At 71.1% G+C, this 110,141-nt stretch carries 120 protein-coding genes (2 of these 120 cut by a window edge); 52 read left to right on the forward strand and 68 right to left on the reverse strand.

Going from position 1 to position 110,141, the window contains the following annotated elements:
* Window positions 1-1,610: the 3' portion of a tyrosine-type recombinase/integrase gene (locus CUC05_RS05300; protein ID WP_157965229.1), read on the forward strand. 4,396 nt of this gene lie to the left of the window's left edge; 1,610 of the gene's 6,006 nt are visible here — the last part of the coding sequence; the start codon falls outside the window, past its left edge; it ends in the stop codon at window positions 1,608-1,610.
* 543 nt (window positions 1,611-2,153) lie between these two features.
* Here the strand turns inward: CUC05_RS05300 and CUC05_RS05305 are convergent.
* The 3 genes from CUC05_RS05305 to CUC05_RS05315 all read right to left on the reverse strand — a co-directional run bounded on the left by CUC05_RS05305 (window position 2,154) and on the right by CUC05_RS05315 (window position 7,146).
* The gene (locus tag CUC05_RS05305) at window positions 2,154-2,540 is read right to left on the reverse strand and encodes a VOC family protein (RefSeq protein WP_108665048.1); all 387 of its coding nucleotides are present in this window, start codon (window positions 2,538-2,540) and stop codon (window positions 2,154-2,156) included.
* Between the two features lie 175 nt (window positions 2,541-2,715).
* A complete protein-coding gene (locus CUC05_RS05310) occupies window positions 2,716-5,115 on the reverse strand; it encodes an ATP-binding cassette domain-containing protein (RefSeq protein WP_108665049.1) in 2,400 nt (799 codons plus the stop codon).
* Between the two features lie 129 nt (window positions 5,116-5,244).
* On the reverse strand, window positions 5,245-7,146 hold the full coding sequence (locus tag CUC05_RS05315) for a trypsin-like serine protease (protein WP_170127923.1): 1,902 nt from the start codon (window positions 7,144-7,146) through the stop codon (window positions 5,245-5,247).
* A 189-nt stretch (window positions 7,147-7,335) separates the two neighbouring features.
* On the opposite strand from CUC05_RS05315, the gene CUC05_RS05320 reads away from it, so the two are divergent.
* Window positions 7,336-8,754, forward strand: coding sequence for an RNB domain-containing ribonuclease (locus CUC05_RS05320; protein ID WP_108665051.1), 1,419 nt, complete (start codon window positions 7,336-7,338; stop codon window positions 8,752-8,754).
* A 27-nt stretch (window positions 8,755-8,781) separates the two neighbouring features.
* On the opposite strand, the gene CUC05_RS05325 is transcribed toward CUC05_RS05320, so the two are convergent.
* From CUC05_RS05325 to CUC05_RS05345, 6 genes are all read right to left on the reverse strand, one after another.
* The gene (locus CUC05_RS05325) at window positions 8,782-9,255 is read right to left on the reverse strand and encodes a YbhB/YbcL family Raf kinase inhibitor-like protein (protein WP_157965230.1); all 474 of its coding nucleotides are present in this window, start codon (window positions 9,253-9,255) and stop codon (window positions 8,782-8,784) included.
* Window positions 9,256-9,262: 7 nt separating this feature from the next.
* Complete coding sequence (locus CUC05_RS05330; protein WP_108665053.1) at window positions 9,263-10,672, reverse strand: amidase; 1,410 nt, start codon at window positions 10,670-10,672, stop codon at window positions 9,263-9,265.
* Window positions 10,669-10,833: a hypothetical protein gene (locus tag CUC05_RS24485; protein WP_157965231.1), complete on the reverse strand. Its 165-nt coding sequence runs from the start codon at window positions 10,831-10,833 to the stop codon at window positions 10,669-10,671. Before CUC05_RS24485 ends, CUC05_RS05330 begins: the two co-directional genes overlap by 4 nt.
* Window positions 10,834-10,962: 129 nt before the next feature.
* Window positions 10,963-11,706 (reverse strand): hypothetical protein, encoded by a 744-nt coding sequence (locus CUC05_RS05335; RefSeq protein ID WP_108665054.1) that lies wholly within the window; start codon window positions 11,704-11,706, stop codon window positions 10,963-10,965.
* A gap of 51 nt (window positions 11,707-11,757) precedes the next feature.
* Window positions 11,758-12,993, reverse strand: a complete 1,236-nt coding sequence (serB, locus tag CUC05_RS05340) for a phosphoserine phosphatase SerB (RefSeq protein ID WP_108665055.1) — start codon at window positions 12,991-12,993, stop codon at window positions 11,758-11,760.
* A 78-nt stretch (window positions 12,994-13,071) separates the two neighbouring features.
* A complete protein-coding gene (locus tag CUC05_RS05345) occupies window positions 13,072-13,449 on the reverse strand; it encodes a DUF4333 domain-containing protein (protein WP_157965232.1) in 378 nt (125 codons plus the stop codon).
* Between the two features lie 68 nt (window positions 13,450-13,517).
* On the opposite strand from CUC05_RS05345, the gene CUC05_RS05350 reads away from it, so the two are divergent.
* On the forward strand, window positions 13,518-14,696 hold the full coding sequence (locus CUC05_RS05350; protein ID WP_157965233.1) for a MarP family serine protease: 1,179 nt from the start codon (window positions 13,518-13,520) through the stop codon (window positions 14,694-14,696).
* Window positions 14,697-14,702: 6 nt separating this feature from the next.
* Here CUC05_RS05350 and CUC05_RS05355 read toward each other — a convergent pair whose 3' ends face one another.
* Window positions 14,703-15,293 carry a TetR/AcrR family transcriptional regulator gene (locus CUC05_RS05355; RefSeq protein WP_108665057.1) on the reverse strand — a complete coding sequence of 197 codons (591 nt, stop codon included), beginning with the start codon at window positions 15,291-15,293 and terminating at the stop codon, window positions 14,703-14,705.
* A 71-nt stretch (window positions 15,294-15,364) separates the two neighbouring features.
* Here CUC05_RS05355 and CUC05_RS05360 point away from each other — a divergent pair, with 71 nt between their 5' ends.
* Window positions 15,365-15,868 carry a DUF4188 domain-containing protein gene (locus CUC05_RS05360; protein ID WP_108665058.1) on the forward strand — a complete coding sequence of 168 codons (504 nt, stop codon included), beginning with the start codon at window positions 15,365-15,367 and terminating at the stop codon, window positions 15,866-15,868.
* Window position 15,869: 1 nt separating this feature from the next.
* On the opposite strand, the gene CUC05_RS05365 is transcribed toward CUC05_RS05360, so the two are convergent.
* The gene (locus CUC05_RS05365; protein ID WP_108665394.1) at window positions 15,870-17,240 is read right to left on the reverse strand and encodes a class II 3-deoxy-7-phosphoheptulonate synthase; all 1,371 of its coding nucleotides are present in this window, start codon (window positions 17,238-17,240) and stop codon (window positions 15,870-15,872) included.
* Window positions 17,241-17,360: 120 nt separating this feature from the next.
* Between CUC05_RS05365 and CUC05_RS05370 the strand changes: the two genes are divergently transcribed.
* On the forward strand, window positions 17,361-18,122 hold the full coding sequence (locus CUC05_RS05370; protein WP_108665059.1) for a 3-hydroxyacyl-CoA dehydrogenase: 762 nt from the start codon (window positions 17,361-17,363) through the stop codon (window positions 18,120-18,122).
* A gap of 414 nt (window positions 18,123-18,536) precedes the next feature.
* Here the strand turns inward: CUC05_RS05370 and pruA are convergent, their stop codons facing one another.
* Together pruA and CUC05_RS05385 are read right to left on the reverse strand one after the other, a co-directional pair.
* Window positions 18,537-20,177 carry an L-glutamate gamma-semialdehyde dehydrogenase gene (gene pruA / locus CUC05_RS05380; protein WP_108665395.1) on the reverse strand — a complete coding sequence of 547 codons (1,641 nt, stop codon included), beginning with the start codon at window positions 20,175-20,177 and terminating at the stop codon, window positions 18,537-18,539.
* A 59-nt stretch (window positions 20,178-20,236) separates the two neighbouring features.
* Window positions 20,237-20,599, reverse strand: a complete 363-nt coding sequence (locus CUC05_RS05385) for a hypothetical protein (RefSeq protein ID WP_157965234.1) — start codon at window positions 20,597-20,599, stop codon at window positions 20,237-20,239.
* Window positions 20,600-20,682: 83 nt separating this feature from the next.
* Here CUC05_RS05385 and mutM point away from each other — a divergent pair, with 83 nt between their 5' ends.
* Both mutM and CUC05_RS05395 read left to right on the forward strand, forming a co-directional pair.
* Window positions 20,683-21,492: a bifunctional DNA-formamidopyrimidine glycosylase/DNA-(apurinic or apyrimidinic site) lyase gene (gene mutM / locus CUC05_RS05390; RefSeq protein WP_108665062.1), complete on the forward strand. Its 810-nt coding sequence runs from the start codon at window positions 20,683-20,685 to the stop codon at window positions 21,490-21,492.
* Window positions 21,480-22,169: a DUF3159 domain-containing protein gene (locus CUC05_RS05395; protein WP_157965235.1), complete on the forward strand. Its 690-nt coding sequence runs from the start codon at window positions 21,480-21,482 to the stop codon at window positions 22,167-22,169. The genes mutM and CUC05_RS05395 overlap by 13 nt, the downstream gene beginning before the upstream one ends.
* Here the strand turns inward: CUC05_RS05395 and CUC05_RS05400 are convergent.
* Window positions 22,166-22,810 carry a ClpP family protease gene (locus tag CUC05_RS05400; RefSeq protein WP_108665064.1) on the reverse strand — a complete coding sequence of 215 codons (645 nt, stop codon included), beginning with the start codon at window positions 22,808-22,810 and terminating at the stop codon, window positions 22,166-22,168. The genes CUC05_RS05395 and CUC05_RS05400 overlap by 4 nt on opposite strands.
* A gap of 60 nt (window positions 22,811-22,870) precedes the next feature.
* On the opposite strand from CUC05_RS05400, the gene CUC05_RS05405 reads away from it, so the two are divergent.
* The gene (locus CUC05_RS05405) at window positions 22,871-23,689 is read left to right on the forward strand and encodes an IclR family transcriptional regulator (RefSeq protein ID WP_108665065.1); all 819 of its coding nucleotides are present in this window, start codon (window positions 22,871-22,873) and stop codon (window positions 23,687-23,689) included.
* A gap of 21 nt (window positions 23,690-23,710) precedes the next feature.
* Here the strand turns inward: CUC05_RS05405 and CUC05_RS05410 are convergent, their stop codons facing one another.
* Both CUC05_RS05410 and CUC05_RS05415 read right to left on the reverse strand, forming a co-directional pair.
* The gene (locus CUC05_RS05410; RefSeq protein WP_108665066.1) at window positions 23,711-25,270 is read right to left on the reverse strand and encodes an RNA polymerase sigma factor; all 1,560 of its coding nucleotides are present in this window, start codon (window positions 25,268-25,270) and stop codon (window positions 23,711-23,713) included.
* Window positions 25,271-25,501: 231 nt separating this feature from the next.
* Window positions 25,502-27,145 carry an L-aspartate oxidase gene (locus CUC05_RS05415; protein ID WP_108665067.1) on the reverse strand — a complete coding sequence of 548 codons (1,644 nt, stop codon included), beginning with the start codon at window positions 27,143-27,145 and terminating at the stop codon, window positions 25,502-25,504.
* A gap of 47 nt (window positions 27,146-27,192) precedes the next feature.
* Here CUC05_RS05415 and ftsH point away from each other — a divergent pair, with 47 nt between their 5' ends.
* Together ftsH and npdG are read left to right on the forward strand one after the other, a co-directional pair.
* Window positions 27,193-29,238 carry an ATP-dependent zinc metalloprotease FtsH gene (gene ftsH / locus CUC05_RS05420; RefSeq protein WP_157965236.1) on the forward strand — a complete coding sequence of 682 codons (2,046 nt, stop codon included), beginning with the start codon at window positions 27,193-27,195 and terminating at the stop codon, window positions 29,236-29,238.
* A gap of 43 nt (window positions 29,239-29,281) precedes the next feature.
* Window positions 29,282-29,926 (forward strand): NADPH-dependent F420 reductase, encoded by a 645-nt coding sequence (gene npdG, locus CUC05_RS05425; RefSeq protein ID WP_157965237.1) that lies wholly within the window; start codon window positions 29,282-29,284, stop codon window positions 29,924-29,926.
* A gap of 2 nt (window positions 29,927-29,928) precedes the next feature.
* Here npdG and CUC05_RS05430 read toward each other — a convergent pair whose 3' ends face one another.
* Window positions 29,929-31,242, reverse strand: a complete 1,314-nt coding sequence (locus CUC05_RS05430) for an anthranilate synthase component I family protein (RefSeq protein WP_157965238.1) — start codon at window positions 31,240-31,242, stop codon at window positions 29,929-29,931.
* Between the two features lie 132 nt (window positions 31,243-31,374).
* Here CUC05_RS05430 and CUC05_RS05435 point away from each other — a divergent pair, with 132 nt between their 5' ends.
* Genes CUC05_RS05435 through CUC05_RS05445 form a run of 3 tightly spaced genes read left to right on the forward strand, consistent with a single transcriptional unit; the run spans window position 31,375 to window position 35,325 of the window.
* Window positions 31,375-33,972, forward strand: coding sequence for an amidohydrolase family protein (locus tag CUC05_RS05435; RefSeq protein ID WP_157965239.1), 2,598 nt, complete (start codon window positions 31,375-31,377; stop codon window positions 33,970-33,972).
* Window positions 33,973-34,024: 52 nt separating this feature from the next.
* Window positions 34,025-34,573 carry a cob(I)yrinic acid a,c-diamide adenosyltransferase gene (locus tag CUC05_RS05440; protein WP_108665072.1) on the forward strand — a complete coding sequence of 183 codons (549 nt, stop codon included), beginning with the start codon at window positions 34,025-34,027 and terminating at the stop codon, window positions 34,571-34,573.
* On the forward strand, window positions 34,570-35,325 hold the full coding sequence (locus CUC05_RS05445) for a helical backbone metal receptor (protein ID WP_108665073.1): 756 nt from the start codon (window positions 34,570-34,572) through the stop codon (window positions 35,323-35,325). Before CUC05_RS05440 ends, CUC05_RS05445 begins: the two co-directional genes overlap by 4 nt.
* Window positions 35,326-35,367: 42 nt before the next feature.
* Here the strand turns inward: CUC05_RS05445 and panB are convergent, their stop codons facing one another.
* Together panB and CUC05_RS05460 are read right to left on the reverse strand one after the other, a co-directional pair.
* Window positions 35,368-36,177, reverse strand: a complete 810-nt coding sequence (panB, locus tag CUC05_RS05455; RefSeq protein WP_108665396.1) for a 3-methyl-2-oxobutanoate hydroxymethyltransferase — start codon at window positions 36,175-36,177, stop codon at window positions 35,368-35,370.
* 214 nt (window positions 36,178-36,391) lie between these two features.
* Window positions 36,392-39,088, reverse strand: a complete 2,697-nt coding sequence (locus CUC05_RS05460) for a cell wall-binding repeat-containing protein (RefSeq protein WP_170127925.1) — start codon at window positions 39,086-39,088, stop codon at window positions 36,392-36,394.
* A gap of 188 nt (window positions 39,089-39,276) precedes the next feature.
* Between CUC05_RS05460 and dtd the strand changes: the two genes are divergently transcribed.
* The 10 genes from dtd to CUC05_RS05510 all read left to right on the forward strand — a co-directional run bounded on the left by dtd (window position 39,277) and on the right by CUC05_RS05510 (window position 52,075).
* On the forward strand, window positions 39,277-39,714 hold the full coding sequence (gene dtd, locus CUC05_RS05465) for a D-aminoacyl-tRNA deacylase (protein WP_108665076.1): 438 nt from the start codon (window positions 39,277-39,279) through the stop codon (window positions 39,712-39,714).
* A 59-nt stretch (window positions 39,715-39,773) separates the two neighbouring features.
* Complete coding sequence (locus CUC05_RS05470) at window positions 39,774-41,426, forward strand: sensor histidine kinase (RefSeq protein WP_108665077.1); 1,653 nt, start codon at window positions 39,774-39,776, stop codon at window positions 41,424-41,426.
* Between the two features lie 111 nt (window positions 41,427-41,537).
* Window positions 41,538-42,968, forward strand: a complete 1,431-nt coding sequence (locus tag CUC05_RS05475) for an ammonium transporter (protein WP_108665078.1) — start codon at window positions 41,538-41,540, stop codon at window positions 42,966-42,968.
* Window positions 42,969-43,135: 167 nt separating this feature from the next.
* On the forward strand, window positions 43,136-44,461 hold the full coding sequence (locus CUC05_RS05480; RefSeq protein WP_108665079.1) for a glutamine synthetase family protein: 1,326 nt from the start codon (window positions 43,136-43,138) through the stop codon (window positions 44,459-44,461).
* Between the two features lie 4 nt (window positions 44,462-44,465).
* The gene (locus tag CUC05_RS05485; protein ID WP_108665080.1) at window positions 44,466-47,363 is read left to right on the forward strand and encodes a bifunctional [glutamine synthetase] adenylyltransferase/[glutamine synthetase]-adenylyl-L-tyrosine phosphorylase; all 2,898 of its coding nucleotides are present in this window, start codon (window positions 44,466-44,468) and stop codon (window positions 47,361-47,363) included.
* Window positions 47,364-47,428: 65 nt separating this feature from the next.
* A complete protein-coding gene (locus tag CUC05_RS05490) occupies window positions 47,429-47,761 on the forward strand; it encodes a VOC family protein (protein ID WP_108665081.1) in 333 nt (110 codons plus the stop codon).
* Window positions 47,758-48,219 (forward strand): ATP-dependent zinc protease family protein, encoded by a 462-nt coding sequence (locus CUC05_RS05495; protein ID WP_205712143.1) that lies wholly within the window; start codon window positions 47,758-47,760, stop codon window positions 48,217-48,219. Before CUC05_RS05490 ends, CUC05_RS05495 begins: the two co-directional genes overlap by 4 nt.
* Window positions 48,220-48,271: 52 nt before the next feature.
* Window positions 48,272-50,809 carry a trypsin-like serine protease gene (locus CUC05_RS05500; RefSeq protein WP_108665082.1) on the forward strand — a complete coding sequence of 846 codons (2,538 nt, stop codon included), beginning with the start codon at window positions 48,272-48,274 and terminating at the stop codon, window positions 50,807-50,809.
* Window positions 50,810-50,931: 122 nt separating this feature from the next.
* Window positions 50,932-51,840 (forward strand): SPFH domain-containing protein, encoded by a 909-nt coding sequence (locus CUC05_RS05505; protein WP_157965240.1) that lies wholly within the window; start codon window positions 50,932-50,934, stop codon window positions 51,838-51,840.
* Window positions 51,841-51,865: 25 nt separating this feature from the next.
* Window positions 51,866-52,075 carry a type II toxin-antitoxin system antitoxin gene (locus CUC05_RS05510; RefSeq protein WP_108665084.1) on the forward strand — a complete coding sequence of 70 codons (210 nt, stop codon included), beginning with the start codon at window positions 51,866-51,868 and terminating at the stop codon, window positions 52,073-52,075.
* A gap of 49 nt (window positions 52,076-52,124) precedes the next feature.
* Here CUC05_RS05510 and CUC05_RS05515 read toward each other — a convergent pair whose 3' ends face one another.
* The 4 genes from CUC05_RS05515 to CUC05_RS05530 all read right to left on the reverse strand — a co-directional run bounded on the left by CUC05_RS05515 (window position 52,125) and on the right by CUC05_RS05530 (window position 57,197).
* The gene (locus tag CUC05_RS05515) at window positions 52,125-52,718 is read right to left on the reverse strand and encodes a cell wall-binding repeat-containing protein (protein ID WP_170127926.1); all 594 of its coding nucleotides are present in this window, start codon (window positions 52,716-52,718) and stop codon (window positions 52,125-52,127) included.
* A gap of 114 nt (window positions 52,719-52,832) precedes the next feature.
* Window positions 52,833-53,480 carry an MOSC domain-containing protein gene (locus tag CUC05_RS05520; RefSeq protein ID WP_157965241.1) on the reverse strand — a complete coding sequence of 216 codons (648 nt, stop codon included), beginning with the start codon at window positions 53,478-53,480 and terminating at the stop codon, window positions 52,833-52,835.
* A gap of 96 nt (window positions 53,481-53,576) precedes the next feature.
* Entirely contained in the window at window positions 53,577-54,593 is a 1,017-nt protein-coding gene (gene glnII / locus CUC05_RS05525; protein ID WP_108665087.1) for a glutamine synthetase GlnII, read from the reverse strand.
* A 90-nt stretch (window positions 54,594-54,683) separates the two neighbouring features.
* A complete protein-coding gene (locus CUC05_RS05530; RefSeq protein ID WP_108665088.1) occupies window positions 54,684-57,197 on the reverse strand; it encodes a helix-turn-helix transcriptional regulator in 2,514 nt (837 codons plus the stop codon).
* A 131-nt stretch (window positions 57,198-57,328) separates the two neighbouring features.
* Between CUC05_RS05530 and CUC05_RS05535 the strand changes: the two genes are divergently transcribed.
* From CUC05_RS05535 to CUC05_RS24490, 4 genes are all read left to right on the forward strand, one after another.
* On the forward strand, window positions 57,329-57,529 hold the full coding sequence (locus CUC05_RS05535) for a hypothetical protein (protein WP_108665089.1): 201 nt from the start codon (window positions 57,329-57,331) through the stop codon (window positions 57,527-57,529).
* A gap of 188 nt (window positions 57,530-57,717) precedes the next feature.
* Entirely contained in the window at window positions 57,718-60,135 is a 2,418-nt protein-coding gene (locus tag CUC05_RS05540; RefSeq protein ID WP_157965242.1) for a putative bifunctional diguanylate cyclase/phosphodiesterase, read from the forward strand.
* Complete coding sequence (locus CUC05_RS05545; RefSeq protein ID WP_108665091.1) at window positions 60,135-61,079, forward strand: NAD-dependent epimerase/dehydratase family protein; 945 nt, start codon at window positions 60,135-60,137, stop codon at window positions 61,077-61,079. The genes CUC05_RS05540 and CUC05_RS05545 overlap by 1 nt, the downstream gene beginning before the upstream one ends.
* Before the next feature lie 48 nt (window positions 61,080-61,127).
* Window positions 61,128-61,268, forward strand: coding sequence for a hypothetical protein (locus tag CUC05_RS24490; protein ID WP_157965243.1), 141 nt, complete (start codon window positions 61,128-61,130; stop codon window positions 61,266-61,268).
* A gap of 45 nt (window positions 61,269-61,313) precedes the next feature.
* Here the strand turns inward: CUC05_RS24490 and CUC05_RS05550 are convergent, their stop codons facing one another.
* A complete protein-coding gene (locus CUC05_RS05550) occupies window positions 61,314-61,961 on the reverse strand; it encodes an SDR family NAD(P)-dependent oxidoreductase (RefSeq protein ID WP_108665092.1) in 648 nt (215 codons plus the stop codon).
* A gap of 117 nt (window positions 61,962-62,078) precedes the next feature.
* On the opposite strand from CUC05_RS05550, the gene CUC05_RS05555 reads away from it, so the two are divergent.
* The 6 genes from CUC05_RS05555 to CUC05_RS05580 all read left to right on the forward strand — a co-directional run bounded on the left by CUC05_RS05555 (window position 62,079) and on the right by CUC05_RS05580 (window position 67,724).
* The gene (locus tag CUC05_RS05555) at window positions 62,079-63,242 is read left to right on the forward strand and encodes a glycosyltransferase family 4 protein (protein WP_170127927.1); all 1,164 of its coding nucleotides are present in this window, start codon (window positions 62,079-62,081) and stop codon (window positions 63,240-63,242) included.
* 35 nt (window positions 63,243-63,277) lie between these two features.
* Window positions 63,278-64,024: a hypothetical protein gene (locus CUC05_RS05560; protein WP_157965245.1), complete on the forward strand. Its 747-nt coding sequence runs from the start codon at window positions 63,278-63,280 to the stop codon at window positions 64,022-64,024.
* Window positions 64,021-64,356 (forward strand): hypothetical protein, encoded by a 336-nt coding sequence (locus CUC05_RS05565; RefSeq protein ID WP_108665095.1) that lies wholly within the window; start codon window positions 64,021-64,023, stop codon window positions 64,354-64,356. The genes CUC05_RS05560 and CUC05_RS05565 overlap by 4 nt, the downstream gene beginning before the upstream one ends.
* Before the next feature lie 7 nt (window positions 64,357-64,363).
* A complete protein-coding gene (locus CUC05_RS05570) occupies window positions 64,364-65,485 on the forward strand; it encodes a glycosyltransferase family 4 protein (RefSeq protein WP_108665096.1) in 1,122 nt (373 codons plus the stop codon).
* Window positions 65,482-66,312 carry a hypothetical protein gene (locus tag CUC05_RS05575; RefSeq protein WP_108665097.1) on the forward strand — a complete coding sequence of 277 codons (831 nt, stop codon included), beginning with the start codon at window positions 65,482-65,484 and terminating at the stop codon, window positions 66,310-66,312. Before CUC05_RS05570 ends, CUC05_RS05575 begins: the two co-directional genes overlap by 4 nt.
* Before the next feature lie 92 nt (window positions 66,313-66,404).
* Window positions 66,405-67,724: a sialidase family protein gene (locus CUC05_RS05580; protein ID WP_157965246.1), complete on the forward strand. Its 1,320-nt coding sequence runs from the start codon at window positions 66,405-66,407 to the stop codon at window positions 67,722-67,724.
* Here CUC05_RS05580 and CUC05_RS05585 read toward each other — a convergent pair whose 3' ends face one another.
* From CUC05_RS05585 to CUC05_RS05605, 5 genes are all read right to left on the reverse strand, one after another.
* A complete protein-coding gene (locus CUC05_RS05585) occupies window positions 67,725-68,210 on the reverse strand; it encodes a hypothetical protein (protein WP_108665099.1) in 486 nt (161 codons plus the stop codon). It lies immediately after the preceding gene.
* Window positions 68,207-69,463: a protein kinase family protein gene (locus CUC05_RS05590; RefSeq protein WP_108665100.1), complete on the reverse strand. Its 1,257-nt coding sequence runs from the start codon at window positions 69,461-69,463 to the stop codon at window positions 68,207-68,209. Before CUC05_RS05590 ends, CUC05_RS05585 begins: the two co-directional genes overlap by 4 nt.
* Before the next feature lie 96 nt (window positions 69,464-69,559).
* A complete protein-coding gene (gene mscL / locus CUC05_RS05595) occupies window positions 69,560-70,009 on the reverse strand; it encodes a large conductance mechanosensitive channel protein MscL (RefSeq protein WP_205712144.1) in 450 nt (149 codons plus the stop codon).
* Window positions 70,010-70,067: 58 nt separating this feature from the next.
* Window positions 70,068-71,093, reverse strand: a complete 1,026-nt coding sequence (locus CUC05_RS05600) for a potassium channel family protein (RefSeq protein WP_108665101.1) — start codon at window positions 71,091-71,093, stop codon at window positions 70,068-70,070.
* 95 nt (window positions 71,094-71,188) lie between these two features.
* Window positions 71,189-73,057 (reverse strand): cell wall-binding repeat-containing protein, encoded by a 1,869-nt coding sequence (locus tag CUC05_RS05605; RefSeq protein WP_108665102.1) that lies wholly within the window; start codon window positions 73,055-73,057, stop codon window positions 71,189-71,191.
* A 193-nt stretch (window positions 73,058-73,250) separates the two neighbouring features.
* On the opposite strand from CUC05_RS05605, the gene CUC05_RS05610 reads away from it, so the two are divergent.
* Window positions 73,251-73,490, forward strand: coding sequence for a hypothetical protein (locus tag CUC05_RS05610; RefSeq protein WP_108665103.1), 240 nt, complete (start codon window positions 73,251-73,253; stop codon window positions 73,488-73,490).
* A gap of 95 nt (window positions 73,491-73,585) precedes the next feature.
* On the opposite strand, the gene CUC05_RS05615 is transcribed toward CUC05_RS05610, so the two are convergent.
* Window positions 73,586-74,125 (reverse strand): winged helix-turn-helix transcriptional regulator, encoded by a 540-nt coding sequence (locus tag CUC05_RS05615; protein ID WP_108665104.1) that lies wholly within the window; start codon window positions 74,123-74,125, stop codon window positions 73,586-73,588.
* A gap of 62 nt (window positions 74,126-74,187) precedes the next feature.
* Here CUC05_RS05615 and CUC05_RS05620 point away from each other — a divergent pair, with 62 nt between their 5' ends.
* Genes CUC05_RS05620 through CUC05_RS05635 form a run of 4 tightly spaced genes read left to right on the forward strand, consistent with a single transcriptional unit; the run spans window position 74,188 to window position 75,945 of the window.
* On the forward strand, window positions 74,188-74,847 hold the full coding sequence (locus CUC05_RS05620) for a DUF899 family protein (RefSeq protein WP_108665105.1): 660 nt from the start codon (window positions 74,188-74,190) through the stop codon (window positions 74,845-74,847).
* A gap of 41 nt (window positions 74,848-74,888) precedes the next feature.
* Window positions 74,889-75,176: a putative quinol monooxygenase gene (locus CUC05_RS05625; protein WP_108665106.1), complete on the forward strand. Its 288-nt coding sequence runs from the start codon at window positions 74,889-74,891 to the stop codon at window positions 75,174-75,176.
* A gap of 47 nt (window positions 75,177-75,223) precedes the next feature.
* Complete coding sequence (locus CUC05_RS05630) at window positions 75,224-75,709, forward strand: alpha/beta fold hydrolase (protein WP_108665107.1); 486 nt, start codon at window positions 75,224-75,226, stop codon at window positions 75,707-75,709.
* Window positions 75,706-75,945 carry a hypothetical protein gene (locus tag CUC05_RS05635; protein ID WP_108665108.1) on the forward strand — a complete coding sequence of 80 codons (240 nt, stop codon included), beginning with the start codon at window positions 75,706-75,708 and terminating at the stop codon, window positions 75,943-75,945. The genes CUC05_RS05630 and CUC05_RS05635 overlap by 4 nt, the downstream gene beginning before the upstream one ends.
* Before the next feature lie 63 nt (window positions 75,946-76,008).
* Here CUC05_RS05635 and CUC05_RS05640 read toward each other — a convergent pair whose 3' ends face one another.
* The 5 genes from CUC05_RS05640 to CUC05_RS05660 form a co-directional block, all read right to left on the reverse strand.
* Window positions 76,009-77,445 carry a S8 family serine peptidase gene (locus CUC05_RS05640; RefSeq protein ID WP_240606208.1) on the reverse strand — a complete coding sequence of 479 codons (1,437 nt, stop codon included), beginning with the start codon at window positions 77,443-77,445 and terminating at the stop codon, window positions 76,009-76,011.
* A 355-nt stretch (window positions 77,446-77,800) separates the two neighbouring features.
* A complete protein-coding gene (locus tag CUC05_RS05645) occupies window positions 77,801-79,096 on the reverse strand; it encodes an ATP-binding protein (RefSeq protein ID WP_108665110.1) in 1,296 nt (431 codons plus the stop codon).
* 35 nt (window positions 79,097-79,131) lie between these two features.
* Window positions 79,132-79,593: a hypothetical protein gene (locus CUC05_RS05650; RefSeq protein WP_157965248.1), complete on the reverse strand. Its 462-nt coding sequence runs from the start codon at window positions 79,591-79,593 to the stop codon at window positions 79,132-79,134.
* 50 nt (window positions 79,594-79,643) lie between these two features.
* A complete protein-coding gene (locus CUC05_RS05655; RefSeq protein WP_108665112.1) occupies window positions 79,644-80,885 on the reverse strand; it encodes a tyrosine-type recombinase/integrase in 1,242 nt (413 codons plus the stop codon).
* A complete protein-coding gene (locus tag CUC05_RS05660) occupies window positions 80,882-81,529 on the reverse strand; it encodes a hypothetical protein (RefSeq protein WP_108665113.1) in 648 nt (215 codons plus the stop codon). Before CUC05_RS05660 ends, CUC05_RS05655 begins: the two co-directional genes overlap by 4 nt.
* Before the next feature lie 197 nt (window positions 81,530-81,726).
* Here CUC05_RS05660 and CUC05_RS24495 point away from each other — a divergent pair, with 197 nt between their 5' ends.
* On the forward strand, window positions 81,727-81,879 hold the full coding sequence (locus tag CUC05_RS24495) for a hypothetical protein (protein WP_157965249.1): 153 nt from the start codon (window positions 81,727-81,729) through the stop codon (window positions 81,877-81,879).
* A gap of 32 nt (window positions 81,880-81,911) precedes the next feature.
* Here the strand turns inward: CUC05_RS24495 and CUC05_RS05665 are convergent, their stop codons facing one another.
* Genes CUC05_RS05665 through CUC05_RS05675 form a run of 3 tightly spaced genes read right to left on the reverse strand, consistent with a single transcriptional unit; the run spans window position 81,912 to window position 83,610 of the window.
* The gene (locus tag CUC05_RS05665; RefSeq protein ID WP_157965250.1) at window positions 81,912-82,706 is read right to left on the reverse strand and encodes a hypothetical protein; all 795 of its coding nucleotides are present in this window, start codon (window positions 82,704-82,706) and stop codon (window positions 81,912-81,914) included.
* Window positions 82,703-83,233, reverse strand: a complete 531-nt coding sequence (locus CUC05_RS05670; RefSeq protein WP_157965251.1) for a hypothetical protein — start codon at window positions 83,231-83,233, stop codon at window positions 82,703-82,705. The genes CUC05_RS05665 and CUC05_RS05670 overlap by 4 nt, the downstream gene beginning before the upstream one ends.
* Before the next feature lie 2 nt (window positions 83,234-83,235).
* Window positions 83,236-83,610, reverse strand: a complete 375-nt coding sequence (locus CUC05_RS05675) for a helix-turn-helix domain-containing protein (RefSeq protein ID WP_108665116.1) — start codon at window positions 83,608-83,610, stop codon at window positions 83,236-83,238.
* A 221-nt stretch (window positions 83,611-83,831) separates the two neighbouring features.
* Here CUC05_RS05675 and CUC05_RS24500 point away from each other — a divergent pair, with 221 nt between their 5' ends.
* From CUC05_RS24500 to CUC05_RS05745, 13 genes are all read left to right on the forward strand, one after another.
* The gene (locus CUC05_RS24500) at window positions 83,832-84,080 is read left to right on the forward strand and encodes a hypothetical protein (protein ID WP_108665117.1); all 249 of its coding nucleotides are present in this window, start codon (window positions 83,832-83,834) and stop codon (window positions 84,078-84,080) included.
* A complete protein-coding gene (locus CUC05_RS24235) occupies window positions 84,077-84,370 on the forward strand; it encodes a helix-turn-helix domain-containing protein (RefSeq protein ID WP_157965253.1) in 294 nt (97 codons plus the stop codon). The genes CUC05_RS24500 and CUC05_RS24235 overlap by 4 nt, the downstream gene beginning before the upstream one ends.
* A gap of 190 nt (window positions 84,371-84,560) precedes the next feature.
* Window positions 84,561-84,968 carry a hypothetical protein gene (locus CUC05_RS05690; protein ID WP_157965254.1) on the forward strand — a complete coding sequence of 136 codons (408 nt, stop codon included), beginning with the start codon at window positions 84,561-84,563 and terminating at the stop codon, window positions 84,966-84,968.
* The gene (locus CUC05_RS05695) at window positions 84,965-85,177 is read left to right on the forward strand and encodes a hypothetical protein (protein ID WP_108665119.1); all 213 of its coding nucleotides are present in this window, start codon (window positions 84,965-84,967) and stop codon (window positions 85,175-85,177) included. The genes CUC05_RS05690 and CUC05_RS05695 overlap by 4 nt, the downstream gene beginning before the upstream one ends.
* Window positions 85,177-85,440, forward strand: a complete 264-nt coding sequence (locus tag CUC05_RS05700; RefSeq protein ID WP_157965255.1) for a hypothetical protein — start codon at window positions 85,177-85,179, stop codon at window positions 85,438-85,440. Before CUC05_RS05695 ends, CUC05_RS05700 begins: the two co-directional genes overlap by 1 nt.
* 574 nt (window positions 85,441-86,014) lie before the next feature.
* Window positions 86,015-86,269 carry a hypothetical protein gene (locus CUC05_RS05710; protein WP_108665122.1) on the forward strand — a complete coding sequence of 85 codons (255 nt, stop codon included), beginning with the start codon at window positions 86,015-86,017 and terminating at the stop codon, window positions 86,267-86,269.
* A 71-nt stretch (window positions 86,270-86,340) separates the two neighbouring features.
* Window positions 86,341-86,523: a hypothetical protein gene (locus CUC05_RS05715; RefSeq protein WP_108665123.1), complete on the forward strand. Its 183-nt coding sequence runs from the start codon at window positions 86,341-86,343 to the stop codon at window positions 86,521-86,523.
* 88 nt (window positions 86,524-86,611) lie between these two features.
* Complete coding sequence (locus tag CUC05_RS05720) at window positions 86,612-86,863, forward strand: hypothetical protein (protein WP_108665124.1); 252 nt, start codon at window positions 86,612-86,614, stop codon at window positions 86,861-86,863.
* A gap of 100 nt (window positions 86,864-86,963) precedes the next feature.
* Window positions 86,964-87,419, forward strand: a complete 456-nt coding sequence (locus CUC05_RS05725) for an ASCH domain-containing protein (protein ID WP_157965256.1) — start codon at window positions 86,964-86,966, stop codon at window positions 87,417-87,419.
* On the forward strand, window positions 87,412-88,542 hold the full coding sequence (locus CUC05_RS05730) for a helix-turn-helix domain-containing protein (RefSeq protein WP_157965257.1): 1,131 nt from the start codon (window positions 87,412-87,414) through the stop codon (window positions 88,540-88,542). Before CUC05_RS05725 ends, CUC05_RS05730 begins: the two co-directional genes overlap by 8 nt.
* Window positions 88,535-89,539 carry a hypothetical protein gene (locus tag CUC05_RS05735; RefSeq protein ID WP_108665127.1) on the forward strand — a complete coding sequence of 335 codons (1,005 nt, stop codon included), beginning with the start codon at window positions 88,535-88,537 and terminating at the stop codon, window positions 89,537-89,539. The genes CUC05_RS05730 and CUC05_RS05735 overlap by 8 nt, the downstream gene beginning before the upstream one ends.
* The gene (locus CUC05_RS05740) at window positions 89,536-90,093 is read left to right on the forward strand and encodes a DUF1643 domain-containing protein (RefSeq protein WP_205712145.1); all 558 of its coding nucleotides are present in this window, start codon (window positions 89,536-89,538) and stop codon (window positions 90,091-90,093) included. Before CUC05_RS05735 ends, CUC05_RS05740 begins: the two co-directional genes overlap by 4 nt.
* 32 nt (window positions 90,094-90,125) lie before the next feature.
* A complete protein-coding gene (locus CUC05_RS05745) occupies window positions 90,126-90,530 on the forward strand; it encodes a hypothetical protein (RefSeq protein WP_108665129.1) in 405 nt (134 codons plus the stop codon).
* 150 nt (window positions 90,531-90,680) lie between these two features.
* On the opposite strand, the gene CUC05_RS05750 is transcribed toward CUC05_RS05745, so the two are convergent.
* The 30 genes from CUC05_RS05750 to CUC05_RS05880 form a co-directional block, all read right to left on the reverse strand.
* Window positions 90,681-91,172 (reverse strand): hypothetical protein, encoded by a 492-nt coding sequence (locus tag CUC05_RS05750; RefSeq protein WP_157965258.1) that lies wholly within the window; start codon window positions 91,170-91,172, stop codon window positions 90,681-90,683.
* Between the two features lie 73 nt (window positions 91,173-91,245).
* Window positions 91,246-91,461: a hypothetical protein gene (locus tag CUC05_RS24505; RefSeq protein WP_157965259.1), complete on the reverse strand. Its 216-nt coding sequence runs from the start codon at window positions 91,459-91,461 to the stop codon at window positions 91,246-91,248.
* Complete coding sequence (locus CUC05_RS05755; protein WP_157965260.1) at window positions 91,458-91,841, reverse strand: hypothetical protein; 384 nt, start codon at window positions 91,839-91,841, stop codon at window positions 91,458-91,460. Before CUC05_RS05755 ends, CUC05_RS24505 begins: the two co-directional genes overlap by 4 nt.
* Complete coding sequence (locus tag CUC05_RS05760; RefSeq protein ID WP_157965261.1) at window positions 91,838-92,059, reverse strand: hypothetical protein; 222 nt, start codon at window positions 92,057-92,059, stop codon at window positions 91,838-91,840. Before CUC05_RS05760 ends, CUC05_RS05755 begins: the two co-directional genes overlap by 4 nt.
* Before the next feature lie 11 nt (window positions 92,060-92,070).
* The gene (locus CUC05_RS05765) at window positions 92,071-93,090 is read right to left on the reverse strand and encodes a peptidoglycan-binding domain-containing protein (RefSeq protein ID WP_108665133.1); all 1,020 of its coding nucleotides are present in this window, start codon (window positions 93,088-93,090) and stop codon (window positions 92,071-92,073) included.
* Between the two features lie 78 nt (window positions 93,091-93,168).
* Complete coding sequence (locus CUC05_RS05770) at window positions 93,169-93,621, reverse strand: tyrosine-type recombinase/integrase (protein WP_157965262.1); 453 nt, start codon at window positions 93,619-93,621, stop codon at window positions 93,169-93,171.
* 307 nt (window positions 93,622-93,928) lie between these two features.
* Complete coding sequence (locus CUC05_RS05775; protein ID WP_108665135.1) at window positions 93,929-94,315, reverse strand: hypothetical protein; 387 nt, start codon at window positions 94,313-94,315, stop codon at window positions 93,929-93,931.
* Window positions 94,312-94,533, reverse strand: a complete 222-nt coding sequence (locus CUC05_RS05780) for a hypothetical protein (RefSeq protein WP_108665136.1) — start codon at window positions 94,531-94,533, stop codon at window positions 94,312-94,314. The genes CUC05_RS05775 and CUC05_RS05780 overlap by 4 nt, the downstream gene beginning before the upstream one ends.
* Window positions 94,530-95,012, reverse strand: a complete 483-nt coding sequence (locus tag CUC05_RS05785; protein ID WP_108665137.1) for a hypothetical protein — start codon at window positions 95,010-95,012, stop codon at window positions 94,530-94,532. The genes CUC05_RS05780 and CUC05_RS05785 overlap by 4 nt, the downstream gene beginning before the upstream one ends.
* A gap of 98 nt (window positions 95,013-95,110) precedes the next feature.
* Complete coding sequence (locus CUC05_RS24510; RefSeq protein ID WP_157965263.1) at window positions 95,111-95,281, reverse strand: hypothetical protein; 171 nt, start codon at window positions 95,279-95,281, stop codon at window positions 95,111-95,113.
* Window positions 95,278-95,793, reverse strand: a complete 516-nt coding sequence (locus tag CUC05_RS05790) for a hypothetical protein (RefSeq protein WP_108665138.1) — start codon at window positions 95,791-95,793, stop codon at window positions 95,278-95,280. The genes CUC05_RS24510 and CUC05_RS05790 overlap by 4 nt, the downstream gene beginning before the upstream one ends.
* Window positions 95,790-96,941, reverse strand: coding sequence for a M14 family metallopeptidase (locus CUC05_RS05795; RefSeq protein WP_108665139.1), 1,152 nt, complete (start codon window positions 96,939-96,941; stop codon window positions 95,790-95,792). Before CUC05_RS05795 ends, CUC05_RS05790 begins: the two co-directional genes overlap by 4 nt.
* Window positions 96,942-97,676 (reverse strand): hypothetical protein, encoded by a 735-nt coding sequence (locus CUC05_RS05800; RefSeq protein WP_108665140.1) that lies wholly within the window; start codon window positions 97,674-97,676, stop codon window positions 96,942-96,944.
* Window positions 97,673-98,551, reverse strand: coding sequence for a hypothetical protein (locus tag CUC05_RS05805; RefSeq protein WP_108665141.1), 879 nt, complete (start codon window positions 98,549-98,551; stop codon window positions 97,673-97,675). The genes CUC05_RS05800 and CUC05_RS05805 overlap by 4 nt, the downstream gene beginning before the upstream one ends.
* Before the next feature lie 15 nt (window positions 98,552-98,566).
* A complete protein-coding gene (locus tag CUC05_RS05810) occupies window positions 98,567-99,724 on the reverse strand; it encodes a baseplate J/gp47 family protein (protein WP_108665142.1) in 1,158 nt (385 codons plus the stop codon).
* A complete protein-coding gene (locus CUC05_RS05815) occupies window positions 99,725-100,027 on the reverse strand; it encodes a hypothetical protein (RefSeq protein ID WP_108665143.1) in 303 nt (100 codons plus the stop codon).
* A gap of 2 nt (window positions 100,028-100,029) precedes the next feature.
* Complete coding sequence (locus CUC05_RS05820; RefSeq protein WP_108665144.1) at window positions 100,030-100,311, reverse strand: hypothetical protein; 282 nt, start codon at window positions 100,309-100,311, stop codon at window positions 100,030-100,032.
* A complete protein-coding gene (locus CUC05_RS05825; protein ID WP_205712146.1) occupies window positions 100,308-101,582 on the reverse strand; it encodes a C40 family peptidase in 1,275 nt (424 codons plus the stop codon). Before CUC05_RS05825 ends, CUC05_RS05820 begins: the two co-directional genes overlap by 4 nt.
* Window positions 101,579-102,250: a LysM peptidoglycan-binding domain-containing protein gene (locus CUC05_RS25270; RefSeq protein WP_205712147.1), complete on the reverse strand. Its 672-nt coding sequence runs from the start codon at window positions 102,248-102,250 to the stop codon at window positions 101,579-101,581. Before CUC05_RS25270 ends, CUC05_RS05825 begins: the two co-directional genes overlap by 4 nt.
* Window positions 102,250-104,700: a phage tail tape measure protein gene (locus CUC05_RS05835; protein ID WP_108665145.1), complete on the reverse strand. Its 2,451-nt coding sequence runs from the start codon at window positions 104,698-104,700 to the stop codon at window positions 102,250-102,252. The genes CUC05_RS25270 and CUC05_RS05835 overlap by 1 nt, the downstream gene beginning before the upstream one ends.
* Window positions 104,693-104,866: a hypothetical protein gene (locus CUC05_RS24515; RefSeq protein WP_157965264.1), complete on the reverse strand. Its 174-nt coding sequence runs from the start codon at window positions 104,864-104,866 to the stop codon at window positions 104,693-104,695. Before CUC05_RS24515 ends, CUC05_RS05835 begins: the two co-directional genes overlap by 8 nt.
* A gap of 32 nt (window positions 104,867-104,898) precedes the next feature.
* Window positions 104,899-105,369 (reverse strand): hypothetical protein, encoded by a 471-nt coding sequence (locus CUC05_RS05840; protein WP_108665146.1) that lies wholly within the window; start codon window positions 105,367-105,369, stop codon window positions 104,899-104,901.
* Entirely contained in the window at window positions 105,366-105,806 is a 441-nt protein-coding gene (locus CUC05_RS05845) for a hypothetical protein (RefSeq protein WP_108665147.1), read from the reverse strand. Before CUC05_RS05845 ends, CUC05_RS05840 begins: the two co-directional genes overlap by 4 nt.
* Before the next feature lie 38 nt (window positions 105,807-105,844).
* Window positions 105,845-107,290 carry a hypothetical protein gene (locus CUC05_RS05850; protein ID WP_108665148.1) on the reverse strand — a complete coding sequence of 482 codons (1,446 nt, stop codon included), beginning with the start codon at window positions 107,288-107,290 and terminating at the stop codon, window positions 105,845-105,847.
* Between the two features lie 2 nt (window positions 107,291-107,292).
* Window positions 107,293-107,571 carry a hypothetical protein gene (locus CUC05_RS05855; protein WP_108665149.1) on the reverse strand — a complete coding sequence of 93 codons (279 nt, stop codon included), beginning with the start codon at window positions 107,569-107,571 and terminating at the stop codon, window positions 107,293-107,295.
* Entirely contained in the window at window positions 107,571-108,170 is a 600-nt protein-coding gene (locus CUC05_RS05860; protein WP_108665150.1) for a hypothetical protein, read from the reverse strand. The genes CUC05_RS05855 and CUC05_RS05860 overlap by 1 nt, the downstream gene beginning before the upstream one ends.
* Window position 108,171: 1 nt before the next feature.
* On the reverse strand, window positions 108,172-108,588 hold the full coding sequence (locus tag CUC05_RS05865) for a phage virion morphogenesis family protein (protein WP_108665151.1): 417 nt from the start codon (window positions 108,586-108,588) through the stop codon (window positions 108,172-108,174).
* Window positions 108,572-109,012, reverse strand: a complete 441-nt coding sequence (locus CUC05_RS05870) for a hypothetical protein (RefSeq protein ID WP_108665152.1) — start codon at window positions 109,010-109,012, stop codon at window positions 108,572-108,574. Before CUC05_RS05870 ends, CUC05_RS05865 begins: the two co-directional genes overlap by 17 nt.
* A gap of 3 nt (window positions 109,013-109,015) precedes the next feature.
* Window positions 109,016-109,405: a hypothetical protein gene (locus tag CUC05_RS05875; protein WP_157965265.1), complete on the reverse strand. Its 390-nt coding sequence runs from the start codon at window positions 109,403-109,405 to the stop codon at window positions 109,016-109,018.
* Window positions 109,405-110,141 carry the 3' portion of a major capsid protein gene (locus CUC05_RS05880; protein WP_108665154.1) on the reverse strand. The gene runs 307 nt beyond the window's last position, so 737 of the gene's 1,044 nt are visible here — the last part of the coding sequence; its start codon lies beyond the right edge, outside the window — the gene reads right to left on this strand; the stop codon is at window positions 109,405-109,407. Before CUC05_RS05880 ends, CUC05_RS05875 begins: the two co-directional genes overlap by 1 nt.

Raw genomic sequence — 110,141 nt, forward strand, 5'->3', positions numbered from 1 at the left:
GCCCGCTCAACCGATCGATGATCGACATGATCCGCAACCTCGGAGCGGGATTGGCCCACGACACCAAGTCGTCCTACGCCAGCCACCTGCGGTCGATCTACCGGTGGATGAACACTGCACTCCCCAACGGGGCCGATGTCACCGAGCCCTTCGACCCAGAGGACTTGCACGAGTACTTCGGCTGGTTGACCGGCCGCGGCCGCCTCGACAACGGCGAACCGCTCCAGCACGGCACGGTCCAAGCGATCCGCTCTGCGGTCAGCGCGCTGTGCCGTGCTCGCAGATGGCCGGATCCCTTCGAGGTCGACGAGATGCTCGCCATGCAGATCAGTGGTTACGGGCGTCTGTACGGTCGGGTCCAGCTCCGCGCCCACGCGGTTCGGGTCAATGAACTGGCACGCCTCATGCGAGCTGCGATCGACCGGCCCGCAGACCCCTACATCGTCGCGCGCGACAAGGCGATCATCGCTACATGCATCGGTCCCAACGCAATGGGCCACAAGTTCGCCGCGCAAATCGTCTGGGAGCACCACGTCGACCTGCCTGGACCCGAGGAGGATAGACCCGCCTGCATTATCATCCCCAAGGATCCGTCGAAGCCCCGGTCCAAGGACCGGATCCACAAGGTCCTCAACCTCTCCGTCGCGGTGCGGCCAAGTGACTTCACCCGCGACCACGAGTCCGTCGTCCTGTGCGGTGTCCAGGCGTTGCGCAACCTCGCGGCGGCCGCCATCAGGAGCGGACGTTGCGAGGAGCGTCGGGGAGAGAACAACAAGATCGAGGTCGTGCCGGTCGGACCCGTGTTCGACAAGGCGACGGTCGGCTCCGGCATGAGCAACACCGCCATTCGCAAGGTCGCCCAGGACGCATGGAACACGGCGTCAGCGGGCGGGAGCATCTTCGATGACTACGACGCGCAGGCGGACTGGGACACCCGCTATGCGATGGCCAGAGCCGTCGGGGAGCCTGACTACTACGAGTTGCGGGACGCCACTCTGATCCTGCTCGCCTGGTGGGCGTCGCTTCGATCGAAGGAAGCCGCTGCGCTGAAGTGGGGCGACATCACCACTGAACGTAAGGGCAGAGGCCTGCTGATCCAGGTGCGCAAGTCCAAGACCGACCCCACGGGAACGGGGATGTTCGTCGCCGTCCCGTTCCACCGGGTCACTGATGAGAACGGTGAGCTGCGCAGTTCGGTGATCGACATCGGCCGGATGCTGCGCCGCTATCAGCACGCCTGGGTCCGCAAGTTCGGGAGAGTCCCAAACGCGGAGGATCCGGTCTTCTTCGGGCAGCGCGGCCAACAACTCCAAGCCGACGGAGCCCGCGATGCCTTCGAAAGGCTCGCGAAGGCGGCTGGCTTGGAGGCCGAGCTCGGCGAGCGCCTCACCTTTCATGGACTGCGGGCTGGATTCGCCACAACCGCTCTCATCGGTGGGATGCCCGCTGAGGAGGTCGCCCGCCTACAGCGACGAGCGACCACTGAGTCCCTCGCCGGCTACTTCCGCCTCGCCGATCCGTTCAGCGGAACGCTCGCAGCGGTGTTTGACTTCGACGAGATCGATGTCGAATTGGAAGAACTCCTTGAGGTAGCCGATCTCGGGAACTAGCGCTTGAACCGCAATCAGGATGACTTGTCGCGGCGTGACGGTGCGCTAGCTGCAAGGCTGGTTCCAGTAGGGGTCGCGTTCATGGCCGACACGTCGCGACTGACCGTGGATCTCTCTCTCGAGTACTCGACTTGGTTACGAGTCGCAGCGGCCAATGGCCGTGTGAGTCAAGCCGCTATCGTTCGCGCTGCCTTGGGAGAGGCCATGGAAAGCCCACAGGTCTTAGCGCGATGGATCGACACAGCACGACAGTCCGGATCCGTAGAAGGTCGACGGGGGTGAGTCTCGAGCGACGCGGGCAGACGCTGGGAGTTTCTCCGGAGCCCCGAGGGGCTGTATCGATCTGGGTCGCAGTTGGGTCGGAAGTGGGTCAGAAAGCCCGACCGAACGCGGCCGGCATGGCCCTCGTTGTACCTAGGTAGACCAGCCCTGCTCCGGGTGTTTCTGCAGGTCATGTGGCTTTCTCGCAGGTCGGGAGGCTCGTCGCAGGCAATCGGCCCCATTATCCGGCTTACAGGCCGGCTCCCTCCCGGCCACCCCGTGCTAGGCGTCCTCCTCCATCCACTGGACCAGCTGGATCGTGACGCCGTTGGGGTCGAACACCGAGAAGAACCGTTCGCCCCATGGTTCGGTCTGGATCTCCACGGCGACCTCTGCGCCCTCTGCCACGATGCGCTCGTACTCCGCGTCGATGTCATCGACCACGAACACGATCAGCAGTCCATCCGCATGGCCAGCAGCGCGCGCGGGCTCGAAGGTGGACAGGCCCTGGCGCAGGAAGACGACGTTGAACCCGGCGTCGTCACGGGCAAGCGACACGAACCCGTCCTGTGCCATGACCTCCCGGAAGCCGAAGTGCCTGGCCAGGAAGTCCGCGGATGCTCGTTCGTCGGTGACGTTGAGCGAAACGGCCGATTCGGTGATGCGCATGTTCCCCCCGTACCTTCCGAGAGTGGGTGTTCCATGGAACTGTAGGGTCACCGCAGGCGGGTTGCCGAGCCGAGGTCCCGGCGGTGAGTCCGTGCCGACGCCCTCGCCGCACCCTCGACCCCGGCGCGGGGATGGCCGCCCACGTCCTCGACGCGATCGCCGAAACCGCAGGCCGCTAACCGACGGAGCGGGTCTCGGCGCCGATCCACTCGGCGAGGTGTTCGCCGGTCAACGTGCTGGCGTCGGCCACCAGCTCGGCAGGGGTGCCCTCGAAGACGATGCGCCCGCCGTCGTGGCCGGCACCGGGGCCGAGGTCGATGATCCAGTCGGCGTGGGCCATGACCGCCTGGTTGTGCTCGATGACGATCACCGACTTGCCGTCGTCCACCAGCCGGTCGAGCAGGCCGAGCAGCTGCTGGACGTCGGCCAGGTGCAATCCCGTGGTGGGTTCGTCGAGGACGTAGATGCCGCCCTCCTCACCCATCTGGTTGGCGAGCTTCAGGCGCTGCCGTTCGCCACCGGACAGGGTCGGCAGCGGCTGGCCCAGCGCCACGTACCCGAGCCCCACCTCGTCAAGCCGGGTCAGGATCCTGCTCGCTGCGGGGATGCGTGCCTCGCCGTCGGTGAACAACGGCAGGGCCTCGGCGACGGACATCGCCAGGACCTCGGCGATGGTCCGACCGGCCAGCCGGTGTTCGAGGACCGACGCGTCGAAACGGTTGCCCTCGCACTCCTCGCAGGTGCTGGTCACCGTGGCCATGAAACCCAGCTCGGTCTCTATCACACCGGTCCCGTTGCAGGCCGGGCATGCGCCGTCGGAGTTGAAGCTGAACAGGGCCGGCTTGACGCCGTTGGCCTTCGCGAAGGCCTTGCGGATCGGGTCGAGCAGCCCGGTGTAAGTCGCCGGGTTGCTGCGTCGTGACCCGCGGATCTCGTCCTGGTCGATGGTGACCACGTCGTCCCGGCGGCCCACGGCACCGTGGATCAGCGAGCTCTTCCCGGACCCCGCGACGCCGGTGACGACCACCAGGACCCCCAGCGGGATGTCGACGTCGACGTCCTGCAGGTTGTGCAGGTCCGCCCCCCGCACCTCCAGCACGCCGGTCCGCGGGCGGACCTCGGGCTTCAGCTCGGTGCGGTCGTCCAGGTGGCGGCCGGTGACGGTGTCGCTGGCCCGCAACCCCTCGACCGTGCCCTCGAAGCAGACCGTGCCCCCGTGCACACCCGCGCCGGGGCCGAGGTCGACCACGTGGTCGGCGATGCCGATGACCTCCGGTTCGTGCTCGACCACCAGCACGGTGTTGCCCTTGTCGCGCAGCCGCAGGAGCAGCTCGTTCATGCGGGCCACGTCGTGGGGATGCAGGCCGATGGTCGGCTCGTCGAAGACGTAGGTGACGTCGGTCAACGACGACCCGAGGTGGCGGATCATCTTCGTCCGCTGCGCCTCGCCACCCGACAACGTGCCCGACGGGCGGTTGAGGGACAGGTAGCCCAGGCCGATCTGCACGAAGGAGTCGAAGGTGTGCTGCAGCGCGGCCAGCAGCGGTGCCACCGACGGCTCGTCCAGGCCGGCGATCCACGCCGCCAGGTCGCTGATCTGCATCGCGCTCGCGTCGGCGATGCTCGTGCCGTCGATGATGGAGGACCGGGCGGCCTCGCTGAGCCTCGTGCCGTCGCAGGCCGGGCAGTCCGCGAACGTGGCCGCACGGTCCACGAACCGCCGGATGTGCGGCTGCAACGAGTCGCGGTCCTTGGCGAACATCGACTTCTGCAGGCGGACCAGCAACCCCTCGTAGGATCGGTTGACGCCGTCGACCTTGACCTTGGTCCCCTCGTGGTGGAGGAAGGTGTGCAGCTCCTCCTCGGAGTAGTCGCCGATGGGCTTGTCGGGGTCCAGCAGCCCCGAGTCGGTGAACAGCTTCACCATCCAGCCGTCCGGGGTGTAGTTGGGGACGGTGATCGCACCCTCGTTGAGCGACAGCGACGCGTCGAACACCTCGGTGAGGTCGACGTCGGGGACCGTGCCGAGGCCCTCGCAGGCGGGGCACATGCCACCGGTCCGCGTGAACGTGACCCGCTCGGCCTTCCGGTCGCCGCGGTCCACGGTGATGGCGCCGCTGGCCGATACCGAGGCCACGTTGAACGAGAACGCACCCGGCGACCCGATGTGGGGCTGGCCGATGCGGCTCCACAGGATGCGCAGCATCGCGTCGGCGTCGGTGGCGGTTCCGACGGTGGACCGCGAGTCGGCCCCCATCCGCTTCTGGTCGACGAGGATCGCGGTGGTCAGGCCGTCGAGCACGTCGACCTCGGGTCGGGCCATCGTCGGCATGAAGTTCTGCACGAACGAGCTGTAGGTCTCGTTGATCAGCCGCTGGGACTCCGCGGCGATGGTGCCGAAGACCAGCGAGCTCTTGCCCGATCCGGACACACCCGTGAAGACCGTGAGCCGCCGCTTGGGCAGCTCGATGCTGACGTCCTTGAGGTTGTGCACCCGTGCCCCGTGCACGCGGATCATGTCGTGGCTGTCGGCCACGTGCTGTCGGTCCGTTCCGGTGTCGGCGGTCGATGTCATTCGTGCGGCTCCTCCCCGGCGGCGGGCACGGTCGACCGCCGTTCCGGGTGGTCGGCGGCAGCACCCGCCGGAGAGCCTACGCCGATGGCCCCAGCGGTCGCTGGGGCCATCGGGTGTTGCTCGTCGGTCCTAGCCGCCGAACCCGAACGGGTCGTCGGGGTCACAGCTCGTCCCGGCCGACGCGGCCTGGATCTGCTGTGTCGCCTCGTCGGTCACGAGGGACGTGGAGCCGATCGCGAACACCTGCTTGTCGATGCCACAGATCGCCGGGACGATGGGGTCCCGGAACCCCCCGGCACCGTCGACGGCGACGAACAGCCCACCGAAGTTGCCGACCAGCGACGAGGCGGCCAGCACGTGGGTGAACGCGTCGGGCTGCTCGAGGTTGACCGCAACCAGTACGTCGGGTTCGGTGATGGCCTCGCCCTCGAACTCGAAGATCTCGTCGTTGGACGTGAACAGCTCGCGGGTGTAGAAGGCGATATCGGCCGCGGTCTCGAACCGGGAGGCACCGAACAGCGGCTGGACGAACCCGTCCTCGCCGATGATTCCCTGGATCTGGTCACGGACGTTCTGGGAGATGACGGCATCGCCACCCAGGACCATGACCTGCGTCGGCAGGTTCTCCTGCAGGTACTGGGCTGCTGGGCCACCGAGCTCGGCGGTCGGCGTCAGCAGGACGGGGATGCCGAACCAGCCGGAGATGGAGCCGACTGTCACGGCGTCGGGCCAGTTGCCCTCGTAGGCGACGATCACGGAGTCGAACGGCGGGGCCTGTTGCCCGTTGACGACCTCGTTGACCTTGTTGGCGACGACAAGCGCGGTCTGCTGTCGGCCTGCGCCGGCAAGGCGCTCGACGACGAAGCCGGCACCCTCCAACGCAGTCACGACCTCGGGGCCGATGACGGCGGTCCCACCCAGCACGTAGATGGTCGAGCCCTGATCGAGCGCCCGCTGGAACTCCCGCAACGTCGCATCCGACAGCGTGCCGTCGGGGTTGACGTACAGGAGCGGCCCGAAGTACGAGGCCAGCGCAGACCCGCCGAGCGCGTCCGGGAAGTTCGCCGAGGCCGCGAGGACACCGAAGACACCGGGGGTCTGGAAGACGTACTGGGATATGGCGATGGCGTTGTCGACCGCACCGTTGGGGTCGGTCTGGCCCTGGATGCGAACGACCATGTCGGCCGCGCCGGTGGGCTGCTCGCCCACGGGGCCCGGGTCGGGGTCGCCCGGCTGGATGCCGCCGCCGACGATGCCCTGGATCCACTCCGCGTAGGTGGAGACCTCCGCGTAGACGCCGGGCAGCGGGGCGCCGCAGCCGATGCCGAAGGAGACCACGCCGATCTGGACCGGTTGGTCACCTGGGACGAAGAGCGGGCCGCCTGAGTCGCCCTGGCAGGAGTCCCGGCCGGGGTTGGCCTCGTCCTGGGTGGGCGCTCCGGCGCACAGCATGTTGGGGGCGTTGAGGTTGCCGTAGCCGTTCGCGCAGTCGGCGTCCGACACGATGGGCACGTCGACCTGCAGCAAGGTGTTGGAGGCATCACCACCCGAGGACGTGGTGCCGTAACCAATCACCCTGACCTCGGTACCGGGTGCCGGGTTCTGCTCGGGTGCCGTCGCGATCCGTACTGGCGTGACGTCGGTCGTCTCATTGGTGCGGACCAGCGCGACGTCGTTGTCGGTGGTCGCCGCGTCGTAGTTGGGGTGGATGATGATCTCCGCCGCGGTGAGCGTCTGCCCGCTGCCGTCGGTCCAGTCGTTGGCGTTGACCACGAAGGTGGCGCTGCCGGGCGCCACGGACGGCTGGCCACGATCGTCGGCCACGCAGTGGGAGGCCGTCAGGATCCAGTTGGGCGCGATGACGGAGCCACCACAGCCCTGGCCGCCGTCGAAGAGGAACGCGGCCATCCACGGATAGGCGCCCTGGGGGGCCGCGGTCCCGTTGACGATGTGGTAGTCCTCGGCCGTGGCCGAGGGGGCGAGTGGCAGCACCAGCGCCATCGCGAGGAAGGCAAGCAGCAGACGTCTCATGGTCATGTCCTGTCGACGAGGGGGCAGCCACCGACCGGTGATCGCCCGAAGGCACGAAGGCAACCACGATTGCGGGTTGGGCGTGCGGCAGCCGGGAAAAAGCCGGGAGTTCCGCAACGTTGACGTTGCGGAGGGTGACTGCCGGACCTCGCCCCACCGGTTCGCTACCGTCTGCGCGGTGATGCCACGATGACCAGCAGCCGCCGCCGAGTCCCGCCGGGTCCGCTCACCGATGCCCTCGTCGCCCTCCGGGCCGAGCTGGATGTCCCCACGGCCTTTCCGGCCGAGGTGGAACGTGCCGCCGAGTCCGCGGCTGCACGGGGTCCGCGCCACGCCCGGATCGATGCCACGGACCTGGCGCTGGTCACCGTCGACCCGCCGGGATCGCGCGACCTCGACCAGGCGGTGCACATCGCCGCAGACGGTCGTGGGTTCGTGGTCAGCTACGCCATCGCCGACGTGGCCGCGTTCGTCGATCCGGGCGACCCGGTCGACGAGGAGGCCTGGGCTCGGGGGGTGTCGCGGTACAGCCCCGACCTGGTCACCCCGCTGCACCCCCGCGCGCTGTCGGAGGGGGCGGCGAGCCTGCTGCCGGGCGTCGATCGACCTGCGGTGCTGTGGACGATCCGCCTGCACGCCGACGGGGACGTCGCCGACGTCGCCGTCCGCCGGGCGACCGTCCGCAGCCGCGCCCAGCTGACCTACGGCGAGGCGCAGCACGCCATCGACGCCGGCACCGACCCCATGCTGGTCCGCCTGTCACGGGTCGGCCGGCTGCGGGCCGAACGCGAGTGGGTCCGTGGCGGTGTGTCGCTGGCCCTGCCCGACCAGGAGGTCCATCTCGCCGACGACGGCACCTTCGACCTGCGGTACCGGGCACCACGGCCGGTGGAGGAGTGGAACGCCCAGATCTCCCTCCTCACCGGGATCGTTGCCGGCACGATGATGGCCGAGTCGGGCGTCGGCGTGCTGCGCACGCTGCCCGCCCCCGACCCCGACGCCGTCCAGGGGCTGAGGCAGCGCGCATGGGCGCTGGGGCTGCCATGGCCACGCGAGATCCCCTACGCCGCGTTCGTGCGCACCCTCGACCCGCACGAGCCGGTCGAGGCGGCCATGGTGTCCCTGGCCGCCGTCGGCCTCCGCGGCGCCGGCTACGTGGCCTTCGACGGTCAGGTCCCCGTCGCGCACCGCCACGAGGCGCTGGCCAGCGCCTACGCCCACGTGACCGCTCCGCTGCGCCGGCTGGTCGACCGCTACGGCAGCGAGATCGCCCTCGCCGTGCATGCCGGAGCACGTCCCCCGAGCTGGGTGCTCGACCGGCTGGAGGAGCTGCCCAAGGAGATGTCCCGCGCCCGCGGGCGGGCAGGCGCGCTGGACCGTGCGGTGCTGGACCTCGTCGAGGCCCACGTGCTGGCGCCACAGGTCGGCCGGCCGTTCGCGGCCACCGTGGTGCGGACCTCCGACCGCGGGACCGACGTGCAGCTGCGCCAGCCTGCGGTCACCGCCCGGCTGGCCGGTGTCGAGCTTCCGCTGGGCGCGGAGGTGCAGGTCCGGCTTGACGCCGTGGACCCCACGGCGCGGACGGTCACCTTCGTCCCGGCCGCCTGACCGGAACACCCTCTCGGGCTGTCGGGGTCAGGCCAGGCCGACCATCTCCGCGGTGCCGATGATGTGGCCCTCGGCGGCCTTCCGGAGCTCCATCCGGGTGATGCCCGGTGGGACGTCCAGGACCACGTCGAGGGCGAACAGCCGGAAGAACATCCGGTGGGGACCGCGTTCGTCCATCGGCAACGGGCCGGTGTACCCGGAGTTGTCGAACTCGTTGAGTCCCTGGCACAGCTCGAAGGTCTCGGACTGCACGAGCGCCTGGTCACCCAGGTCCTCGGGCAGCTCGCTGGTCTCCTCGGGGAGGATGCCGTAGACCACCCAGTGGGTGACGACACCTTCGTCGGCGTCGCGGTTCTCGGCAATCAGGACCAGCTCGGCGGTGCCGTCGGGCACGCCTGACCAGCGGATGGGTGGGGAGACGTCGGTGCCGTCCTGGGTGAACCGTTCGGGCAGTTCGTCGTCGTGGTCGAATGCGGGGCTGGTCAGCTCGAACGCCGACATCGGTTGCCTACTCCTCGTGTGTGGTGGGTGTCGTGACGTGTGTGGTGGGTGTCGTGACGTGCCTGGGGGGTGACGGGACGGAGAACGGGTCGTGCTGACGCGCCGACACCGGGGCGGCGGCCAGGCCGGCACGCTCCAGCGCCGCGCTGGCCGACAGGACGGTCGCGTCGGCACCACGACGTCCGATGAGCTGCAGGCCGATGGGACGACCATCCAGGGTCTGGCCGACCGGGACGCTGGCGGCGGGCAGGCCGCAGAGGTTCGCCGGGAAGGTGTAGGCGATCATCGCCTCGAGCATGTCGAGGTCGACCACGCCGGCGTCCAGCTCGGCGTCGCTCGGTCGCGCCGGGGCGGCCGTTGCCGTGGTCGGCACCACGATGACGTCGACGGTGTCGAACGCCGCCTCGCAGGACTCGGCCAGGACCCGGCGGACCTGCTGGGCCCGCACGTAGTCGGCGCCGGTGACGTGGGCGGACATGCCGAGCGCGGCCCGCACGTCGGTGCTGAACCGCTCGGGGGTGTCCTGCCAGACGTCCCACACCCCGGCGACGACCTCGGCGAGCGCGGTGGCGTACCCGGCGGACATGGCCACGTCGACGTACGGGATGTCGATCTCCGCCGCGGACAGCTCGGCGACGACCGCGCGGCAGGCGGCGTCGACCTCGGCGTCGGGCTGGCCCCACCAGCGCCAGTCGACGCCGAACCGCAGCGGTGCGTCGCTGGTGGACAACGGCACGTCGGCCATGACCGACAACATCGTGACCAGGTCCTCGGTGCAGCGTGCCAGCGGGCCGATGTGCTCCACCGACCACCAGCCCACCGACATCTCGCCGTCGGTCGGGACGAGGTTCCACGACGGCTTGATGCCGAAGACCCCGCACAGGGCGGCGGGGATGCGGATGCTGCCACCGCCGTCGCTGCCGACCCCGAGGGGGGTCAGGGCCGCACCGACCGCGGCACCCGTCCCGCTGGAGGACCCGCCGGTCAGGTGGGCGGGGGAATGGGGGTTCACCGGTGTGGGCTGGGCGCCGCTGATGCCGGTGGGGGACAACCCGAGCTCGGTGCAGTGGAGCTTGCCGACGATGATGGCCCCTGCCTCACGGAGCCGACGGACGAGCAGGGCGTCCACGTCACCGTGGGCGGTCAGGTCCCGCGTGCCGGCGTGGCTGCGGTAGCCGTCGACGGCGACGAAGTCCTTCACCCCGACGGGGATGCCCTCCAGCGGCCCGGCAGGAGTGCCTGCGGCGAGCCGTTGCGTCGACGCGTGCGCCTGGGCGCGAACGTCGGTGGCATCGACGCTGCGGAAGGCCTGCCACGGGCGTTCGGTCGGCCGTGCGGCGAGGAACGCCTCGGCCACCGCGGTCGGCGTGGTGCGGCCCTCGGCGTAGGCATCCCTGAGCTCGGCAACCGTGGTCACGAGATGTCCTCGTCGGGTCGCCTCGTCACGTCGTCGGGCACGAGCAGCGGACGTACCGGTCCGAGGCGGGCCTCACGGAGCGCGTCGAGCGGGACCATGCTGCGACCGGCCAGGCGGACGCCGGCGCCGAGGAACGGGATGCGTTCGGCGCGGGCGCTCATCCTCAGGGTGGCCCCCGTCAGACGACGCGGGGTCAGTCCTGCCATGGTGTCCTCGAGGCCCCAACACTCCGGGCGTCGGCCGTTGACCTTCTGCCGTTGCGCACGTGGAGCAGCCTACCCCGGTCGGCGTCAGTAGAGATCGTTGGCCTTCAGGTGGGACAGGAACGCCTTCGGTGACCCGGGCAGGTCCAGGTAGCTCATCTCGCTCTCCCAGACCCGGACCAGCTGCTGCCAGCTGATGTCGCGCAGCTGGACGTCCTTGGCCTTCGGCTGGTGCGGCAGCTCCTGGGCCAGCGATCCGCGCAGCTCGTTGAGGCGCCCCGACAGCTCGGTGGCGGCCTGGCTGCCGGCGCGGTAGACCACGGCCACGGCCAGCTGCTTGCCGAGGCGGCGGGCGTGCTCGATGCCGCCGTCGATCAGCTCCAGCAGGCGGTCGCGCCCCGCGGTGCCCCGGTCGGTCCGGTCCAGGACGGTGTGCACGAGGCACAGCACGTCGGGGGACTCGATCCGCACCGGCACCTCGATCGGCTCGCGCAGGCGGGCGATGTCCTCGTCGGTGGCGCCGGCCTCGCGGGCACGGGCGTCGGCAGCCTGCAGGTAGCCGCGGGACGGCTCCATGCGGGGGTCCGTGGCACGTCCCGTCCACAGCTGCATCCGCACCGGCGGGGCCAGGTCGGTGCCCCCGAACATCTGCAGCCGATAGGCCAGCCAGTCCTGGTCCTGATGGGTCTCCAGGGACTGGAAGATGTTCCAGTTCAGCAGGTCGACGCTGAGCGGGTCACGGAGCGCAGCCTCGTAGCGGGCATCGCCCAGCTCGGCGCGGGCCTTGTCGGGCCAGAACACGGGCATCGGCTTGGTCTTGGTGTTAGCCATGGCGGGACGAAGGGTACGCCGGATCGTCCGCCGCACACAGACGCGGCACCGCTACGGCGTCAGGGGGACCGGGGGAGGGGAGGGCAGATCCACGTCGGGGTCGTCGGCGTCGGCCCGTTCGACTTCCTCGCGGGTGATGCCGAGGAGGAACAGCACCGCATCCAGGAACGGCACGTTCAGCGCCACCTCGGCCTGCTCGCGCACGACCGGCTTGGCGTTGAACGCGATCCCGAGGCCCGCGACGCCGAGCATGTCCAGGTCGTTGGCGCCGTCACCGACCGCCACGGTCTGCGACAGCGGGATGCCCGCATCGACGGCGATGCGCTGCAGGTGCTCGGCCTTGGCGGCCCGGTCCACGATCGGCCCGACGAGCCGTCCGGTGAGCTTGCCGTCGACGACCTCCAGGGTGTTGGCGTGGCTGTGGTCCACGCCGAGCTCCACGGCGAGGTCGTCGGTCACCTGGGTGAACCCGCCGGAGACCATCGCGGTGACGTAGCCCAGGCGGGACAGGGTCCGCAGGACGGTGCGGGCACCGGGCATCAGCCGGAGGTGCTCGCGAACGTGGGCCAGCGCCGACTCGTCGATGCCCTCCAGCAGGGCGACGCGCTGCCGCAGCGACTGCTCGAAGTCCAGCTCGCCCGCCATCGCACGGGCGGTGATCTCCGCCACCTTGTCTGCGCAGCCGGCGTGGACCGCCAGCAGCTCGATGACCTCGCCGTCCACCAGCGTGGAGTCGACGTCGAAGACGATCAGTCGCTTCGCGCGACGGTGCAGCCCCGCCCGCTGCACGGCCACGTCCACCTGTTCCTCCGCCGCGGCACGGCCGACGGCCGCCTTCAGCGACGCCCCGTCGGTGACGCCGGAGACCAGCAGCTCGAAGCTGAGGATGGGATACCGCGACAGCCGCTCGATGCGGTCGATGTTGCCGCCGAGGTCGGCGATCGCGCTGGTGACGCTCGCGATGGCGGAGGGCCGCAGCGGCATGCCGAGCATCGTGACGTGGTGGCGGTCCACCGGGTCGCGGCGGTCCATGCGCTTGGCCTCGACCACGTCGATCTCGCACTGCATCCCGGCCCGACCGGTCACGGCGAACACCGCGTCCTGCAGGCCGCCGGTGTCACCCGTGACGTGCACGACGATGCCCAGGACCAGCCGTCCGCGAAGGACCACCTGCTCCATGTCGGCGATCCGGGCACCGTGCTCGGCGAGGACCGTCGACAGCCGCGACGTGACGCCGGGGCGGTCGCGTCCGGTGACGATGATCAGCAGTGCGGTGTCGCGGTCCATGCCACCAGCCTGCACCGCGGAGTCGGTCCGACGCACACCGGGCACGGCCCGTCGGACACCTCTTGGGCCGTCCCCGGGTCAGCTGCCCTCGCCGGCGCCGGCCTCCTCGGGGGCCAGCACCTCCGTCAGCTCCCACTCGACGCACACCTCGCCGGACTCCGACGCGCCGGTGATGTCGGCGCAGGCCTCGCTGTCGCCGGCCAGCTGCGTGACCTCCACCACACCGACCGATCCGTCGGCGGCATGCACGCGGCAGACGAACACGTCGCCGGCCCGGGGTTCGATGCCTTCGGGACAGGTGACGTCCTCGAAGTCCACGGGGAACCGCGCGTCGACGTCGGCCAGGATCTGCGCCTCCAGCGAGCCGGTGTCGAGCCCCCCGAACTGCAGGTCCAGGTCGCCACAGCCGGCGCCGAGGAGGGCGAGGAGGAGGAGGGGGAGGACGGCGCGGCGCACGGGCGGATCGTAGCCGCCCGTGCAGGAGGACCATGGGGTCCGCAGCCGACGACGGCACACTGTCTGGTGTGAACCTCGTGGATGTCGTGCTCGGCACGATGCTGCTCGTGGCTGCGGTCAGGGGCTGGCGTCGTGGTGCCCTGAGCCAGGTGTTCGCGTTCGGGGGCGCGGCGATCGGCCTGGTCCTCGGGGCGGTCTTCGCGCCGGACATCGCCACGGAGTTCATCGACACACCGGGTGTCCGCCTGTCCCTGATCACCTTCGGCATCCTGGTCGTGGCGCTCCTCGTGGGCCAGCTGCTGGGCTACCTCGTCGGCGCGCGCCTTCGGGTCGCCGCCGAGCGGAGCGGCGCCGGTGCGGCCGACTCGGTCTTCGGGGTGCTCGTCGGCCTGGTCTCGCTGGTGCTGTCGTTGTGGCTGGCCGGGTCGATCCTGGCCCAGGGCCCCACCGCCAGCCTTGCCCGGCAGGTACGGGGCAGCACGGTGCTGGGGCTGATCGACGAGACCCTCGGCCCGCCGCCCGACGTCTTCGGCCGTGTCTCCGGCTACCTGGACCAGCAGGGCTTCCCACAGGTCTTCGCCGGCCTCCAGGGCGCCACCGCACCCCCGGTCGCCCCACCGTCGGGGGAGTTCGTCGAGCTGGCGGCCGCTGCCGGCACCCCGTCGACGGTGCAGGTGGAGTCCCTGGGCTGCGACGGCGTGTCGGCAGGCTCCGGCTTCGTCACGCAGCCCGGCTTCGTCGTCACCAACGCCCATGTGATCGCGGGCGGGGAGGTCATCCGCGTCCGGGATCCCGGCGGGACCCACGATGCGGTGCCGGTCCACGTGGACCCCGAGCTGGACCTGGCCGTGCTGTCGGTGCCGAACACGACCGCCACACCGCTGCCCTGGGCATCCACCCCGGTGGACCGCGGCGTTGCGGGCGCGACGCTGGGCTTCCCCGGTGGCCAGCGCGAGCTGAACATCCGGCCGGCTGCGGTCCGTGGCCGTCAGGAGGCACTGGGGCGCGACATCTACGGCCGCAGCGTCACCAGCCGCGAGATCCTCACCCTCGAGGCAGCGGTCGCGCCCGGTGACTCCGGTGGGCCGTTCGTCACCGCCGCCGGCGAGGTCGGCGGGGTCGTGTTCGCCGCGTCGACGGCCGGCGAGGGCGTCGGCTACGCCCTGACCGCCGAACGGGTCCAGCCCGACATCGCCCAGGCCATCACCCGCAACACCCCGATGCCGACGGGGGCCTGCCGCTTCTGACCGTCGCTACCGGCCGGTCGCGAGCCCGGCCAGCATCGCGTCGAGCGCCTGCGCCCATACCGCGTCGGCGTCAAGCCCGTCGGGCACCCCGGACAGCTCCAGGGACACCAGTCCGTGCACCAGCCCCCAGAGGGTGAACGTGATCTCCATGTCGTTGCCGACCACGGCCCCCGCGTCGACGGCACGGGCGACGGCGGACCGCAGGCGCTCCAGGCGTGCGAGGGCGAAGGCGTCGTCGGTGTCGGAAGGGGTGAACTCCGGGACCGGGCAGTCGAACATGACGGCGTAGAGGTGGGGGCGGTCCAGGGCGGACCGCCGGTAGGCCATGCCGAGGGCCCGCAGCTCCTCCACGGGGTCCTCGGGACGGCCGACGTCCTCGAAGGCCCGGCCGAGGCCCTCGAAACCCGCCACGAACATCTCCCGGACGACTCCCTCCTTGGAGCCGAACAGCGAGTAGATCGCACGGGTGCTGGTCCCGACCTCGTCGGCGAGCCGGCGGATCGACAGCGCGGCCGGTCCGTCGGTCGCGAGCAGCCGGCCGGCCGCGACCAGCAGCCGGTCGCGGGTGTCGTCGTCGTGCTCGCGTGGTCGTCCCATGACGGTTGACACCGTATCAGGACAGCGTTACGTTACGCCGTACCGAAACACTGTTGCGAAAGGTGTGTCCCATGTCTGCTGTCGTGTCCGGCCGTTTCTCCGCCGAGGTGTCGGACGACATCGTCGTCCTGCTGATCGGGGCACGCATCAACCGACCCTGGCGGCTGCGCAGCCTGTGGCTGGTCGCCAGCGCCATGCCGCGCATGCTGCGCCGGCTCGCCGCGGAACCGGAGCTCGGCCTGCTGCACGTCGAGTCGTTCCGCCGGGGGCGCACGACGATGGCGGTGCAGTACTGGGCCAGCCACGAGCAGCTGACCCGGTTCGCGACCGACCCCGACCTGCCGCACGCGCCGGCCTGGAAGGCCTACATGGCCCGGCTGGCCTCGACACCCGATGTCGGCGTGTTCCACGAGACCTACGTGGTGCCCGCCGGCAACGCCGAGTCGATCTACGCGCACATGCCGGTGTTCGGGCTGGCCGCCGCCACGCGGCACGCGCCCGCCGACGCCGTCGGCCACAACGCCCGCGCACGCCTCGACGGCGCCCGCGAGCGGGCATCCGAGCGGGCCGCCTGACCTAGGGGCGGGCGCAGGGACGATCGCGGAGCAGCTCGGCGACCTGGAAGGCCATCTCCAGCGACTGGGCGTTGTTCAGCCGGGGGTCGCAAGCCGTCAGGTAGCGCTGGGACAGGTCGAGGTCGGCGATCTGCTGGTCGCCGCCGAGGCACTCGGTGACGTCCTCGCCGGTCAGCTCCATGTGCACGCCACCGGGGATCGTCCCCTCCGACTGGTGGGCGCCGAAGAACCCGGCGATCTCGGCCAGCACGTCGTCGAAGTGTCGCGTCTTGTAGCCGGACTCCGCGGTGAAGGTGTTGCCGTGGCAGGGGTCGCAGACCCACACGACGTTCCTGCCGGCGTCGCGGGTCGCCGCCAGCAGGGGCGGCAGCGCGTCGGCCACCCTGTCCTTGCCCATGCGGCTGATGAGCGTCAGGCGGCCGGGGATGTTGTCGGGGTTGAGGACGTCGACGAGCTCCAGCAGCTCCTCGGGGGTCATCGTGGGCCCCACCTTGCAGCCGATCGGGTTGGACACACCCGAGAGGAAGTGCACGTGGGCGTGGTCGAGCTGTCGCGTCCGCTCGCCGATCCACAGCATGTGGGCCGAGCAGTCGAACCAGTCGCCGCTGAGGGAGTCCTGCCGGGTGAGCGCCTGCTCGTAGCCCAGCAGCAGCGCCTCGTGGGAGGTGTAGAAGTCGACGCTGTTGAAGGTCGCCTCGCGCTCGATGTCGATGCCGACGGCGGACAGGAAGTCCAGCGCCCGGCTGATGTCGGAGGCCATGCGCTCGTACCGCTTGCCCTGCGGGGACCCTGCGACGAACTCCTGGTTCCAGGCGTGGACGCGGGACAGGTCGGCGAAGCCACCGCTGGTGAAGGCACGCAGCAGGTTCAGCGTCGATGCGGACGTGTGGTACATCCGCTCGAGGCGCGACGGGTCGGGCTGGCGGTTCTCCACCGTCGGGGCAAGGCCGTTGACGGCGTCACCCTTGTAGGAGGCCATCTCCACCCCACCGACGGTCTCGGTGGGCTTGGAGCGGGGCTTGGCGTACTGCCCGGCGATGCGGCCGACCTTGACCACCGGCATCGACGCGCCGTAGGTCAGGACGATCGCCATCTGCAGGAGGACCTTGAGCTTGTCGCGGGTGGCGTCGGCGCCGGCGGCATCGAAGGTCTCGGCGCAGTCGCCACCCTGCAGCAGGAAGGCCTCGCCACGGCAGACACGGGCGAGGTCGGCGGTCAGGTCCCGAGCCTCACCGGCGAACACCAGCGGAGGCTGGGTCGACAGCGTCTCGAGGACCTGCTTGAGGTGGTCGGGGTCCGGGTACTCCGGCATCTGCTCGGCAGGCAGATCCATCCACGAGGACGGGGTCCAGGTCCGCTGGGGGGTGCTCATGTCGGCCACTCTCCCATCCGGTCGCACATCTGGCAAAGCCCCTGCGTTGGATACGGGCGAAACGTCAGGGGCCTGTAGCCTCTCGACACCCCCACAACCGCTATCAGGAGCCTGTCGAAGATGGACCTCAGCAACGCCGTCGCCCTCGTCACCGGAGGGGCCTCCGGCCTCGGCCGTGCCACCGCCGAGGGGCTGGTGGCCGCGGGTGCCAAGGTCGTGCTGGTCGACCTGCCGTCCTCGCCCGGCGCCGAGACCGCCTCGGAGATCGGCGACGCTGCCCGGTTCGTCCCCGCGGACGTGACCGACCCGGCGGCGGTGCAGGAGGCGGTCGACACCGCGTCGGAGCTCGGCGCCCTGCGTGTCGCCGTCAACTGCGCCGGCGTGGGCACACCCGGCCGGGTGCTGTCCAAGCGCGGCCCCATGGACCTCGAGCAGTTCCAGAAGGTCGTCACGATCAACCTGGTCGGCACGTTCAACGTGCTTCGCCTGTCGGCGGCCGCGATGGCGGCATCGGAGCCCGTGGACGGTGAGCGGGGCGTCATCGTCAACACCGCCTCGATCGCGGCGTTCGACGGCCAGATCGGCCAGGCGGCCTACTCGGCGTCCAAGGGCGGCGTGGTCGGCATGACCCTGCCGATCGCCCGTGACCTGGCCCAGCACCTGATCCGGGTGATGACGATCGCCCCGGGCACCTTCTCCACCCCCATGCTCCACGGCCTGCCGCCCGAGGCGGTCAAGTCCCTCGGCGACGCCGTCCCCATGCCCTCCCGCCTGGGCGAGCCCTCGGAGTACGCCGCCCTCGTCCGCCACATCTGCGAGAACCAGATGCTCAACGGCGAGGTCATCCGCCTGGACGGCGCCCTGCGCATGGCGCCGCGCTAGGCGACGAAGGACACCACGGCTCACAGGAGCCGTGGTGCGCGGCGCCCGAAGGACACGGCACCGCGCTAGGCGACGAAGGACACCACGGCTCACAGGAGCCGTGAGCGCGGCGCCAGGAGAGCAGGGCGTCGCGCTAGGCGACGGAAGACGCCGAAGCTGGCATCCGGCGACGATTGTAGGGACGGGGGCACGGGTGCACCGCTGGCTACAACTGTCGCCGGTCGCCAGTGACGCGAGACAGGCGTCAGGCGACGATTGTGGTGATGGGTGCGTGGGTGCACCGCTCGCTACAACTGTGGCCGAACGCCAATCGTGCCGACCCTGCCCACGCGCTCGACCCGGCCCACGCGCTCGACCCGGCCCACGCGCTCGACCCGGCCTGCCCCGACCCGGCGCACGGCCGGCCCCGAGCCGCTAGCCCTGGTGGGGGTAGCGCCAGTCGGTCGGGGGGACGAAGGTCTCCTTGATCGACCGGGGGCTGACCCAGCGCAGAAGGTTGAGGGCCGAGCCGGCCTTGTCGTTGGTGCCCGAGGCCCTCGCGCCACCGAAGGGCTGCTGGCCGACGACCGCGCCGGTCGGCTTGTCGTTGATGTAGAAGTTGCCGGCCGCGTGGCGCAGGCGGGTCAGGGCGTCGTCGACCGCCGAGCGGTCGGTGGCGAACACCGCACCGGTCAGGGCGTAGGGGGAGGAGGAGTCCACCAGGTCGAGGGTGTCCTCCCACCGGGCGTCGTCGTAGACGTGGACGGTGAGGACCGGCCCGAACAGCTCGCGGACCATGGTGTCGCTCGTCGGGTCCTCGGTGACCAGCACCGTCGGGTCGACGAACCACCCGTCGCTGGCGTCCGCACCCCCGCCGACCAGGACCTTGGCCCCCGCGTCGGTCGCACCGGCGATGGCCTGGGTCAGCCGGTCGTGGGCGACCTTGTCGATGACGGCGCCGAAGAACGTCGACAGGTCCGCGCCGACGTCGCCGACGGAGATCTCCTCGGCCATCGTGGCCAGCGGCTCGCGCACGGCCGGCCACATCGACGCCGGGATGTAGGCGCGGCTGGCCGCCGAGCACTTCTGCCCCTGGTACTCGAACGCGCCACGCCCGAGTCCCACGGCGACCGCGAGCGGGTCGGCGGACGGGTGGGCGATCACGAAGTCCTTGCCGCCTGTCTCGGCGACGATCCGCGGGTAGGAGCGGTAGGTGTCGATGTTGGCGCCGGTGCGCTGCCACAGCTGCTTGAACACCGTCGTCGACCCGGTGAAGTGCAGTCCGCCGAAGTCGCGGTGGGACATGCACACCTCCGACACCATGGCGCCGTCGCCGTGGACGAGGTTGATGACCCCGTCGGGCAGGCCGGCGGCCCGGAACAGGTCCATCGTCAGCTGGGCGGCGTAGGCCTGCTTCTCCGACGGCTTCCACACGACCGTGCAGCCCATGATGGCGGGGGCCGCGGGCAGGTTGCCGGCGATGGCGGTGAAGTTGAACGGTGTGAGCGCCAGGACGAAGCCCTCGAGCGGCCGGTGGTCGGTCCGGTTCCAGATGCCCGCCGAGGAGATGGGCTGCTCGGCGTGGATCTGCTCGGCGAACGCACAGTTGAAGCGCAGGAAGTCGATCAACTCGGCGGCCGCGTCGATCTCGGCCTGGTACACCGACTTGGACTGTCCGAGGATCGTGGCGGCGTTCAGCCGGTCGCGCCACGGCCCGCTGAGCAGGTCCGCCGCCCGCAGGAACACGGCCAGCCGGTCGGCCAGGGGCGTGGCGGCCCAGTCGTGGGCAGCCTCCCCGGCCGCGTCGATGGCCGCCGTGACGTCGTCGCGACCGGCCGCATGCACGGTGGCCAGCGACAGGCCGTGGTCGTGCGGTGCGGTGACGGTGAAGGTCGTCCCCGTCGACACGTCACGGCTGCCGATGCGCATGGGGGCGTCGATCGGCCCGGCGCTGCGCATCGCGGCGATCGTCGACTCCAGTGACGCCCGTTCGGGGCTGCCGGGCGCGTAGCCGCGAAGGGGTTCGTTGACGGGCGTGGGAACGGAGAATCGTCCGCTGGCGTTCACCTGGCTCATGGCCTGCACGGTAGCCGAGCAGGGCCGATCCCGTCAGGGGGAGTCGACGTTGGCCGGCGCTACTGGATGGCCTGCACGGCCTTGTCGGTCAGGTCCTGCAGGCGGTCGATGAGCAGGGCCCGGACCAGGTGCTCGACGTCGGGCGAGATGTCGCCGACCCCGCCACGCGCCATCCGTTCGAGGATGCGTGCCTGGAGGACGTACAGGTCCTCCAGGGTGGACTGGACCTCGGGGCTCCAGGGCTGGTCGGGGACCAGCAGCGTGGTCCAGCGGGTCAGCACCTCACCCTCGGTTTCCTCCAGGCTGATCACGCGGCCGGCCGCGTTGTCGGACAGCGCACGTTGGAGGTCGCTGCACCTGTCGCGCAGGAAGGCGACGTCGGCGGCGTTGGAGGCGGGGTTTCGGCGGAGGAGCACAGTCATGTCACACCTTGTAGTGCGGATTCACTCTTAGTGATTCGTATCGGCACGTGCAGGCCAAACCCTTACGGTCGAATATGGCTCGAATGCCAGAACTTCCCGAAGTCGAGAGCGTCCGGCGCCAGCTCGCGCCCAGACTGGTGGGCAGGAGGGTCTCACGGGTGACCGTTGACCCGGCCATGCCGCGGTACGACCGGCCACGGGATGCCGAGGGCGGACGGATCGATGACCTCCGACGCCGGGGCAAGTACCTGATCGCCGACCTCGACACCGACCGGGACCTGATCCTCCACTTGGGGATGACCGGGATCCTCCGCTGGCGGGGCGAGGACGGCTGGGACGGCAGCGATGCCTACGTCCGGGCGACGGTCGAGCTCGACGACGGGTCGGTGCTGGACTTCCGTGACGTCCGGCGGTTCGGCACCTTCGTCGTCACGCCGGCAGGGGACCACTCGGGCCTGCCCACGCTCGCGTCGCTGGGCCCCGAACCCCTGTCCGGGGCGTTCACCCGTGACGGCTTCCATCGCGCGTTGTCGTCGACGCGACAGCAGGTCAAGCCGTTCCTGCTGTCCCAGCGCCCCGTCGCCGGCGTCGGCAACATCTACGCCGACGAGGCCCTGTGGCGAGCCCGGATCCGCCCGACGGCCCGGCGAGTCGGCCGGGAACGGTCCGACCGCCTGTGGCATGCCATCCGCACGGTCCTCGCCGAGTCCATCGAGCGGGAGGGCACCACGTTCCGCGACTACCAGATGGTCAACGGCGAGTCGGGCCGCAACGCCGACTTCCTCGTCGCCTACGGCCAGGGCGGGCGCCCCTGTCCACGCTGCGGTGAACCGATGCGCAAGGGTGTGGTCGGCGGTCGCGGCACCACCTGGTGCGCGCGATGCCAGCGATGACCGACGACGTCACCCTCTCCAGCGTCCTGCGCGACCCGAAGCTGGTGGTCGACACGGTCGCGCCGACCCTCCTGTTCGCGGTCCTGGCCGTCCTCGCCCCGCTGCCCGTCGCTGCGGGTGCCGCCCTCGCGTGGTGTGGGGTGGTCGTCGCCGTCCGTCGACGCCGCGACCAGTCCCTCGTGCACGCCGTGTCCGGTCTGGGTGGCGTCGTGGCCGGTGTGGCCGTGGCGCTGTTCAGCGGCGAGGCCGTCGGCTTCTTCGTGCCCGGCATCGTGGGCAACCTCGTCTTCGGGGTCCTGTGCCTGCTGAGCATCCCGTTCGGTCGTCCCGCCGTCGCCTACACGAGCGCCGCCCTCGTTCGATGGCCGCTGGAGTGGTACTGGCACCCACGGGTCCGGCCCGCCTACAGCGAGGTGACGGTCGTGTGGGCCCTCTACTACCTGGGGAAGGGCGGCTGGCAGGCCATGCTGCTCCGGGGCGGTGACCTTGCCGGGCTGACGACCGTCAGGCTGGTGACGGGATGGCCGGGGCTCGCCGCGCTGATTGCCGCAACGTGGGCCTACGTGACGTGGCGCCTGCGGACGCTCGACGCCCCCGACGTCGAGGCGTTCCGGTCCGGACACGACGAAGCCGGCGCCACGAAGGCGCCGGCTCCGACGGAGGACGAAGGGGACTAGAGCCCGCCGGAGGTCCTGACGCTGTCGATCAGGCCGTACTCCACGGACTCCTCGGCGCTGAGCCAGAAGTCGCGGAGGGTGTCCTTCTCGACCTGCTCCAGGGACTTGCCGGAGCGCTCGGCGAGGATCTCGTTGATCCGGTTGCGCATGAAGGTCATCTGCTGCGCCTGGATCTGGATGTCCGACGCCTGGCCGCGGGCACCACCGAGGGGCTGGTGGATCATGATCCGCGAGTTGGGGGTGGCCGACCGGGTACCGGTGCCGGTGGCCAGCAGGAAGGCGCCGGCCGAGGCCGCCATGCCCACGCAGACCGTGTTGACCTTGGCGTTGATGAGGTGCATGACGTCGTACATCGCGAACATGCCGCTGATCACTCCACCGGGGGAGTTGATGTACATCGTGATGTCCTCGTCGGAGTCCGAGCCGAGGGCAAGGAGTTGGGCGACGATCTCGTCGGCCTTCGTGTCCTCGATGGGTCCACGCAGGTACAGCACGCGGTTGTCGTAGAGCTTCTTGAAGGGGTTCTGCGACAGTGCCGCCGCGAGAAGGGTGTCCTTCTCCTCCTTCGTCTCCTCGTCACCGTCGTCGGACCGGGGCGTCAGACCCCAGTACGTGTCGGAGGAACCTGCGTTGACGCTCATTCGTCGCATCCTTGGTCGCGAGCCGTTACCAACCGGGCACACCGGCGGGCGCACAGCGTAATGGCCTGCGGCCCGGATCGCTTGCCTTCCGTTCTGCCCGACGCCGGCCCGAGCGCGTGGGTTACGCTGCCGACCGCGGGCACGACAGGGAGGTCCTGGTTGGAGAGGGGCGGTTCTCGCACACTGGCGCGTGGTCTGTCGGTACTGCGTGCGCTGGGCCAACGCGACGAGGGCGCGACCGTGGCCGAGCTGTCCGTGGCCACGTCCCTGGACCGTGCCGTGCTGTACCGGCTGCTGGAGACCCTGTGCGAGCAGGGGTTCGCGGTGCGCGACGAGGGCAGCCGTCGGTACCACCTCGGCGTGGCGCTGGTCGAGCTCGGTGCCCGGGCGGGCCGGGGACTGGAGGTCAGCCGGTTGGCGACCCCGGGCATGCGCACCCTGATGGAGGCGTGCAACGAAGCGGTGTGCCTGGGCGTGCGCGACGGCGACGACCTGGTGGTCGTGGACCGTGTCGAGCCGCAGGGCCTGTTCGTCCGCGTGTCCTACGGGGTGGGGTTCCGGCATCCGCTGCTGACCGGCGCGCACGGGCGGGCGCTGGCAGCCCACCTGGCGGAGGAGGACCGCTCCGCGCTCAGCGACGACGACGACGTCCTCGCTGCACTCGAGTCGGTCAGGATCCGCGGCTACGCGGTGTCCAACGGCGAGCTGGAGACCGGCACCACGGGAGTGGCCGCACCGATCCGTGACCGCTCGGGCACCGCGGTCGCGTCGCTGGGCGTGGTGGCCCCGACACCGAGGGTGCCCGAGCCGGATCGGCTGGCCCCGCTGGTGGTGGAGGTCACCACCGAGATCAGCCGGCGGCTCGGCTGGGACGGCTGATCGGTCGGGCGGTCAGGACGGTCAACCGCCGGGCGGGCCGAAGACCTGCACGGCCAGCAGCACACCCACGGCGAGCCCGCCGAGGATCGGCAGGACCCACGCGAGGATCGCAGCCATGGCGCTGCGCTCGCGTACGACCGGCTCCTCCTCGTAGTGCTCCTCGCCCTCCACGTAGACGTCGGCGTCGTCGGTGAACACGGGAGCGGCGTCGCCGGTCCGTTCGACCGGGGCGGCCGTGCCGAACGGCGCGGCCGGGTCCGGGGCAGGCCCGTCAGCCTCGCCGTCGAGGGCCTGCAGCGCGGCGTAGGGGCCGGTCGCCGCAGGTGCATCGCCTGCGGGCGAGGGGGGTTCGTCGAGCTCGTCGAGGCCCGCGAAGGGATCGTCGTCCTCGTGGTCGCCGGCCAGGATGTCGGACAGCCGCAGCTCGGCGGTGTCACCGGGTGTGGGCGTCCAGTCGGCGTCGGCGCTGGCATCGGCAGGATCCGCGGTCGTGGCCGCGGGCAGGTCGGCGGTGTCGGCGACCGCATCGGATCCGGCCACCACGACCGGGCCGCCGACGACGGGGGACGCCTCGTCGAGGTCGGTGAAGGGGTCGTCGTCCTCGCCGTCCTCCTCGACCGGAGCCGGGGCGGTCGAGGCATCGAGGTCAACGGCAGGTGCGTCGAACGGGGCCGGGTCCGGCATGTCGGCCGGATTGTCGGCGGCCGGCGCCTCGTCCAGCGGCATGCCGGCCAGCGACTCGACGTCGGGGGAGTCCGTCGCGTCCGCGACAGGGGTCGGCATCGCGGCGGGTTCCGCCGCGGGCGGCGGGGTGCTGGCGGCGGTGACGGCCCCCGTGGCGGTCAGGACCTGCACGAGCACCCGCTGGCCCATGTCGGGGGTGGCGGGAAGGCCCTCGATGCGCCGACGTCCCCGGCGAACGGCGCGCGACCGGGCGGCACAGCCCGCGCGCTCCTCGATGGCGGTCTCCACGGCCGCGGCGGATCCCGTGTCGGCCACGCCGAGGCACCAGTCGCCGAGGGCGGACAGGTCCGCGCATGGGTCCTCGGTCGCCGCGGTGCGATCACCGGAGGAGGTCTCGGGGCCGGCCAGGGCGAGCAGTGCACGGGCCAGCGCGTCGCTGGCACCCGGGTCCTGTGCGGTGGTGGCCACGCCCTTGTCGTGGGTCAGCAGCAGCGCGCGACGTTCGTCGTCGGGCAGCTCGGCGATGGCCCGCTCGGCTGCGTCGAGGAACCGCAGGTCGGGAGCCGGCAGGTCGGGGAGCAACCCGGATGCCGAGGGCGAGGCAGGGGCTCGGCCGTCGGCACGCAGCCGTTCGGCGGAGATCGCCCATGTCGTCCGGCGTGCCCATCCCTCCAGCGGCCCGGCGTCGGGCGGGGAGATCCACAGCTGCGTGAAGACGGCCTGCAGCACCTCCTCGACCTCGGCGGCACCGGGCACGAGCCGGCGGGCCACGGCGTGGGCAGCCGGAACGAGCCGGTGGTACGCCTCGGCCAGCGCCAGCGGCTGTCCAGCCCTGATGCCGTCGAGGAGTTCGGGCTCGGCCGCCCGCCGGAAGTCCTGCTCGTGTGGGTTCGCCATCCCCACGACTGTAGAACCAAGACCTGCGGCCGTGTGGCATGTCCCCCGGCCGGCGGGGCAGTCCGGTGACCGAAATGTGCAGCTCGGGCCGGACCGCGGCAAAGGTGCACGAGCGGTTCGCCTGCTCGTGCAGCTCGAACGGCCCCACGGCCGAGCTGCACATTTCGTGGTGGGGGCACGGCCCGTTCCCGCGGGGCCAGCGGGTCAGGTGCAGCCGGCGTGCCCGCGGGTCTAGCGGGTCAGGTGCACCCGCTGGCGTCGGCCGGCCCAGACGGGGTCGGGATCGGGGAAGTCGGTGCGGAAGTGGGTGCCCCGCGACTCGGTGCGACGCAGGGCGCTGTCGACGATCGCGCGGGCCGACACCAGCATGCTGCCCAGCTCCAGGGCGTCGCGGACCATGGGTGGGTTCGGCCCACCCCAGGCCCGGTACGCGGCCGCCCGCAGGTCGTCGATGACCTGCCCCAGCTTCTGCAGGCCCTCGGCGTCGCGGATGGCGCCACCACCGAGGCTCATCGCGGTCCGCAAGTCCGTGCGTTCGCTGCCGTCGGCCGTCACGGGGGAGTCGGCGCCGGCGGCCGGCGGCTCGGGGTCGTGCGCCACTCGTGTGCCGTCCAGCCGGGCGGCCATGTCGAGCGCCGCCCGGTGGGCGAACACACACGACTGGGCGAGGGAGTTGCCGGCCATGCGGTTGGCGCCGTGGACCCCGGACGAGGCGGCCTCGCCGGCGGCGTACAGGCCCGGCACGGAGGTCCGGCCGTGCAGGTCGGTGGCGACGCCGCCGATCATGTAGTGCTCGCAGGGTTCGACCGGCACCGGCTCGGTCGCCAGGTCGAAGCCGTACGTCCGGGCCCCGGTCAGCACCGTCGGGAACTCCTCGGCCAGCTGGTGGTCGGGGATCATCCGGGCGTCCAGCCACGCGCCGCCCGGCTGGTCGAGGATCGCCTTGGCCACGACGTGGCGGGGGGCCAGCTCGGCGTCGGGGTGGCGGTCCAGCATGAAGCGGTTGCCGTCGGCGTCCAGCAGGTGGGCCCCCGCACCGCGCAGCGCCTCGGTCAGCAGGAACCGCTGGAACCGGCCGTCGGCCGACTTCAGCCCGGTGGGGTGGAACTGCACGAACTCGAGGTCCTGCAGGGCCGCACCGGTCCGGCCGGCCAGCGCCAGGGCGTCTCCGGTGGCCTCGTCCCGGTTGGTGGTGCCCGCGTACAGGCCACCGCACCCGCCGGTCGCGAGCATGACCGCCTGTGCGCGCAGGAGGATCAGGCCGGCGTCCTGCGACGGCGTGGCCATGCCCCCGGCGATCCGGTCGCACAGCAACCAGGCGCCGATGACCGGCTGCTCGGGGGTGGGCGCCAGCGGCAGCTCGACGACCATGCCCTGCAGACGGATCAGGCTGCCGCTGCGGGCCTTCTCGATCGCGGCGTCGCGGAGTGCGCGGAACATCTCCGCCCCGGTGGCGTCGGCGGCCCGGACGGACCGTCCGACCTGCTGCCCGCCCTCTCTGGCCAGGGCAAGGCTGCCGTCGGGTTCGGTGTCGAACACGGCGCCACGTCGACGGAGGTCTGCCACGCGTGCAGGCGTCTCGGTGGCCATCACCGCCACGGCACGGGGATCGGTGTGCCCGTCCCCGGCACGTGCGGTGTCAGCCGCATGCATGGCTGGCGAGTCGTCCGGGCCGACCGCCGCGGCAAGGCCTCCCTGCGCCAGCGGGGTCGAGCCCGACTCGCCGGACACCCCCTTGTCGACGAGGGCAACGGTCAGCTCTGGACGTCGATCGAGCAGGTCGAGCGCGGTCACGAGCCCGGCAACGCCGGACCCGACAACCGCCACATCGACCGCGATCTCGGCTCCGGCTGCGATATGGGAAGGCAAGGCCATCCGGGCCAAGAGTGGCGAACCCGGTGCCTCCCCGCAAGAGTGGGGTCGTGAACAGCAACCCTCGAATGCGCCTGATCGCGGTGATCGGTGCCGTGCTGCTGGTGTCGATCCTCTTCGGTGGGCTCGGCACCGTGCAGTCCGGTGACGAGCTGACCTACTCGGAGTTCCGTGAGCAGGTGGAGTCGGGGAGCGTGGAGTCGGTGGTGTTCACCGGCCAGTCGATCGAGGGCACCTACGTCGAGGGCGCCCGCGAGGACGACGCCACCGCCTTCCGGTCGTTCCTGCCGATCTCGACGGTCGTCGGACTCGGTGAGGTCGAGACGTTCCTGCGCGACAACGGTGTGTCCATCGAGGCGGAGTCCGACACCGGCGGCATCCTCGGCCTGCTGCTCCCGCTGCTGTTCCCCCTCCTGCTGTTCGTGGGCTTCTTCTGGTTCATCAACCGCCAGGCCCGCGGGCAGATGGGTGGCCTGGGCCAGATCGGCAAGTCGACCGGCAAGATCCACAAGACCGACCAGCCGCAGACCACCTTCGGCGACATCGCCGGCTACAAGGAGGTCAAGGAGGAGATCCAGGAGGTCGTGCAGTTCCTGCGTGACCCCTCACGGTTCCGCCAGGCCGGCGCCGAGGTGCCCAAGGGCATGCTCATGGTCGGCCCGCCCGGTACCGGCAAGACCCTGCTGGCGAAGGCCGTCGCCGGCGAGGCCGGTGTCCCGTTCATCTCCGTGACCGGCTCGGACTTCATGGAGATGTTCGTCGGCGTCGGCGCGTCCCGTGTGCGTGACCTGTTCAAGACCGCCCGCGAGAACGCCCCCTCGATCATCTTCATCGACGAGCTCGACTCCATCGGCCGCAAGCGCGGGGCGGGCCTCGGCGGCGGGCACGACGAACGCGAGCAGACCCTCAACCAGCTGCTGGGCGAGATCGACGGTTTCGAGGGCTCCACCGGCGTGGTCATCATGGGCGCGACCAACCGCCCCGACGTCCTCGACCCGGCGCTGACCCGTCCCGGCCGGTTCGACCGGCAGATCGTCGTGCCGCTCCCCACGCTGGAGGAACGCGACCAGATCCTCCGCATCCACATGCGCGGCAAGCCGATCGGTCCCGACGTCGACCCCACCACCATCGCCCGGGGCACGCCCGGCATGGCCGGTGCGGACCTGAAGAACCTGGTCAACGAGGCCGCGCTGATCGCGGTGCGCGAGAACAGCCCCGAGATCCGCATGCAGGACTTCGAGCGGGCCCGCGAACGACAGACCATCGGACGCGAGCGCTCCACGCTGCAGCTGGGGGAGAAGGAGAAGGAGTCCGTCGCCTACCACGAGGGCGGGCACGCCCTGGCGGCCTTCATCGAGGAGGAGGCCGACCCCGTCTACAAGGTCACCGTGCTGCCGGTCGGCATGGCGCTGGGCGTCACCACCCAGCTGCCCGTGGACGAACGGCACATCCACACGCTGTCCTACCTGATCGCCAAGCTCCGCGTGATGCTCGGTGGTCGTGCGGCCGAGCTGGTGGCGCTGGGACAGCCGACGACGGGTGCGTCCAACGACCTGCTGCAGGCCACCAAGCTGGCCCGCGCGATCGTGCGCGACTTCGGCATGACCGAGGCCGTCGGTCCGGTCGGCTACGGCGAGGACCGTCCGGTCTTCCTCGGTGAGGAGCTCGGCCGCGGCCACGCCTACTCCGACAACTTCGCCGAGGCCGTCGACGTCGAGGCCCACCGCATCCTCTCCACCAACCTGGAGTACCTCGTCGAGCAGTTCGAGGCGCTCCGGCCGGGGCTGGACCGCATGGCCGAGCTGCTGGTGGAGAAGGAGGCCATCTCCGGCGAGGAGGCCCTGGCTGCGGTGCGGGCCGGCCTGCCTGCGGACAAGCAGGCCCTGCTGGTCGGCACGGCGTCCAAGGTCAAGGTCGCCAACTCCAGCAACGGGCACGTGCCGGTCGGGTCGGGTGTGCCGGTCAACGAGCCGGTCCGCGAGCCCCTGCCCGGCGGCCACAACGGCCGTCCGCCGGTGGGCAACGGCGGCCCTGCCCGGGTGCCGAACGGACCGGGCTCGACCCCGCCGCCCCCACCCATGCCGCCGCCCCGCTGAGGCGTTCTGCCGTGACGCAGCGGGCCCGATACGCTCCGCGATCGTGATCGGCATCATCGGCGGCACCGGGCCGCAAGGAAGAGGGCTGGCCTACCGCCTCGCGCGGGCCGGCGTCGACGTGCTCATCGGGTCGCGGGACCCCGAGCGGGGCATGGCCGCGGCCGAGGAGGTCCGCCGCCTCGTCGGCGACGACGTGTCCGTGCAGGGCGCCGGCAACGCCGACCTGCCGGGCCGGGCCGACATGCTGCTGGTCACCGTGCCCTACGAGGGCCTGGCGTCCACCCTGCGTCCGCTGGCCGAGCAGGTCGGCGACATGATCGTGATGTCGGCGGTCAACAAGCTCAGCTTCGCCGGTGGTCCCCAGGCGCTGCCGGTCGAGGCCGGGTCCTCGGCGGAGGAGGTGGCACGCCTGCTGCCCGCGGCGCGTGTCACGACGGCGTTCAACAACGTCTCCGCCACGCACCTGCGCAACGCCGAGCACGTCTTCGACGAGGACGTGCTGGTCTGCGGCGACGACGACGATGCGGTGAAGCGAACCGTCGAGGTGGCCTCCCGGGTCGACGGCCTCCGCGGTGTCTCGTGCGGCCCCCTCCGGCTGGCGTTCACGATCGAGGCCATGACCGCGGTCGTCATCTCCGTCAACGCCACCCACGGCGTCACCGCCGGCCTGCGGATCACCGGCCTGTAGCGTCAGCCGCTCGGCGGCGCCGTCCCCGTGGCCGTGAAGAAGGCCGCGGCCTTGGTCATCGCTTCCTCCCACTCGGCGTCGCGGTCGGAGTCCACCACGATGCCCCCGCCCGTGCCGTACCACGCCCACCCGTCGTGCAGGACGGCGGTGCGGATCGCGACCGACAGGTCCACCAGGCCGGGGGCCACGACCCCGATCGCGCCGCAGTAGACCCCGCGACGCCACGGTTCGACCAGCCGGGTGCGGGCGACGGCCATGCGCTTGGGTGCCCCGGTCACCGAGCCGCAGGGGAACAGGGCCGTCAGCACGTCACGCAGCCCGAGGTCGGCGCGGACGGTGCCCAGCACGGTGCTGGTCAGGTGCCAGACGGTCGGGTGGGCCTCCAGCTCCATCAGCTGGGGGACCCGGACCGAGCCGACCTCGCAGATCCGCCCGAGGTCGTTGCGCTCGAGGTCGACGATCATCACGTGCTCGGCCCCGTCCTTGGTGGCCGTCCGCAGGTCCTCCGCGAGCGCCCGGTCCACCACCGGGTCCTCGGCCCGCCGCCGGGTCCCCTTGATGGGGCGGATCGTCGCCCGGCGGCCGTCCATGCGGAGGAACGTCTCGGGCGACACCGATGCGATCGTGGCGCCGGGGGCGTGCACGAAGGCCGCGTGGTCCGCGCTCGGGCTGGCGCCGAACAGGCGTCGGGCCAGCGCCCGGGGCGAGCCGTCCCACCGCGCGCCGACGTGGAGGGTCAGGTTGACCTGGTAGACGTCGCCGTCGGCGATCCAGTCCTGAATCCGGGCGACCGCCGCACCGTGCTGGGCGCGGGACAGCGTCGTGCGGGCCGGCACCGGGCCGTCGGTCCGCTCGGCCCGTGACCGTGCGGGGACGCGTCCGCGGGCGGCAGCCGTCGACAGCAGCATGTGGGCCCGGTCGGCGTCCGCCGCGGACTCGCCCGTCACCCACCAGCGACCGTCGGGTGACTGGCAGGCGGCATGGGTGTAGCGGCCGAACCACAACGGGGGGAGCGGGGCCGGTGCCGGCCGCTCGTCGACGGTGTCGAGGTCCAGGAGGGCTGCGGAGGCGTCGTCGGTCACGAACCCCAGCAGGCCGTGGGTGAACGGCGGCCCCTCCGCCGCCGGTCCCGCCCACCCGAGCATGTCGGCGGCCCGGTCCAGCGCCCGGCCATCGGTCACCGCGTCGACCGGATCGGCCACGGCCACCTCCCAGCCACGGACACGCACGAGTGCGCCGTGCCTGGACGGGTCGCTCGGGACCACGGTCACCGGGTGACCGGGATCGGGGCCGGTGTAGGGACGGAGGACGGTCATCGGTCGGGACACCTTAGTGGCCGCGGAGCACGACACCTCGGCGGCCCGGCAGGAGACCGGGCGGACGGCGTCGAACAGTGAAGAAGTGGAGCGACCCATCACATCGGTCGCCCAGAGCCCCGAGGTACCGCGATGACGTCCACGTACACCCCCTCACCCCGTGCTGTGCGGCGCGGCGTCGCAATGGTCGTGCTGGCCGGGTTGCTGCTGGCCGTACCGGGCACGACCGCACCGCCGGCCGAGGCCGAGACGCCGGCGCTCGCGGTGCCCTACCAGCTGGTCGTCGACCGCGACGTCCACGATCGGCTGCCCAGCCCCGAGGACCGCTACGCCCTCGCCGGTGGGTGCTACACGATGCGGGCCGACGACGGGACCTGGGTTGCCCGTGACGACGCGATGATCGTCGACGGGGCGGAGGGCGACGCCGTGCCCTTCCACTTCCAGCCGACCCGCCTCGGTGAGTACCTGATCGCGGCCAACGAGGGTCCGGACACCTCCGTGGAGGGGGCGTGGTGGGACGTGCGGTCCTACCTGTCCCAGCTCGGCGTCGGGACCTCCGCACAGCCGGGGCTCCCGGGCGTCACGGTCAGCGTGCAGCCGATCCTGGCCGACGCACCCTCGGCCGCGGCGGAGTGGACCATCACCGCGGTCGGGGACGACCCCGACGCCCGCGACGAACACGGCCAGGCCTACGAGGTCGCCTCCCCCGACGGCATCGCCCTCGGTACCTACACCTTCCACCACGTCGCCGACGACGACCCCACCGACGACGACCCCAACGGGACGGCCTGCGCGGACTGGCCCGAGGTCGACACCAACACCGAGGGTCGTCCCGACGCCAACCCGGCCGGACCCGCGGCCGAGGTCCGGGGCTTCTTCGAGTCCCACGTCCACGGGATGGCCTTCGAGTTCCTCGGCGGCGAGGCACGGTGCGGGCGTCCTTGGCACCCCTACGGCGTCGAGTACGCCCTGGTCGACTGCGAGGACCACGCCGCCGGTGGACGCGGTGCGGTCCTGGAGGTCGCGGTCTCCGGTGGCGATCCGGTCAACGGGCACGACACCGTCGGCTGGCCCACGTTCGGCTACTGGCCGGCCCACGACTCCCTGACCCACGAGCAGTACTACTGGCGTTGGCTGGAACGGGCGTACCTGGGCGGCCTGCGCCTGAGCGTCAACCTGTTCGTCGACAACACCGCCCTGTGCGAGATCTACCCGGTCAAGCGGAACTCCTGCAACGAGATGGACGGGGTGCGCCTGCAGGCCCAGCGGCTGTTCGAGCTGCAGGACTACATCGACGCCCAGTCCGGCGGCCCGGGGGAGGGGTGGCTGCGCATCGTGACCGACCCGACCCAGGCGCGGGAGGTCATCAACGCCGGTCGGCTGGCGGTCGTCATGGGCATCGAGGTGTCGGAGCTCTTCGACTGCAGCGAGTTCCTCGACCAGCCCAACTGCACCGCCGACCAGATCGACCAGCGGCTGGAGGAGGTCCACGACATGGGCATCCGTCAGATGGAGCTGGTGAACAAGTTCGACAACGCCCTGTCCGGCGTCACCGGTGACGGCGGGGCCACCGGCGTCCTCGTGAACTGGCTGGGCCAGCGCTGGACGAGCGGGCACTACTGGGACATGCAGACCTGCGCCCCGACCGAGGCAGGCCACAGCCACGAACACGACAAGACGCAGGTCAACGTCGCCGACGACCTGCCCGACGGCGGCCACGACGAGGTCGACGTCCTGGCCGGCGCCATCCTCGAGCAGTTCGCCCCGACACGGGGCTACGCCGCACCCGCCTACCCGGCCGGTCCGCACTGCAACACCCGCGGCCTCACCCCGCTTGGCGAACACCTCATCACCGAGATGGTCGCCCGCGGCATGGTCGTCGACCCCGACCACATGAGCGCCGCCGCCCAGCGAGCCGCCCTCGACCTGATCCAGGACGTCATCATCCCCGCAGAGCACGAGCGGGCCCACGCCGAGGGCCGGGCGCCGATCCAGCCGTCGCTGATCTCCAGCCACAGCTGGGGCAACGACGAGATCTACCAGCGCATCTACGTCCTCGACGGCGTCATCGGCTCCCGCACCGCCTCGGCCGACCGGTTCGTCGACTACTGGGCGCAGCGCCGCGGATGGGCGGCGACGCTCGCCCCCGCCGACAGCCTGTTCGGGCTGGGCTACGGCGCCGACACCAACGGCCTGGGCGGCCAGCCCGGACCACGCTCCAACCCCGCGGTCCCGCTGGACTACGAGGGTGGCATCGATGCGCCGATCGGTGGGGTCACCATCCACCAGCAGACCTCGGGCGTCCGGACCTACGACGTGTCGGTCGACGGGGTCGCCCACTACGGCCTGTTCGCCGACTGGTTCGCCGAGCTCGCCCTCGCCGCCGACGAGGCGCGGCCCGACCTCGGTGGTGGGCAGGCCATCATCGACGACATGCTCAACGGTGCCGAGGCGTACCTCCGGATGTGGGAGCGGGCGACATACGGCAGCAACGACTGCGTCACCGACGGGTCGCACCTGCAGGCCGAGGACCTGCATGCCCTCGTCGGCGGTAACGTCGAGGCGTTCCTGTCCGCCGTCGGCCAGCCGATGGACCGCGACGGTGCGGCCTACACCTACTGCGCCACCGACGACGTCGGCCACCCCGTGCAGGCACGGGTCACCTTCGGCGCCGACGGCCGTGTGGCCGCGGTCGACGCCACCCCCGTCTGGGACCTTCCGCCCGAGTAGCGCTCGCCGTCGATGACCGCGCGGGGGGCCGGCCCGGCTACGGTGTGCGGCGATGAAGGTCTACACCAAGCGCGGCGACGACGGCACGACCGGCCTGCTCTACGGCGGCCGGGTCGACAAGGACGATCTGCGGACCGGTGCCTACGGCACCACCGACGAGGCGGTCAGCGCCCTGGGCATGGCCCGGGCCGCGCTGGCGCCCGACACCGAGTGGCACGCGGCGGTCCTGGAGGTCCAGCGCGAGCTGTTCGTCGTCGGGGCGCAGCTGGCCACCCACGTCGACCACTGGCCCAAGCTGGCCGAGGGCGTCAGCAGGGCCACCCCGGCGATGACCGAGGAGCTGGAACGGCGCATCGACGCGCTGACCGACCGCTACCCGCTGCCCCAGGAGTTCGTCGTGCCCGGTGGCTCGCCGGCCGGCGCCGCCATCGACCTGGCCCGCACCGTTGTCCGCCGGGCCGAGCGGCTGGTCGTGGCCATGCAGCGCGAGGACCTGCTGCCCGACGACAGCCCCCTGCGCTACCTCAACCGACTCAGCGACTACCTCTTCGTGCTGGCCCGCGCCATCGAGGGCGGCGACTACACCCGGACACGCGCATGAGCAGCGACCGCATCGTCTCGCTCGTCCCGTCGGTCACCGACACCCTCGCCCGCGTCGGCGTGGCCGACCGGGTCATCGGTGTCACCACCTACTGCACCCACGGCGCACCGGATGCCGCCGAACGGGTCGGCGGCACCAAGAACCCCGACGTCCAGCGGATCATCGCCCTGCGTCCCGACCTGGTGATCACCAACACCGAGGAGAACCGGCCCGAGGACATCCAGCGGCTGCGCGACGCCGGGCTGACGGTGGAGGAGACCTACCCCCGCACCGTCGCCGACGCCGCGAAGATGACCCGGCGGCTGGGGGAGCTGGTCGACGCCACCGACGTGGCCACCACGCTGGCCGACGCCGTGGACGCAGCGATCGAGGAGGCCCGCGCCGCCGCGCCGACCACCCGGGTCATGTCGCTGACGCTGGTGTGGCGCAAGCCGTGGATGGGGCTGGGCCCCGGGACCTACGCCAGCGACCTGCTGTGGACCTGTGGCTTCGGCAACGTCCTGTCGGGCTACGAGGCGGACTACCCGAAGCTGGAGACGGGCCTGGCGTTCGGCGCCGACGTCGTCCTGCTGCCCAGCGAACCGTACGTGTTCGAGGACAAGGACCTCGAGCCCGTGCGCGAGCTCGCCGGTGACGTGGCCACCCGGTTCGTGGACGGGGAGCTGCTGACCTGGCACGGCCCCCGGACCGCCGACGGGCTGCGCACCTTCAGCGCCCTCGCGGTCGAGCTGGCCGCCGGCATCGCCGGCTGACCAGCCCGTCCACGGTCGTGCCCCGTCGAGCACGACCCGTTGTCAGTACTGGTGCTCCGGGCCCGGGTAGTCGCTGGAGGCGACCTCGGCCTGGAAGGCCTTGGCCGCGTCGACGATCTCGCCGCGAAGGGTCGTGTACTGCTTGACGAAGCGTGGCAACCGGCCGCTGGTCAGGCCGAGGAAGTCGTGGAAGACCAGCACCTGGCCGTCGGTGTCGGCGCCGGCGCCGATACCGATGGTGGGGATGTCCAGCGCCTCGGTGACGCGGGTGCCCAGCGCCGACGGGATGCCCTCCAGCACGAGGGCGAAGGCCCCGGCGTCCTGCAGCGCGACGGCGTCGGCGACCAGCTTGTCGGCCACGGCCGCGTCGCGACCCTGGACCTTGAAGCCGCCGAGCTGGTTGACCGCCTGTGGGGTCAGGCCGAGGTGGCCCATGACGGGGATGCCGGCCTCGACGAGGCGGCGGGTCAGGTCGACCCGCGGACCCTCGAGCTTCACGGCGTTGGCGCCGGCCTCCTTGAGGAAGCGCACGGCGTTCGCGACGGCCTCGTCCTCGCTGCCGTGGTAGCTGCCGAACGGCATGTCACCGACGACCAGCGCCTTCTCGGCACCACGACGGACAGCCCTGGTGTGGTGCAGCATCTCCTCCATCGTCACCTGGACGGTGGAGTCGTAGCCCAGGACCACCATGCCGAGGGAGTCGCCGACGAGCAGCAGGGGCACGCCCGCCTCGTCGAGGATCTGCGCGGCCGAGTAGTCGTAGGCGGTCAGCATGGCGAACTTCTCGCCACGATCCTTGAAGGCCTGGATGTCGAGGATGGACACCGGGCGGTTCTGTGCGTGCACGCTCATGAGCTGCACAACCCCTTTCTCCTGCCAGCCGGGATCGGGCCCGGTCCAGCGGTCGGAATCGCGAACACCCGCAGGGTAACGGCTGCCCGAGGGTGAACGCCATCGCCCGCCCGGGCATTCCCGCGGGCCGATACCCGACCGGCCCGGGCCGCAACGGCCGCACGGGCCGCCCGAGGGGGCGGCCCGTGCGGGACACACGATGGGGGAGGAGGGGCTAGCCCTCGCCTCCCGTGACGGTGATGCGACCCTCGCCGCCCTCGGGGTACTGCTCGGCGGTGATCTCGCCGCCCAGCCCACCGTCGTCGGTGGCGGCGACGATGTAGTCGGCCAGCACCTGCTGGTAGGTGGCGCCCAGGACCTGGAAGTCGTCGTCCAGCGGGTAGCCGTCGCCACCACGTGCCGAGAAGTCCACGATGGTCATGGTGACGGTCGGGGCATCGGCGACGACCTCACCGTCCACGACGAGCGGGGTGCCGTCGGCCAGGCTCAGCTGGCGGACGCGCTCGCCCTCGGTGGTGATGTTGCCGTCCTCGTCCTGGACCTGCGGCTGCTGGTCCAGGTCGACCTCGACCTCGAGGTTGGACAGGTGCAGGAAGGCACCGTTGACACCCTCGATGTCGAAGTAGGCACGCTCGAGCAGCGTCTTGAGCTCCTCGATGGTGAAGTCCTCGAAGGCCGAGACGAAGTTGGAGAACGGCACCATGGAGAAGGTGTCGAGGACGGTGATGTCGCCCGGTCCGATCTCCTCGCCGTCGTGGCGGATGCCGCCACCGTTCTGCACACCGACGAAGATGGCGTCGGTGTCGAGGCCGAAGTCGCCACCCATGGTGGAGGCGAACCAGCGCTGGGAGTCCGCGACCAGGTTGCCGGCGTTGGTCTCGCCGATGCGGATGTCGGGACGGTCACCGTTCAGGCGCACCTCCGAGGTGGCGATGACGTCCTCGGCGAGGCCGTCGACGAACGCCTGGACGGGCTCGTAGACGTCGCTGACGACGGTGGGGTCGGCAGCCACGCCGTCAGGACGCGTCTCGTCGGCGACGCGGACCATGCGGGAGATCTCGTCCACGAACGGACGCGACTCCAGCAGGTTGCCCTCGGCATCGAACAGCAGCTCGAGGCGACCGAGGTAGCCGTAGTTGCCGCTCGTGGTCACCACGGGCACGGCCGAGCCGTCAGCGTCGTCGACCAGGATCGGGTAGCTGTCGAACACGTCGCCCAGGTCACCGGGCAGCAGCGGGTCACCGGCGTCGGCCAGGACCTCGTCACCGCCACCGGCGACGACCGCGTCGACGCCCGTGATCTGGCTGACGAACTCGAGGTCGCCGTCGTCGCCGCCGAGGCCCTGGAGGTGGCTGATCAGGACGATCTTGTCCACGCCCTCGCCGGTGAGGCGGTCGACCTCGGCCTGGGTGATCTCGATGATGTCCTGCAGGACCTCCACGTTGCGGGGGGAGGAGATGGCGGCCAGTCCGGGGGTGGTCAGGCCGATGATGCCGACCTGCGAGTCGCCGGTGTCCACCACGGTGGACGGGGCGATGCGGCCGGCGTCGACCAGCGCCTGCAGGCCGGGCTCTGCGGAGAAGTCCAGGTTGGCGGACAGGAACGGCGGCGGGGTGTCACCGGTGAAGGAGGTGATGAACCGCTCGGTCACGTCCGGGCCGAAGTCGAAGTCGTGGTTGCCCAGGTCCAGCGCGTCGTAGTTCATCAGCGACAGGCCGAGGGCGTCCAGGATGGGGCCCTCCTCGTTGGACAGGGATGCCTGGAACTCGGGGCCGGCGAGGAAGTTGTCGCCGGAGGTGACGGTGACCACGCCGCCGTCCTCGCAGCCCTCGGGCAGCGGGGCGTCCTGCAGGCCGTTGGCAAGGGTGACCATGTTGGCCAGGCCGCCGTAGCCGGCGCTCGACGGGAACAGGTCGGACTCGCCGTCGTTGTGGTGCAGCAGGCGCAGGCAGAACGCGGCCTCCGGGGCCTCGAACGTGCTGGCCCCGTCGATGCCCATCAGGACCTCGTCGGTGAACCGGTTGCCGACGACCACGGTGTCCTCGACGAGGTCGAGGGTCGAGCCGAGGATCTCGAACGCGTCGGCCGACGCGGCCAGGTTCTCGCAGTCGACCATCACGGTCGTCCAGCTGTTGGCGCCGGCGATCGCGGAGGCCGCGAGGCCCTCGACGTAGCTGCAGCCGGGGATGACGAAGCGGGTGGTCGGGACGGCGCCGTGCTCGGACACGGCTTGGTCGTAGGCCGCCACGGACGTGGTGACACGGGTGTCGCCAGCGATGCGGCTGACCTCGCCCTCCTCACCGGCGATGGACGCCGCGACGTCCTCGGAGACCGCGGAGGTGCCACCGACGATCACGCGGGGCGCGTCGGGGTTGGCGGCGATGTAGGCCGCGATCTCCTCGGGCAGGCGCTCGGCGTTGACCGGGAGGATCGGGCTGCCGTCGAGGCCGGCCACGGTGGCGGCGTTGATGGCGTCGGGCCAACCGCGGGCGTCGTCGGCGTGCTCGCCCTCGACGAAGTACAGGGTGGAGGGTCCGCCGGTCGCGGCGTCGAGCTCGTCGGCGACCTCGATGGCGGTCGCGAAGCGGTTGGCGCCGGCGAGACGACGGGTCGTGTGGCCGGCGTCGGCGATCTGGGCCTCGGCGGCCTCGCTCACGGCCTCGACGCCGCCGAGGATGACGACCTCGTCGGGGGCGATGCGGGCGATCTCGGCGAGGACGGCGTCGCTGACGGTGTCACCCTCGACGAAGAGGATGGGTGCGCCGTCGGCAGCGGCGAGCGGGGCTCCGGCCAGCGCGTCGGCGTAGTCGTCGGCGCGGGCGACGAAGACGCGCGGGGCATCCTCGGACACGTAGTCCTGCGACAGCTCTGCCGTGGCGCCGATGGGGTCGGGCTCCGTGCCCTGGCGCACAGCCGCGTCCGACGGACTCGGGACCGCTACCAGCAAGGCAGCGAGCAGGGTTGCGACGAAGGCAACCACGGGAATTCGAACAGCCATGTGAACGGCAACCTTTCGAGATGCTCTCTGGCGAATGAACGTGCCGCGGGGTGCCCCCCTCGGGGCGCTCCTCCGGCGAGGGCACCCTACCCTGTCGTCCCATGAGAGTCGTGCTCCAGCGAGTTCGTTCAGCTGCTGTTTCCGTCGACGGGGCCGTGACCGGCCGGATCGACCACGGGTTGATGGCGCTCGTCGGCGTCGGACAGCGATCCACCGACGCCGACGCCGAGTGGTTGGCGGCCAAGACCCAGGACCTGCGCATCTTCTCCGACGAACAGGGCCGCATGAACCGGTCGGTCCGTGACGTCGGTGGGGGCATCCTGGCGATCAGCCAGTTCACGCTCTACGGCGATGCCCGCAAGGGCCGTCGGCCGTCCTTCGTGGCTGCGGCGGCCCCGGAGCACGGCGCGGCGCTGTACGAGCGGTACTGCGCCGCCCTGGAAGTCCCCGTCGGCAAGGGGGTCTTCGGCGCCGACATGGCGATCGACATGGTCTGCGACGGGCCGGTCACCATCCTGCTCGAGCGCGGCGAGGACTAGTCAGAAGGTGCGTCACCCCACCCGTTGTGCTCGGGCGAACGATGTCCGATGAAGGGGCCATGACCGCGATCGCCACGACGGTGGCGCACCCGGCCCCGGAACCGCGCAGCGTCCGGGGGCGCCGGCGCACGCTCGCGATCCTTGCCGTCGCCGTCCTCGCCGTGCTGGCCGCGCTGTTGATCAGGGACGAGGCTGACCGTCGGGCCCGGGCCGACGCGGTCCTCGACGTCATGGCGCGGGACGCCGGCATGGTCCTGGACGCCTGGTGGGACAATCACCTGACGCTGCAGCGCGCCGCCGGCTTCGGCCTCGACAGCGACGACGCCGAGCAGTTCGGGTCCGCCTGGGACTTCTCCCACGTGCAGTTCGCGCTCCTCCTCGACGGGGACGGCAGGGTGCAGGCCGCCCATCCGGACCGCCCCGACCTGGTGGTGGGCGACGACCTGTCGGGCACCTTCCCCCACATCGATGCGGTGCTGGCCGGCGCGAGGTCGGCGTTCTGGGCCACCGACGACGCGGTGACCGACTCCGGCATCGTCGTGGCCAGCGCGGTGTCCACCGGCTTGTCCGGCGGCGTCGTCACCGCCGCCTTCGACCCGCAGGCCACCGCCCTGCCCCGGTTGCTCTCCGCCACGCTGTCGGAGCTGCCGTCCGCCCGGCTCGCGTTGGTCGAACCGGTCACGGGGGTCACCGTGATCGCCCCTCGTGGCGGGCTGGACGGCGTGGAGACCAGCACCGTCGAGGCGGTCGACGGCGGGTGGCAGGTCACCGTCGCCGCACCCCGAGAGGACCTGTCGAGGCTGGTCGGCGGCACCACGAACCCGGTGGCTCGCGGGGTGATCACCTTCCTCGTGCTGCTGTTCGCCCTGGTGGTCTGGCGTGGCCCCCGGTACCTGGCCGGTGCGGACCGCCGTGCATCGGACGAGGGCGACACGACGGCCCTGCTGGAGACCCAGGAGGCCCTGGAACGTTCCCGCGAGGAGCTGCGGCTGTTCTCCTATCGGGTGGCGCACGACCTCCTCGGGCCGCTGTCGGGGATCAGGGGCCTTGCGGAGATGCTGGCCGAAGGGCGTGTCCGCGACGAGGACGTCCCCGTCGTGACCGCCCGGATGGCCGGCTCCGCCGACGCCGCCGTCGGCATGGTGCGCGCCCTGCTCGGCAACGCCGAACGCCTCGGCGGCGAACGGCGGACCGACGTCGAGCTGTCCGTCCTGCACGACTGGCTCCAGCGGATGGTGGCCACCCAGCTGGCCGAGACCAGCGGATCGGTCGACCTCGACACCGAGCTCCACACGTTGTCCCTGCCGGAGCAGACCGTCAGGACGGTCCTGCTCAACCTCGTCGGCAACGCCCTGAAGTACCGACGTCCGCACGTGCCGCCCCGCGTGACCGTGGCCGTGCGCGTCCTGGAGGACGCCACGGTGGCCGGTCCGGAGGCGACCGCGGAGTTCACCGTGCGGGACAACGGCGTCGGCGTCGCACCCGACGCGCTGCCCCGGATGTTCGAGCGCGGAGAGCGACTGCACGCCGACGCTCGCACCGACGGCCACGGATCCGGCCTGGCCGAGTGCCGCCGCCTCCTGACCGTGCTCGGCGGCCGCATCGAGGCCACCACCAACGACGACCACGGGCTGACCGTCACGTTCACCGTTCCCGTGGCGGCGACCACCTCCGAGGCGACCGTTGCAGGCTTTACACGCAAGAAACATTGAAGCAATCCGAGCGGAACGGCTGCTCCTTACGTTTCCTCCCACAGTACGGATCCCATAGCCGTTGCGGATCCGTCGCCCCTCCAGGAGGTAACGGTTTTGCGACTCAAGCTCATGGCCACTCTGATGGCCGCCATGTCCGCCCTGCTGGTCCTTGCCGGACCAGCCGCGGCCCAGGAGACGGCCACCGTCGAGGACGTGGCGCTCGTCCAGTTCAACCTCGACGTCGTCTTCTTCATGCTGGCCGCCGGCCTCGTCTTCTGGATGCAGGCGGGCTTCGCCATGCTGGAGACGGGCATGACCCGCTCGAAGAACGCCGCCAACATCATGATGAAGAACATGGCGGACGCCTGCTTCGGCATCATCGCCTACTTCCTGCTCGGCTTCGGCCTCATGTACGGCGCGTCCGCCGGCGGGTTCATCGGTACCGACACGTTCGCCCTGTCGGCAGGTAGCTACTCCGAGCTCGGCCTGTACGGCGGTGACGCCTTCCTGGCCGCGGACTTCATCTTCCAGGCCGTGTTCGCCGCCACGACGGCGACGATCGTCTCCGGCGCCGTCGCCGGTCGCATGAAGTTCGGCGGCTACCTCGTCGTCACCCTGCTGATGACCACCCTGATCTACCCGATCATCGGCCACTGGCAGTGGGGTGGCGGCTGGCTCAGCGAGCTCGGCTTCTACGACTTCGCCGGCTCGACCCTCGTCCACATGACGGGTGGTGTCGCTGCCCTCGTGATCGCTGGCATCCTCGGCCCGCGAATCGGCAAGTTCGCCAAGGACGGCAAGCCCCGCGCGATCCCCGGCCACTCGATGCCGCTGGCGACGCTGGGCATGTTCGCCCTGTTCTGGGGCTGGTTCGGCTTCAACGGCGGCTCGGTCCTGGCCGCTGACGGTGCCCTCGTCGGCCCCGTGCTGCTGACCACGCTCCTCGCCGGCTGCGCCGGTGGTGGCACCGCGATGGTCTTCACCTGGGTCCGCTACGGCAAGCCCGACATCGGCATGACCATCAACGGCGTCCTGGCCGGCCTCGTCGGCATCACCGCCGGTGCGGACCAGGTCGGTCCGATCGCTGCACTCGTCATCGGTGTGATCGCCGGTGTGCTGGTCGCCCTGGCCGTCCCCGCCGTCGACCGCCTCGGCATCGACGACGCGGTGGGTGCGTTCTCCGTCCACGGCGTCAACGGTGCCTGGGGCACCCTGGCCGTCGGTATCTGGGCCAACACCGGCGAGGAGGGCCTGACGGGCCTCTGGCACGGTGGCGGCGCTGGCCTGCTCGTCGACCAGCTGATCGGTGTCGTCGCCGTCGCGGCCTTCGCTGCGGCCTGCTCCGCCGTCCTCGCCTTCGGCCTCAAGGCCACCAAGAACCTGCGGGTCTCGGAGGCCGAGGAGATCGAGGGCCTCGACATCCACGAGCACGGCATGTACGGCTACCCCGAGGCCGCCCTGGGTGCCTCGGCCTATCCGGGCGGTCCGGTCACGGCCCCGACCGGTGAGGTCGCGGTCAGCCTGCCCGCAGCCGACGCCCGTTCCGAGGAACCGGTCTAGCCACACCATCGACCCATCACGCACGCAACGCGGGCCGCACTCCATCCGGGGTGCGGCCCGCGGCGTTGCCCAGCACGTCGAGGACCCACCGGGCCCCAGAACCGCCCGTTCCCGGCCTCCGCCGAGGAGCGAGGTGTTCGGGGCACTCGTCCACTAGGATCACGCCCATGGATCGGCAGCAGCAGTACGTTCTCCGCACCGTCGACGAGCGCGACATCGGCTTCGTCCGGCTGTGGTTCACCGACGTGCTCGGCAGCCTCAAGTCGGTTGCCGTCACGGAGTCCGAGGTCGAGGGTGCCTTCGCGGAGGGCATCGGGTTCGACGGCAGCGCCGTCGACGGCTTCGCCCGCGTGCAGGAGTCCGACATGCTGGCGCGTCCCGACGCCTCGACCTTCCAGGTGCTGCCGTGGAAGGAGGGGTCCCCGGGTGTCGCCCGGATGTTCTGTGACATCTACCGGCCCGAGGGCGAACCCTTCGCCGCCGACCCCCGGCAGGTCCTGAAGCGCAACCTGTCCAAGGCGTCCCAGATGGGGTTCACCTTCTACGTGCACCCCGAGATCGAGTTCTTCCTCTTCAAGGGCGCCGACGACCCGACCCCGCTGGACCGCGGCGGCTACTTCGACCTGACGCCCAACGAGATCCAGTCCGACTTCCGCCGGCAGGCCATCACCATGCTGGAGAAGATGGGCATCTCGGTGGAGTACTCCCACCACGAGGTCGCGCCGTCCCAGCACGAGATCGACCTGCGGTACGCCGACGCGCTGACGATGGCCGACAACATCATGACGTACCGCCACGTCATCAAGCAGACCGCCATGCGCCTCGGCGTGCACGCCTCGTTCATGCCCAAGCCCCTCACGGGCGAGTGGGGCAGCGCGATGCACACGCACCTGTCGTTGTTCGACGGCGACTCCAACGCCTTCTACGACCCCGACGACCCCTACCGGCTGTCGGAGACCGCCAAGCACTTCACGGCCGGGCTGCTGCGGCATGCCCGCGAGATCACCGCGGTGACGTGCCAGTGGGTCAACTCCTACAAGCGCCTCGTGCCCGGCTACGAGGCCCCCGTGTTCATCTCGTGGGGTCGGCACAACCGCTCCAGCCTGATCCGCATCCCCCAGTACAAGCCGACCAAGGCCGCGTCGACGCGGGTGGAGTACCGGGCCCCCGACCCGGCCTGCAACCCCTACCTGGCCTTCTCCGTCCTGCTCGCCGCGGGCCTCAAGGGCATCGAGGAGGGCTACGAGCTGCCACCCGAAGCCGAGGACAACATCTACGAGATGACCGAGGCCGAGCGGCGTGCAGCGGGGATCACGTCCCTGCCGGCGTCGTTGGACCAGGCGCTCAGCGTCATGGAGGAGTCCGAGCTGGTCGCCGAGGCCCTCGGCGAGCACGTCTTCGACTACTTCCTGCGCAACAAGTGGCAGGAGTGGGAGGAGTACCGCTCGCAGGTGACGCCCTTCGAGCTCGAGCGGTACCTGCCGACGCTGTGACTCCGTGAGCATCGAGCTCGGTCCTGCAGCCAACGCGGACTGGGCGGTCCGCACGCTGGAACGCATCCGCGAGACCTCTCGCGAGACGTTCGTCCGCCTGGAACACGACCCCGAACTGGCGCGGACGGTCGTGGTGGTCACGGGCGCCTCCGAGGCGCTCGGCGACCAGATCGTCCGCCACCCCGACCTCCTCGACGTGCTCGACGACGTCGCCGAGCCGTGGTCGGCCGAGGAGGTGGCCACGCGCGCCAGGACGGCGGTCGACGACCGCCGTCCGGACCAGGCAGACGATCCCGACGCCGTGGCCGCGGAGGCGATGGCCGGTACGCAGCGGGCCGGCCTGCTCCGCATCGCCGCCCGGGACATGCTGGGACTGGCCGACACCCCACAGACCGCCGAGGAGCTCGCGGACCTCGCGGACGGCATGATCGTGTGCGCCCACGCCCTGGCTGCGGAGGGTGCCGCCGGCACCGACGCGGAGCTCGCCGTCCTCGCGATGGGCAAGCTGGGCGGTGAGGAGCTCAACTACGTCTCCGACGTCGACGTGCTGTTCGTGCACCGCGGTGACACGCCCACGGCGGAGCGGATGGCCAAGCGCATCCTGCACATCCTCGGGACCCACACCCCACGCGGGGCCGTCTACGAGATGGACGCGAACCTGCGGCCCGAGGGACGCAACGGACCGATCACCCGCACCATCGAGAGCTACCGGGCCTACTACGAGCGCTGGGCCAAGACCTGGGAGTTCCAGAGCCTCCTGAAGATGCGTCCGGTGGCCGGTCCCGCTGACCTCGGCGAGGACTTCGAGCAGCTGGTCGCCCCCTTCCTGTGGCCCGACTCGCTGGGGGCCGACGCCGTGGAGGAGATCCAGCAGATGAAGCGGCGGGTCGAGACCTCGCGCCCGGTCACGCGCGACGGCAGCCGCCAGCTGAAGCTCGCCCCCGGGGGTCTGCGCGACATCGAGTTCGCCACGCAGCTGCTGCAGCTCGTGCACGGGCCGGCCGACCCGTCGCTGCGACTGCGCGGCACCGTGCCGGCCCTCGACGCGCTGGCGAGGGGCGGCTACGTCGACGACGGCGACGCCGCCCTGTTCACCGACGCCTACCTGTTCCTGCGGACCGTCGAACACCGCCTGCAGCTGCGCCAGCTGCGACGGACCCACACCATCCCCGACGACCCCAGCGACCTGCAACGCGTCGCCCGCACGATGGGCTTCCGGGACCTGCCCGCACGCACGGCAGCGGAGTCGTTCTCCAAGGAGCTGGCCCGGGTGCGGAGCGGGGTCCGACGGTTGCACGAGCAGCTCTTCTACCGGCCACTCCTGTCGACCCTGGCCTCCTACGGCACCGAGGAGCGGGTCGTCGCCGCGGGACGCTTCGACAAGGAGGCCGCGGCCGCACGCCTGGCCGCCCTGTCGTTCGCCTCGCCCGGACAGGCGCTGCGCCACCTCGAGGCGATGGTCCAGGGTGGCGGGCGGACGGCCCGTCAGCTGCGCGTCGTGCTGCCGACGATGCTCGAGGCGTTGTCGGACCAGCCCGATCCCGACGGGGGACTGGCCGCGCTCCGCAGCCTGACCGACCAGCTGAAGGACAACCCGCGGTTCGTCCGGACCATCAGGGACAACCCGCCGGCGGCCAGGCTGCTGGCCAGGATCCTGGGGGCGAGCCCACGGCTGGGGGAGTGGCTCGGCCGGCAGCCCGAGGTCCTGCAGCTGCTCGACGACGAGGAGGTGCTGGCACGGTCCCACACGCGCGAGGACGTCATCGGTGGCGTCGAGGGGCTGCTGAAGCGCGGCGGGGGACGGGTCAGCCGCGAGGCGCTGCGACGGCTGAAGCGCCGCGAGGCCCTGCGCACCGCGATGCGTGACGTCAACGGGGCTGCCGATGTCCCCGAGATCGGCAGGGCGCTGACATGGCTCGGCGAGGCGTTGCTGCACGCGGCCCTGTCGACCATCGTCCCCGACGAGGTCCGCATCGCCGTCATCGGGATGGGTCGCTTCGGGGCCGGCGAGCTCGCGCACTCCTCGGACCTCGACGTCATCGTGGTGCACGACGGGCCGACCCCGGTGGCGGAGCACGCCATGGAGGAGGTGCTGGAGTTCCTGTCCGCCGTGACCCCCGAGGGCTCGGCGTTCCGGGTCGACCCGGACCTGCGGCCCGAGGGCCGTCGTGGGCCGCTGACCCGAACCCTGGAGTCCTACGCCGCCTACTACGAGCGCTGGGGCCAGGACTGGGAGCTGCAGGCGCTGACCCAAGCCCGTCCCGTCGCCGGCGACCCCGAGCTGGGTCAGGCGTTCATGGACCTGATCACCCCGCTCGTGTACGCCGACCCCATGCCGGTCGACCGCCTCGTCGCGATCCGCACCATGAAGGCGCGCGTCGAACGCGAGCGCGCGGGTCGCAAGGGTGTGCAGCCGGCACGTCGAACCCCTCGGCGGCGGGCCGCGACCCTGCGTCGTGACCAGGTCGGGATCCGCGCGCGGGACGCCAGCCAACGTCGGTCGTTGCCCAACGCCTCCTCCACCGACGACCTGAAGCTCGGGCCGGGCGGCCTCAGCGACGTGGAGTGGACCGTGCAGCTGCTCAGCATGCGGCACGGGGGTGCCGACCCGCTGGTCCGGGGGCCCGGCACCCTCGCCGGCCTGGAACGGCTGGCCGCGGCCGGGATCCTGGCACCCGAGGAGGCCGCGTGGCTGCGCAACGGCTGGCTGCTGCTCTCCCGCCTGCGCAACGGGCTGTACCTGATCAAGGTCCGTGACACCTCGAGCCTGCCCCAGAACCCCGACGTGCTGCGCAAGCTCGCGGCCCTGATGCACTACAGCTCCGCGCAGGCCCTGACCGAGGACGTCGACCGAGCGCGCCGCCGGATCCGCAAGGTGTTCGATCGTCGGTTCTTCGACTGATCCGTGGGCGGCGGCGTCGCGCGATGCCCTGCGCCCGCCGTCGACGGGGATAAGGTGACCCGACCGTGATCGCCGAAATCATCATCATCGTGGGCAGCCTCGACGAGGCCGTGACCTTCTACACCGAGACCGTCGGCCTGGACTACCTGCGACGGGTCCGCGTCGACGACGCAACGGTCGTGATGCTCGGCGCAGGCGGAACCCGCGTGTCGTTGCTGGAGGGCCCCACACCCAGCGTGCGCGTGGTGTTCACCACCGACGACATCGGCGTCGACCATCGACGCCTCGTGCGGCGGGGCACACCGATGCCCATCGAACCGACCCGGGCACGCGGTGGCACCGTGCTGCCGTTCACCGATCCGTGGGGCAACGCACTGGCCTTCTGGGAGACCTCGTGAGCACCGAACACATCGGCCGATTGACCAGCGGACTCGTCATCGGCTGGCGGGAGTGGGTACGCCTGCCCGACCTCGGCATCGTCGTCAAGGCGAAGGTCGACACTGGCGCGCGGACCTCCGCCATCCATGCCACCGACATCGAACGGCACGGCGACGTCGTGCACTTCACCGTGCACCCCCATCAGCGGGACGACGACGACGCCACGCGCGTCAGCGCGCCGCTCGTGGACGTCCGTGAGGTGCGGTCCTCCTCCGGTGCCACGAGCGAGCGCTACGTCGTCCGCACGCCGGTCACGCTGCACCGGCGGCGGTGGACCATCGAGCTGACGCTGGCCAGCCGCGACGACATGGGGTTCCGCATGCTGCTCGGCCGCACCGCCGTCCGCGGGCGGTTCCTCGTCGACCCGGGCGTGTCGTACCTGGCTGGTGACGGCAACCCGTCCGACACGAAAATGTGACGGATCGGCGTCGGAGGCGTCGCCTCCGGAGCCACGGGATTATCGTGCCCGCATGCGTCGTTTGCCGATCCTGGTCCTCACCGCCCTGCTGCTCGTGCCCCTGCTACCGGCCGTCCCGGCCGCCGCGGAGGACTTCCACATCATCAACGGCCAGCCGGCCGATCGGGGCGAGTACCCGGCCATGGCGGCGCTGGTCATCAGGGATCAGGAGTTCCAGTTCTGTGGCGGGACGCTGATCGACGACGAATGGATCCTCACGGCGGCGCACTGCTTCTACGACAGCCGGACCGGCGGATCCCAGATCCCACCCGGCGAGCTCGAGATCGTCATCAACGCCACCAACTGGCGCACCGACAACGCCGCAGGGGTCGAACGGCTCGGCGTGGACCAGATCGCCATCCACCCCGACTACGACGAGTTCCTCACGGTCAACGACATCGCGTTGCTGCACCTCAGCACGCCGTCAGCCACGCCGCCGGCCGCGGTCGTGACCGCTGGGCAGGGCGCGCTGTACGCACCGGGGAGGACGGCGTTCGTCACCGGCTACGGCACGACGACCCCCTTCGGCGAGAACCCATCCGACGTCCTGCTCGAGGTCGACGTCCCGCTGGTCGACGACCAGTCCTGCGCGCAGGGGTACCCCGACCTGGTGTTCGACCGCCACACCTGCGCCGGTGACCCCGGCACCGAGCAGAACCCGGGCAACGACACCTGCCAGGGCGACTCCGGCGGCCCCCTGTGGACCGACGAGAACGGCGTGCTGACGCTCATCGGCATCACCTCCTTCGGGGGCCTCTGCGGTGTGCAGGACCCCGGGGTCTACACCGAGCTGATCACCTACCTCAGCTGGGTGGCCGGCATCATCGACGGGTCGATCCCGATCAACACCCCCACCGACCCGACCACACCCGAGCTGCCGGACGGTGCATCCGCACCGATCGACCGGATCACCTTCGACGACTCCGCGACGTCCGACGCCGTGCTGCAGGCCGTGGCGATCTCGCGCGCCACCTTCCGCGACGACGACGCCCAGTTCGGGGTGATCGCCACGTCCTCGCGGTTCCCGGACGCGCTCGGCGGGTCGTCGCTGGCCTACGGCCTCGGACCGTTGTTGTTCACCAACCCCGACGGCAGCCTCTCGGCGCAGACCGGGACCGAGCTGCAGCGGGCCGTGGTCGCCGGCAGCGAGATCTTCGTCCTCGGCGGCACGGCGGTCATACCGGACGCGACGCTGGATGCGATCCGGCAGCTTGGTTTCACCGTCACCCGCATTGCCGGGACGGGTCGGGAGCAGACCGCGGTCGCGGTCGGCAACCTGATCATCGACCTCTTCGACGGCGCCCTGCCCAACGACACCGTGATCGTCGCGACCGGCGGCAACTGGCCCGACGCGGTCACCGTCGGCCAGATCGGGTCCCGCTGGGGCATGCCGATCCTGCTGACCCCGTCGGACTCCCTCAACGGCGACACCGGGGCGTTCCTGTCCCAGCACCGCCCGTCGACGGTCCTCGTGGCCGGTGGCACGGCGGTCATCTCCGATGGGGTCGTGGCACAGATCGAGGCCATCACCGGTCCGGGCAGCGTCGTGCGGCTGGCCGGGTCGACCAGGCACGGCACTGCGGCTGCCGTCACCGACTACAACATCCGCGAGTACTACGGCGCGACCCAGCCGCCCTACGTCGTGGCGGTGAACCTGCGACGCGAGCCGGACGGGTTCGCCCATGTCCTGGCAGCCTCCATGCTGACCGGGGCCTTCGGTGGGGTCATGGCCACCGTCGAGGGCGACACCGGGGTGGACGTGCCGACGGAGGTCCTCGACTCCATCTGCGGGCTCGACGGGCAGGTCCTCGTGGCGGGCGGCACCGACCTCGTGTCGGACCCCGCCGCCAACCTGGTCCAGGCGGCCTCGGGTGGGGCGGGCTGCAACGCCGTCCGCCAGCTGCGGCTGGGTGACGTCACCTTCTCCTCCATCACCGGGGCCCTCCCCACTCGGCTGTACGAGTTCCAGGGGACCGCCGGGACGACCGTCCGCATCAGGATGGACGCCCTCGGTGACCCGGCCACCGCGGTCGACCCGATCCTGTCGCTGCGCAACGCCGGTGGCGAGATCGCCTTCAACGACGACGACGACTTCGAGCCCGGGCTCAACTCCTTCATCGAGGCACAGCTGCCGACCGACGGGACGTACACGATCGAGGCGAGCAGCTTCGGGGGGAGCACGGGTGACTTCATCCTGAGCCTGGACCCGGCGCCGGTGTTCGAGGACGTCGACACCCTGACCGCCGACCAGCGCGAGATCCACTACCCGATCTCCGCACCTGCCGGAACGCGGATCGTGGTGACCCAACGGGCGCTCGACGGGTTCGTCGACCCGTTGCTCCTGGCGGTCGAGGGCGACCTCGGCAACGTCTTCGACGGCGAGATCGTCGGGTTCAGCGACGACGGCGGTGGGTTCCCCAACGCGCGAATGGACTTCCGGATGCCGGCCAGCGGACGCGTGACCCTCGTCGCCGGCGTGTACGACGACTTCTTCGGCCCGTACTCGCTGGCCGTCTTCAGCCCGACGGGACAGCCCATCCAGTTCGGCTAGGCACAGGCGGATGAGGGGCAGGGGCCGGGTTCGAGGGGAACCCGGCCCCCGCGACGTCCATGGACGAACCGCACCGTCGTGACATATCATCGTGATATCACTTTGATCGCATGGAGGTAGTCGTGTCCGCTGTTGTGTCCCGTCCCGGCCGGTCCGTCGCAGGCATCGGACCGCTGCTGTTCGCCATCGTCGGGGGCCTCCTGGCCGTCGGGCTCGTCATCGCCGGCGGGGTCCGCGCCGCCGACGGGCGGGCCGGGGGCGGCGCGCTCGTGGTCCTCGGGGTGCTGCTGGTCGTCGCCGCGATCCTCGTTGCGGCTGGCCTGTACACCCTCCAGCCCAACCAGGGGGCGGTGCTGACGCTGTTCGGGGACTACCGCGGCACCGACGTGACCGCCGGGCTGCGGTTCGCCAACCCGCTGTACCGCAAGCGGATCGTCAGCCTGCGCGTGCGCAACTTCACCACCGAGAGCTCGAAGGTCAACGACGCCAACGGCAACCCGATCATGATCGCGGCCGTGGTGGTGTGGAAGGTCGTCGACACGGCCAAGGCCGTGTTCGGCGTCGACGACTTCATCGACTACGTGCACATCCAGTCGGAGTCCGCCGTGCGTCAGCTGGCCCGCTCCTACCCCTACGACAGCTTCGACGACGTGGCCGTGACGACGCTGATCGGGGACACCGGAGAGGTCAACGACGACCTCCTCGCGGAGCTGCAGGAGCGTGCGGACGAGGCCGGCGTGCTGGTCACCGAGGCCAGGATCACCGACCTCAGCTACGCGCCGGAGATCGCCGAGGCGATGCTGCGCCGCCAGCAGGCGTCGGCGATCGTGGCCGCACGCGCGAAGATCGTGGAGGGGGCGGTCCTGATGGTCCGAGACGCCATCGAGCAGCTCGAGGCAGGGACGACCGACGGGGACGCCATCCCGCTGGACAACGACCGCAAGGCCACGTTCGCCTCGAACCTCATGACCGTCATCGCCAGCGACAACCCGACCAGCCCAGTGGTCAACGTCGGCACCCTGTCGCGGTGACGGCACCGACCCTCACCGACGCCACGTGGCCGCCCCCAAGCGCAAGCAGTTCCCCCTGCGGATCCCGCAGGAGCTCTACGACGTCTACGAGTCCTGGGCAGGCGACGAGTTCCGTTCGGTGAACGCCCAGATCGAGGCGGTGCTCGTCGATGCCGCGAGGCGGTCGGGGCGACTGCGGCGCCGCCGGCCGGCGGACACGGAGCGGGCCGACGTGGACGTGGACCCCGAACGCTGACTGGCCGCCCCGTGGGGCGGCCAGTCGCGATGTGCCGGTGGTGGCGGGACTACCGGACCGGGTCGGTCGGGGTCTCGCTGGGCGAGGGGCTCTCGCTCGGGGTCGGCTGGTCGGTCGTGGTCGGCAGCGGAACGGGCAGGCCGGTCTCGGTCTCCGTCGGCTGCGGGTCGGTTTCGGTCTCGGTCGGGACCGGCTCGGTCTCGCTCTCGGTGCCGTCGGCCGCGCGGGCCGCGGTGGCCGCGTCCTCGAGGACCTGTTCACAGACCGCATCCTCGCCACCCAGGGCGATGACGTTGGTCGGGGCCAGACGGGTGATCTCGTCGGCGGTCACGGTCGGCAGCTCGTCGCACTGGGGAACCAGCAGGACCGGGCCACCGGTCACCGACGCGGCCGAGAGCGCGTCGGGGAAGGCGTCGGCACGGGCGAGGAAGACGTTCTCCGAGCCGTTGGGGAACTGGTATTCACTGATCGCCACCGACGTCTCGAAGCGGGTCTCCCCGCCGAGGCGCTCGGTGTTCACCTCGCCGCCGGGGAACGGCAGCGGCTGTGAGCTGGCGGTGGTTGCGCCGAACGTCCAGCCGGCAACGGCCAGGAGCAGGGCGACCAGACCACCGATCAGGAGGGGCCTCTTGGACTGCGTCATCACGTGCACCTTTCTGGAAGGAAAAGGGGTACGCGTATCGATGTATCCGCATGCCGCAGACCGAAACGCGGCCATCCGGTCCACGAACCCGTCAACGGTCGCTTGGACGACTCCTCAGGCGGTGGACCTGGTCCAGTGGGCACGGGAGCGGTCGTCGATGGGGGAGTCCAGCGCACGCCGGACCATCGCCGGGTCCGGCGAGGTCGCGTGGTGGAGGTCCCACACCTCCAGCCCCGTGACGTTGGTCGTCGGGGCTGGATCGACCACCAGGCGCTGGCCGGCGGCGAGCCGGCCGGGGGCGATGACCCGGAGGTACCAGCCCGGCCGCCGTTCCGCCGTGAACTGCTTGACCCACCCTCGCGAGGCGTCGGGTCCCACCAGCTCGCCCATGCGCGCGGCGAACGTGACACACGGAATGCGCGGCGCCGCCACCTCGAGGACCACCCCGTCGACGGCGAACCGGTCCCCGATGCGGATCGGGTCGTGGGGCCACCGATCGACCGTGACGTTCTCGCCGAACGCGCCGTTGGGCAGCTCGGCGTCGAGCTGGGACTCGAAGACCTCGTAGTCGCTCCGCGCGTAGGCGTACACGGCCTGACCCGGCCCGCCATGGTGCTCGGTGGCGACGATGTCGTCGCCCTGGACCCCGTCGTGCTGGACGTCGATCGCAGGGACGAGTTGCTTGTCGATGCCCGTGTGGATCACGGTCCGACCGCTGATGACGTCGCGCGCGCGGCCGGTCTGCACGGAGATGATCTGCATGGGGTCCACGCTATCGGCACGGCAATCCCCACGGAACGTCGCAACCCCCACCGCCGGAGCGGAGGGGGTTGCGGGCCGGTCCGGGGACCGAGGGACCTACAGCTTGGCCAGCGCCGAGCAGACGGTCTCGGTCATCAGGGCCGTGATGACGTAGGGGTCGGCGTTGGCGTTGGGCCGACGGTCCTCGATGTAGCCCTTCTTGTCCTGCTCCACCTGCCACGGGATGCGGATGGACGCGCCACGGTCGGACACGCCGTAGCTGAACTGGTCGTAGCGCTGGGTCTCGTGGGCACCGGTCAGGCGCTCCTCGATGCCGACGCCGTACCCGGCCAGGTGCTTCTCCGGGATGCCGTCGGCGCCGAGGGCGTCGCAGGCGGCGATGATCGCGTCGTAGCCCTCGCGCATCGCGTTGGTCGAGAAGTTGGTGTGCATGCCGGCGCCGTTCCAGTCGCCCTTCATGGGCTTGGCGGCCAGCGACATCTCGACGTTGTACTTCTCGCCCAAGCGGAACAGCAGGTAGCGGGCGATCCACAGGTGGTCGGCAACGGCCAGGGTGTCGGCCGGGCCGATCTGGAACTCCCACTGACCGGGCATGACCTCGGCGTTGGTGCCGGAGATCGCCAGGCCCGCCTCGATGCAGAGTGTGGTGTGCTCCTCCACGATCTGGCGACCGTGGATCTTGGCGGCACCGACGCCGCAGTAGTACGGCCCCTGCGGCTCGGGGAACCCGTTGGCGGGGAAGCCGGCCGGCCACCCGTTCAGGTCCAGCATCGTGTACTCCTGCTCGAGGCCGAACCACGGTTCCTGGTCGGCGTACTTCTCGAGGGCCTCACGGGCCTTGGCGCGCGTGTTCGTCGGGTGCGGCGACAGGTCCTTGGTCAGGGCCGTCTCGCACATGACGAGGACGTTGTCACCGCCACGGATGGGGTCGGGGCAGGTGAAGACCGGCTGCAGGACGACATCGGAGTTGTCGCCGGTTGCCTGGTTGGTCGACGAACCGTCGAACCCCCAGATCCCGGGCTCGGCGCCGTCGGCGAGGATCTTGGTCTTCGAGCGGATCTCGGCGGTGGGCTCCGTCCCGTCGATCCAGAGGTATTCAGCACGGTAGGTCATGGATGGCTCCAGTCAGTTCACGATTGGACACGTGGACGACAGCGTCAGCCCCTCCTGTTTCATACATGTTTCGTTGACAGGTCCGGTCCGCTAAATGTCGTCGCGCCCGAGGGTCGTCCCGTACGAGGGGCCAGTCGACGACCCGTCGGTGGGAAGGGCCGGCTGCCACATCTCGACCGGGGTCAGGAGGGTCGTCAGCGACGGGCGACCGTCGAGGTCGAGGGCTCGGTAGAGGCGCGACAGGGTGTTGCTGACCGTCCGGCGCGACAGCGTCATCCTGTCGGCGATCTGCTGGTCTGACGCCCCGCGCGCCGCGAGGCGTCCCATCTCCAGCTGGCGTGGCGATGCAGGACCGGGCAGGTGGGGCAGGCCGGGCAGCGCCACCCCGTCCAGGGTCACCCCGACGTGCTGCGCGTCCAGCCGGTCGGACAGGTCCCCGCGGCGACGTCCCCGCAGGGCTGCCGCGGCGGGGCCGACCATGCCAGCGGCTGCCATCTCGCGTGCCGCCCGGAGTGCTTCGGCCGGGTGGCCGGCACGGATGGCCTCGACCAGGCCAGGCCACCGATCGGCCGCGCCGGACGTCGACGGGGCCGGCAGCGACCTGTCGACGTCACCTCCGCCATCGCCGTGCACGCCGCAGGCGGCGAGCATCCACACGACCTGGGGACGTCCGAGGCGGTCGTAGCGTTCGAGCCCGGCGCCGAACGCGTCCTGCTCCAGCCGACGATGTGCACCGGCGACCTCGAGGGCCACCACGTCGATGGTCGACCGCGCCAGCGCGTTCGTCGGGGCCGCTGCGGCCCGTGCCTCGGCCAGCAGCCCGGGGGCAGCGGCGGCATCGCCGGTGTGCACGGCGGCAAGGGCTGCGTAGGCGAGGCAGAACGCCCGCAGGTCATAGCGATCCACGGGGCGCAGGGCCGCGGCCGCCCGTCGTGCCAGCGACCCGCCGGTGACGGGGTGGCCAGCCGCGACCAGCATGCCTGCGGCCAGGCTCCACCAGGCGGCGGTGGTCGCGGCGTCGCGGCTGCGGGCGGCGATCGCCATCTCGCGCTCGTCGAGGGCCATCGTGGCGTCCGGGCCGTCGACGAAGAACGTCGACCAGTGCACTGCGGCAAGGGTCTCCCATCGCTCGGAGGCCGCGGCACCGGCTGCCGACAGCAGGTGCTCGAGGCGATCAGCCGTCTCGTGGGGGAGCCAGCCACGCTGGACCATGACGGCCACCCCCTGCGCCTTGCCGACCTCCAGCGCTGTCCGGGGCGAGTCGGCCTCGTCGCTGTCGGGCACCTCGACGGCGTCGAGGTCGTGGCCGTAGCCGATGAGGGTGACCACGCGGGCGCGCAGCCGGCGGACGAGGTCGCGGTCGGTCACGTGCGACAGCGCACGATCGATGCAGCCCCGGGCCGCGCGCACGTCACCCAGGACGTGGGCGTGGAGCATCGCCAGCAGCATGGCGGCATCGGTCGCCACCTCCGGGGCGACGCCATCGGCTCCCAGGCGGGTCAGCTCGGCGACCGCGGTCTCCGCCTCGCCCATGGCCAGCGTCGCACGGGCGGCGACGAGGGCCAGGTCGTCGTCCAGCGGACGTGGCAGCGGGGCCAGCGCCTCGAGCACGTCGCGCGGGAGCTGCTCCGCCAACGATGCGAGCGCGTCCGCGTCGGGGACGGCGCGGTCGTCGACCTCGCTGGCGGGCAGCAGGGGAAGCGGGGTGCCCGTGTGCTCGGCGGCGTCGCGGAGCCGCGCGAGCAGGGCAGCGCGGTTCAGGCTGGCCCGCTCGAGCAGGCGGTGCTGGAGGAACCGATCCCGGACCCTCAGCAGTCCCTCGACGTCGGTGAGCAGCTCCCCTTCCACGGCTCGACGCACGGCGCCTTCGTCGCCGATGCGGGTCAGCGCCACCGGTGCGACGACCCCGGCCACGGCAACGGCCTGCAGCACCTCCTCCATTCCGGGGGCCAGCGCGCCGATCTGGCCGTCGATGATCTCCCGCAGGACCGGGGGCATCGGGGCGTCGTCGCCGAACCAGCCGGTGCGCAGGGCGTGCAGGAACCACAGCGGGGCCCCGTCGGCCGCGTCCAGCGCCCGCTGGACCAGCGCCGGATCGGTGCCGGACGGCGCCAGGGTGGCCAGTCCTTCGTCGTCCAGCGGAGGGATGTGGACCCGCACGAGGCTGTCATCGGCGAGCAGGCGGCCGAGCTCGTCCAGGCGCGTGTCCAGCGTGGCGGAGGCGACCAGCGCGACGACCCCTGCACGCACGCCGTCGACGAGCAGGCGTGCCGTCCACGGGTCCAGCTGTGGCCAACCCTCGACCATGACGACGAGCGGGCCGGCCTCGGCCCTGGACTCCAGCCCGCGGAGGGCGATCGCCACGCGCGCCGCAGGATCGCTGGACGTCGAGGGGGCCACCAGGCCGCCGATGCCGGCCGCGGCGAGGGGATGGTCAACCAGCCGCGGCGAGCCGGTCACCAAGGCGGTTTCGCTGTCGACGGCGTCGATCACCGCCCGTGCCACCGTCGTCGTGCCCACGCCCGGGCGTCCGACGAGCAGCACGGACCGGCCGTCGGCGAGCAGGTCCAGCGCCAGCCCCAGCTCTCGCTCGCGTCCCTGCACAACTTCTCCGACCGGTCCTCTTCGCGCCTGACAGGCGGTTGAGTATGTCACCGGGCGCCGTTGAGCATGTCCTCCACGCCCTCCGGACGTCACGCTGGGTCACCGATCCACCCCACGACTCGGAGACATCGATGCCCCACAGCTCGTCCCTGCGCACGTGGCTCGCTGCCGCGACGAGCTTCGTGCTCGGGCTTGCCCTCCTGGTGGCTCCCGGGGCCAGGGCGAGGGCCGTCGGCGCCATCGACCGGACCGGACAGGTCACCGGCGGGACGTTCCTGGTCGACACCGATCGAAACCTCGAACGGGCGGGGTGCCTGCAGCCGATCTGCTGACACGAGGACTGAGGGGGAGGGGCCGGACTGAGGAGTCCGGCCCCTTTCGTCGTCCATCGCCGCAGCGAGCGCGTGGGTCCGGCGGCACGTTTCGCGAATGGGGTTCAGTGGCCGGGAGTCCTGCCGATGGGCATTCCGTGAGATGGGTGGGCACGCATCATCGGAGCCTCCAGGCCAGGGTGGCCGGCATGGTCGCCCTCCTGGTGGTCGTCCTGTCGATGGTGTTCACGTGGCAGTGGGTCCAGCGTGAGGAGGCGTCGCTCCAGCGGGCGGTCGACACCTCCGTGATGGCGCTCGGCGAGTCGTTGTTCACCGAGTTCACCGACACGTTCGCCACCCGTGGGCTGGACGCCATGACCGACTTCCAGCGGCGGGTCGAGGACATCCCCGACGTGGAGTCCCTCGACATCGTGCCGCTGTCGGCGTCGGCGCTGACGTTGCTTGCCGACGGGGGAGCGGCCCGCCTCGATCCGGTGACCCCGACGTCGTTCCAGTCCGTGACCCGTGACGGCATCACGACGCTGCAGGTCCCGCTCGAGGTCGACGGCGAACCCGTTGCCCGGGTCGATGTGCGCTTCCGCAGCGGGTTGATCGAGGAGCCTCAGGCCGCCGCGCGCCGAGCCGGGATCGTCAACGGCGTCGTCGTGCTGCTCGTTGGCCTGATCGCGACCTGGTTCGTCGCACGGAGCGCCACGTCGGGTGTGCGCCAGCTCACCTCGGAGGTGCGGGACTCCGCCGAACGTCACCTGCCGGAGGTGCTGTCGGCGGTCCGCGACGGTCGACCGGTCACCCCTGCCCAGCTGCAGCCGGGCGAGATCGCGGTCCGAGGTGTCGCCGAGGTCGAGGCGCTGTCCTCGGCGTTCACGACCCATCGGGCAGCCGTCGCCGAGCTCGCCGGTGAGCTGTCGGCCAGGCTCGTCCGCAGCGACACCCGGTTCCGCATCGGCTTCGACCGGTCACCCACGGGCATGGCGTTGATCGGGCCGCACGGTGAGGTCCAGCGCGCCAACGCCGCGCTGGCCACGCTGCTGGGGCGTGACCTCGTCGACCTCGAGAGCGCGTCGTTGCGCGACCTGCTGCATCCCGAGGACGCCGAGCGCATGCACGACCTCTTCCGCCGGCTGACCTCCGGTGAGCTCGACGGGGACGTGTCGGAGGTCCGGTACCGCACGGCTGCGGGCGACGAGGTCTGGACCATCCAGGGAGCGTCGGTGCACTTCGACGCCGACGGGCAACCGCTGACGACCTTCCTGCAGGTGCAGGACGTCACCGAGACCAAGCGTGCGCAGGAGTCGCTGCAGGTGCTGGCCTTCCGTGACGCCCTCACCGGACTGCCCAACCGTGTCGCCCTCGAACGCGAGCTGACGGCGGCGCTGGCGTCCGGACGGCCGGCCCTGGCCATGCTCGACCTGGACCGGTTCAAGCTCGTCAACGACAGTCTCGGCCACCACGCCGGTGACCGGCTGCTGCGTGCCGTCGCCGAACGCCTGGACACGTTGGTGTCACCCGACGGCCTGCTGGCGCGCCTGGGTGGTGACGAGTTCGTGGCCGTCCTCCCGTCGGTGGACTCCGACGTCGACGTCGAGCTGGCCGCGACGCAGCTGCTGGCCGGCATGGAGGCACCCTTCGAGCTCGACGGGCGACGGTTCTGGGTGCGGTGCTCGATCGGCCTCGCGGTCGCCGAGCCGGGGCAGACCGCCAACGACCTTCTGTCCAGCGCCGACGCGGCGGTCTACCACGCGAAGCGACGTGGTCGTGGTGGGTGGGCGCGGTTCGACCAGAGCCTGCAGGACAACGCCACCGAGCGGCTCGACCTCGAGCACGACCTTCGGGACGCGCTCGGCACCGACCAGCTGCAGCTGCACTACCAGCCCATCGTGGACGCCCACACCGGTCGCCTCGTGGCACTCGAGGGACTGGCCCGCTGGCAGCACCCGACGCTCGGGTTGGTGTCCCCCGGGGCGTTCGTCCCCGTCGCGGAGGAGACCGGCCTGATCACGCAGCTCGGGGACCGCGTGCTCGAGCTCGGCATGGCCGACCTCGCGCGCTGGGCGGCGACGTGTCCGGAGCAGGCCTTCCACCTCTCGTTGAACCTCTCCGGTCGCCAGCTGCACGACCGTGACCTCGTGCGTCGTGTGGGTGAGCTGCTGGAGCAGCACGAGGTCGACCCCAGCCGACTCGTCCTCGAGGTGACCGAGACCACCCTGCTCGACGATCGAGCCGTCGGCCACCTGGAGCTGCTCCGGCAGCTCGGTGTACGGATCGCCGCGGACGACTTCGGGTCGGGCTTCACGGCGATCGGCCAGCTGGCCCGGCAACCCGTCGACATGCTGAAGGTCGACATGTCGCTGGTGCGGGACGCGGCCGAGGGCGGCAAGGCCGCTGCCATCCTCGCCTCCGTCGGGTCCCTGGGCACCGCCCTGGGTGTGGCCGTGGTCGCCGAGGGTGTGGAGGAGTGGGCCCAGTACGATGCCGCCGTGGCTGCTGGATGCGACCTGATCCAGGGATACCTCTTCGGGCGCCCGGTTCCCGCGTCGACCATCACCAGCGACGTCCTGTCGACCGAGGACCTGATGGCCGGGGCTGCACGCGAGCCGAGCGCCTGATGCGCCTCCTGCTGACGGGGGCGTTCGGCAACGTCGGCCGTGCCGTGCTCAGGCAGCTGGTCGACGGTCCGCACGAGGTGACGTGCCTGGACCTGCCGACGAGGGCCAACCGCCGGCTGGCGCACACCGGGGGCTGGTCGACCCGCTGGGTGGACCTGACCGACGCCCGTGCCGTCGCCGACGCCGTCGAGGGGCACGACGTCGTCCTGCACGTCGCGGCCGTCATCCCGCCGGCCAGCATCCACCGTCCCGACGTTGCCGAACGCGTCAACGTCGGCGGCACCCGCAACGTCATCGCCGCCTGTCAGCAGGCAACGGTTCCACCCCGGATCGTCTTCACCTCCTCGGTCGCCCTGTTCGGGCCGACCCAGCACCTGGCGCCACCGCGGACCGTCGCCGACCCCATCGTCGTCACCGACGACTACACCCAGCACAAGGCCGACGCCGAGAAGCTGCTGGCCGCCTCCGGGCTGGCCGTCACCATCCTGCGGCTCGGGGCAGTCATCCCCATCGAGGTCATCGGGGCCGTCGACCCGCTGATGTTCGAGGTTCCGCTGGAGGATCGCATCGAGGTCGTGCATCCCGACGACGTGGGCCGGGCCGTCGTGCACGCCGCCGAACGACCCGACACCGCGGGCCGCACGCTGCTCATCGGTGGCGGACCGGGCTGCAGGGTCCGCCAGCGGGAGCTGATGTCCCGGGCCCTCGAGGCCGTCGGCGTCGGCATGCTCCCCGACGACGCGTTCACCAGCGCCCCGTTCCACACCGACTGGCTGGACACGACCGAGAGCCAGGCGCTGCTGGACTACCAACGTCACGGCCTCGATGACCTGATCGCCGACATGACCCGCTCGGTCGGGTGGCGTCGGGCACCGGCCCGCGTGCTCGCACCGGTGATCCGTCGGGCGCTGGTGCGCCAGTCCCCGTACCACCGCAGCGCCTGACTGCGTCGGTGATGTGTAGGTCCGGGGGCGACGGGGAACGTCGCTGCCATGAACACCAACACCTTCGGACGCATCCTCCAGCGCATCGGCTCCATGATGTCCGGCAGCCGCCGGACGAGCCATGCGCGCACGACCACCACGTCTCGTCGCGGCGGCCTCGCATCGGGCCTTCGCCGCATCTTCGGCTGACGTCGCGTCACAGGACCCGACGCGTCGGCGTCGGCCGGTGCGGGGTCAGCCGCCGTGGATGTCCAGGACGGTGCCGTTGATCCACCGGTTGGCCATGGTGGCGGTGACGAGCGCAGCGACGTCGCCGGGCGCGCCGGCGTGGCTGCCCGCGCCGGTGCTGCCGATGCCACCGGGCGAGATGACGTTGACGCGCAGCGGAGCCCACTCCTGGGCGAGTGCCGGGGCGAGCGCCTCCACCGCGGCGCTGACCGCCGAGACCGGTGCAGCACCGCCGGGCCGCCGGGACATCATCCCCGAGACGAACGTCATGCTGCCCTTCTCGTCCATCCGCGGACGCAGGTGCCGGGCGGTCCACATGACGCCCTTGAGCTTCACCGCGATCATCGTGTCGAGCTCGTCAGCAGTGATCTCGCTGAGCCCCTCGAAGGCGTTGACGGCCGCGGTGACGACGGCGTGGTCGAAGGGACCTGCCGCCAGCAGGGTGTCGACGGTGTCGTGGTCGGTCACGTCGAAGCCGACGCCGGTCACGTCGCCCTCGTAGGCGGCCGCCGCCCGTTCGGCCGACTCGGCCGACCGGCTCGTGATGGTGACGCGGGCCCCTGCGGACAGGACATGCCCAGCGATGGCGCCGCCGAGCGTGCCGGTGCCCCCGACCACGAGGACGTGGGCGTCGGCGAGTACGGAATCGGTCATGGCGTGGGCTCCTGACGTGGCGAGGTGTGGGTGAGCATGTCACCGCTGGGTCCGTCCGTCAGCCCCCCCGGGGGCAACGCACCGAGCGGACCTGGGCATCCGTGGCATGGTGCGCGCATGTCGCACGCCATCGACGGGGGTGCCCTCTACGCCACCCACGACCGCTTTCCCGCTCCGAAGGGGGCGTCCACCCACATCGCCAGGTTCGCGGGCGCGTTGCTGGGCGCGGCGGACCACGGCTTGCTCCACTGCCTGGCGGGGGACACGCTCCCGCTGCACCAGCAGGAGGGAGGGATCCTGATCAGGCGCACCGCGGCGACGGAGGTCCACCCGCTCGCCCGTGCCGAGCGGTTCGGCGCCGACGTCGCCGCGAGCGTCGCGGAGTCCGGGTGGACGACCACCCAGGGTCGGGATCCCTGGAGCGTCATGGCCCTGCTGGCCGACGACCGGACGTGGCCCGTGGTCCACGAGGTCAACGGGCTGCCGTCCATCGAGTGGGCCGAGACCTACCCCCGGGCACCACGGGCGGACCTGCAGGCGCTCGACGAGCTCGAGCGGTGGTGCCTGGACCGGGTCGACGCGGTGATCACCCCCTCGGCGGTGACCGCGACGGCGCTGCACGACCGCGGGGTGCCGGGCGACCGGATCACCGTCATCCCCAACGGTGCCGACCTGCCCGACCCGGCGGTTGCCCGACCAGCGGACGCACCCGCGGACCCCTACCTGGTCTACGTCGGGGGACTGCAACCGTGGCAGGGCGTCGACGTGGCCGTTCGCGCCCTGAGCCGGGTCCGGGACCTCGACGTGCCGCTCGTGCTGGTCACGGGCGCACGCCGGCGGCAGCTCCGCCCGCTGCTGCAGCTGGCCCGCCGTCTGGACGTCGGTGACCTGCTGCACGTCCGAACCGCGCAGGACGCCACGGCGACGTCGGCGTGGCTGGTCCACGCCACAGCGTCACTGGCCCCGCTTCGCGACACACCCCGCAACACCGTGCAGGGCTGCTGTCCGCTCAAGGTCGTGGAGAGCCTGGCTGCCGGTACGCCGGTCATCGGCAGCGACCTGCCGGTCATCCGCGAGGAGGTCCCCGACGGCGTCCATGGGCTGCTGGTCCGTCCCGACCGTCCCCGTGATCTCGCCCGGGCCATCCGCGTGGCGCTGGACGCCCCGGATGCCCTCGAACGCTGGGGGAGCGCCGGGCGCGCCCACGTCGCTGCGAACCGGACCTGGGCGGCGGCGGAGCGGGCACTCCTGGCGGTCCACCTGGGCCTCCTGGGTTCCTGACCCACACGACCCCCGATCGTGTATACGCTGCGCCGGTGAGCGAGACGACGACGGGGCCAGCGAGCAGCTGGATGCAGTCACTGACCGCGGGAGGCTGGCAGGACGCCCAGCTGCTGCCCGGTGACTGGCGCGGGGTCGTGCGGGAGGTCGCCGTGGCCAACCGTGCCGCCCGGCAGGAGCGGGACAGCGCCGGGTTCCTGCGGCGGACCTTCAAGAAGAAGTCGTTGCCCCCGGTGGCACCGGACGACTGGATGGCCCTTGCCGCCCCGCTGGTCGAGGTCCTTGCCGACGACGCCCGAGCCGACGTGCCGATGACGGTCACCGTCGACGTCCGGGGCACACAGGCGCCCGAGAAGGTCGTCTGGCAGGGCAAGCCCGCACAGCTCCCGGCTCGGGTCGTCAAGCTCGACGAGACCCGGTACAGCGACCCGATCCTCGAGCTGCACGCCAGGCTGGTCGACGGCACGCGCTGCCACCTCTCCGTCGTCCGCCGGCTGCGGACGCGGAAGATGGTCAAGCGGTCCGCCTCAGGCAAGTTCAAGCAGAAGACCAAGGACAAGTCCAAGACGGTGGTCACGGTGAAGCTGGTCGCCGACGGCTCGCGTCCGGTCCACGACCCACCGGCGGGCGCCCCCGTGACCGTCGACCGCGCCGGCGTGCAGCCGCGTATCTCCTCCAAGGCGACGCTGACCAACGCCCGGCCCGAGCAGGTGGTCGAGGTCGCCCTCGGCCTGCTGGTCGGCGTCCACGGACTGATCGACACAGGATCGGTGACCTCGTGAGCCGCTGCGCGATACCCAAGGGGTTCGTCACCGTGCGCCGGTGCGACGTCGACGCGGCCGGGCAGTGCCCGGGCTGCGGGCGACCGGTCTGCAACGAGCACTGGACGGGGACGGCCTGCGTGGAGTGCGCGGCCGGACGAGGCCAGCTGACCGACACACACGCCGCGGCGAGCTACCGACAGCGGTTCCGGGCGCGGTTCAGCGGACCGTCGGGACACCGCACCGACGCCGGCGACCACTGGTTCGACCACGCCTGGTACGTCCAGCAGTCGGGCATCCTCGACAGCGGCGAGGACTGGACCGACGACGAGGGCAGCGGCTGGGACTCGTGAACGGGCGTTGACCACACGCGTCCTGTGGGTCACGGCCCACCATCCGCCCAGCCGGGGCGGCATGGCCACCTCCAGCGACCGGATCACCTCGAGGTTGCGTGACCTCGGGCTCGGCGTCGACCTCGTGCACCTCACCAACGACATCGGGGAGGTGCGAGCCCGACCCGTCGGAGGAGGGGAGGAGCTGGTCGTGCCCAGCGGAGCCGACGCCGCCGACGCGGCGAGGACGGCGTGGAACCACCTCGTCGGCCGGGCCGGGCGCTACCGCGCGGTCGCGTGCTTCGGCGGTCCGCAGGCCATGGCAGTGGCCCCGGTCTACGCCGCGTGGCTGGGTGTGCCCCTGGTCACGCTGCTGCGTGGCAACGACTTCGAGACGGGGGTGTTCTCGCCCCGTCGGTCGGTGCTGATGGACGCGCTGCGGGCATCACGGATCGTGGCCACGGTGTCGCAGGACATGGCGCACCGGGTCGGCCCGCTGCTCGGACCGGGTGGGCCGACGGTCGTCACGGTCGCCAACGGCATCGACACCGCGCTGTGGGCGGTCACCGAATCCGATCGGCGACGCGCCGCGGCGTGGCGTGCCGCGACGGTGCCTGACGGCCACAGGGTCGTGGGGCTCGTCGGCCAGCTCAAGGCCAAGAAGGGTGCGGTCGACCTGCTGGAGGCCGTCCGGCGATCCGGCAGCGCCGACCGGGCCCACGTTGCCCTCGTCGGTGACCTCGACGGGGGAGTGGAGGCGTGGTTGACCGCCGACGGCGGCCGGCTGTCGTGGTCCCACGAGCCGTTCCTCGACCGCTTCGAGCTGCTCGCCCGCCTGCCGGCCATGGACGTGGTTGCGCTCCCGTCCCGCCACGACGGCCTGCCGAACGTCGCGCTGGAGGCGGCCACGGTCGGCGTCCCGCTGCTGGCCGCCCAGACCGGTGGGCTGGCCGACCTGGCGGCGGCGGGTCCGATCGGCTTCACCTTCGACGCCGGCGACGCGGACGGGCTCGCCGAGGCCCTGGTCGGCGCGCTGTCGTGTCCGGCGGCGGACCTCCACGAGCTGGGCGCCAAGGCAGCACGAACCGCCGCCGGCTTCGATGCCCACCGCGAGGCCGAGGCCTACCTGGCCCTGTTCGACGGGCTGTGAGCGTCGCCATCTGGTGTCCCGGCGACGGGCAGGGGCACGTGACCCGGGCGGTGGCCGCCGCCCACACCCTCGGCATGGATCCCGCCGACGTGACGCTGCTGGTCGGCGACCCGACGACGGTCGACCCGCGGGTCAGCGGTGCCCATCCGCTGGGCGTGGCCCGCCTCCCGCTGGACGGGGTCGAGGAGCTGTGGGTCGACGCGCTGCCGTGTGGCCGTGGCGAGCTGGACGTGGCCGCGCTTGCCGGGGTCGGGCGTGTCAACCACCTGGCGCGGCGGCTGGACTGGCCGCGATTCGTCGCGCTGCTGCCATCCGATCCACCGTGGTTCCGCCGGACGGTCGTGACCGAGGCACTTCCGGACGCACAGCGCGCATGGCTGGTGGAACGCAGCAGCACGGTGGTCGACCTGGAGCTGCGTGACCCCCCGGTGCCGTCACCACCAGCCGACATCGTTGCGGCCGTCCGTGGCGCCTGGGTCGTGGTGCATGCCGGACCGCGCTCGGAGGTCGAGGAGCTCCAGGCGACGGCGCGACAGGCCGCGCGCGTCGATGGTGTGGACGAGGAGACGGTGGACGAGGACACGATCGTGCTGGGAACCGGCGGGCTGGACGTCGTGCCGGCCTGGCCGTTGTTGTCCCACGCCGCCAGGCTGTTCACGGGCGGGGGTGCCAACACCGTCCGCCAGGTGCGGATCCACGCACCACACGTGCCCCATGTCGCCGTGCCCTTCCCGCGCCGACACGACGACCAGGTCGGTCGTGTCCGGTGGCATCGTGCGCATCCCCCGGCGCGTCCCGACGCCGAACGCAGGACACCCTTGCCCTGATCCCGGTGCTCGGGCAGGAACTCGGTCCGCCGACGTCGAACGACCCGGGTGATCGGTCGCGTCCGGCGACCGGACGTCGGAAGGGTTCGTGGATGTCACGCTCGTTGTTCCTCGTGATCGGGTTGGTGCTGGCGCTGGGCGCCACCGGCGCGGCTGCGGGGTCGATCCTCGATGCGGCCGCTCCGGGTGTCCCGGCGCAGGTCGTCGACTTCACCCCCGACGAGATCCGCGAGGAGGCGTACGCGACCACCACGTTCACCGCCGACGGGCCCGTGGACGGGACGTCGCCGTGGCGGGTCGTGCACGGCACGGGCAACGCCGCCGAGCTGTGGCTGCACGCCACCCCCGACGGCCGGATCTACGACTTCGGCGGCCGCTACCTGAACTACAGCGACGACGACGGCGTGACGTGGCAGTCCGTGCGCCCGCTCGAGCCGCTGGTCAACGGTGAGGGGTCGGTCGTCATGGCCCCCAACGGCGACATCGTCGGCGTGACCTGGGACCCCTACGCCGGCGACCGCATCCTCACCTTCAAGTACACCGCCGCGACCGAGACCTGGGAGTACGCCGCCGACCCGTTCCACACCCCGTTCTGGGACCGTCCGGGCATCGACGTCATCCCCGGCGACTTCACGTCACCGACGGGGGAGAAGGTGTCCTACATCACGCTGATCAAGGGGTTCCCCCACGAGCTGTGGCACTACAGCTACGACGGCCTGCACTACCCCTTCACCAGCTCCCGCGCCGTCGACCAGCGGACGACGACGTCGATCAGCAGCTGGCTGGACGTCGCCCCAGACCCCTCGCTGGACTGGATCCAGCCGCTGCCGGTCCTCGGCGGCATGGTCACACCCCTGGGCGGCGGACTGGGCCTGGGTGGCTCGATGATGTTCGATGGCGCCGACATGCGCTGGCACCCCTTCAGCCTCCCCGAGGGACCGGCGCTGGGCGGCATCACCCAGACCGACTCGCTCGGCCGGCTGCACAACGTGGTCCGCAGCGGCAACGACGCGGTCTATCGCATCTCCACCGACGGGGGGCGGACCTGGTCCGCGGAGCTCGTGCTTCCCGGCATACGACCGGGCGACATGAAGGCCAACGCGGCGGTCGGCGTCGCGGCGGTCTCCGGCGTCGAGGGCACGCAGGACGTCCTGTACAAGCTGGACATCAGCAGCGACACACCGCGGATCGTGCAGCGGTTCGAGATCGGTCTCGGTGACGACTGCCGCTGCTCCGGGATCGGCTTCTACGGCGTGCAGGGTGGGCACCGGTTCGACTTCCACACCGTCGTGATCCTTCCCGACGGTCGGCTGGCCGTGTCGTTCATGGACTCAACCACCATCACGGACTTCCCGACCCTCGGGCTGCCCGTGGTCGCCCCGGCGCTCGCGGTGGAGCTGGCGACCGACTGATCAGGGGCCGCCGGTGCCGCCGGCCGGCGTCGGGATCATCTCCGACGCCGCCTCGGCCCCGACGGTCGCGGTGAAGTTGGAGCCGCCCGCGCAGGCGATCTGGACCTTGACGAACATGCGGTGGGTGCCGTCGGTGGCCAGGACCTCGGTCTCGATCCGCTCGTCCTCGACCCGGAGGACCTCCAGGTCCGGGTGGGACTCGTAGAACGTCCGCGCCTGCAGGGGCGTCATGTCGACCACCCCCTCCACCTGGGTCAGCGGTCCGACCTCGGACAGCGAGAACGTGGTCGCCGAGCTGGGGAGCACCAGCCCGGGGACGTCCCGGAGGTCGGGTGGGGCCGGCTGCTCGACGCAGGCCGGGTAGGCGGACAGGTCCAGGTCGGCCGACGCGGCGTCGGTGGGGGCGTTCCCTGCGCAGCCCGCGAGGAGGACGGCCAGGCCGGTGGCCGCCGTCGTGACGACGCGCCGAGCCGATCCCGGGCTCACGGGTCCCGCGGGCTCGGTCGGGTGATGAGGATGCGTTCCTCGGCAGCCTCCGTCGGTCCGGCGTACACGCTCTCCAGGCCGTGCACGACCTCCAGGCCCGGAAGGTGCCATTCGTAGGAGTCGTAGTCCTCCATCACCTGGCTCTCGGCCGTCCGGAGCGTCGTCCACGGGCCGAACGCCGCCACCAGCTCCTCCGTGACCCACGGGGTCGCCCTCCAGTCGTGCGTCGGGATCCCGACGCACACGGAGGTGATGTGGGCCTCGGCCGCGTCGAAGGCGAGGGAGAGGTGTGCGGGACGCCGAGGGTCGGTGAAGGGACGCGTCCCCTGGATGCCGATCCAGCGGGCCTCCCGCCGATGCGGGTGCTGGCCGAGCACCTCCAGCACGGTCACGAGGTCGGTGTCCCATCCGATCCGCGAGAAGGTGTCGCCCGTGGGCACCCACACACCCTCGGCGTCGGGGAGCCGACACGGCTGCGGCACGAACGGTCCGGGTGCCGGCTCGCGGACCGGCCGGGTGGGGGTGCCCGGCTCGAACGACCTGACGGTGGCCCCCATCGTTCTGGCGACGTCCTGCAGCGCCTCCGCGAGCTCGCGGGGGGTCCACGGGTGGCCCGGCGCCGTCGCCTTGTCCAGGACGGGTCCCAGCGGGCCGGATCCGGCGGCCCCCGTCAGCTCGACCAGCAGCTGTGCGACCGCCCGTGTGTCGGTGGTCGTGTCCCCATGCACGGTGTCCTCGGCGTCCCGCGCGACGGGGCCGAGCGGCAGCTCCACGAGCGGGGAACCGTCCGCGAAGCCGACGGTGTCGGCGTTGATCCCCCGGTGCAGCAGGCCGCCCTCGTGGAGGGTTGCGAGGGCGGCACACACGCCGATGCCGATGTCGATGGCCGTCGGGACGGGCGGCGGACCGTGCGTGGCGAGCACCCTCGACAGGGGTTGTCCGACCGGTTCCAGCTCCTGCCACAGGGTCCGGGTCTCCGGCGACGAACCCGACCGGATGCGTCGCTGGAGGCACGGATGGGCGATCGCCTCGAGGGCCTGGTCGAACCGCACGCGCGGTGTCCACGTGCCGGGATCGCCCTCGCGCCACAGCCGCACCTCGACCGGCCGGCCGTCCGCGGCCACGCCCCGCACGATGCGGATGTGTCCGCGGTCGCCGAGGACGTGCAGCCCTGTCGTGCCGCGGAGGGTCCCGTGCACCGACGTGTCCGGGGCGGCGGTCCACAACGCCGCCAGCACCTGCTCCTCCTGCATCGCCCGCCCTTTCCGTTCCGCTTCGCGCAGCTGCTTCTGGACCACCCAGCGGGGCCCGGGCGCCCATTCTGCTCTGCCGGGGCCGGGGCCGTTCGATCACCCGGCGGCGAGGGGCTCCAGCTGGGAGGTGCAGGCCGAGCAGCGGGTCGCTTCCCTGGGCAGGACGGTGACGCAGTACGGACAGGTGCGGGTCGTGGGCGGTTCGGGCACGCCCGGGTCGGCGGGGCGGCGCAGGCGGTTGAGCAGCCGGACGACGAGGAACACGCCGAGGGCGACGAGGACCAGGTTCACGATGGCCGTGAGCAGCGCGCCGTAGCCGACCTCGGCGCCGTTGACGACCCAGACGAGCTCGGAGAAGTCGGGCTTGCCGAACACGGCGGCCACGAGGTTGAGCAGCACGTCGTTGGCGAAGCTCTGGACGACGGCGTTGAACGCCGCACCGATGACGACGCCGACCGCGAGGTCGACGACGTTGCCGCGGAGGGCGAACTCCTTGAACTCGTCCAGCAGGCGGATACGGGGGAGGGTGGGGATGAACTCGCTCATGCGCGACGTCGTTCCCCGCGGGCGTGGCGGTCAACCGCAGCGCGTCCGGGGCAGGCAGTCACCCCTCCCGGTCGCTGGCGCGCACCACCAGCAGCCGGTCGTCCGCCCGGAGGCGATCGGTGGCCGCGTCGGTGAACGGCAGGCGGTCGTGGCCCCGGATGACGGTCAGCACCTGTGTGCCCGGCGGCGCGGCCGGGTGGCCGTCGGCGGCGGTGACCGGGGCGACCTCGGCCAGCTCGAGGGACGTGCCGACGTCGAGCAGGTCGTCGATGACCCCCAGCGCCGCGGGTGTCTGCGTGGCAAGGCCGAGCAGCCGTCCGACCGCGGCCGAGGAATCGATGACGGCGTCGGCACCGCTCTGCCGCAGCAGGTGCTTGTTCTCGCGTTCGCGGACGGCCGTGACGATGTGCGCCGACGGGTTGGCCTCCCGGACGGTGAGGGTGATCAGCACCGCGGTGTCGTCGCGGTTGGGCGTGACGATCACGCTTCGCGCGGAGGAGACAGCTGCGGCGTCGAGCACGGCGGTGCGGGAGGCGTCGCCGTGCACCGAGGTGAACCCGGCCTCGGTCGCGTCCTCGGTGGCCGCTGTGCTGGAGTCGACGACGACGATGGCCGACGGATCGACCCCGTCGGCGAGGAGCGCATGGGCGGCGCTGCGCCCCGTCGCCCCGAACCCACAGATCACGAAGTGGTCCTGCACGTCATCTCTCCAGCGTCGAACGGCAAGCAGCTGTCGGTACTGCTCGGTCAGGACCTCCACCGTGGTGCCCACGACGAGGATGAGGAAGATGATCCGAGCGGGGGTGATCAGCAGCACCGTGGCCAGCCGCGTGGCCTGGGTGACCGCCGAGATGTCGCCGTAGCCGGTCGTGGTCACGGTGACCGAGGCGTAGTACAGGGCATCAATGATGCCGACCGGGTCACCGGTCACGTCGGTGTAGCCGTCGCGGCCCACGAGCACGACCACCGCGATGAACACGACCAGCAGCAGCGCGAAGCCCACCCGTCGGGCGACCGCGCGCCGCGGGTCATGGGGCCGGCGAGCCAACCTGACCCGGTCCAGCGGGCGTGCGTCCTCCGACATGGGTCGGGTTCTACCAAGCGACCGTGTGCTCGGTCGGGATCCGTGTCGCCCGGGCGTGCCGGGCCGGTGCAGGCAGTCCGGATCGATGCAAGCCGTCAGCAGACGATCTGGTCGACGACCTGCTGGGAGACGGCGTCGACCGTTCCGACCACGAACACGCCGGGACAGCTGCTGCCCAGGAGCTCCGTCGTTGCGGGGGGAACACTCCGGGCGTCCACCAGCAGCAGGGTCGCACGTTCGTCCGCCGCGAGGCCCGCGGCGAGGAGACCGTCCTGCCACCCGTGGGTGACATACCCGTTGAACGCCACGGCGGTGTCGAGTCCGCGTCGACTCCAGGCACGGTTCACCTCCGCCGCGGTCCCGTCCCGCCCGAGGCCGGCGAGACGCACGACGTCGCCCGGCAGGGCACCCGCAACGGTCTCGGACACCGCGGCTGGTCCACCCAGCACGTAGGTCGTGCCGATGTCCTGCCCGTCCAGCCACGCGGAGACCGCAGGGTGCAGGCTGTCGGTGGGGGTGAGGAGGAGCGGGATCTGCTCGTCGGCCAGGAAGGCACCCGACGCGATGGCGTCTGCCCACCCCGCGGTGGGATTGTCGGCAGTACCCGACGCTCGTGCGATGGCGACGCTGAACGGGGTGTCGGTCGCCGCGTCGGCGATGGCCAGCGCCGTCTCCACGCGTGACGGGCCCGAGAGCCTCCTCGTCGTGACGGCTGGGTCGAGCTGACGAACGGTCTCCTCGACCTGCCCGGAGATCGCCTGTTCGCCGCCGAGGATCGTCACCTCGAGCTCCGCGATGCCCATGGATCGGTTCAGCGCCAGCAAGCGGCGCAGCTCGTCGGCCGTCGTCGTCGGCAATGACGATGACGAGCTGTAGAGCAGGACCGCGTCGGACAGGAGGGGGCTCGCGGCAAGGGAGTCGGCCACCTCGTCGTCACGAGCCAGCAGCACCCGGGCCGGGGCCGACGTCGAGTCCGGCATCCGTCGTTGTGACACCGCTGCGGCGCGTGCAGCCACGTCGGGCTGGTCGAAGCGGGCGATCGGCATGTCTCCCGGTCCCGCACCAGGGTCCGCCGATGTCAGGAACGGGCTGTCGGCCACGTTCCAGTGGGTGTCCAGGTAGGAACCGGGGGGCGGGTCGATGGCGAAGTAGTCGTCGTTGTTGCAGTCGGCGAGGAAGACGGCCTGCGGGTCGGGGCAGGCGCTTCCCTCGTGGAATGCCCCCATGAGGTCGAACCCATCCGAGACGTGACCCGCGCTGTCGAAGTGCGGCGCGGATTCCTGCGCCGCGCCCAGCATGTGGAACAGCTCGTGCAGGAAGCCCTGGCCCTCGCGGGCATCGGCGCAGTCGGTCAGGGCCATGCCGTACAGGGGCTCGTCGATCGGGTGGCCGACGGGTGCAGGTCGGTCGTCCCGGCGCCGGTTCGCGAGCCCGCACGTATCGCCGTCCTCGGGTGCCGCGGCCTGGCCGTCGGCCCACGCGAGGTAGATGCGGTCAGCGCGTGAGTGTCCGGCTGCCGTGAGGGCGTCGCGTATGGCCACGACGACGTTCAGGACCCCCGGGTCAGCGGTGTAGCTCACGTGAACCACGTCCGGTCGACAGTCCGGTGCCATCGCGAACCGGATCTGCCGCATGCCGCCATCGGCACGCGCGGACGCGACGACGTCCCCGTTCATCCACGCGGCCCCCTCGATCAGGTGCTCGCGGGCCTGCTGCTCGGGAGTACCGGGCTGGCCCTCCGGCACGGCATGGACCAGCTGCACCGCTGGGCCGGTTGTCTCGCACGGTGGCGAGACCGGGCTGCGTCCAGCGGTGGGATCATCGCCTCGAGCGGAGGTGGCATGGATGGCCACGAACGGCGGTGAGGAGTCGTGGACCCCCGCCGAGCCTGATGGCAGCGGTGTCGCTGCGAGGACGAGTAGCGCCGTGATGGCCAACCGGCGCGCGAACGACTGCGATGGCATGTGCCCTCCCGAGGGAACGGGGACTGCTCCGTTCCCGGGGGCAACCTAGCACCGGTTCCCGGTTGGGGGAACCGAATTCTCGTGGGCGCGGTGGAGGTGGTGCCCCGGACCGCTGGTCGGATGGACGAGGTTCGGCGTGCAGCCGATCGGGGATCCCTTCTGTGTCAGTTCCGAAGCATTCAGGAGGAACGTCATGAGCACCACCACCCAGCAGGCCACCGACCGCCGCACCGAGCAGACGCTGCGCGCCGTTGTCCGCACCGAGTCCGGTTCCACCTACCGGCTGGACGGGGACCGGGTCGTGCTCGACGGCCCCGGCGACGAGCCCTTCCAGGAGTTCACGCTCGTGTCCCTCGACGGGTCCCGCCTGATGTACACCGACGGCGAGCAGCTGTTCCGTTCCAGCGAGATCGTGGCCCTGTCCAGCGTCTGACACGCCGCCCAGACGAACGACGTGACCGCCCTACGTGGGCGGTCACGTTTCGTTGTGGACCGCGGCGGAACTCGTCGGTCGCCTGGCGTCACCGTCTACTCGCCGGGGTCCACCTCCGGTTGGTCCACGACTCGCTGGTACTCGTGGTCCAGGCGGTCGAGCACGCCGCCGACGGGTCGGGGGCGTTGCTCGAGGTGGATCGTGCGGAGCTCCTCCACGAACTGGCGGCGCATGTCCTCGCCGCCGTCCGCCAGGACCTGTGCCCGGATGCTGAGGGCTGGGGTGGTCGGCAGCCAGCGAACCCCCCACGCGCCCAGCTCGACGATCACCGGGACGAGGTCGATCGCCGCCTCGCTGAGTCGGTAGTCGATCCGCTGGCGGTGATCGGGGTTCTGATGGCGGGTCAGGAGTCCCGCGGCCACCAGCTTGGACAGCCGTGCGGACAGCACGTTGCTGGCGATCCCCTCCAGGGAGTGGTTCAGCAGCTCGCGGAAGCCGGTGCGGCTGCTGAACATCAGGTCGCGGAGCACCACGAGGCTCCACCGGTCGCCCAGCAACTCCATCGTCATGTTGATCGGGCAGCCGGATCGGCCGGCCGGGACCGGCAGCTCTGTCCGATCCACCGGTTGCGCCATGCAACCAGCCTACCTACGCTCGAACCGGTTGCGATCCGCAACCAGCTAGGGGAGGAGTTGCCATGGACACGACGAGACCAGCAGCACCACCGGTGGTCGGCCGGGACGAACACGACCGGCTGCTCGCCCAGCAGGTCGAGGTCGAGAAGGAGCTGACGCGCTTCGGCGACCGCGTGTCGGCGCGGCGCCGACGCCTGCCGATGACGCCGATCGAGGACTACCGGTTCGTGGGCCCGGCCGGCACGGTTCGGCTGGTCGACCTGTTCGGGGATCGGCCGCAGCTCGTCCTGCAGTCCTTCATGTTCGACCCGGAGTGGGACGAGGGCTGCCCGAGCTGCTCGTGGGCAGCGGACAACATGCCGCGAGACCTCGACCGCTTGCTGGCGCCCAGGGGCGTGTCCTTCGCCATGGTCTCCCGAGCGCCCATCGAGCGGCTCGAGGCCTGGCGACACCATCGCGGGTGGGACCACCTCGTGTGGGTGTCGTCGGCAGGCACCACGTTCGACACGGACTGGGGGTGGACGATCGACGGGCAGGACCAGCCCGGCTACTCCTACCTGCTGCGCACGGACGCCGGACTGTTCCTGACCTATCGCACCCAGCGCCGAGGCACCGAGGCGATCCTGCCGGTGCCGGCGATCTGGGACCGAACCGTGTACGGCCGTCAGCAGGACTTCGAGGACAGCCCGTCCGGCTGGCCGCAGGAGCCCACGTACGGCTGAGGCGTCCAGCCCCAGCCATCGGTCACCCAGGAGGAGCACCCGTGATCATCGTCGCCGGACACCTGGTGGTCCGCCCCGACCGCCGTCAGGAGATGCTCGAGCAGCACCACGTCGTGATCACCGCGGCCCGTGCGGCCCCCGGCTGCCTCGACTTCCACCTGTCCGCTGATCCGCTCGAGCCGGACCGGGTCAACGTCCACGAACGGTGGGAGAGCGTTGCCGCCGTCGAGCGCTTCAGGGGGTCGGGGCCGGACGGTGCCCGGTGGGACGCGGTCCTCGCCGCCGACGTCCGCCAGTACGACGTCGCCGCCTGGACGTCGTTGACGTGACCGCGCCACGGGCCGTCCGGGGAACGCCGTGACCGAGGTCATGGTCGGTGATCGAGTACCTCGTCGGGTACGCCCGTCTGCTGGCCGGCGACCAGCGCCCCTTCGACGAGACGGCCTGGCGCGACCTGATCCGCCGGGACGTGGCCCGGGCGAACCGCGTGGCGTCGCTGCAGAACCACGACGTCATCGCACACGACGACGGCCCACCACGGTCGTTGTCGTCGCTCTCCGCCCCGACGGTGGTGATCCATGGGACCGCCGACCCGCTGTTCCCGCTTCCCCACGGACAGGCGCTCGCCGAGGCGATCCCCGGCGCGAGGCTGCTTGGACTCGAGGGTGCCGGACACGGCGTCGACCGAGCCGACTGGGCGGCGATCGCGAGGGCGGTCGTCGGCAACACGACACCGGCCACGACCCGGGGACCCGCGGATTCGGCAATCGAGGGCGCACGGCGTGGTTCGGGGGAGGTGTCCGGGGGCATTGCTCGTGCACCCGAAGACGGCACGAGCGACCACCCCGGAGGACCATCATGAGCACGATCGCACAGCCCATCGAGGACGAGGTCATCGAGCGGACCCTGCGGGCCGTGGTCACGACGGAATCCGGCTCGACGTACCGCCTGGACGGGGACCGTGTCGTGCTCGACGGCCCCGGCGAGCAGCCCTACCAGGAGTTCGTCCTGGTGTCCCTCGACGGCGCACGGCTGCTCTACACCGACGGCGAGCGGCTCTACCGGTCGAGCGAGATCGTCACGCTGTCAGGCGTCTGAACGAACGAGTCGGGGGGCCCGTCGAGGAACGGGGGAGGGCTGCCGGGCGGTCAGGGACTGGTCTCAGTCCCACTGCACCCCGTTCCAGCCCCAGCCGTTCCAGCCCCAGCCGTTCCAGCCCCAGCCGTTCCAGCCCCAGCCGTTCCAGCCCCACCCGTTCCAGGCATCGCCGTTCCAGCCCCAGCCGTTCCAGCCCCAGCCGTGCCAGCCCTCACCGTTCCAGCCCCACCCGTTCCAGGTGTTGCCGTTCCACCCCCACCCGGTCCACTGGGTGTCGTTCCAGACACCGTCGTTCCAGGCGGTCCCTGATGACGACTCGACGGCCCAGGCGGCCGAGTCGAACGCCACGCCGTGGATGTCCTGCTCACCGGTCAGTGCCACGCCGTCCACGCTCAGCGTCGACGATCCGCGCGAGGCGTCGATGGACCCGGTTCCCGTGCTGGGCAGCCACGTCTGCGGACCGTTGGCGCTGCCGAAGTACGTCGCGTCCCAGATGTTGAGGGTCGGGCCGATGTGGCTGCTGGACGCGGCCTCGATCAGGCGGGCCTTCACTTGGTCGGGCGACAGCGAGGGGTCGTACTGCAGCATCAGGGCCACTGCACCGCCCACGATGGCCGCCGCCTGGCTCGTCCCGTTCCCGCGGAACAGGTCACCGGGCTGACGTGCATCCGGATAGGTGGTGTCGAGGTACCCGCCCGGCACGGCGGCCGACACGATGCCGACGCCCGGGGCGTAGACGTCGGGCTGCCGGCCGTCGGTGCCGGCCGGGACGAAGCTCGGGACCTCGTCGTCGCGGACTCGCCACGTGCCCTGGGTGTCGACGGCGCCGACGGCGATGACATACGGGTTCGTCGCCGGGGTGGCCAACCTCGGGGACGCCTGGCCGGTGTTGCCGGCGCCGACGACGACGGTGATGCCGTGGCGCCACGCGCTCTCGACAGCGTGGGAGAGCGGGTCGATCCGTGGGTCCTGCGTGCTGTCGGTGCCGTAGGCGAGCACCAGGACCCGGATGTTGTGCTCGTGGCGGTGCTGGACGACCCAGTCGATCGCTGCGATGACCTGCGTGACGTCGACCGCGCCGTCGTGGGCGCCGACCTTGAGCGACACGAGGTCGGCGTCGGGGGCGATGCCGAGCGCATCGGCCCGGTCGGACGTGATGATCCCGGCCAGATGGGTGCCGTGCCCGTAGACGTCGTAGTGCCGCGCCTCCTCCGCCTGGCTGTCGAGGGACAGGTCGGGGCCGTGCCACACGTCGGTCAGCCCCGTGACCGGGGCGACACCGGTGTCGATGAGGGCGATGCCGATGCCGTTCCCGGTGAGGCCATCGTCGTGCAGGAAGCTGGCGTCGATGGTGTCGGCGACGTGCTGGAGGGTGGCGTGCGTTCCCTCCACCGACCAGCCGATGCCCTGGCCGTTCCCGTTGTCGACGGAGGTGGTCGGGTCCTGCGTGGTGGGTTTGCCCTTGCCACCGGCGGCAAGCGCCGGACCTGCGGCGGACATGGCCAGCACGACTGCGAGGAGAAACGGAACGAGACGGGTGCGCAAGGTGAGGAACGTCATCTGAACCATGTTCGACACGCAGGGTAGTGTTCCTGAGCAGTACGTGAGGAAAAGTTCTCGCGGATGGTGATCGTGGCTCGCCCGACGGCCGTCCGAGTGGTCCCGGACGCACGCTGGCCCACGGTCACCCGTGGGCCAGCGTGGAACGTGCAGGTATCAGATGTCGTAGTACAGCTCGAACACACACAACCCTCACCCGACGTGCTGACCTGCGACAACACCAGACGGACTGGCTCCCAGAACCCCCCACGAGACACAGTTAGGCTCCCCGATAGGCTCCCAGCCGCCCCCCGCCCTACGACGTTGCGGCGGTCAGTTCTTCTAGACCGATGTCGCCGTCGGCGTAGGCCTGGATCAGGATGTAGGGCGGCATCAGAGGATCCATGAAGCGGTACTTGCGCCATTTGCCTGGATCCGTCAACTGCGTCAGGACGTTGCCGCGAGCGCCCCCCGGGGTGGAGAAGTCGCCGAGGTGCTTGGAGAAGCTCGAGATGCCCTTGTGCACGCCTATCGAATCGAGTGCAGAGCGGACGTCGGAGGTGGTGAAGCGGCCCAGGACGTCTTTTCGGGCAAGCGCGCATGCAAGCAGGACAGGACGGTAGAGGGTGTCACGGTTGGATGCGGTTGCACGGGTGTAGGCCTCGACCACCGTTTGCTGGAAGTCATCCAACGCGCGCACCAGCGCCTTCTGGAGCTGCTCCAGGCCGATGTGGTCGCTGAGATCCTCCGCAGCATTCCTCGCCGCAGCCTGAGCGATGAGGTGGGCGTAGTTGGGAAGCCCCATGCACAGCTTGGCGGCCGCAGCGACGAACCGGGAGTCAACAGTGAAGGCACACTTCTTCATGCCACGTTCGACAATCTCACGGAGCTCGCTCTCCGCCATCCGCGGCATCTCGATCTGCACCAGCGACCGGACCACTGAAGCGTGACCCTTCATCAGGTCGTCGACATTGCGCCCAACGCCAACCAACACCACGGTTACCGGAGTCTGGTCATCGGCAAGGATCTTGATGAGATCTGCCATCAGGAGCGGCGTGCTCTCGTCTCGGACACGGTCGAACTCGTCGATGGTCACCAATACGCTGCCGCCGCTGGCCGTCAGTCGACGCAATGCGCGCTTGACATGGGACGGGCTCGGATTCTCATCGTTCTGGAGCAGCATGAGCTGTCGCACGGGCATTGGTTCGACGCGGGAATCGCCGGTGAACCCCGGTGCCTTCACCTCGTAGCGCAGCTGGACATCCAGCAGCATCTGATCCCAGATGGTGGCGAAGTTGTCGTTGCTGTGGCACGTGGCCCACATCTGCATGGTCTGGGTCGCCTGCTGACCGCCGAACTTGGCCAAGGACGTCTTGCCAACGCCTCGCTCACCGAAGATGATGGCGTGCTGGCCCGCCTGGGCAATCACGTCGTCGATACGAAAGATCTGGCGCGTCCGACCTGCGAAGAGGTCACGGGTTTGGACGGGACTTGCCGGACTGAAGGCCCTGCTGATCGCGGCCAGCCGGCGCATCACCCACTCCGCGCTGACGTCCGGATCGGCATCTGCTGAAGGCGGGGGAGTCAAGGGGCTGTCGTCCGAAGGTGTCATACAGAGATCGTATCTTACGACAAGATCGGTTCTGGTTAGGTGTTCACCCCGTCGTCTTGACCCTCCGACCACTCGTATACCCGGTCGGCCACGAGGGTGTTTGCGATCGCTTGCAGCTGACCCTGCGACTCGGCCAGCAGGCCGTAGGCAGTCGCGACCGCCCAAGCGATCCCAAGGACCAGATCCTTGTACTCCTCGTCCTCGGGAAGGGTCGTGCCATCGACGACGCCGCTGAGCAGCTTGCGCAGATCCTCGATGCTCAAGGTGAATTCCGGAATCCAGTCGGTCACACCCTCCCACAGTTGCGTCATGTCGGTGTGCAGCCCGTCGGGAGGGTCCGCGCCTGCTACCTCGGCGAGAAAGCCAGCGACCGCGACACTTGCTCGCGTCGACGGCGATATCCCGCCAGGTATGACCATGGCACCCCTCCACCCCTCCCCCGATTCGGAGACCGTGACCCTCCCCGACTCGACCCCGAGCGCGCGAGCGACAACCACGTGGCCAGCCTCGTGCCGAGCCGTGGATTCGAGGCTCTCCCGGCTGCACGTCATCGCTGCCCGAACAGCTCGTCCATCGCCTGGGCTGCTTCTGCCTGACTTGCCTTGGTGGCGCGGGCGTACACCTCCAGGGCAACCTTGGCGGACCGCCAACCGAGGATCTGCATCACCTGGGGGAGCGGGACCCCCTTGGCCAGCAGGAACGACGCCGCGGAGCGGCGCAAGGCGTGCGGGGTGGCACGGGGGATGCCGGCCCGCTCGCAAGTGGCCGTCAGGTGCCGGCGGACCTGGTCGGTCCAGACCGGCCCGCCGTCCCTGCCGGACAGCACCAGGTCCCACCGGCCATCCCACACCCCGTCGAGGGCCAGACGCCGCTCCAGCTGTGCCCTGCGGACGGCACGGAGCTCACCGACGACGAACTGGGGCAGGACGATCCTGCGGCTCTCACCCGCCCGGCGCCGCTTGAGCCGCGGCTTCATCGCCCACGACATCTCCCCCGTCCGCGGATCCCTCGCCCGGACCAGCTGGTTGCGCAACGTCATCGACGGCTCGTCACCGTCCAGGTCGACATCCGACCACTGCAGCGCGACCGCCTCCCCCACCCGAAGGCCCAACGGCAACCCGACGACGTAGAAGGCCCGGAACGGATCCGACGTCGGGACCGCAGCCAGCAGCTGCTCGGCCTCCTCCAGCTCCAACCATCGCTGGTCCTCCACCGGCCCCGGCGGCAGGTCGACCAGCTGGGCCGGGTTGTCACCGATCCGCTTGTAGCGGACCGCGACCTTCAACGCTGCACGCAGCTGCACCAGCACCGTCCGCTGCGTCGAACCGGCCAGTCCCTTGCCGGCATCGACCCCTCGCCGTCCCTGCGGGCCCCGGCCACGACGATCGTGCCGGCCCAGCCACACCAGCAGGTCCTCGATGTCCTCCGCAGTCAGCTGCGACAGCTTCACGTGACCGATCCCCGCGCTGACGTGCCCGACGAGGTTCTGCCGGTACGACCGCCACGTCCCCGGATCCATCGCGCCCCGGTCGACCTGCCGCTGCAGATGCGTGTCGCAGAACCACACCAGGTACTCGCCGAGGGTCTCCCGCGGCTTGCCGCCCCGCCGCGGCCCCCGATTTCGGGCCTCCTCCAACAACGCCCACGCCGCCGCCTCGCTGTCGGCCTGCACCCGGAACCGACGACGCTTGCCACCGGGCCCCGCCGGCGCCGGCGCCTGCCCCTTCCACACCCCACGCGACGCGTCGAAGAACACCGACCCCGACCCACGCGGCCGCCGCGCCGTCATGCCGGCGACCAGGTGCCGCAGTCCTCGGTCCGGAAGATCTCTCCGTCCCGGACCGTGGCCACCGCGGGGGAGGACCCGAAGTGGTTGTCGATGATGCCGTCACCATCGGCGGTGTTGCGCTCCCAGTAGCAGCCGTTCCCGGTGCCGTCGGACCGGTAACGGCCCGCCGGAATGTCCTGACCGACGATGAACGTGCCGTTCCCGAACGTGCTCGCCGCGATCGCCGCCTCCGTGCCCGACACCGCCGCCTCGCGGGCCTCCAGCTCCGATGCCCGCTCCTCCAACCCGTTCGCACGGGCATCCAGATCAGCTGCCAGGTCATCGAGTTCCGACGCCCGATCCGCCAGTACCTCCTGCGGCTCCAGATCCGCGACCGCTGCGTCGCGCTCGGACTCCGCCACGACGATCGCACCCTCCGCGTCAGCGAGCTCCGACTCCAACCCGCTCAACCGATCCGCTGCACTGTCGGCCGCCTCGCTGGCCGCTTCCGCCGCGGCTTCCGCCTCCGACGCCGCCTCGTCCAACAGATCGCGCAGAGACGCCTCCGCATCAGCGGCCTCGCTTCGCACCGCGGCCAGGTCCTCCTCGGAGATCCCCGACCCGCACCCCACCAGCCCGACAGCCAACACGACCGTCACCAGCACCCAACCACGACCACTCATCCGCAACCCCTCCCCCGATCGATCCATGCAGGCAACGCCGATCCGACGTGCCGGTTCCCAAGGTTTTCCACCAGCCCCATTCGACAGATGCGTCGCTCCGACAACAATCCGATGAAGATGAACCGGCGGTATCGACACCGAGACGGCCGCCCCAACTTCCCTGAGGGGGCCACTGCGCCATGAACAACGACCACGACGCCCGCATCACCGCCAACGAGGACGACATCGACGACCTCCGTCGCGACCACACCACCGCCGCCCGTCTCGCGGGCGACCTCGACCGGCGCATGCGCGAAATCGAAGCGCTCCTCCGCAGGAGGATGGCTCAGTAGGTCGAGACGTCGCCTCCCCTGATAAGGATCGTTCACAGCAGTCCCGGCGCACCGACGTCCACGGAACGTCGGGAGATCAGGGAGGGCAGGTATCGACGGTCACTCCACGAGACCACACGTGCGACCTCCGCCAGGTCCCGGACCTCACGCGCCGGCCACTCCTCCTTGTCCCCGGCAAGGACCGCCAACGTGCTGGTGATCGTGGGGTGCTCACGAACCCGCAGCAGCGTCCGGTAGGCCTCGGACACATAGAGGCTGGTGCTGCCGCCGGCGGGGAGAGTCTGCACCGCAGCCGTGTGACCGTTGGGCGTCACGGTCAACGAGGGCCTGTACGTCCACTCCTCCGACAGCGATAGGGATGGACGACGCTTGACGGTCGCGTCGGGCATCGACCGCTCGATGAACCTCGCGACCTGCTCATCGAAGGTCAGGTCATCGTCCACGGCAGCTCTGGTGCGGTGGTGGGAGCCGGCGGCCAGCATCGCCGAAGCCAGGTCGAGGAGGAGGGCGCCGACGTCGTTCGTCAGCCCCCGGACCGTGAGCGCCATGTCGGAGTTGACCTCGACCCCCCACGGCTTGGTCGCGAGGTTCATGGAGTACGTCGAGAACGCTCGCCCGTGGTCTCGGAGGTAGGCAGCGGTCTCCGATAGATCGGTGATCATCACCCGTTCGCCGTACTCGGCCAGCAACACGGTGAGACCGTCGCCGTCGGCACGGAACATCGGCAGGTCCAGCAAGTACTCGTTGGGACGGTCAGACGTCTGAGAGCACCCCATCCCGAGCCATGTGGTGGCCAGCTGGTCTCGCCAGTCGCCGCATTGGGTCATGGCCCCTCCACCAGCAGCGGGCCGCTCTCGTTCAGCGGCGGGTACCAGCGGACGTCGGTCTCGATGCGAATCTCCTCGCAGAAGGCGTAGAACACCCCGCGCATCCGCTGGCGTGCCCGCTGGCGGTCGTCCACGACCTCTGGGATGTCGTCGGGGAGGTACCGACTCCTGTCACCCAGCGCGTCGGTGTGCTGGTGTTTGTGCGTCGTCGGCACCAGCACTCGGGTGCGCTGGCCACGGGGGGTGCGCTCCTCAGCATGGGTGCTGTTGACGCACAGACGCCACAGGTTCTGTCCGGACACCCGGTGACAGACCAGCATCACCGGTCGGTGGAGCACCCGCGGCGCCACGTGCGCCACGAACTGCAGCGGGGCGCCCAGGTCGTTGTCAACGGGCAGCCGGAACTCCCATTTGCCGTTCACCCAACGCCAGATGATCTCACCGGCCATCTTCATGCCCTGTCGCTTCAGCTCCTTGCGTGTGCGCTCATCGATCTCTCGATCCGGCACCCCCGGCCCCCCAGCCATCGCTACTCCCTGCCGCCGGTGAAGTGCAGGTACAGCGCCACCAGCGCCCGGGCGGCCTGCCGGTCCAGCCGCGGGTCGGAGTGGACGAACTCGCTGAACGACGGCCGCCGCTGCATCATCAGCTGCTGCTCGGCGGTCAACCGTCCCGACACCTCCAGCAACTCGAGCGGGTCGAGCTCCAGAGCGTGAGCCAGCTTCTTCAGCCGCTCTTCCCCAGGGGTCTTGATCCGACCGGATTCCACGTTGGACAGCCAAGGCTGCGAGACGCCTGCCCGTCGTGCGGCCTCGGTGACTGTGAGCCCAAGACGATCGCGCGCTTCCATCAGCTGCGCACCCAGGGTTGTTGTCGACGTCACACGCCCAGCATCGCTGGGCATCGAGATCCCACGATCGTGGGAACGAGGTCCCGTGTGTCACATCGGCCGGATCCACCAAGGGTGATTCCTCCGTGAGCAGGTCGTCCTGCGGTGTCAAGGGACGGATGGCCAGCTGATGATCCATGCACACATGCTTGCATAACTATCGAAGGCATGAAAGTATGCCCGCTGTGATGAGCCCAACTGAGCGAGTTCCGACGTCGACATGGCCCCCGCCGGTCGTGGCTGATGTGCCGCTGCCCCAGGTGATCGTCCTCGACGCCGACATGGTGGCCGCGCAGTTGCGGTTCATCGGGCAGTCCAAGAGCCACGTCGCCAAGCAGTGGTGGGGACTCCACCCTTCGCAGGGGAGCCGGATCCTGGATGGGCTGCAGCCGTGCACGCCGGACCGTTTGCGGCTCCTGTCGCTGGCGCTGGGTTGCGACCCGCGCCTGTTGATCGTTTCCGCCAGGAAGGTCGTGGCGGCGTGAGTGCGCCGGTGGTGTCTGCTGACGAGCCGGGTCTGGACTTCGGTCGTGAGGGCCGTCGGGCGTTGAAGGTGCCGGAGTTCGCACGGTTGGCGTCCTGCTCGGCCTCCACGGTCCGCAAGATGATCCAGGCTGGTCAGCTGCACGCGGTCCGTGTGGGTGAGTCGGCCTGGCGCATCCCTCCGGCGGTGGTGGAGGCGTTCCTTGCGGGAGACGTGGCGGGCTACATGCCGGTGCAGCCGGGGGAGCGGTGCCGTGCGTGTGGCCAGCAGGTGTGGGCGGAGGCGACCTGATGGGCGCCCGCCGGAGTTCGTCGATGGGCCGGTCAAGCGCGGCCGCGGTACCTGACCCCCTGACCCCTGGGGTGGGAGAACGCGGCACGTCCGAGGGGCCGCCCTGACAACGAGACGACCCCTCTCCGTAGGACCGGGGAGGGGTCGTGGGGTCATCCATCAGCACGACGAATGCAGGAGACGAGAATACATGAGTACTGCGACATCGACCAGCCCCAGTGGGACGGTCACGCCGATCAGGTCCGGTGGTCCGGATGCCGACACGACCAGGAGGGCGCAGGTCAACGCGATCGATGCGTTGTCGACGCTGGCCGCGACCCTCGGGCCGGTGAGGATCGGCACGGTCCGACGGGAGTACTCCTCCCGCGACGAGTTCATCGCGGCCGCGGCCGTCCTCGGTGCGGCACAGATCAGCTGGCACGCCACCCCGGCGGGCCGCCCGAAGCTCGTCGCGACCAAGGCGCTCGGCGCCGGCGTCACGGTGGAGCTCTACATCTACGACGTCGCCCTGCGCGAGGACGACGAGTACCAGGTCCTCACCTCCCTGGAGGGTGACCTGCAGGCCGACCTCGACCGGGCCCGCGGGGTGACGACGTGACCGCCGAACCGATGATGGTCGTGGCGCTGCGCTGTCGTGACCTGCCCGTCCCGGCCGTGCCGTCGATCCGGCGGTCCTGTCTGGACTGCGACCAGATGGTCTGGGTGTCGCAGCGGACCGTGCGGACCGCGTTGCGTGCGGGGCCGTTGCTGCTGCCGCTGTGCGTGCGGTGCGCCGCGTCCCGGACGGCCTCGGCGGGGGTGCGGTGATGGATCTGTCGACCACGGTCTCGGTGCGTCTGGACGGCGAGTTGCCGCCGTTGACGGTGCATCGCTACCACACCGATGTCGAGGGTTGGGGCGAGCAGACGTCGGTGCACCTGCACGACAGCATGCGGGGCCTGACGTTGTATCGGACGGGGTCGCCCGCCGACCTGGCCGCGCGGCTGCGGGAGCTGGCGGATGCCATCGAGGCCGCATACGTCCTCGATCGTCGCCAGCCCGCCGATGCGACCGCGGGGGTGGTGTCGTGATGGCGGGTCCGGTGTATGTCGGGGTCCGTCGTGATGGTGGTGGGGCGGTGCTGATGCGGTTCCCGTCACGTCCGTGGTTGGAGGAGGTCGTGGACCGGCCGCTGGCCGACGGGCTGGTGTGTCCGCTGGGGCACGGTGGTCCGCCGGCGTGGCTGGTGGTGTCGCGGGCAGGGGCGGTGTCGTGTGTGCGGTGCCGCAACGTGTGGCCGTTCCCGGTGCAGGCCCAGGTCGATGTCGTCGGCGGCCGGGCGGTGCTGGTCGCCGGCGACCTCGATGCGTATCCGACGGCCTGCCGGATATGTGGCTGTTCGGATGATCGGGCGTGTGGCCCACCGGAGGGTCCGTGCTGGTGGATCGCCCCGGGTGTGTGTTCCAGCCACGACGTCCGGCGGGTGGCGTCGTGAGACCGCTCGTGGTGTGTCAGCTGGCCGGGTCGGCGACGTCGGCCGGGCCGATGCTGCAGCGGCCGTGTGGCGGCTGTGGCCGGCCGGTCCTGCTGGCCGCGGCCGCCGTCGGCCGGCCGGTGTGTGCATGGTGTGCTGCCCGGCTGTCGGTGTTCGGGACGGTGGCCTAGGTGCACGGCTGCCGGATCGCCGATGACCTGGCCTGGACCCTCGCAGGCACGCACGACGACGTCGACGACGTCGGGGTGCGCGGCCGGATGCGGGAGCTGCAGCGGGCCAGCGCAGCGCTGGTGGAGGAGGTCATGGCCGTCGCGATGGACGACCCGCTGTCCCGCCGGCTGCGGGCCGTCGTGGACGCCGCGTCGGATGTTGCGGAGCTGCTGGCCGACCAGGGCCTGCGCGTTCGAGAGGGAGATGGTCTGTGAAACCGACATGTGCGAGCTGCGGAGCCCGGATCCGGTGGGTCAAGGCGGCCACGACCGGCCGGCCGATCCCCTTGGACGTCGACCCGGTGGCCGACGGCAACCTGGTGCTGGAGACCAACCTGCTGCAGGAGACCGTCGTCCGGGTCGTCCAGCCGGGAACCGGGACCCACCGAACCCACTTCGCGTCGTGCCAGTTCGCCGGTCAGCACCGGCATCCCCGACACCGCCGACGCCGGGCCGGGGGATCGTCGTGAACCTGTACGACATGGCGGAGGAGCCGGCTCTGAGCGCGGAAGAGCTGATCGACAGCGCGGCGGAGCTGCTCGACAGGGGTGATGCGGCGTGACCGATCCGGCGTCGTTCCTGTTCGGGCTGCTGTGCGGCGGACTGGTGTGCCCGTTGATGCTCGTCGGTGGCATCGCGATCACCCAGGTCGTCGAGCGGTGGCGTGCCGATCGACGGCCCATTCATCCACACGTGGTCTACGGCCGCCTTCGCGGCCGTGGGCCCGGGGACCGGCCGGTCGGCGCCCACCCGATCCCCGGCCGTCCGGTCCCGCTCGATCTCCACCCGCTCCTCGAGGGAGGCACCTGATGCAGTCCAGCAGCCTGGTCCATTACCCGTCCGGCTGGTACCAGACGGGCCGCACCCCGGTCGGGCACACCCGACGGAGCCTGTCGCGGGGGTGGTGGTGATGCGGGCGGTCACCATCCACCAGCCGTGGGCCTCCCTCGTCGCGGTCGGCATCAAGACGGTGGAGACCCGCAGCCGTCGCGTCACCCATCGCGGACCGCTGCTGATCCATGCCGGCCAGCGAATGTGGGACGCCGCCACCTACCAGCAGATCCTCACCGAGCTGGACCGGTCGGACCATCCACCGCCCGGCGGGTCGTGGGCGGTGTGGCTGTCCACCCTCGAGCTGGGTGTCGTCGTCGCCATCGCCGACCTGTCAGGGGTGCTGCCTGCCGATCGGGCATTGCGGGACCGGCCCGACCAGGCGCCCTGGGGATGGTTCGGCCGTGGCCGGCACGGCTGGATGCTCGACGACGTCCGCCCGGTCGCCCCGCCGGTGCCGGCCCGCGGCCGGCAGGGCCTGTGGATCCCCGACGACCAGCTGATCGCCCGTCTGGGGGTCAGTGCCGATGGCTGACCGAAGGTTCGATCCGGACCGGGCATGCACGTCCCAGCGGTACCTGTGGGACCTGGCCCGGGCCCTCCACGACGGTCACGACTGGCCGGCGATCGCCGAACGGCTCGGCGTGCCGGTACGGGCCTACCGGTCGTTCTACCGGCCCAGGGTGGCCAGCTACTGCCTGCGACTGCTGCCCGATGCCGATGGCCACGGGACGCTCGCCGGGTACAGCCGCGGTGGCTGCCATCCCGACGGCCGTCGGTGCGAGCCGTGCCTGGCCGCGAAGGCCGCCCACCTGCGGCGGGCCCGCAACCGGGCCCCGATCCGGACCGACCCGGCATTCCTGGCCGGGCTGGCCCGACGACTCGTCGACGGCGAGTCGTGGGAGGCGATCGCCATCGAGATGGGCCGCAGCCGTGGGCATCTGCAGGACCGGGTCCGGCAGCTGGTCCAGCCGTGGTGCCTGCAGCTGATCGAGGCCGAGCAGCCCTCGACCAGCCACCGGGCCCACGGCACCTACGTCAAGTCGGTGCAGGACGACTGCCGCTGTGAGTGCTGCCGTTACGCCAACGTCGTGTACGAACGCGACCGGCAGCTCCGCCACCGGCGGGGCACCCACGACCTGGTCGATGCCGACCCGGTCCGGGCCCGGCTGGCCGAGCTCGCCGCCGACGGGATCGGCCTCAAGCAGGTCGCCCGCCTCTCCGGGGTGTCCCACGGGGCCCTGTCCAAGCTCGTCCACGGCCAGTCGGGACGGCCACCCTCCAGGCGGTGCCGCACCGCCACCGCCGAACGGATCATGGCGGTCACCGCCTCCCTGGACGACCTCGCCGACGGCGCCCTCGTCGATGCCACCATCACCCATGCCCGCATCGCCGACCTGCTCGCCGCCGGCGCCACCAGGCCGTGGATCGCCAGCCGCATCGCCGGCCGTCCCGTCCCCTCCCTGCAGCTGGGCAGATCGACCGTCACCGCCCGCAACGCCCGGGCCGTCCGCGACCTCCACACCGCCGTGGTCGTCGCCGGCGACGTCGTGCCCGGCGAACACCACCGGCCCCTCGCCGAGGTCCGCCAGCTCGCCCTCGGCCGGCCGGCGCTGCCTGCCGGCTGGACCCACCGTCGGGAGGCCATCGGTGCCTGAACGACGCCCCCGGGTCCGGCTGGCCGACAAGGTCATCGGCCCCATCATGCGACGGGTCATCGTCCGCGCCGGCGAGCTCGGCATCATCGACGTCCGCGGCCGCGTCCTCCTCGCCGTCCTCGCCCTCACCGTCTCGTGGAACCGGGTGGAGGACACCGTCGACCTCCGCCAGGTCATGTACTACGCCGGGCTGTGCCGCGACCAGGGCGGCCGCGACAACAAGCACGGCCGGCGGATGGCACGCGAAGCGCTCTACGAACTCCGGGAGGCCGGCATGATCACCCTCGTCGAACCCGACCAGCGACTCGGGTCGTGGTGGATCGCGGTGCCCGACTGGGCCCTCGGCACCCCCGACGAAGCTGTGGACAACCCGGCCGGACAGCCTGTGGACAACCCTGGTGAAGGGGGTCAATCGCCCCCCTTCACCCGACCCGAGAGGGGGCGATCAGCCCCCTCAAGGGGGTCAATCGCCCCCCTTCAAGGGGGTCAATCACCCCCCGACTACGTACCGAAGAGTTCCGAAGGAATCCCGAGTCGCGCGCCCGCGCGCACGCGAGGCCCCACCCGTCCCGTCCAGCTGCAGCTCGCCCTCGTCTGGATCCGCGAACTCACCGGCGACGGCCTCGACACCGACGACCCGATCTGCACCCTGCTGCTCGAGCTCGACGAGGCGGACCATCAGGCACTCGCCGACCTCGCCCGCGAACTCGCCGACCCCGCCGTCGCCCACCTCCTCGACGACGACGACCTCGCCGACTGGATCCCCGAACTGCTCCACGAGCTCCACCCCGACCGCATCCCCCCACCAGCCGGCGTCCAACAACTCGCCACCATGCACGGACCCCTCGCCCACCGGCTGCTCGCCGCCGCAGCCCCCACCGCCCGCCAACGCCTCAGCGAGATCTCCGGCGGCCTCGTCCGACCCATGTCCGACCGGCCCGACGACCCCGTCATCCGCCCCTACCTCGCCGACGCCATCACCAACCTGACCGGATGACCCCCGATGCCGCCTCCGCTGGGCCAATTGGGAAACTTTCATCGATCGAGCAGGGAACTGCGTACGTAAGAAGCATGATCATCGAACAAGCAAGCGCCGTTCTGTCCGACGACAACGTCTATCGCTACCGGCTCGACCGCTGGTGGGGCGCCGGCCCACGCCTGGTCTGGGTCATGCTCAACCCATCCACAGCCGACGCCACCGACGACGACCCAACCATCCGCCGGGTGCGCGGATTCACCCAACGAGAGGGCTACGACGGGTTCACCGTCGTCAATCTCTACAGCCTCCGCGCCACCGACCCCAGCGCGCTGACCGATCACGACGACCCGGTCGGCAGGCAAGGCGATTCGATCCCTCACCAGGTCATCGAACGCGCTGCTGCAGTCGTCGTCGCCTGGGGAGCACACCCGATGGCCACCGAGAGGGCATCACTGATCCGACGAGCCCGTCCCGACGCGCTGTGCCTGGGGCACGCCAAGGCCGGAGCGCCCCGTCATCCCCTACTCATCTGCAAGACCCAACCGCTCGTCCCCGCGTGGCCGTCGACCTGACGCCAGGACATCAACGAAGGAGAGTGAGGCACATGAACAGGGGAACCATCATCCGGTCGTGGACCGAGGGACTGGTCGCCGAGGTCTGCTGCAACTGTGGGATGGCCTTCGCCATGCCCATCTCGTTCAAGGATCAACGGCTTGCGGACGGCAAGACCTTCTCGTGTCCCGCGGGGCACGAGCAGCACTACACCGCCCGGAAGGATGAGGTCGACAGCCTCAAGAGGCAGCTGGCTGCCGAGCGTGGGAATCGTCGGCACACCGAGGAGCTGCTGGACCGGGAGAAGCGGAGCAAGGCGGCCTACAAGGGGCAGCTGACCAGGACCAGAAAGCGGGTGGCTGCTGGCGTGTGTCCGTGCTGCAACCGGTCGTTCGAGAATCTGGCCCGTCACATGTCCGGCCAGCATCCCGAATGGTCAGGCAACGATCCGGCCTGATTGTCGGGAGACCCGAGGGGACCGACGCCCGGTGGTCGCCGGGGGTGGGTTGGCGACCGACGTGGGAATGGTCCCCTCGGGGTCGACGGAGGATAGCGGCAGGATGGAGGCCGGGCACGACGTTGCCCCCACCGTGGTGGGGGCAAGGGATCAGCAGATGGGCAGCAGGTCACAGACGGTGTCGAGGAGGGGTGGCGGCACGGGGCCGCGGTCGGGATCGGTGTCCGGCGGTGGGACGTCCGACGGCGCGGTGGGTTCCGGTGGAATCGACGGTGCCGGGGGTGACGGGTCTGCTGCTGCCGGTGGAGGGGGCTCGGCTGCAGGCGGTGGCGCCGCCGGCGCTGGTGCCGGTGGGGCTGGTTGGGTGGGGGAGAGGGGGATGCCGCCGAGGTCGCGGACCTGTTGGGAGAGCACGTCGACCTGTTCGGAGAGGCTGTGGACCTCGTCGGTGAGGCGGGAGATCTCCTGGAGGAGTTCGTCCTCGCGTGTCTGGGCGGTGTCGGCCTGGGTGTCGAGTTCGGTGACGAGGACCCGGATGCGTTTCTGGTCCACGGCGGTGACGGCGAGGAGTCCGATGACGAGCAGGCCGATGACGAGCAGGCCGGAGCGGCGGGCGAGGTCGTCGAGGCGGGGCAGGTTCATCCGGCCCATCGGGCGAGCTCCAGCGCGACGGTGACGGCCATCGTGTACAGCACCAGGCCCTCTCGGCGGGTGATCAGGACCGGTCGGTCGGCAGGCGCAGAACGGCTGGGAGGCCGAGCATGGCTGCGGCGATGACCAGCAGCTCTGTTCGGGGGCCGGTGGCCAGCACCGTCTCGTGGACGAGGAGGGCGAGTCCGGCGAGGAACAGCATCACGTCCCGGGCGGTCTGCCAGGTCGGCGGGTCCGGTCTGGTCGGGGGTCGTGGTGGCGGTGGTGGTGGGGCGGTCATGCATGTCCCTCGTGCTCCCTTGCGGCCTCTGGCTCGGTGGACCAGACCGTGACCATGACGATGCCGATCCACAGGCCGACGGCGAGGAGGGTGGAGTCGGCGAAGCGGCCGTCGACGACGGCGTCGACGGCGACGGCGACGGCCCGGACGAGCGCGAAGCCGCGGATGAGGTGGACGGTCTCGGTGTGGACGGGACGGCCGCGCAGCAGCGCGGTGGTGCAGCCGTAGGCGGCGATGCCGGCCACGATCGGCCACAGCTGGGGTGCGGGCAGCGGCACGTTGTAGGGCGGGACAAGGATGACTGCCGCCCAGGCGAAGAACCCGGCGAGGAACGCCACTCTCGGCCGCTGGCGTACCTGTCCGATGGTTCGGCGGATCACCGGCTGCGCTTGACGGCAGCCCGGACGGCGCCGTAGCCGATGGCCTGCGCGGTGATGGCCGCCAGGGCGGCCTCGCCCTCGATGCGTCCGGCGAGGGCCAGCAGCAGGGCGCACACCATCACGGCGACGGTCACGGAGAACTCGCTGGTCCGGTGTCCCGGCTTCACGCCGTCGTCTGCGGCTGGGCTGTCGGGTGTCGGGGTCGGGGGGTCCCACATGGTGTCTCCGGTCACAGGCTGTTGAGGTGGTCGGACTCGATGGCGTGAGCCCGGTCGTGGGTGTCGTGCCGGTCGGTACCGGCGACGGTGACGACCCGGTCGGCGAGCTGCCGGTCGTACCCGCCGGCGGCGGCCCGCCCGACGAGGTAGACGGTGCCGACCCGCTGGCGGGCGGCGAGCGACCCGACGTGGGCGTGGAGGTGGGCGGCAAGGCCACGGGCGATCCGCTCGTCGGCGGCCACGCCGTCGGCGTAGCGGACCGCTTCGCGGAGCGGGGCGGGCAGGTCGGGCACGACCGGCTGGCGGGCAGCGGCCATCGCGGCGTAGACGGCCTCCATGGCAGCGATGTCGCCGGCGCCCACCATCCCGGAGGTCGGCAGGCCGAGGGTGGCCTGCCAGGCGCGGGTCGCGGCGGCGGTCAACGGGCCGAAGTCGCCATCGACGACCAGGTCGGCACCGCCGGCGTGGACCAGCTGCTGCTGCCAGACGACGACCGCGTCGCCGGCGTCGCCCTCCATCAGCAGCGCCCCCTCGGGCCGGACCGGCCCCCCGCCGGCGGTCGCGCCGGTGTAACGGGGCCGGAACACCACGCTGGTGACCATCGCACCGAGGTCTCGCCGCTTGCGGAGCACCGCACCGCCGTTGGTCTGGGAGCCCGCGGAGGAGGTGTTGCCCTCGATGGTCTGCCAGACGGTGCCGCCCAGGTGCTGCTCGAGGATGATGTAGTGCTCGATGCGTCCCTTCCCGCCGGGGAAGTCCACGACCGCATGGTCGCCCGGGCGGGCGTCGGCCAGCCGGACGGTCCGGCCGGCTGCGGCGGCGTCGACGGCGACCCGTGGTGTGTAGGCGGACCGCGAGACCGGTTCGAGCCCGGCGAGGATCTGCATGGCGACGCCGAACGTGGCGCACCAGGCGTAGCCGTTGGCGTGGCCGGCGATCGCAGCGAACGGCTGCCGGTTGGAACCTGCAGGCGACTCCGTGACCCCCAGGTGGGACCGGGCGTGGGCGAGCAGCTGGTCAGGGGTAGTCATGACGGGGGTTCCCTTCTTCGGGCATGGCAACGCCCACCTCGGCGGGTGGGCGTTCGGGGGCAGTCGTTGTGGGAGGGGTCAGGTCCGCATGGATGCGGCGACCTGCTGGGCCACGACGTGGGTGGCGTGGCGGGCCAGTTCTCGGCGTCGCCGGTCGTAGCGCATCGGTTCGTCGTGGACCTTGGGCCGACGGACCCGTGCTGCAGGGTCGCTGGGCAGGTGACCCTCCTCGAAGGCGTACCGGTACCACAGCCGGACCGTGGAGATGCGCCGGGCCACGGTTGCCGGCTTCAGGTGCCGGTCCTCCTCGTGACGCATCCACAGCTCGATGTGGGCACGCTGCACCTCGAGCGGGTCGACGTCATGGGTGGCGAGGAACCGCGACCAGAGCCGCAGGTCGATGGTGTAGGCCTCGCGGGTGGTGCGCTTGTAGCCGGCCAGGAACCCGGCGGTGATCATCTCCGCCACGTTGTCGGTGAGCGGCATGAGTGTGATGGCGCCGTGCGGGCGCGCGGGAGTACCGTCGTTCATGATCAAGACCTCCACGTCTTGGTCCGGGCCCGGGGTGTTGCAAGCACCGCCGGGCCGCTTCATCTGGTTGACAGGACCACGCTAGTCACCGGTGAGGGCCATGGGAACGGCCGTTCCAGGATTGTGGACAGCTATTCGTGGTCCGCACCGTCCCGCCAGGGCGGCCGGCTCCTGCAGGTATCCGTCGCTGGCCGGCTCGTGGGAGCGGCCCGACCTGCGCCTACGCGGCGCGGACTGCGCTAATCACGGACGGCCGAGGACGGCCCCATCAGGTGTGCGGATACCGCAAATAATATTTGCGCGTCGGCTAGCTCTGCTCGGCCTCGCGGCGGCGGGTGACCCATCCGTGGATCGTCCGGTGCGAGATGCCGGTGACCCGCTCCAGCGTGCGGAAGCTGATCCCCAGGTCGGCGGCCTCCTGGAGCGCGGCGTGCAGCTCCTCCTCCGCGTCCTGCCAGCGGGCCGCGAGCTTGGCCAGCCGCTCGGCGGTCGGCGGGTCGATGTAGCCGGACGGTGACATGGACGGGGAGGGTATCCCGAGCGCGTCGGGCGGCGGGTTGAGGAGTTCCTGCACGCGGGCGTCGAACGCGGCCCGCTGGTAGTCGTACATGTGGACCTTGCGCGGGGTGCGCCGCGACTGGATGTCCTGCGCGACCAGCCTGGCGGCTTCCTCCAGCCGCTTCGAGAGCGTCACGGCGTGCCCCAGAGGTCGCCGTCCTCGGTTCGGTGCATCCCGTCGTGGAAGGGCGGCAGGACGCAGGCGAACAGCTCGACGCCGATGCCGAGGTCGAGCCTGGCGTCGCACGTGCCCGACGTCGACCCGGTCGCCGCAGCTTCCTCCTCGGTGATCGGCCGTCGCCGGTCGGGGTCGCCCGTGGGCTCGACCGCGGTCCAGCGGCTGCGGCCGGTCATGACCCCGCCATCAGCTGCGGCAGCCCGGGGCCGCCGACCTGTAGGTCGCCACGGTCGATCGCGACCTTGGCCGTCTCGTAGAGGGTGCGGCCGGTGGCCGGGTCCACGAGGTGGGCAAGCCATGCCTCGTGGAACGTCTCCACACCCTCCTCGACCGACTCCATGCGTGCCTTGATCGACCAGTAGAGGACTCGCCAGATGCGGCGTTCCTCCTGCTCGTAGTGCTCGCCCTCGAAGTCCGCGCGGGTCTTGGACCGTGCGCGGGACAGCTTGGCCTTGATGGCCTTCTCGTCGGGCTGGCTCATGGGGACGCGCATCCGCACGCGGGTGGCGTCGAGCACGAACTCCAGCGCGGCCCAGCGGGTGCCCTGGATGTCGGCTTCACCGAACTGGAACGTGTCGGCTCCGTGCTTGCGGAGGATCCTGCGGATCTCCGATTGGGACTTGTCGACGGCGACACTGGTGTTCTCGTAGGCCATGCGTGCAGCCTACACCGTTCACGATCGGAACACTACGTTCCACTCATGAACATATCCGTCGATCAGTCGGGGTTGGCAGACTGTGTGCGACAGCCGAACTACTGCAGTGCGTGGTCGTCGTAGGCGGCCGTGATCTCTTGGGTGGTGTCGGCCTGCAAGTGCCATTTCCCACAGACGCAGTAGCCGAAGTAGGGTCCCTCGGGAACCTCATCGTTCATGAACGACAGGCCCACGAGCAGGTGGTCGACGGGTGGTGGTAGATCGTTCATGCGCTAGGGTTCCTCGACGGTCGCGGGTACAGTCCGGTGTCGGACAGGCTCACCGGTTCGAACCGGACCTCCAGGGTGAGGCGGCCGATGTGGGCGGTATTGGAGCCGAGCCTTTCGACCTGAACGGCGAGGGTGTTGAGTGCCATCGCTGACACGGCGATCGGCACGACCGCCTTGCCGACGAACGTGGCTCGCTCCCCACTGGCCGCCGGAGTGGTGCAGGACCCATAGGCCATCGACTGAGCGACACCGTTGAGCAGCAGGGTGGCATTGACTCGGGTGGCAGTACCCCCCGAGATGGCATAGCCGGCGATGTCGACGAACATGCGACCGTCGAAGGGCCACACGACCTTCAGGTCGGTGGCCGTGGACGGGTTTTCCTGAGAGGTGATGTCGAACTGGAAGGGGGCGGAGGCAACGTCGAGGAGCGACCCACCAGCGGCGATCGAGGTGGACGAGTCCGGAACCTGCCGCAGTCCGTAGACCGTCGACGCGAAGGGTGTGGCGATCACGTGGCCTCCAGCCAAGTCAGTAGGTAGGTGGAGATGAACCCGCAGTACAACCTCAGCGCTGCCTGGGTGGTGCGATGGCGAGCCGACCCCCCCACGGAGCCCTCAAGGGTGGAGGACGCCTCCACGGTGATCGCTGCGCCATCGAGGCGACCGGCGACGTGTCTGGCGTAGTAGCCGGCCCAGTTTCCCAGCAGGGGCTTGCCCTGGTTGGGTTGGGCAACCGAGTACGTGGCCGCCGGGGTGTAGACCCCCAGCCAGGTCCGCAACGCTCTGGAGGCAAGATCTCTCCGGCTACCGACGACGATGTGGTTCGTTGGCGGGACGATCTGCAGTTCGTTCGCAGGGCTGGAACCGAAGTTGTGGCAGTCGATGACGCAGGAACTGGAGCGCGCGTCGATCAGGTCGCGGATGAAGTCGGTCTCAGGCTCCGAGAGAGCCGCGGACCCCTTGGCCGCCAGGGTTGCGCCGAGAGCGTCGTCGGCTGGCACGAACGGGGTCCACAGGAACGGGTAGTTGCGGTTCGGGTCGACGTCGTTGGCGTTGAGCCGGCCCGGTTCGTTGGGGGAACCGGGATAGGCCCGGTAGCCGTAGGGGTTTGCGGTGGGTACCCACTCGATCTGGATGCGTGACCGCAGGTAGCGCATCGTCGGATGGTTGGACTGCACGAACCCCTGGAAGAACCGCATCGCCGCGTGCTGGGACAGCACTTCCTCACCGTGCTGCCCCGCGACCAGCAACACCCGACGGCCAACGGCTGGGCCGAACCGGTAGGAATACATGTTGTTGACCCCGTCGGAACAGAGCCCTCCGTCGGTCTTGACCACCGTACCTGCGCCGATCTCGGTGGCGAACAGGGCGTCGATGCCTGTGATCCAGTCGGGGTAGGTCTGGGCCAGCCACGATTCTCCGTAGACGTTGGCAGTGTCGAACTCTGCCCAAATCGCCAGCGGGTTGCGGAGGTGTGCGTCGAGGCCGAGGTACCCATCGGCGGCATCGTCCTGCGCCAAATATGTGGCGATATCTTCCTGCCGACGTGCCTCGATGACCTGCTCGACGGCGAGGGCGAGGTCGGCCAGGTTGGTGCGGCCGAGGCCGGCAACGTCGTCGCCGCCCGGGTAGGGCAGCTCGTGGATCGGGGTGGTGGCCATCTACAGCTGCTCCTGCAGTTCGAGAGGGGTGGTGCCGGCCAGCTCGTCCCAGCTGATCCCGGTGGTCTCGAGCTCGTCCCAGCTGATGCCGAGTTCGGCGAGCCGGTTCCAGGTGAGGCCCGAGATGACCCGGACGGTCAGCCCCACCCGAAGCCCGGCGGGGGTGGCCTCGATGGCGCGTGCAAGGGCGGTGTCGGGGTCGGGCGTCTGGGCGGTGTAGGTGTCGACGATCAGGTCGTAGGGACGGTCGGTGTCATCGTTGGGTCGGCGCCGTTCGCGGATGTCGACCTCGCGGTCGCCCTCGAGGACGTCGGCGACGGCAGCCTGGATGGTGTCGGTGCGCCCACGGGCCCAGCTGTCGGGACGGCGGATCCGGTTTCGTTGCTCGGTGACACCGAGACCCGGTGGCAGTCGGACGCCAACCCACTGCGACAGCCAGTCGAGCCACTCGGCTGGAATCTCGTCGACGTCGAGGAGCAGCTGCAGGCCGGGCTCGCCGCCCCGCCAGCGGATGGCCCTGTCGGTCTCCTGGGCGAGGTGGCCGACGCCGTCCATCCATGCCAGAGCGACCCAGCCGGTCGTGGCGTCGTCGGCCCGGGCAGTCGGGCCGATCGCCTCGTACCACTCGAGGGTGGCGTCGGCGATGCCGGTGATGCCCCATGCGAACGGGGAGGCCCACCCCCTGGTGGCGGTCCAGTCGGCGTCGCCGAGCCCGATCCGGTCGGCGCGGCTCACGAGGCGATGACCTCGCTGTCGCGGAGCCGGTCGAGGATCGTGTTGACGGTGCTCTCCAGGGCCGTGAGGGCGGTACCGATGTCGGCCAGCGCACCGGTGGCCAGGTCGTCACGCAGTGTGTCGGCGTCCACGGGGCTGTCAGCCGGGGCAGTGATGGCGCCGAGGGAGACGTCGGCGACGGCTGGCTGCTGGTCGATGTGGCCACCGTCACCAGCGGTGCCGGCGTGGCTGGACAGGGCGTCGGCGACGGTGGTGACGGCCCCGGTGGTGGCGGCGCCGATGTCGGCGGGGGCGATCGCGTCGGATCCGCCGGTTGCGTGGGACGCCGTGTGGGCCGTGGGGGGGCGGGCGTTGGTCAGGCGGCTGTCGTTTCCGGCGCAGGCCTGGGTGGCGCCGGTCCCTAGGGTGCGGCGTGACGGGGTGCCTGCGGCGGCGTCGGACGCCAGGTCGAGCTTGGACTCGGCGATCGCCGCGTCGTCGGCGACCTTGGCGTTGGTGACGGTCCCATCGGCAGGCGTGACGTCGGCGAACTCAAGCGCCGTGCCGGCGTCGTTGACCCGGACGACCTGTCCGGCGGTGCCGCCGGTGGTCCCCCAGGCGGTGGCGGCGATCTGGGCGGGTGCGGTCCAGGTCGTGGCGCTGCCGGTGCCGCCGCGCAGCAGGTAGCCGTTTGCGGGGGTGGAGGCGGACCGGCCGACCTTGGCCTCCAGTGCCAGGAGGGCGGTGGTGATGACCCCGAGGAGGTTCTCGGCGTTGCGGGCCGGGTCGTTGTCGCCCCCCACGATGGGGTCGCCGGTCATGTCGTAGCCGACGATGGACGGCAGGTTGTCGGTCTCGTCGAGCTGGGCTGGGTAGCGGGTCTGTCCGTCGGTCACGCAGGGCTCCTCGGGTCAGGCGGCGATGCCGGTGATCACGGTCGGGGTGTCGGCATCCAGGGGGGCGGGCAGCCCGGCTGGGCCGTCGAGCTGCACGTCGGCGGTGCCGCCATCGAGGGTGAGCGCGGTGACGTGGTCGACCCCGTCGGCGGCGTCGATCCGGGCGGCCAGCTCGAGGTAGCGGACGGTCCGGTCGTCACGCCAGGCGGGCGGCTCCTCGTCACCGCCGGCCCATCGTCCGGGCGACAGGTAGATCGCCGCGGCCAGGGTGGCGTTGGCCACGACGACCGCCGGGTCGTAACCGGTCAGAACGGTGACGGTGAACGCCACCGCCAGCGGGGTGTAGGTGGGCGGGCCGACGCGGACGACGAAGTTGGTTTCGCGTTCGGCCTGCAGGTAGGCGTCGACCGTCGCCGTGACGCCGCCGGATGGGACATGCCCGTCTGCGTCGACGATGCCGACCCAGACCGTCCGGGCGTTGTCGTGGGTGTCGGTGTCGGGGTCGTAGCCGTCGAGGGCGACGGCGCGGTGGACCCCGTCGATGCGTCGGGCGAGACGGGCGAAGTCGTCGGGTCGGATCGCGCGTGGGGACATGAGCTCGAACTCGTCGGTCAGCCGGCTCAGGTAGGCCTCGGTGGTCTCGGCGTCGGTGCCGCCCGACGCGACGCTGTCGGCGACGATGCCGGCGACGACCGCGGGCGCCTGGACCAGCGTCATCGTGCCCGGGCCGAGGCCGTTTGCATGCACGCCGGCCAGGACGGCCTGCATGGTCACCTCCACGGTGGTCTCGTCGGCGTCGACGACGCTGTCGGCGATCGTGGTGAACGCTGTGAACGTGCCGTCGCCGGTCGCGAACGCGGCGAGGGTGCCGGCGGGGATGGTGTGGCCGTTGGTGTTGGCGACGGTGATGGTCGCCTCGATCGTGGCGGGGGTGGCGGCGCCGCGGGCGATGGCGACCTGCTGGGACCCGAACCGGTCGAGCTCGGCGTCGGTGCGGGCGATCGCCACGACACGGGTCTCGCGTTGCAGCCGCACGAACTCCTCCAGGAGGGCGGCGTCCAGCGAAGCGGTGTCGAGGACCCACCGGCCGGCGGTGCGCTGCTTGATCCGCTCCACTGCACGGGTCAGCAGGCTGGTGTGGTCGGTGTCGAGCGGCAGCTGGGTGTAGGCCATCTATCGGACTCCGGTGACGACGATGCGGACGGGCTGGATGCCGTGGCCGTCGGCCTGGCCGACGGTGACGTCGAGGAGGGCGCGGGGCACCCATCGGCGGATGCGGCTGCGCAGCTCGGTCTCGTCCAGACCGCTGTAGGTGGGGTCGGGCGTCCCGAAGGTGGGGGAGACGGTCCGCTCGCCCGGGTCGGTGACCACGGTGAGCCGGACGGCCTGTGCGGTACCGGGGATGCTGTCCCGGTCGACGGTGGCGATGCGGCCGGTGTGGTCCAGCCGCATCGGCCAGGCGAGCTGGTCGGCCATGGTCATGCTCCTGTGGGCCAGCCGATGAAGGCGATCACCCATGGTTGGGACTCGTCGCCGTCGACGAACCCGACGAGGCACTCGGTCCCGACCGGCGGGGTGCCGGCGTCGGCGAGGTGGACGTGCCCGTCGGCGGTGGCGACGGGGATGCGGCGGGGTTCGTAGCGGCACGGCCCGACAGGGGCGTCGCCCCGACGGTTGATGACGACGAGCAGCGGATCAGGGGACGCCACCCTGCCGGCGAGCAGGCCCACTGTGGGACGTTCCGGGTCGAACAGGCTCATCGGTACGCCACGCCGGGGACGAGCCCACCATGTGTCCAGGACCGTCCGGCGGTGGCCGACCATGACCCGACGCCGTACCGGCGGCCGCGCGCCTCGATGGTCTGGCCGTTGCCGAGGCTGATGGCGACGTGGCCGGGCTGGCCCGGGGTGCGGAACAGCAGCGCCCCGTATGTGCGGACGGCATCGGCGACTGAGATCTCCCGTCCGGCGCGGGCGCAGGCCAGGTACTGGTTGTAGGACCCGTCGACGAATCGGACGCCGACGCGGGCCAGCGCCCACTCCACCAGCTCCGAGCAGTCGAACGCTCGCGGGGAGGGGTTGGACGGTGCAGCCTCGGCCCCGAACACGTACGCGGTGCCGGTCTGGGAGAGGGCCACCGACACGAAGTCGGGGGTGAGGAGCCCCGAGCCGCCACCGGACACGTGGACGGTCCCGTCGAAGCCGAAGGCAGTGACCGCCTCGTGGTCGGGTTCGGGCAGCGGTTCCTGTGGGCGGGTCAGGTCGACGTTGGTGACGCCGGTGACGTGGTTGCGGGTCACCGTGGCGGTCAGCCACTCGCCGGCCACCAGCCCGACCCCGGCCGGGATGTCGACGGGGTCACCCACCAGTCCGACCCACGGCTCGGTGGTGTGGAAGCTGGCCGCGGCGGCGGGCATTCCGTGGTCGATGGTGAACCCGAACCGGCTGATCCCGTCGACACCCTCGCGGACGACGATGGGGGTGCGGCGGGACCGCAGCCAGCCGTCGGAGCCGAACAGCAACGTCTGACCGTCGGAGAAGCAGCGGCGGCGCACGTCACGGGCCAGGCGGACCAGCGCATCCCACGACGTCTCGTTCGGGTCGGCGATGCCCCGCCCGATCTGGCCCCCGTGGGGTTCCTCGCCCGGCTCGAACTCACACGCCACGCCGGCCTCCTCGGCCAGGCGGGCGGCGAACTCGCCACGGGTCGTGGTGCCCGCCGCGGCGGTGAGGGCTCCGGTCCGGTCGCGAAGCGCGGCGACGATGACGTCCTCCCACTCCACGTTCAGCACCGCCGACGTCGCGGCGCCGACCAGCCGCACGAGGTCGTAGCGACGTCCGGCGAGGGTCACGATCGACCGCTGCGTCGCCGCCGGCGACGCCAGGAACGTCCGATCGTTGTCGAGGAGGGCGAACCGGGCAGTGCCGGCCCGTTCCATCGACTCCAGGGTCTCCACCGTGCCGCCGGCCAGGGCCTCCCGGAGGCTGCCGGTCACCCGGTCACCGTCCAGGAACAGCTGGTCGAGGCTCACGGGATCCTCAGCTCCTGGCCGGCCTGGATCTGCCGGGGGTCGACGATGCCGTTGAGGGCCGCGATCTCGGTCCAGTGTTCCCAGCCGCCGAGCAGGGCCGCGGCGATCGACGACAGCGTGTCGCCGGGCCGGACGACGTAGGTCTGCTCCTGGCCCGCGTCGGTGTCGGTGGTGGCGGCGTCGGCCTCCTCCGCAGCGGTCAACGCCAGGTCGGGGTCGACGGCCTCGACGAGGTCGATGGTGACCTGCAGCCCGGTGGGATGCCCGTCGGCACGGGTGTCCATCGGCCCCCACACCATCCGGTCGACCTGCCATACCTGCTGCTGCCACATGCCCCAGCGGATCCGCAGCCGCGGCGGGGCGACACCGGCGTCGGGGTTGCCCTGCCATCCGCGGATCAGGTCGTACTCGCCGAGGACCGACCCGCCGGCGGGTGTCCGGTTGATCTCGATGTCCAGACGACGCTCGTGGGCGTCGTTGCCGACCCACACCCGCGCGGTCTTGCGGTGCGGACGCGCCACCGTCTCCCAGATCGGATCGCCACCCTGACGCTGGATCTCCTCCGCATCGAAGCCGAGAAGCTCCAGCGTCGGGCCGCCGTCGAGGTTCTCCACGACCATCAGCTCCGGCGGCTTCTGTCGGGCCCAGTACTCGATCGTGGCCGACATCAGCGTCGGGCCCGCAAGTGGTCGACCTCGTCGACGACGAGCTGGGCGAGCGCACGCACGTCCGGGTCATTCGCCGCCACAGTCCGACCACCGATCGTGACAGGACCGTGGAACTGGACGCTGGTGCCGGCCTCGCCGAGGGAGCGGGGTGCGGCGGCGACGTCGATCCGGCCGGCGGTCAGCACGGGTGTGGCGTCGAACGCGGCGGTGTCCACGCCGGCACCGGAGAGGGCTTCTCGGGCTCCTGCGGGCAGTTGCACGGGTCCGGTGGGGGTCACGCCGGACAGGGCGACGCCGGCACGGCGGGCTGCGGTCTCGACCTCGCCGAGACGGCTGACGATCGCGTCGTAGGTCTCCTCCGTCAGGCGTCCCTGCTCGACCTGGCGGCGCAGCTCCTCCCGGAAGTCGGCGCCGGAGGTCTCGCCGTCGTTGTGGGCGCCGCGAAGGTCGACGAGGGCACCCTCGAGGTCCAGGGCGGCGGTGGCGGCGTCCTCCTGGGCGGCTTGGATGTCGGACTGGGTTGAGGTCCCGTCGGCCTGGACCGTGTCGAGTCGTTCCTGGGCGTCGGCCAGGTTGCGCTGGGCGGTCGTGGCGGCAAAGACCGGGTCGACGGCGGCGCGGGCCTGGTCGAGGCGGGCCTGCATCGCCTGGGTGGTCAGCTCGATGGCCGAACGGGTGGTGTCCTCGCTGCCCCGCAGCCGGTCCAGCGTCCCGATCCACCCGTCGTGTCCGGCCATCGCACGGGCGGCTGCGGCGGCGGCGGTGTCGGTGGCGTCTGCGGTGTCGCGGGCGGCGGCGGCGGCAAGCCCCTGCGCGGCGGCGTGGGCGGTGTGATGGGGGATGCCCATCTCCACGAGTTCCTGGTAGCGGACGGCGGCGTCGGTGGCGTTGGACTGGTCGATCTGCAGCTGGCGTTGCTGTTCCTGCGCGCCGGTGAGGGCGTCGCGCTGGTCACCGAACACGCGGGTGACCGCGTCGATTGCCTCACGCTGGGCGTACAGGCCGCCCTCGAAGTCGCTGCCGGCGTCCAGGGCTGCGTTCAGCGCATCGTCGACCGCAGCGACGGCGTCTGTCTCGTTGCGGACAGCGGCGACGAAGGTGTCGGTGGAGATGCCGAGGGCAGCGAGGTCGTCGTACAGCTCGGCCTTGGCGATCGCGTTCTCGATCGTCGCCCGGGTGTTGTCGCCCAGCGCGCCGGAGTCGGCCTCCAGCGCCGCGGTGTAGGTCTCCAGACGCTGCTTGGCGTCCATGTGCCGGCTCATCAGGACACCGACGCCGACTGCGGCGCCGGTCAGTGCCAGCCCCCACGGGCCGGTCATGAACACCGCAGCGGACATGGCGGCGGTGCGGAGCCGACCGACGTTGGTGATCAGCGCGCCGATGCCCTGGATGGCCGGGCCGGCACCGGCGGCCAGACCGGCGATCGCGAATCCGGCGTCGCTGAACGGGGCGATCGACGCCTCAGCCGAGGCCCATGCCATGCCGATTCGGTCGGACAGGGTCAGGGTCTCCGCGTGCGCGTCGGCGATGGTGTCGGTGGACGTCAGCAGGGTCTGTCGCATCGCGTCGAGGTCGAACCGGCCCTCCTGGATGGCGCGGGACAGGTCAACGCCGGCGCGGGCCCCGAAGGTCTCCATGGCGATGCCATTGGCCTCTGCGGCCGATCCGGCGTTCTCGATCTGCTCCATGACGTCGACGAGGGCCTCCTCCGGGTCACGCAGGTCGCGGGCCCACCGCGACATCGCGACGCGCAGGCCACCCATGACCAGCTCGAGGTTGACACCCTCCTGCTTCCACTTGCCCATCAGCAGGGCGGCGTCCTCCATGCCGTAGCCGAGCTCGCGCAGCGGTGCGCCGTACTGGACGATGGTCTGGCCGAGCTCGTCGATGCTGGGGCCGGTCAGCTGGCTGATCCGAAACATCATGTCGAGGCTGTCGGAGGCCTGGTCGGTGGCGACACCCCAGTCACCGAAGGTGCGGCGGAGGGTGCCGACGTCCAGCTGGTTACCGATCTCGCCGACCTGGGCCATCTGGCGTGTCAGCTCCTCGAGATTCTCGCCGGTCGCCCCGAACCGGGTGTTGAGCTCCGCAACGATGTCGCCGAGCTCGCCCATGTCGGTACGCACCGATCCGGCGACGCCACGAACGACGTCGGTCATCGCCTCCAGGTCGTCTCCGGTGGCGCCGGTGCCTGCCCGGATGGCCCGCTCCGCCTCGCCCCACTCCTGCGCGACCTCACGGAACCCCGCCGACAGCACCCCGGCGGCAGGCGTCACCCGGCGAGTCATCGTCGACCCGACCCGGCTCCAGCTCTCCCCGGCCCGTCGGGTGGATGCGTCGACGTCGGCCGCGGCACGCTGCGTGTCGGACAGGGCTGCCTGGACGTCGCGGGTGGCGCCGACCACCTGGTTCTGGCCGCGGGCGATGAACTGGAAGAACAGGTCAGGCACGGCTGGAGTCCTTCCATCTCAGGTCCTGGGCGCCGAGGCCACGGGCAACGTTCTCCACCAGCCAGCGTCGCCGGGCCAGGTCGGCCTGGGCGACACCAGTGGTGACGTGATCGATCCACACCCGCTCGACGTCGTCGGTGTGGGCGTAGGTGAGCGCGTCGGCCACCCCGTGCAGGGCCGCGGTGACGGCCGCTGCGGCTACGGGGTGGCCGGCGATTTCCCCGCGACGGCCTTCAGGGCGATCCGACGGCCGTAGCCGGTGAACCCCAGGACGGCGTCCATGGCCGCGGCGATGTCGGCCTCGGTGGCGAACAGTGCACGGACCAGCTCGACGGCACCGCCGGTCTCGGCGCCCACCAGCGGAGCGACCCGTCCATCGGTGAACGTCGGCGGGTCACCTCCGTCGGCACAGGCCGGCTCGGTGACGCCGGTCGTGGGGTCGTGCAGGTACACACCGACGCAGGCCGTCGCGACGATGCGGGCGGCGTAGTCGATCCGGTCGCTGTCGGTGCTGCCGGCCCGTTCGCTGGCCTCCAGATAGGTGTCGTCGTCCAGCGGACGAACACGCACCAACACCTGGGGGCGGCTGTACCGAGGGACCGGCAGATCACGGACGAGGCCGTCGAGGACCTCCGTGCGATGCCGGACGAACTCCTCCAGCAGGCTCATCGGCGCATCGGCTCCTGGCAGGACAGGGTGAGCGACAGCATCCCGAGCTCGTCGCTGTCGCTGTCCGGCTCGAAGGTGTTGACCAGCTCCAGCCGGCACGACGGCCACCGCTTGGGACGGATGTCGGTGCGGGGCTTGCGGTTGACGTCGAGCTCGGGCTCGATGACCTCGCAGCCCTCCAGCTTGCCCTGTCGGGTCTCCAGGTAGGCGGCGAGGGCAGAGTCGACGTCGGGGTCGTGCTGGCGGGTGACGACGATGTCCTCGATGGTGGCCGGTCCGGACCGGCCACCCGTGCGGTAGCCCGAGCCGGCACGGGCCCGCTTGTTGGTGGTGCGCGACAGCGTGCCACCGCTGCGGGTCTCGAACAGCAGGATGCCGGCGACACCGGGGATGCGGACCTGGACGATGGCGTCGGAACGGGTGAGCGTTGCGCCCATGGGAGATCTCCTCTACGACTCGGACGGGTGGGGACAGGTCAGGCGATGGTGGAGCGGACGAAGTCCAGGGCGATGGTCTCCGCGGTCCCGGCGAGGGTGTAGGGCAGCTGCGCGACGATGCGGCCCTGACCGATCACCGTCGCGGTGGTGCCGGACAGGTCGACGTCGTAGACGGCGTCGGCCGGGTCGCCCGTTGGGCTGTAGAAGGCCCGCTTGGCGGCGTTGCGGTCCATCATCGACAGAAGGGTCCCGCGGAGGCCGGACAGCTTGAATCCGCCGGGCCCGTCGATGGGGGGCCCGTTGAGGAACTCGTGGGCGATCTCCTTGCCCTCCGCGATCAGCTTCATGGCGGTGCGGACGTCGGCGAGGAACGCCCACTTGCCCGGGTCGCCGTTGGGCTTGGGCTGGTAGGTGTTGCGCCACGTGGCCATGTGGATGCCGTGACGGCGGTCGGAGAGGACCACGTTGACGCCTGCCTCCCGCAGGGTGGTCTGCTCGGTCTCGGTGAACGTCTGCTCGACGTCGATGACGATGGAGGTCTCCGCGAGCCGGCCGTGACGGCCGGCGGGCGAGTTGATCGGATGGGCGGTCGCGTCGTTGCGTGACGCCAACGCCGCCGCAAGGGCCGACGGGGGCACGAGACGGCGGGTGCCGCCGGCGATCCCTCGGACCCACAGCCAGTTGCCGAACACCGGCTTGCGGATCTCCGCGGCGGCATGCTGAGTCGCCGCGATCGCCGCCAGTGCGGCCGCGCCGGTGCCGGCGGGGACGTCCAGCAACGGGGTCCGGTTGGTGATCGACCCGTCGCAGTGGGCCCGGATCGCCGCGCGGGCCGCATCGGTCGTGCCGAGCGGGACGACGACCTGGCCGGGACCGTAGTCCTCGGTGATGCGGGCCAGGTCGGCAGCGATGGTGTCGTCGTCGACGTTGGCACGGTCGTCGTCGCCGTCGGCCAGCGCCGTCGCGGCGACCACCGCCGGGTTGTCGCCGGCCTCTGCGGTCCCGCGCACCCAGCTGGAGTCGACCAGCCGTGCCTCGGCATCGGCCGGAGAGGCAAGGTCGACCCACCGTTCGACCTCGACGTCGTCGTAGGACACGACGAGGGTGAACAGGCTGCCGGTGGAGCCGGCGACCACCTGGACCTTGATCCGGTCGCCGTGCCCGCCCGGGTCGCGCGCGTCGACGGTCAGCGCATCGGCGGTGTCGCCGTCGACCAGCGTCAGCGTCGACCGTGCCGCCGACGGGCCGACACGGCGGAGCAGCCAGGCGCCCCCGAGTCCGTCGGCGAAGGCGGTGTCCAGCCAGTCGTAGGCGAGACCGTAGGTGACCCGGTCACCATGGGAGCGGACGGCCTCGTCGAGGTTGCGGACCCACGTCGGTTCGGTGGGTCCGCGCTCGAACAGGTCGACGACGAAGACGACGCCGGTGTTGGTGGCTGGACCGGATGCCGCCTCGACGGCCCGGTCGGTGATCTCCACTGGCATGGTCAGCTCTCCTCGGTGTGGGCCGCCACGGCGGCCTTGATCTGGTCACGGGTTGCGTCGTCGGGCAGCTCCACGCCGATGGAGGCGGCGTGGGCAGCCCACTGGTCGGTGCGGGCATTCCCGGCCGGCGGCCGCGGCCCTGTCGGAGGCCGGACGGGCCGCAGACCGGGCGTGTCGAGGTCCTCCTCGGCGACGTCGGTTCTCTCGCCGGCGCCGACGACCCGGCCGGTCCCCTGCAGGACCACGGGGCGGGGTCCCGGGTTGGTCATGGGGGTGGTCATCAGCTGCGCTCCTGCGGGTCGACGGACAGCTCGAGGTCGGTGGGGACCGTCCAGGGCGGCATGCCCTGCATGGGGTCGGGGGGTTCGCCTGGTGCCTCGTGGGCCGGTGGGGTGATGTCGTCGACGCGGGTGTCGGCGTAGACGCGCCCGTACAGGAGGGTGCGTGCGACGTCGCCGGCGACGGGCCGGTAGTTGGATCGACGCACCCGGGTGTCGCCGGCGAACCCGCCGAGGCTGGGCTGTTGCACGAGGACCATCCGGATGGCGGCCCGGTAGAGGTCGTTGACGGTGACGGTGTCGTCGAATCCGACGCCGCGGGTGACGACGCCCACGATGATCTGGTAGCGGCCCTGGTGGCGGCGGGTGTCGGCGTACTCCTCATCGGGGATGACGACGGCGCCGGCGGGGATCTTGGCGGCGGCAGTGATGAGCTCCTCGACGTCATGGAGCTCGTGCCAGGCGTCGTCGTCCGGGACGGTGAGGTGATCGCGTGGCAGGTCGTTTGCGGCGCAGGCCTCCGCCAGCGCCCATGGGAGCCACAGCTTCAGGGTGTCCTCGACGGCGTGGCGCAGCTGGGCGGTGGTGACGAGGGGGGTCATCTCACACCATTCCGTCGAACTGTCCGCCGGCGGCGCCGGTGAGGTGCTGCTCGGCCATGGGGATCCACCGCCGGACCAGGTCGTCGTCGGTCGGGGCGATGGGCCGGGCGGCGGTGAAGTAGCGGACGTGGGGCGGCGCGTCGAGGCCGATTCGGTCCGCGCCGATGGTCGCGTCGCCGGTCACGGCACGCTGCAGCATCCCGGTGAAGACACCCGGTGGGCCGGTCTTGCGGGCCGCCCAGTCCGGATCCAGCGCCGGCCAGGGCTGTCCGGGGGGTCCGTGTGCGGCGAACGCCTGATGGGTGAGAGCGGTGAAGTCCTCAGCGATGCGTTGCAGCAGCGGCCGCAGGTCCGATGCGCGGTCGATCAGGCCATCACATGCGGCCAGGCCTTCGCTGAGGTCAGCCTCGAGCGACATCGGAAGGTCCTCGACCGACGGTCGGCAGGGTCATCCGCACCGATCCGGTGACCGGTTCGCCGTGACCGATGCGGCCGTGCATGCCGACGTTGGTGCGGAGCCGCTCGACGGCCTCGGTGTAGCGGTCCTGCAGCTGCTGGACGATCCCCGCGGTGGCGCCGGCCCGTTCGGGCATGTAGCCGCTGGCCCACTGCTGGGCGGCGCGGAGCGCCGCGGCGTTGCGGGCGAGATCGCCGAGAGTGATCCGGTCGGAGGCGGCAGCGCGCGGGTTGATCGGCCGGGTCGGGTCGAAGGCGCCGACGTCGGCGCCGACGTCGGCGGTTGCCCGGACGGCCACGGCGCCGGCCAGGTCGTCCTGGATGGCGTTGGCCCACGACGGGAGCAACGACCTGATGTCGTCGGGGGTCGGCGTCCAGGTCGCCATCGGCTACTCCTCGGGGTCGATGAGTGCCTGCTCGAGCAGCAGGGCGATCAGGTCGTCGCGTCCCCGTCCACCCGGATCGACACCGAGGTCGGTGGCGAACCGGGCCCACGCGTCGGTCGTGGCGCCCTTGCCCGAACGGGGCGGTTCCTGGCCGGCGGGTGACGGCCCATCGGCCGGCCCGTCTTCCGGCCCGTCCGACGGGACCGGCAGGCTGTCGGCCGGCATGTCGTCGTCGGGCAGGTCGAGGTCGGTCCAGGCCGCGGGGTTGGACACCAGGTCGGCGAGCGTGGCGTCGCCGACCTGGTGTGTGTCTGGGGTGCCGGCGTCCAGCTGCAGCCAGAAGCCGGGCCGGTCGGGGTCGGGCAGGCTGACGGATGTGGCGAGTACTCGCATCAGGCGGCGGGCCACAGGGTGGCAGTGAGGATCTTGCGGGGCTGCTTGATGACGGGCAGCGCGATCCCCGACACCTTGGTGTAGGTGGTGGACGTCAGGTCGTCCTTGAGGGTGACCGCGACGACACCGGGGGCGTCGTCGGCGTCGATGATCTGCCGTTCGGCCAGCTCCGCGGACTCCTCGGTGACACCCCACTGGGTCTCGCCGACACGGCGGGACGGGTCGGTCTCACCGGAGCCGGGCAGGTAGACCAGCTTGTTCTCCGCGATGACCCGCTGCAGGTTGCCGTCGGCGTCCTCGACCTGACGGTCGTACACCCGGATCGGCGGGAGCCCGTGGGAGCGGCGGAAGTCGTTGAGCTGGGAGGGGGTGACGATCGAGGGGACGGTCCCACCGACCGACAGCTGTTCGCGGACCGCAGCGTTGCGCAGCATCAGCGACAGCGCCTGGAAGGACGTGACGGCCTCGCCGGGGGCACCGCCGGCGGCGAGCCGGTAGGCGGCCAGCCAGCCGAGCTCCTCGGTGAGGATGTCGTTGCCGGTCACCGTCGTCCATGCGGTCGCGGCGGTCTTCTTCGATCCCGAGGGGACACCGAAGTCGATGGTGACGGTGACGCCGCCCTCGTCGATGACGACCTCGCCGGTGGACAGCGCCTCGCCGCGGAGCATCTCCACCCGGTTGGCGATCGCTGATGTGCCGAGCGCGGAGTCGGTGTAGACGCTGCGGCGGATGACGT

Origin of the sequence: Euzebya rosea (assembly GCF_003073135.1) — a bacterium.
Taxonomy (GTDB): domain Bacteria; phylum Actinomycetota; class Nitriliruptoria; order Euzebyales; family Euzebyaceae; genus Euzebya; species Euzebya rosea.

What these genes read in the sequence shown, in the direction of transcription:
- CUC05_RS05305 (WP_108665048.1), bottom strand. Translation starts at nt 2,540, where the DNA reads ATGCGCATCACCGAATCGGCCGTTTCGCTCAACGTCACCGACGAACGA.
- CUC05_RS05310 (WP_108665049.1), bottom strand. Translation starts at nt 5,115, where the DNA reads ATGACATCGACCGCCGACACCGGAACGGACCGACAGCACGTGGCCGAC.
- CUC05_RS05315 (WP_170127923.1), bottom strand. Translation starts at nt 7,146, where the DNA reads ATGAGACGTCTGCTGCTTGCCTTCCTCGCGATGGCGCTGGTGCTGCCA.
- CUC05_RS05320 (WP_108665051.1), top strand. Translation starts at nt 7,336, where the DNA reads ATGACCAGCAGCCGCCGCCGAGTCCCGCCGGGTCCGCTCACCGATGCC.
- CUC05_RS05325 (WP_157965230.1), bottom strand. Translation starts at nt 9,255, where the DNA reads ATGTCGGCGTTCGAGCTGACCAGCCCCGCATTCGACCACGACGACGAA.
- CUC05_RS24485 (WP_157965231.1), bottom strand. Translation starts at nt 10,833, where the DNA reads ATGAGCGCCCGCGCCGAACGCATCCCGTTCCTCGGCGCCGGCGTCCGC.
- CUC05_RS05335 (WP_108665054.1), bottom strand. Translation starts at nt 11,706, where the DNA reads ATGGCTAACACCAAGACCAAGCCGATGCCCGTGTTCTGGCCCGACAAG.
- serB (WP_108665055.1), bottom strand. Translation starts at nt 12,993, where the DNA reads ATGGACCGCGACACCGCACTGCTGATCATCGTCACCGGACGCGACCGC.
- CUC05_RS05355 (WP_108665057.1), bottom strand. Translation starts at nt 15,293, where the DNA reads ATGGGACGACCACGCGAGCACGACGACGACACCCGCGACCGGCTGCTG.
- CUC05_RS05360 (WP_108665058.1), top strand. Translation starts at nt 15,365, where the DNA reads ATGTCTGCTGTCGTGTCCGGCCGTTTCTCCGCCGAGGTGTCGGACGAC.
- CUC05_RS05365 (WP_108665394.1), bottom strand. Translation starts at nt 17,240, where the DNA reads ATGAGCACCCCCCAGCGGACCTGGACCCCGTCCTCGTGGATGGATCTG.
- CUC05_RS05370 (WP_108665059.1), top strand. Translation starts at nt 17,361, where the DNA reads ATGGACCTCAGCAACGCCGTCGCCCTCGTCACCGGAGGGGCCTCCGGC.
- pruA (WP_108665395.1), bottom strand. Translation starts at nt 20,177, where the DNA reads ATGAGCCAGGTGAACGCCAGCGGACGATTCTCCGTTCCCACGCCCGTC.
- CUC05_RS05385 (WP_157965234.1), bottom strand. Translation starts at nt 20,599, where the DNA reads ATGACTGTGCTCCTCCGCCGAAACCCCGCCTCCAACGCCGCCGACGTC.
- mutM (WP_108665062.1), top strand. Translation starts at nt 20,683, where the DNA reads ATGCCAGAACTTCCCGAAGTCGAGAGCGTCCGGCGCCAGCTCGCGCCC.
- CUC05_RS05395 (WP_157965235.1), top strand. Translation starts at nt 21,480, where the DNA reads ATGCCAGCGATGACCGACGACGTCACCCTCTCCAGCGTCCTGCGCGAC.
- CUC05_RS05400 (WP_108665064.1), bottom strand. Translation starts at nt 22,810, where the DNA reads ATGAGCGTCAACGCAGGTTCCTCCGACACGTACTGGGGTCTGACGCCC.
- CUC05_RS05405 (WP_108665065.1), top strand. Translation starts at nt 22,871, where the DNA reads ATGGCCTGCGGCCCGGATCGCTTGCCTTCCGTTCTGCCCGACGCCGGC.
- CUC05_RS05410 (WP_108665066.1), bottom strand. Translation starts at nt 25,270, where the DNA reads ATGGCGAACCCACACGAGCAGGACTTCCGGCGGGCGGCCGAGCCCGAA.
- CUC05_RS05415 (WP_108665067.1), bottom strand. Translation starts at nt 27,145, where the DNA reads ATGGCCTTGCCTTCCCATATCGCAGCCGGAGCCGAGATCGCGGTCGAT.
- CUC05_RS05430 (WP_157965238.1), bottom strand. Translation starts at nt 31,242, where the DNA reads ATGACCGTCCTCCGTCCCTACACCGGCCCCGATCCCGGTCACCCGGTG.
- CUC05_RS05435 (WP_157965239.1), top strand. Translation starts at nt 31,375, where the DNA reads ATGACGTCCACGTACACCCCCTCACCCCGTGCTGTGCGGCGCGGCGTC.
- CUC05_RS05440 (WP_108665072.1), top strand. Translation starts at nt 34,025, where the DNA reads ATGAAGGTCTACACCAAGCGCGGCGACGACGGCACGACCGGCCTGCTC.
- CUC05_RS05445 (WP_108665073.1), top strand. Translation starts at nt 34,570, where the DNA reads ATGAGCAGCGACCGCATCGTCTCGCTCGTCCCGTCGGTCACCGACACC.
- panB (WP_108665396.1), bottom strand. Translation starts at nt 36,177, where the DNA reads ATGAGCGTGCACGCACAGAACCGCCCGGTGTCCATCCTCGACATCCAG.
- dtd (WP_108665076.1), top strand. Translation starts at nt 39,277, where the DNA reads ATGAGAGTCGTGCTCCAGCGAGTTCGTTCAGCTGCTGTTTCCGTCGAC.
- CUC05_RS05470 (WP_108665077.1), top strand. Translation starts at nt 39,774, where the DNA reads ATGACCGCGATCGCCACGACGGTGGCGCACCCGGCCCCGGAACCGCGC.
- CUC05_RS05475 (WP_108665078.1), top strand. Translation starts at nt 41,538, where the DNA reads ATGGCCACTCTGATGGCCGCCATGTCCGCCCTGCTGGTCCTTGCCGGA.
- CUC05_RS05480 (WP_108665079.1), top strand. Translation starts at nt 43,136, where the DNA reads ATGGATCGGCAGCAGCAGTACGTTCTCCGCACCGTCGACGAGCGCGAC.
- CUC05_RS05500 (WP_108665082.1), top strand. Translation starts at nt 48,272, where the DNA reads ATGCGTCGTTTGCCGATCCTGGTCCTCACCGCCCTGCTGCTCGTGCCC.
- CUC05_RS05515 (WP_170127926.1), bottom strand. Translation starts at nt 52,718, where the DNA reads ATGACGCAGTCCAAGAGGCCCCTCCTGATCGGTGGTCTGGTCGCCCTG.
- CUC05_RS05520 (WP_157965241.1), bottom strand. Translation starts at nt 53,480, where the DNA reads ATGCAGATCATCTCCGTGCAGACCGGCCGCGCGCGCGACGTCATCAGC.
- glnII (WP_108665087.1), bottom strand. Translation starts at nt 54,593, where the DNA reads ATGACCTACCGTGCTGAATACCTCTGGATCGACGGGACGGAGCCCACC.
- CUC05_RS05535 (WP_108665089.1), top strand. Translation starts at nt 57,329, where the DNA reads ATGCCCCACAGCTCGTCCCTGCGCACGTGGCTCGCTGCCGCGACGAGC.
- CUC05_RS05540 (WP_157965242.1), top strand. Translation starts at nt 57,718, where the DNA reads ATGGTCGCCCTCCTGGTGGTCGTCCTGTCGATGGTGTTCACGTGGCAG.
- CUC05_RS05545 (WP_108665091.1), top strand. Translation starts at nt 60,135, where the DNA reads ATGCGCCTCCTGCTGACGGGGGCGTTCGGCAACGTCGGCCGTGCCGTG.
- CUC05_RS24490 (WP_157965243.1), top strand. Translation starts at nt 61,128, where the DNA reads ATGAACACCAACACCTTCGGACGCATCCTCCAGCGCATCGGCTCCATG.
- CUC05_RS05550 (WP_108665092.1), bottom strand. Translation starts at nt 61,961, where the DNA reads ATGACCGATTCCGTACTCGCCGACGCCCACGTCCTCGTGGTCGGGGGC.
- CUC05_RS05555 (WP_170127927.1), top strand. Translation starts at nt 62,079, where the DNA reads ATGTCGCACGCCATCGACGGGGGTGCCCTCTACGCCACCCACGACCGC.
- CUC05_RS05580 (WP_157965246.1), top strand. Translation starts at nt 66,405, where the DNA reads ATGTCACGCTCGTTGTTCCTCGTGATCGGGTTGGTGCTGGCGCTGGGC.
- CUC05_RS05590 (WP_108665100.1), bottom strand. Translation starts at nt 69,463, where the DNA reads ATGCAGGAGGAGCAGGTGCTGGCGGCGTTGTGGACCGCCGCCCCGGAC.
- mscL (WP_205712144.1), bottom strand. Translation starts at nt 70,009, where the DNA reads ATGAGCGAGTTCATCCCCACCCTCCCCCGTATCCGCCTGCTGGACGAG.
- CUC05_RS05600 (WP_108665101.1), bottom strand. Translation starts at nt 71,093, where the DNA reads ATGTCGGAGGACGCACGCCCGCTGGACCGGGTCAGGTTGGCTCGCCGG.
- CUC05_RS05605 (WP_108665102.1), bottom strand. Translation starts at nt 73,057, where the DNA reads ATGCCATCGCAGTCGTTCGCGCGCCGGTTGGCCATCACGGCGCTACTC.
- CUC05_RS05610 (WP_108665103.1), top strand. Translation starts at nt 73,251, where the DNA reads ATGAGCACCACCACCCAGCAGGCCACCGACCGCCGCACCGAGCAGACG.
- CUC05_RS05615 (WP_108665104.1), bottom strand. Translation starts at nt 74,125, where the DNA reads ATGGCGCAACCGGTGGATCGGACAGAGCTGCCGGTCCCGGCCGGCCGA.
- CUC05_RS05620 (WP_108665105.1), top strand. Translation starts at nt 74,188, where the DNA reads ATGGACACGACGAGACCAGCAGCACCACCGGTGGTCGGCCGGGACGAA.
- CUC05_RS05635 (WP_108665108.1), top strand. Translation starts at nt 75,706, where the DNA reads ATGAGCACGATCGCACAGCCCATCGAGGACGAGGTCATCGAGCGGACC.
- CUC05_RS05640 (WP_240606208.1), bottom strand. Translation starts at nt 77,445, where the DNA reads ATGTCCGCCGCAGGTCCGGCGCTTGCCGCCGGTGGCAAGGGCAAACCC.
- CUC05_RS05645 (WP_108665110.1), bottom strand. Translation starts at nt 79,096, where the DNA reads ATGACACCTTCGGACGACAGCCCCTTGACTCCCCCGCCTTCAGCAGAT.
- CUC05_RS05655 (WP_108665112.1), bottom strand. Translation starts at nt 80,885, where the DNA reads ATGACGGCGCGGCGGCCGCGTGGGTCGGGGTCGGTGTTCTTCGACGCG.
- CUC05_RS24495 (WP_157965249.1), top strand. Translation starts at nt 81,727, where the DNA reads ATGAACAACGACCACGACGCCCGCATCACCGCCAACGAGGACGACATC.
- CUC05_RS05665 (WP_157965250.1), bottom strand. Translation starts at nt 82,706, where the DNA reads ATGACCCAATGCGGCGACTGGCGAGACCAGCTGGCCACCACATGGCTC.
- CUC05_RS05670 (WP_157965251.1), bottom strand. Translation starts at nt 83,233, where the DNA reads ATGGCTGGGGGGCCGGGGGTGCCGGATCGAGAGATCGATGAGCGCACA.
- CUC05_RS05675 (WP_108665116.1), bottom strand. Translation starts at nt 83,610, where the DNA reads ATGCCCAGCGATGCTGGGCGTGTGACGTCGACAACAACCCTGGGTGCG.
- CUC05_RS05690 (WP_157965254.1), top strand. Translation starts at nt 84,561, where the DNA reads ATGAGTACTGCGACATCGACCAGCCCCAGTGGGACGGTCACGCCGATC.
- CUC05_RS05700 (WP_157965255.1), top strand. Translation starts at nt 85,177, where the DNA reads ATGGATCTGTCGACCACGGTCTCGGTGCGTCTGGACGGCGAGTTGCCG.
- CUC05_RS05725 (WP_157965256.1), top strand. Translation starts at nt 86,964, where the DNA reads ATGCGGGCGGTCACCATCCACCAGCCGTGGGCCTCCCTCGTCGCGGTC.
- CUC05_RS05730 (WP_157965257.1), top strand. Translation starts at nt 87,412, where the DNA reads ATGGCTGACCGAAGGTTCGATCCGGACCGGGCATGCACGTCCCAGCGG.
- CUC05_RS05740 (WP_205712145.1), top strand. Translation starts at nt 89,536, where the DNA reads ATGACCCCCGATGCCGCCTCCGCTGGGCCAATTGGGAAACTTTCATCG.
- CUC05_RS05745 (WP_108665129.1), top strand. Translation starts at nt 90,126, where the DNA reads ATGAACAGGGGAACCATCATCCGGTCGTGGACCGAGGGACTGGTCGCC.
- CUC05_RS05750 (WP_157965258.1), bottom strand. Translation starts at nt 91,172, where the DNA reads ATGAACCTGCCCCGCCTCGACGACCTCGCCCGCCGCTCCGGCCTGCTC.
- CUC05_RS24505 (WP_157965259.1), bottom strand. Translation starts at nt 91,461, where the DNA reads ATGACCGCCCCACCACCACCGCCACCACGACCCCCGACCAGACCGGAC.
- CUC05_RS05760 (WP_157965261.1), bottom strand. Translation starts at nt 92,059, where the DNA reads ATGTGGGACCCCCCGACCCCGACACCCGACAGCCCAGCCGCAGACGAC.
- CUC05_RS05765 (WP_108665133.1), bottom strand. Translation starts at nt 93,090, where the DNA reads ATGACTACCCCTGACCAGCTGCTCGCCCACGCCCGGTCCCACCTGGGG.
- CUC05_RS05770 (WP_157965262.1), bottom strand. Translation starts at nt 93,621, where the DNA reads ATGAACGACGGTACTCCCGCGCGCCCGCACGGCGCCATCACACTCATG.
- CUC05_RS05780 (WP_108665136.1), bottom strand. Translation starts at nt 94,533, where the DNA reads ATGACCGGCCGCAGCCGCTGGACCGCGGTCGAGCCCACGGGCGACCCC.
- CUC05_RS05785 (WP_108665137.1), bottom strand. Translation starts at nt 95,012, where the DNA reads ATGGCCTACGAGAACACCAGTGTCGCCGTCGACAAGTCCCAATCGGAG.
- CUC05_RS24510 (WP_157965263.1), bottom strand. Translation starts at nt 95,281, where the DNA reads ATGAACGATCTACCACCACCCGTCGACCACCTGCTCGTGGGCCTGTCG.
- CUC05_RS05795 (WP_108665139.1), bottom strand. Translation starts at nt 96,941, where the DNA reads ATGGCCACCACCCCGATCCACGAGCTGCCCTACCCGGGCGGCGACGAC.
- CUC05_RS05810 (WP_108665142.1), bottom strand. Translation starts at nt 99,724, where the DNA reads ATGGCCTACACCCAGCTGCCGCTCGACACCGACCACACCAGCCTGCTG.
- CUC05_RS05815 (WP_108665143.1), bottom strand. Translation starts at nt 100,027, where the DNA reads ATGGCCGACCAGCTCGCCTGGCCGATGCGGCTGGACCACACCGGCCGC.
- CUC05_RS05820 (WP_108665144.1), bottom strand. Translation starts at nt 100,311, where the DNA reads ATGAGCCTGTTCGACCCGGAACGTCCCACAGTGGGCCTGCTCGCCGGC.
- CUC05_RS25270 (WP_205712147.1), bottom strand. Translation starts at nt 102,250, where the DNA reads ATGTCGGCCACGATCGAGTACTGGGCCCGACAGAAGCCGCCGGAGCTG.
- CUC05_RS05840 (WP_108665146.1), bottom strand. Translation starts at nt 105,369, where the DNA reads ATGAGCCTGCTGGAGGAGTTCGTCCGGCATCGCACGGAGGTCCTCGAC.
- CUC05_RS05845 (WP_108665147.1), bottom strand. Translation starts at nt 105,806, where the DNA reads ATGGGCGCAACGCTCACCCGTTCCGACGCCATCGTCCAGGTCCGCATC.
- CUC05_RS05850 (WP_108665148.1), bottom strand. Translation starts at nt 107,290, where the DNA reads ATGCCAGTGGAGATCACCGACCGGGCCGTCGAGGCGGCATCCGGTCCA.
- CUC05_RS05855 (WP_108665149.1), bottom strand. Translation starts at nt 107,571, where the DNA reads ATGACCACCCCCATGACCAACCCGGGACCCCGCCCCGTGGTCCTGCAG.
- CUC05_RS05860 (WP_108665150.1), bottom strand. Translation starts at nt 108,170, where the DNA reads ATGACCCCCCTCGTCACCACCGCCCAGCTGCGCCACGCCGTCGAGGAC.
- CUC05_RS05865 (WP_108665151.1), bottom strand. Translation starts at nt 108,588, where the DNA reads ATGTCGCTCGAGGCTGACCTCAGCGAAGGCCTGGCCGCATGTGATGGC.
- CUC05_RS05870 (WP_108665152.1), bottom strand. Translation starts at nt 109,012, where the DNA reads ATGGCGACCTGGACGCCGACCCCCGACGACATCAGGTCGTTGCTCCCG.
- CUC05_RS05875 (WP_157965265.1), bottom strand. Translation starts at nt 109,405, where the DNA reads ATGCGAGTACTCGCCACATCCGTCAGCCTGCCCGACCCCGACCGGCCC.